The sequence below is a fragment of the Betaproteobacteria bacterium genome (assembly GCA_016194905.1).
Taxonomy (GTDB): Bacteria; Pseudomonadota; Gammaproteobacteria; order Burkholderiales; family JACQAP01; genus JACQAP01.
The window spans coordinates 113,554-223,983 of the sequence record JACQAP010000026.1 but is presented as its reverse complement, the minus strand read 5'-3'; the positions used below and the strand labels follow the sequence as shown (position 1 = coordinate 223,983).

The following is a 110,430-nucleotide window of genomic DNA, read 5'->3' as shown; positions in this document are numbered from 1 at the left end:
TCGGCCATCCCGGGAGCGCCGTCCACCACGGCCGCAGTACAGGCTGCTCCTGCGGACAGCTTTACAGTGTGCATGAGCATTTAATACCTTAACTTTCGTCAGTTTCCGACCAATAGCCCGCCTCGCGCGGGCTATTTTTTGTGCCTCAGCCCTGCAACAGAAACATTTCGGCCTCGATCAGATCTTCCTGACAGCCACGCAAGACAATTACGTCTCCTTCGCAGAGCCGCGTGTCCGCCTTTGGCGAGGAATCGCGAATGTTGCGCTGGCGAACGGCAGTCACGTCCACATGGAAGCGCGCGAGATCGAGTTCCTGCAGCGTCCTGCCGGCGGTACGCGATCCGGGCGGCAACACGATGGAATGCAGTCGCGGTTGCAGCTTGTCGCTCTGCTCGTCGATGTCGTCGGTTACACCCCGGTAGAATCCGCGGAACAGGCTGTAGCGCTGCTCGCGGGTCTCGCGAATCCTTCTGAGCACGCGATTCAGCGGCACGCCGAGCAGCATCAGCGCCTGCGTGCCGAGCATCAGGCTGCCCTCGAGGATTTCCGCGACCACTTCCGCGGCGCCCGCCTGCTTCAGCTGGTCGATATCGCTGTCGTCGACGGTTCGCACGACCACCGGCAGCCCCGGCCGCAGTTCCCGAACCAGCGCGAGAATCTTGAGCGCGGAACCGGTATCCGCGTACGACACCACCATGACCCTGGCACGCAGCAGGCCGGCTGCAATCAGAACTTCACGTCTCGCGGCATCGCCGAAAACCACGCTCTCGCCCGCGGCCGCCGCTTCCCTGACTCGTTGCGGATCAAGGTCAAGAGCGATGAACGATACGTTCTCCCTTTCCAGAAAGCGCGCCAGATTCTGGCCGCTGCGCCCGTACCCGCAGATGATCGCGTGACCGTCCGTCGACATCGTCTGGATGGCGATGTTATGCAATGCCATGGCGCGATTCATCCATTCGGCGCCGCTGAAGCGGCGCGCCAGATGCTCGCTATGCTCGATAACGAAGGGCGAAATCAGCATCGACAGCACGAGCACCGCCAGCGTGACCTGCAGTACCGGGATCGGCAACAATGCCAGCTGTGCCGCTTGCGCCACCAGGACCAGTCCGAATTCGCCTGCGCCCGCCAGCGCCAGGCCGGTGCGCAGCGCGACCCCGGGCTCGGCGCCGAACAACCGGCTCAAGCCCGTGATGATCGCAACCTTGCCGCCCATCACGACAATCAGCAGCAACCCGATCCACTTCCAGTCGAGTGCCAGGGCATGCAAATCCAGCCGCATGCCGACGGTGACGAAAAACAATCCCAGCAACACGTCACGAAACGGCTTGATGTCCTCCTCGACCTGATAGCGATACTGCGTTTCGGAGATCAGCATGCCGGCGAGGAACGCTCCCAAAGCCAGCGACAGGCCCGCCAGTCCGGTCAGCCACGCCAATCCGAGCGTGATCAACAGCACGTTCAACGCGAACAGCTCGGGAGATTTCTGGCGCGCCACCAACGTGAACCAGTGGCGCATCATTGGCTGACCGACGGTCAACAACAGGAACAGCACGAGACCGGCTTTGGCCAGCGCGATCAACAGCGCGCGCGCCACGGCCTCGCCGCCCAGGCCGAGCGCTGGATACAATATGAGCAGGGGCACAACCGCCAAGTCCTGGAACAGCAGGATGCCGATGATGCGGCGGCCGTGCGGCGTGTTCAGTTCCAGGCGCTCCGCGAGCATTTTGGCGAGGATTGCCGTCGACGACATGGCAAACACGCCGCCGAGCACCAGCCCGCTGCGCCAATCCTGGCCCAACAGGACGGCGGCCGCGAGACAGGCCAGCAAAGTCACGCCGACCTGCGCCGACCCCAGGCCGAACACCATGCGCCGCATGGTCATCAGCTTGGGCAGGCTGAATTCCAGGCCGATGCTGAACATCAGAAAGACGACACCGAATTCGGCGAGGTAGCGGGTGTCCTCGTTATCGGCTATGAGGCCGATCGAGTGCGGCCCGATGATGACGCCGACGAGAAGATAGCCCAGTGGCGCGGGCAGCTTCAGAACCCTGAAAATCACCACGACCACGACGGCCGCGGCAAGCAGCAGGAGCACAAGTTCGAGGATTCCGAGACTCATGGGGTCGCACATCGGGAACAGATCGGGGCAAGCAGACTCTAGCACAGCGTTTTTCCCGTCCGGGATCGGTCACCGTCGTCCATGGGTTATACTCGATGGCCATGACAGAACTGGGAAATCTCGACTCCGGGCAGGCACTCGAATCAGGCCGGCGCGTACTCGAGATCGAGGCGCGCGCGGTCCGCGAACTGGCCGATCGGCTCGATGCGAATTTTGTGCGTGCCGCGGAAATCGTGCTCGGCTGCAAGGGCCGGGTGGTGGTCAGCGGCATCGGCAAGTCGGGGCATATCGCGCGCAAGATCGCATCCACGTTGGCCAGCACCGGCACCCCGGCGTTCTTCGTGCATCCGGCGGAGGCCAGTCATGGCGATCTCGGCATGGTGACTCGCGATGACGTCATGATCGCGCTGTCCAATTCCGGGGAGAGCGATGAATTGCTGGTGATCGTGCCGCTGATCAAACGCCTTGGGGGCAAGCTCATCGCCATGACCGGCAATCCGAATTCAACGCTCGCGCGCGAGGCCGATGTGCATCTCGACGCCAAAGTGGCGGAAGAGGCCTGTTCGCTAGGGCTTGCACCCACGGCCAGTACCACGGCGGCGCTGGCGCTGGGCGATGCACTGGCGGTTACGCTGCTGGAGGCGCGCGGATTCGGCAAGGAAGATTTTGCACGCTCGCATCCCGGTGGCAGCCTGGGCCGCCGCCTGCTCACCCACGTGCATGACGTGATGCGCACCGGGCCGGCCATTCCGTCGGTGCCGCAGATCGCATCATTCTCGGAGGCCATTCTCGAAGTTTCACGAAAAGGCATGGGAATGACGGCCGTGACCGACAACGCGAAGCGGATCGTCGGCATCTTTACCGATGGCGATCTGCGACGTGCGCTGGAGAAGGGCGACGACCTGCGGTCCATGAGCGTCGGAAAGTTGATGACTCCCAATCCGCACTTCGTCCGGCCCGATCAACTCGCCGCGGAGGCTGCCGACATCATGGAGCAGCACAAAATCTCGCAACTGCTGGTGGTGGACGCGAATCAGCACCTCGTCGGCGCGTTGAACACGCACGATCTGATGCGCGCGAAAGTCATTTGAGCATGCCGCCATTCGAAGCCGCATTCAAACGCCGGGCGATCGCAAAATGAACAAACGCATGATTGTGCGCGCGCATCGCATCCGGCTTGCCATATTCGATGTCGACGGCGTGCTGACGGACGGAACGATCTATCTCAGCGAGCGCGGTGAAGAGATGAAGGCCTTCAATGTTCTCGATGGGCTCGGTTTGAAAATGCTTTCGGCAAGCGGCATCGTCACGGCATTGCTATCCGGGCGCAAATCCAAAGTGGTGGCGTTGCGCGCGAAGGAAATCGGCATTTCGCATCTTCTGCAGGGCGTCGACGACAAGCTGGAGTCCTACCGGCGCTTGCTGCGCAAACTCGATCTCGCCGAAGAAGAAACGTCCTTCATGGGCGATGACCTACCGGACCTGCCGGTGCTGCGTCGCTGCGGACTCGCCTTCAGCGTGCCGAATGCGCCCGAAGTCGTGCGCAGTAACGTGCACCACGTCACCCGCACCGCGGGGGGGCGGGGCGCGGCGCGCGAAGCCTGCGAATTTCTGCTGCGGGCGCGCGGAACGCTGGAAAACCAGTTACGGACCTACCTGGCGTGAACGATCGACTCATCACCTGGTCGCCGCTAGTCCTGCTGGCACTGCTGGCGACGATGAGCTTCTGGCTGGATCGGAAGGTCCAGCCGGCGGCGCATCGCGCTGACGGCAGTACCCGGCACGATCCGGACTTCATCGTCGAGGGGTTTTCGGCGGTGAAGATGAATCCCGACGGAACGCGTCGCTACGCGCTCGCGGCCAAGCGCATGGTGCATTTTCCGGACGACAACAGCACGCAACTGGAATTGCCGCGGCTCGTCTACTTCGATTATCAGCGTGCGCCGGTGACGATTCGGTCCGAAACGGCCGAAGCCGTCCAGGGCGGCGACGACGTTTTCTTCCGTGGCGACGTGCAGATTATCCGTTCGGCCTATGCGAGCAATGCCGAACTCGGCGTGTTCACCAGTTTCCTGCATGTCATTCCCGACAAGGACCTGGCCAAGACCGACAAACCGGTGCGCATGGTGGAGGGAAATTCCACAGCCAGTTCGGTTGGCTTAGAATTCAACAATGTCACCCGCGAGATCAAACTGCTGTCCGAGGTGAAGGCCAGTTATGCAATCCCCAAACGCTCCGTTCAAAAGCAGCAACGTTCAAGCCGCCAGTAGGCTGCTTCGCCTGGCGGCGGTCACTGCACTGGCCGTCGGTCTGGGCATTCCGCTGCTGGCGGGCGCGGAACGCGCGGATCGCGACAAGCCGGTCAACCTTGAGGCCGACCGCGTCGATCTGGATGATGCCAAAAAAGAAGCGGTATTCGTCGGCAGCGTGACGCTGACCCAGGGCACGCTGACCATCAAGGCCGACAAGATCATCGTCAAGCAGGATGCCGAGGGTTTCCAGTACGGTATTGCCTACGGCAATCCGGCTCATTTTCGCCAGAAGCGCGAAGGCTACGACGAATACATCGAAGGCTTCTCCGAGCGCCTCGAGTACGACGGCAAGGCCGACAAGGTGCAGATGTTCACCAACGCGCGCATCCAGCGCGGCGGAGACGAAGTCCGCGGCGACTACATTTCCTACAACGCGGTCACCGAATTCTTCCAGGTGATCGGCGGGGGCAAGTCTGCCGCCACCACCGGCAATCCGCAGGGGCGGGTGCGTGCCGTCATTCAGCCCAAACCGAAGCCCGGAGCGCCTGCCACCTCACCGGGCCCCGTGGAACTGAAACCCTCCGCGTCGATGCAACCTCCGAAACAATGACGGCAAGACGCCCTTCCTGTCCATTCATCGATGAGCCGACTGCGCGCGGAAAAACTGAAGAAGCGCTATAAGGCGCGCACTGTCGTGAAGGATGTCTCCCTGGATGTTTCCAGCGGTGAAGTGGTGGGTCTGCTCGGACCCAACGGTGCGGGCAAAACCACTTGTTTCTACATGATGGTGGGCCTAGTGGCACTGGACAGCGGCGACCTGTTCCTGGACGAACGGGAACTCACCCATACACCGATCCACCGCCGCGCCCGCCTCGGACTATCCTACCTGCCCCAGGAAGCGTCGATCTTTCGCAAGCTGACCGTCGCGGAGAACATCCGCGCGGTTCTGGAACTGCGCGACCTGGAGGAAGAAGAGATTCATTCTCAGCTCGATACGCTGCTGCACGATCTGCACATCGCCCATTTGCGCAACAGCCCTGCAATAAGCCTGTCCGGCGGCGAACGCCGGCGCGTGGAAATCGCGCGGGCGCTGGCCACCCAGCCGCGCTTCATCCTGCTCGACGAGCCGTTCGCCGGGGTCGATCCGATCGCGGTGCTGGACATCCAGAAAATCATCCGCTTCCTGCGGGAGCGGGACATCGGTGTGCTCATCACGGACCACAACGTGCGCGAGACACTCGGCATTTGCGACCGCGCCTACATCATCAACGACGGGTCCGTGCTGGCCGCCGGCAAACCTGAGGAAATCGTTTATAATGAAAGTGTAAGAAAAGTCTATCTGGGCGAGCATTTCAGGCTGTAGGGCCGCATGCCGTCCTCGAAGTTCCGGGCCGCTCATTTCCGGGCCTGATACCGACAGCCAGCCGATGAAGCATTCCCTGCAGCTCAAACTTTCGCAGCACCTGACGCTCACGCCGCAACTGCAGCAGTCCATCCGGCTTTTGCAGTTGTCTACGCTGGAACTCAATCAGGAAATAGAGACTTTTCTGCAGGAAAACCCCCTGCTGGAGCGCGATGACGAGGAAGAGGCGGCCGCCCCGCCGCCGACGCTGACCCCGGCTACGACGTCGACCACCTCATCCGAGTCCGAATCCGCCCCGGCCTCCGGCGAGAACGAGCCGGCGGACGAACGCGCTCCGAGCGAAACCGACTGGTCGCTCGACGACGGGTATGGATCCTTCAGCGGGCAGGATGGCGACGATGACTCTGAAGCACCGCAGGCGGCCGCGGAACCGGCAAAGCTGCGCGATCACCTGCTCGACCAGATCAATCTCATGCAGATGCCCGACCGGGACAAGCGCATCGTCGCTTTCCTGATCGACAATCTGGACGACGATGGTTACATGACCCAGGATCTCGTCGAATTGGCGGCCCTGCTGCCAGTCGAACTCGAGATCGATTCCGAGCAACTGACCATCGGGTTGAAGTACTTGCAAAGCCTGGATCCTCCTGGCGTAGGCGCACGCAACCTTAGTGAATGTCTCGCCCTGCAATTGGAAGCGCTGCCCGAAGACTCGCAATATCGGGAAGAAGCCTCGCTCGTCGTCACGCAGCATCTGGACGTTTTCGCTGCACGAGACTATTTCCGGCTCAAAAAGCTCCTGCGCTGCGACGACGATATGCTGCGCACGATACAAGCGCTGATTATCGGCCTTAACCCGCGGCCCGCCGCGAATTTTTCGGGCAGTGAAACCCGCTACATCATCCCGGACGTCGTGGTTCGCAAGACCAAGGGGATGTGGGTTACGGCGCTCAATCCGGACGCGATGCCGAAACTTCGCATCAACCGCATGTACGCCGATATCCTGCACCGCAATCGCGACGCCAGCTTCCAGCAGCTCGCCGGCCAATTGCAGGAGGCAAAGTGGCTGATCAAGAATGTGCAGCAACGCTTCGACACCATCCTGCGGGTGTCCCAAGCCATCGTCGATCGCCAGCGCCACTTCTTCGAACACGGAGAGGTCGCGATGCGGCCGTTGGTGTTGCGCGAGATCGCGGAAACTCTTGGCCTGCACGAATCCACCGTCTCCCGTGTCACGACGCAAAAGTTCATGCTGACGCCGCGCGGGATTTTCGAACTCAAGTATTTCTTCGGCAGTCACGTTTCCACTGAAACCGGCGGCGCCTGTTCCGCGACGGCCATCCGCGCGTTGATCAGGCAGATGGTCGGCGAAGAGGATACGCGCAAACCATTGAGCGACAGCCAGATCTCCGAGGTGCTCGGCAAGCAGGGCATCATGGTGGCGCGTCGCACCATTGCGAAGTACCGGGAATCACTGCAGATTCTCCCGGTCAATCTCCGTAAATCGATCTGATCAACCCCCGCTATGGAGGGAACGCCTATGAATCTTCAGCTATCCGGTCATCACCTGGAAGTCACTCCCGCCATCCGTTCTTACGTCATCGACAAGCTCAACCGCATCACCCGTCACTTCGACCACGTCATTGACGTCAATGTCATCCTGTCCGTCAACAAACTGGATCACAAGGTTGAGGCCAACGTGCACGTTCGCGGCAAGGATATCCACGTCGAATGCATTGACGCGAACATGTACGCCGCCATCGACGGCCTGGCCGACAAGCTCGACCGCCAGATCCTCAAACACAAGGAGAAGAGCGTCGATCACCACGAGGAAGAGTCCTTCCGCAACCTGCCCTCGGTGTAACCGGACCACGCCCCCCGAGCCCGCCATGAGTCTGATCTCCAGACTGCTGCCGGTAACCAACGTCACGCTCGACCTCGACGTGACCAGCAAGAAGCGGGTGTTCGAGCACGTCGGCCTGCTGTTCGAGAATGCGCTCGGCATCGGCCGCAGCCAGGTATTCGAAGCGCTGTTCGCGCGCGAACGCCTGGGATCGACCGGGCTGGGTCATGGCATCGCGATTCCGCACGGGCGCATCAAGGGCCTGCGCGATGCCGCCGGCGCGTTCGTCCGCACCAGCGGTCCGATCCCATTCGAAGCGCCCGACGGCAATCCGGTGAACCTGATTTTCGTGCTGCTGGTGCCGGAAAAGGCGACCGACCTGCATCTGCAGATTCTCTCGGAACTGGCGCAGATGTTCAGCGACAAGGACTTGCGCGCGCAACTCGCAGGGTTGCCGGTTGCGGCGGCAGTCCAGCAGGTCATCAGCAAATGGGAACCTCATGCCCCAGGTCAGCGTCGCGCAGCTATTTGAGGACAATGCCGGTGCGCTCAAGTTCGCGTGGATTTCCGGGCCGCGTGAGCCTTCGCCGTATCTCGACAGCAGCGAGATCAACCAGGCTTCCCAGGGACTGATCGGTCACCTGAATCTGGTCCATCCCAACTGGATCCAGATTTTCAGCCGTACCGAAGCCGCCTATTTCGCCTCGCTCGGGGAACGCGACCAGCGCGAGGCCCTTGCTCGCCTGGCCGGCAGCGGCCTGGTGTGCATCATTCTCAGCGAACAGGAAAAGCCTCCGGCCACGCTTGCCGAATTCGCGACGTCGCGCAACATCCCCCTGCTTTCCTCCCCCCTGCACAGTCTGCAGATCATCTGGGTGGTGCGCACCTATCTCGGGCGCGCACTTGCGGAGTTCGTCACCCGCCACGGCGTATTCCTCGACGTGCTGGGAATGGGCATGTTGATCACCGGGGAGAGCGGGGTGGGCAAGAGCGAACTGGCACTGGAGCTGATCTCGCGCGGCAGCGGATTGGTCGCCGACGATGTCGTCGAGCTCTATCACATTGCACCGGAAACCCTGGAAGGCCGCAGCCCGGAGTTGCTGAAGGATTTTCTGGAAGTCCGCGGGCTGGGCATGCTCAATATCCGCACCATCTTCGGCGAGACCGCGGTGCGTACCAAGAAGAACCTGAAGCTGATCGTGCAGATGGAAAAGCCGGTTGGCAGCGTCGTTCCCGGTCTTGAGCGCTTGCCGCTCAATGCGAGTTCCGAAGACATCATGGGCATCAGCGTTCGCAAAGTCGTCCTGCCGGTTGCGGCTGGCCGCAATCTCGCGGTATTGGCGGAAGCGGCGGTGCGCAACTACGTCCTGCAGTTGCGCGGCATCGACAGTACCCAGGAATTCATCCAGCGGCAGGAAAAGCAACTGAGCAGGCGCGGCTGAGGTCCGCATGTCGGGAATCATGCAGCTCGTCGTCATCAGCGGCCTTTCCGGCTCGGGCAAGAGCATCGCGCTCAACGTGCTCGAAGATAGCGCCTATTATTGCGTCGACAACCTGCCCGCCAAGCTCCTCAATGGCCTGGTACAGTTTCTTGCACAGGAAGGTTACGACCGCGTCGCGGTCAGCATCGACGTACGCAGCGGCGCGACGCTGTCCGAACTGCCAGGCTATCTGTCGCAGCTCAAGGAGCGCGGCATCGATGTGCACCTGATCTTCCTCGATTCCAAGACCGAAACCCTCGTCAAACGCTTTTCCGAAACCCGTCGTCGGCATCCGCTCGCGGACCGCGATCGCACCTTGCCGGAATGCATCGCACACGAACGCGAACTGCTCGGCGGCCTCGGCGATCTGGGCCACCGCATCGACACCAGCGACCTGCATCCCAGCGTGTTGCGGGCCTGGATGAAAGACACCCTGCATACAGGCGAACCCGGCTTGCGGTTGCTATTCCAGTCGTTCGGCTTCAAGCACGGCATTCCGCTCGACGCCGACATGGTGTTCGACGTGCGCTGCCTGCCCAACCCGCATTACGATCCCGAATTGCGACCGCTCACCGGAAAGGACGCGGCCGTGATCGCATTCCTCGAAGCCAATGACAACGCGCGCGCAATGTTGAGCGACATCCGTGGTTACATCGAAAAATGGCTGCCCTGTTTCGTGCGCGACAATCGCGCCTATCTCACCGTGGCGATCGGTTGTACCGGCGGCCGCCACCGGTCAGTGTACTTCGCCGAAGCGCTCGCTGCGCACTTTCGCGGTGGCCGCAATGTTCTCGTTCGCCACCGGGAACTGTCGGTGTGAGCTGGTCGTGCCCGCCGTGCGTCCGGCTGCCCGCGCACGAATGTGAATAAGCCGGAAACAATCACGCTGGCCTTTACCGGCGCGTCCGGCATGCCCTACGGCGTCCGGCTACTGGAGTGCCTGCTCAAGGCGGAAGTCAGGGTTTATCTGTTGTATTCGTCGGCGGCCCAGATTGTCGCGCGCCAGGAAATGGATCTGCCGTTGCCGCCGCGCGCCAAGGATGCAGCCGAATTTTTCAGCGGACGTTTCGGCGCGGAACCCGGGCAGCTGCAGGCCTTCGGACGCGAAGAATGGTTCGCGCCGGTCGCGTCCGGCTCGAATCCGGCCGATGCGATGGTGATTTGTCCCTGCACCATGGGTACGCTGGCGGCCATAGCGGCGGGAATGGCCGACAATCTGATCGAGCGCGCGGCCGACGTTGCCTTGAAGGAAGCGCGCAAGCTGGTGCTGGTCCCGCGCGAGACGCCGTTGTCCGCGATCCACCTCGAGAACATGCTCAGGCTGTCTCGTGCGGGCGCGATCATCCTGCCCGCCAATCCCGGCTTCTATCATCATCCGCGGACTGCGCAGGATCTCGTCGATTTCGTGGTGGCGCGCATCCTCGATCACGTCGGCGTCCAGCATTCGCTGATGCCCCGCTGGGGCGAGGTCGACGGTTGACTCGCTGGCAATGTGTCTTCGTGGTGAGATTTTGGTTTGCAGTGTGCTGCGCCCATTCGCACTGAGCAACATGACGACATCGATCCCGATTTTTCCGCTCAATACCGTCCTGTATCCGGGCGGCCTGCTGCCGTTGAAGATTTTCGAGCAACGCTATCTCGACATGACCAAGGTCTGTGTTCGAGATGCCACGCCGTTCGGGGTGTGCCGCATTCGTGAAGGCCGGGAAGTGGGACTGCCCGCCGTGCCCGACCAGGTGGGCTGCACCGCCCTCATCGTGGAATGGGAAATGCCCCACCTCGGTGTCTTTCATCTGCAGACCCGGGGCCAGCACCCGTTCCGCATCCTGCGGCAAACGACGCAATCGGACGGGTTGATCCGCGCCGAAATCGAATTGCTGGAAGAAACCGCTGGCACGATACGGCGGGAATCGTTCGCGCTTTGTCGCCGCGTGTTGGAACAGATCATCGAAAAAATCGGAGCGGATTATTTTTCTCCACCGCTTGCCTATGACGATCCGCGCTGGACCAGCTACCGGCTTGCGGAAGTGCTGCCGCTGGACCTGGAGGAAAAGCAGGATTTTCTGGAATTGCGCAACGACGGCGAGAGATTGCAGCGCCTGCACGCCTACCTCACGCAGGCCGCCTGATCACCTAGCCGCGTTCGAGCTGGCGCAGAATTTCACGAACGGGCGCCGGTACCGCCGCGCCGATCGCATCGGCTGGCGTCAGCCACACAAGCCCCGGTGATTGTGCGCGAAGCGCCAACTGCGTCACCCGCAGCAGCGCGGGTGTAATGGTGAGTGCGTAATGCGTGAAGCCGTGATGCACATCGGGAAGCGTGCCCTCCGAGATCACTTCTGCGCCGAATCGCGTACGCATCGCGGAAGCTGCGTCGCCCAGATCCGCAATTTCTGGAAAACTCCACAGGCCACCCCAGATGCCCGGCGCGGGCCGCTTTTCCAGCAGCACCTCGCGGTTGCGCCGCAGGATCAGCATCACCGTGGATTTTTCCGGCAGCGGCTTCTTCGGCCGCGGAGCCGGCAACACGGCGATGCGCTTCTCGCGCCTGGCCACGCACCCGTCATGCAGCGGACACACCTCGCAGCGCGGTCGACCGCGGGTACACACGGCGGCGCCGAGGTCCATCAAACCCTGCGTGTAGGCGTCGACATTCCGCGACGGCAGCAAGGTCTCGGCGCGCATCCACATGGCCGTTTCGATTTTTTTCTCTCCGGGGAAGCCCGCAATGCCGAACATGCGCGCGAACACCCGCTTCACATTACCATCGAGTATGGGATGCCGTGCACCGAAAGCGAACACCGCGATCGCACTGGCGGTCGACCGCCCGATACCCGGCAAGGCAACGATCTCGTCGAACGCATTCGGAAATACTCCCGCATGTCGTTCGACTATCGCCCGTGCGGCACTATGTAAATTGCGTGCGCGGGCGTAGTAGCCCAGCCCGCTCCACAAGGCGAGTACGTCGTCTTCGGGAGCGGCGGCGAGGCTGGCAAGGTCGGGAAAGCGCGCGAGGAAGCGCCCGTAATAAGGAATGACTGCCGAGACTTGCGTCTGTTGCAGCATGATTTCCGACAGCCAGATCCGGTAAGGGTCGCGCGTGCGCTGCCAGGGAAGATCGTGACGGCCGAACGCCTGCTGCCATTCGATCACGCGCGCGGCAAAGGACTTCATTGCGGATCCGGACATCTTGGTCAGAACAGTTTCTTCAACTTTTCCTTGAGCTTGTCTTCCAGCTTGTCCTTGACCACTTCCTTCTTTTCCTCGAGTTTTTGCTTGGCGGAATCCGCCAAGACCGAACCGAATTCGAGTTTGTATTTGAGCGCCGTGAACGGGCCGGACGCGCGCACGGGAATGGTGAGGCCCTTGAGGTCGGCCATCTCCTTGCCGCCCTGCCCGGCGCTGGACGCGACGACGGCGGCTTTTGCAAGATAGTTCAGCGTGCTCTCCGGCAGATTGATATCGCCTTCTCCGGTCAGCCGCAGGAAAGGCGACTTGGCCAGGAAATCGCCGTTGTGCGCGATGCCATTCCTGATATCGAAGCTGGCGGTCAGCTCGGAAAAATCCGTCTTCTCGCCCGCCACCGCACCCTGTTCCGCTTCGCGCTTGCCTCCGGTGAACAGCGCTTTGGCGTTGCGCAGCGACTGCGCCAGATTGATACCCTTGATCGCACCATCCTTGAGTTCAATTTTGGCCGTGCCATTCAGCGCTTTCTTCATCGCCGAAACCAGATTGCCAGTCGTTGTCACGTCCAGCGCCACATTGCCTCGACCTTCCAAAAGGTCCTGCCCGATCGCGTCGCGCAGCAGCGGACCGATCGAGATTCCCGCCAGGTTCTGCCTGATGGCAATGCGGTTGGTATTCGCATCGACCGACGCCAATCCTTTCACGCTGCCCTGATACAGATTCGCGACCAGCGAATCGACGTCGAGACGGCCATTCCTTGCCTTGACGTCGACGCGCACGTTCTGCGCTTTGATATTCGACGCGGTGAGATCGCCGATGCGCACGCTGCCGGCGACATCGAGTTTCTTGATCGGGGAAAAGTCGATCGGCTGCTCGGGTTGCGAACCCGTCGGCGCTTTCGCCGTCTCGCCAGGCTTCTTCGGCGGCAGGTATTTGTCGACGTTGAGCCTGTCGATCGCGATGTCGAATGTGCTGCGCAACGCGGCGAAGTCCGCGACGGCAAACTTCGCCTTGATGTTGCTTTCATCCAGCTTCATCGCCAGATCGGCATTGGCCGTCTGCTTTTCGAGATCGGCCACCAATGTGCCGCCCATCTGCAGTTTGACGTCGACTTTCGGCTGGGTTGCCCTGATCGTCGCGGCGAGATCGAATTTCGTCGGGACATCCGGCGCCACGCGCCCAGTCTTCAGGTTGAAATCCGAAATCGCACACTCGACCCCGGTGGTCTCGTCTTTCCAAACCAGCGCGGCCTTGCTGATGCGCACGCCTTCGACCTCGAGCTTGATCGGCGTCTGCGCCTTTGCGGGTTCCGCCGGTTTCGCGGACGCCTCCTTCTTTTCCTCGCCGAGCAAGTCGTCGAAGTTGGTCTTGCCGTCATTGTGCTTGACCAGATTGGCGCGCAGCCCGTCGAGCTGGATCTGGTCCACGACGACTTGCCTGGACAGAAGCGGAATCAATGCCAGCGAAATCCGCATGTCGTCCAGGCCGGCGAAATCCTTGTCGCTCTTGAATTCCGACAACCGGATTTTGCCCAAGTGCACGCCGAGCTTCGGGAACAACATGAGACGAATGTCGCCTTCGATAGTCAGCGCACGCCGGGTTTTTTCCTTCACCAGGTCAGCAACCTGTGCTTTGTACTGGTTCGGATCGAAAGTTGCGGCAATGAACGCAAGCGCCCCCGCGAACAAAAGTACGACGGCGCCAGCCGCAATCAGAACCCACTTCAGCAACTTCATGGACATCATCCCGCGTTGACCTTGACGGCACCATTATCACGCCCGAACGCGGGCGACGCCATCGTCAAGCGCCGTTCATCGTCGCCGGATCCAGGCCTTCGCGCAGCAGCTCGACCACCCGTTCCGCCGCCAGCGGCCGGCTGAACAGAAAACCCTGGACCTCATCGCACCCGTGCTCACGCAGGAAGCGCAACTGCTCCGCGGTTTCCACGCCTTCAGCGGTCACGCGCAGGTCCAGGCTGTGGCCGAGTTGAATCACGGCGCGCGCAATCGCCGCATCGTTCGGATCGGTGCCGATGTCGCGTACGAAGGATTGGTCGATCTTCAGCCTGTCGACCGGGAAGCGCTTCAAATAGCTCAGGCTGGAGTAACCGGTTCCGAAATCGTCGACGCTGAGGCTAACGCCGAGTCTCTTCAGCGCGTTAAGCGTGTCGATGAACTCCTCGGCGTTTTCCATTACCAGGCTCTCGGTCAATTCCAGTTCCAGTCTTTGCGCCGCGAGCCCGGTTTCAGCCAACGCCCGCGACACAGTCTCCACCAGATCGCCGCGCCTGAACTGGCGCGCAGAAATATTTACCGACAGCATCATCGGCGGCAAGCCGGCATCGCTCCACGCGCGGACTTGCGCGCATCCGGTGAGCAACGCCCATTCGCCGATCGGGACGATCAGGCCGGTCTCCTCCGCGATACCGATGAAGCGGTCCGGCGACACCAGTCCGTCCTGCGGATGACGCCAGCGGATCAGTGCTTCCAGACCGTAGATGGCCCGGCTGCGCAAATCGATCTTCGGCTGATAGTGCAGAACGAACTCGCCAAGTTCCAGTGCGCGCCGCAACTGCGTTTCCAGCTTCAGTCTGTCTCCCAGATGCGTCCCCAAGTCCACGGTGTAGAACCGGAAGCTGTTCTTGCCTCGCGCCTTGGCCCGGTACATCGCCGCATCCGCGTTTTTCAGCAGTGTCGCGGCATCGGTTCCATGTTCCGGATACAGGCTGATCCCGACACTGCATGTGGTAGCGAGCTCCTGCCCTTCGGCGGCAAGCGGCGCGGCCAGTTTTTCGACAATGCGGGAGACAACTTGCGTCACCGATTCGCGTCCGCTCTGATCGTTGAGCAGCAGCACGAATTCGTCACCCCCGTGCCGCGCCACGGTATCACCCTCGCGCAGGCAGGCCCTCAGCCGGTCGGCGCTGATCCTGAGGACTTGATCGCCGGCACCGTGCCCGAGGCTGTCGTTGATGAATTTGAAATTGTCGAGGTCGACGAATGCCACCGCGATCGTGCGCTGGTAGCGGTGCGCCTGGGCGATGGCCTGGTTGAGACGGTCGAACAACAGACTGCGGTTGGGCAGGCCGGTCAGCGCATCGTGGCTGGCCTGATGTTCCAGTTGTTCGCGTACGTTGCGCGCTTCCGTGATGTCGCTGAGCACGCCGACATAATGCGTAATGCGCCCGTTCGCGTCGCGCAGTGGCGAAATGCTGAGCTCGGCCCAGAACGCATCGCCGTTGCGGCGATAATTGCGCAATACCACCCGCGCTTCGCAGCCTTCGCGAATCGCGGTGCGCAACAATTCGATTTCGGGTTGGTTGCGGTCCGCTCCCTGCAGAAAACGGCAGTTGCGCCCGGCAATCTCAGCGGACGAATAGCCGGTCATGCGCTCGAAAGCGGGGTTGACATACTCGATCGGCTGATCCGGCAGCAGATGATTGGTGATCAGGATTGCATTGACACTGGCCTCGATCGCGAGGTTGCGCAACTGCAACGCCTCCTCGGCCCGCTTGCGTTCCGTGATGTCGCGCGAGACGCTGACGATGATATCGCGCTCGCCGATGCGCAGATAGCGGCGTGCGATCTCGATCGGAAAAAGCGACCCGTCCTTCCTGCGGGCCATACGTCCCTCCGCCTCGGTTACCACCCGGTCCGGACCGAGCGCAACGGTTTCCTGGAATTTCCCACGCAGGTCCTCCTCGCTGACATTGGCGTTGATCTGCAGCAGGCTCATTCCCAGCAGTTCTTCACGCTGGTAGCCCAGCATGCGGCAGGCGGTTTCGTTGGCGTCGATGTAGCGCAGCGTCCGCAGGTCGATCAGAAAGATCAGGTCCGGGGACGTCTCCAGCGCGGTCCGGAAGCGCACGAGATCCTCCTGCGCCTTCAGACGTTCGCTAACGTCGCGCGCCACGGATACGACAATGTCTTTGTCGCCGCTCTTCAGATAGCGGCGATAGACCTCCACGGGCACGATGCTGCCGTCCTTGCGGCGCAGGCGGCGGAGGTCCGAGCCCGCGCCGCCGGAATTCGCTCCCTGCGTCCTGACGTTGTCGAACAGTCCGCGCACCAGCGGCAGATCCTCGTCCGAATTGAGATCCTGCACGCCCATGCGCAGCAGCTCATCGCGCGAATAGCCGAGCATGCGACACGCTGTGTCGTTGACGTCCAGGTAGCGCATCGTGCTGAAGTCGGTGATAAAGATCGCGTCGGCCGAGGTCTCCATGGCCGCACGGAAGCGGATCAGATCCTCCTCCGCGTTGCGACGCGCCGTGACGTCCCGGCCGACGCCGCGATATCCTTTGAAGCGACGCTCCTCGTCGAACATCGGCTCGCCGCTGAAACTGAAGTGACGGATGATGCCGCCCGCGAGCACCCTGCCGTACTCGAGATCGCGAAACGGCTCGTGTCGGGCGAGCATCTGGCGATGCGCGTCCCAGCCTTCGGCGGGCGGCAACGCGCCTTTGATTTCCCAGCGCGCCCTGCCAATGAACTCCTCAGGCCGCACATGCTGATAAAAACCGCGTGACACTTCGGTAAAGCGCGAGTTCTCGTCCTGCTCCCAGTACCAGTCGGAGCTCAGCTCCACCAGGCTGCGGAAACGTGCTTCGCTTTCCCGCAGGCTATGTTCGGCGCGCCGGCGTTCCGTCACTTCGGTGACGAAGCCTTCCAGCGCGATCAGGTTTCCGTTTTCGTCGTTGACGCCCTGTCCGCGTTCCCAGACCCATTTCTCTTCGCCATCCTTGCCGATGATCCGATACTCGATGACGAAGCGCCGGCGCTCCAACAGGCCGGCATCGATTTCGTCGCGGACACGACGCTGATCTTCCGGATGGATGATGCTTTCGAACGAGACGACCTCATTGAACAGGAGTTCTTCCACGCGATATCCGGTCAGCTCGAAACAGCCCTCGCTGATCAGCTCCATGGTCCAATGGGAGTCGTTGCGACAGCGGTAAGCCATGCCCGGCAGGTTGCCCATGAGGGTCTCGATCCTGCGTTCCTGCTGGAGCAATGCTTTTTCCACCAATGCATGCCGGGTGTCGGATTCGATGTTATCCAGCGCAAACGAGATGTCTTCCGCCATGCGCTCCAGCAGGTCGACCAGGTCTTGCCGGAAGAAGCCGGTTTCGCCCGCATAATGGATGATGGCCCCCCACACCTTGCCACCCCGGTGCAGCGGAAAGGCGGCGGCCGAACGCAGGCCGTGGCGCCGGGCCGGCTCGTGCCACGGTGCCATGTTCGGATCCGCCATCACGTCGTCGCAGAGGTAACTGCGATCGTCCCGTATCGCCATGGCGATAGGCCCGCGGCCCTCCGCTTGATCAGGGTCGAGCGAGATGATGATTTCCTCATACGCCGCAGCCGGTGCGCTGGTGGCAACGCGGATCGCCCGCTTTGTTTCCGGGGCCGCCCGCACGACCCATGTCATCCGCAGGCCCCCGTGGCGCACGGCGATCCGGCAACATTCGTTGAGTAACGCGTCGCGGTCGCGCAAGCGCGTGATGGCCTGGCTGGTCAGGGACAGTGCGGCATAGAGGTCGGTCAGACGGCCGATGCGCCGGTCGGCGGCCTTGCGTTCGGAGATATCGCGGACGAAAACCTGGATGGCCGTGCGGCCGCCGTAGACAAATGGCGCGGACGTGACTTCCACGTCGACGACGCTGCCGTCCGCGCGCATGTAGCGCTGTTCGATCCGCGGCACGTTTTCGCCCCGATTCTGGCGTGCAATGCGTTCGCGCACCATCTCGCGATCATCCGGATGAACCAGCGCGAGAGCCTCCACGCCCACAATCTGGCTCGCACTGTCCGCGTGCAACAACCGTACGGCCGCGGCATTGGCGTAGGAAATGCAGCCTTCCGTGTGGATGAGGATGGCGTCCGGCGACAATTCCACCAAGGCAAGGAACTGCTCCGGCGCCGCAAGATGGGTGACGACACCTGACTTCAACTTGGAAACCGCCATTGAATTTGATATGCCGTTCGCAAAGTGGAAGCAAGAAAAGTCTTCGGTCTCAACGTCGGCTTGACGGCGCAAACCTCAAGAAGTTTAGCGCGAAGTGACGGATATTCACGGTGCGCCGCATCAAATGCAACAATGGAAGTTGAGATGGAGCGGGTGATGGGGATCGAACCCACGTCTAGAGCTTGGGAAGCTTTCGTTCTACCATTGAACTACACCCGCGTGCTAGCATTGATCTTACAGAATTCATTGAGTGTTTTGAAGTGATCGCGCTCATCATCAACGGCCAGCCGCGCTCTTTTCCGGCCCCTCTGAACGTCGCCGGCCTGATCGAACAACTCGAGTTGCAGGGCAAGCGCATCGCGCTGGAACGCAACGGCGAAATCGTCCCGCGCGGCCAATTTGGTTTGCTGGAACTGAACGATGGCGATGCGCTCGAAATCGTGGTCGCGGTCGGGGGCGGCTGAAGGACCGTGATCGGTAGCTGGTGACTGGTGATTGGCGGAGACCCCGGCTGTCGAGTCTTCGACCAGTCACCAGTCACCAGTCACTCATCACCGAAGTCATGGATCAACTCATCATCGCAGGAAAGCCTTACTCATCGCGCTTGCTGGTGGGCACCGGCAAGTACAAGGATTTCGCGCAGACCCGCGATGCGGTCGAGGCGAGCGGCGCCCAGATCGTGACCGTGGCGATCCGTCGCACCAACATCGGCCAGAATCCGGGTGAGCCCAACCTGCTCGACGTACTGACGCCGCAACGTTATACCATTCTCCCAAACACTGCGGGCTGTTACAGCGCGCAGGACGCGGTGCGCACCCTGCGCCTCGCCCGCGAACTGCTCGACGGCCACGACTTGGTAAAGCTGGAAGTGCTCGGCGACCCCCACACGCTCTACCCCAACATGGTGGAAACCCTCTCCGCAGCCAAAACGCTGGTCCAGGAAGGCTTCAAGGTCATGGTGTATACCTCCGACGATCCGATCATCGCCCGGCAACTGGAACAGATCGGGTGCGTCGCGGTGATGCCGCTCGCTTCGCTGATCGGATCGGGCATGGGCCTCCTCAATCCCTGGAACCTGCAAATCATCATCGACAACGCGACCGTGCCGGTCCTGGTGGATGCCGGCGTCGGCACCGCGTCCGACGCGGCCATCGCGATGGAACTCGGTTGCGATGGCGTACTGATGAACACGGCCATTGCCGCCGCGCGGGATCCGGTGTTGATGGCATCGGCCATGAAGAAAGCCGTGCAGGCCGGACGCGAAGCCTGCCTCGCCGGCCGCATGCCGAAAAAGCTTTACGCCGCCACCCCCTCGTCGCCGACCGGCGGCGTCATCGCCTCCGCCAGTCAGGGCAAGGCCGCCTGAATCCGGAAATAGGCCGGGAAACACCTTCTATTCGCCGCTAGGCGATTTGCCAGCCTGCGGATAATCCGTCTCGACTCCCACCCGGCTTTTTCGCCGAACCTGGAACGAGGACGGATCCCATGTCGACACGAAATACTCCGGCGAACCCGCCGCCGAGCCTGGCGCCCAACCCAAGTTGGGACGGCGATCTTTCCCATTCTCCGGCGATGCATGCCATTCAGGAGGCCGTCGAGCGCGTCGAGGCCGAAACCAGCGCGGCGCTGGCGGCGCAAAGCCGTGCACAGCGTGAAGTCCGCGCCCGCACCGCGGCCGAAGAACGTGGGCGACTGGAAACCGAGGCGGCGCGACTCACCGAACAGCGTGCACGCGCCGACGAGGAAGCGGCGCAATCCGCCCTCGCCGTCATCGAAGCGGAACGTCTGGCCCTTGCTGCCGCCGAACAGCGCAAGCGCGCCAACCAGGCCGCGATCACGGAAGCGCGGCGACGCGAGGAAAGCGAAGCCAACGCCGCGCGCCTTGCCGAAGCCCAGGCCGGCACCGACCGCACGCTGGGCGAACGCGCCCGTGTTCGCGCGGAAGAACTCAAGCGGCAACTCAACGATCTGAGTGCAGCGTACGAGCACCGCGAGCAGGAAGAGACCCGCGCCGAAGTGCAGGCGCTGGCGCGGGCCGAAGCGCAACGTCAGGCAGTCGAGCAGGCGCGGGCGCGCGCCGAAGCCGAAAGCCGTGCGTCGCAGGAAGCTCGCGAACGCGCCGCGGCCGAAGCACGCGCCCGGGAACTGGCCGACTCGAGATCCACCATCGATGCCCGCTTGAAACTGCTGTCTTTGGCGCGCATCGAAGCCGAAGCGGCCGCGGCCGCGGAATCGGAAGCCCGCATCAAGGCCGAGCAATCCGCCACGGCGGAAGCCCAGGCGCGGGTCGCGCATGAAGCCCGCGCACGCAACGCAGCGGAAAACCAGCTGCGCATCGAGCGGGAACTGGCCGCAGCCGAAAAATCGCGGGCCGATGAAGCGTGCGCGCTCATGCACGAAACCGAGTTGCGCCATGGCGCGGAGCAGGAAGCGCAGGGCGAAATGCAGGCACGCCGGACCGCGGAACGCAAACAGCGCGAATCGGCGGAGGTGCGCGCGCGTGCGGAATCCGAACTGAAGCGCGCGGCGGAAGCGCGGGCACAAGCCGAGTTGGCGTCGCAGGACGCCACGACCGCACGCCTGGATGCCGAAATCCACGCCGAACAGGAAGCCAGGGCCCGTGCGCTGACCGAAACGCTGGCACGTGAAGCCGTGGAAGCGCGCGCGGCAGAGGAACGCGAGGCGCGTGTCATCGCCGAGCAGCAAGTCCTGCTGGATGCTGCGGCCTGGGAAACCCAGCGCGCGCGCAACGAAACCGACCGTCAGGCGCAGCAACTCGCCCAACAACGCATCGACGCCGAACGGTTTGCGGCCGCCGAAGCACAGGCGGCGGTTGAAACTGCGGCCGCGCGACTGGCGGAGCTGAACCAACGATTCGAAGAGACCGTTGCCGCACGTCGTCTGGCGGAAGATCAGGTCGAGGAAGCTGCGGAGGCGCGCCGTTTGGCGGAGGAACGCTGTCTGCGGGCTGCCGAGGAAAAAGTCTGCATGGAAAGGCAGGCGCTGGCGGAAGCCGAGGGCGCCGCCGGTGCCGAGGACCTGGCCGGCCAGGCGGCCGAGGCACGCGCGCGCATGGCCATCCGCGCGCGTGCCGCCGCGCTGGCACGCGAACGGGCCGAGAAGGAACTGGCGGTCGCCGAAGCGAAACGGGTCGAATCCGAACTCGAGGTCTTGCGCGAAACCCGCACACGCGAAGAGGTCGAGAAAAAAGCAGACGAAATGGCACTTGAGCGCCGTTGCGTCGAACGGGAAGCCGCCGAGGTCGCGCAGGCCCGGTTGCAGGCTGAAAGCGCGGCGCATGAGACAGCGCAGGCGCAGGTCGCCGCTGAGCAGGAAGCCCGGGCCGCTGCGGAAGAGTTGCTGCACGCGGAAACCGAACGCACCGAGGCTTTGCGGGCCGCAGCCGAGGCCGCTCGCCGGAAGATCGCCTACAAACGCAGCCGGATCAAGGCCGCGCATGATCGCGCCCGTGCCCATGCCGCCGCCGAACGCGAGATCTTGGAAGACAGTGCGCAGGAGCAAAGCGCGTACGCACCTGTTTCCAGTCGCGTCGCCGTCTCGACGCTCGCAAACGTCGTGCAAACGACCGACAGCATCGAATTCGAAGACACCGAGTCGGAGGAGCAGAACTGGGCGGCCATCGCGGCTGATGAACCGGCGACAGGGGAGCCGGACCCGGAAGTGTCGGCAATGGAAGTCTTGAACGAGCGCATCGCCGGCGAAATTGCTGGAGAGCCGACACCGCCCGCACAAATCGACGCGATCGAAGACGACCTGGACGAAATCACGAAGAACAGGATCGCCGACTTCACGAAGCCCGCCTGCGTCGAAGACAGCCGCTCTTATGCATCCGGCGCCGATTTTGCACCGGCGCGGCGCTCCTATCGCGGCGCGCTGGCCGGCGGCGTCACGGTTGCAGCAGCCGCGGTCGTAAGCTGGGTCTTCGTCGGCTGGACGCCCTACTCGGGATCGGCGGAGGCCCGCCGCGCCGAATCGGTGAAGGCCGTTTCGGTCGTACCGGTAAAATCGAGAGAAATCACTCCGCCGCTGTCCACGCTGGACCTGCCCACACTCAGCCTGAGGATGCGCCTGGCGGAGCCGGCGCAAGCGCAGGACGACGCTGCCGCGGGCGGCGAGCAAAAGCCATAACCGGACTACGTCTGGCGCTGCAGCCGGCAGGGCGTTATATTCGCGCCCGGTGAACTCCCCACAACGACATATCCGCAGTTTCGTGCTGCGTCAGGGCCGTGTCTCGAACGCGCAGCGGCGCGCCGTCGACTCCTTACTGCCGCTGTTCGGCATCGCTTATACCGCCGCGCCGTTCGACTTCGACGCCGCCTTCACCCGGTCCGCACCGAAGTTTCTCGAAATCGGTTTCGGCATGGGGGAAACCACCGCGCAGATCGCGGCCGAACATCCGCAAAACGACTACCTCGGCATCGAAGTGCATACGCCTGGCGTCGGCGGTCTGCTGCGGCTGATCGAGGCGCGGCAACTGACCAACATCCGCATCGTCCGGCACGACGCGGTGGAAGTCGTCACGCACATGATCCCGGCGACCGGCCTGTCCGGCGTCCATGTGTTCTTTCCCGACCCCTGGCCAAAGAAACGCCATCACAAGCGCCGGCTCCTGCAGCCCGCGTTCGTGCATCTGCTGGCAAGCCGGCTGCAGCCCGGCGGATACCTGCACGTGGCGACCGACTGGGAGGAGTATGCGTCGCAGATCCTGGAGGTACTCTCGGGGGAGGCGCTGCTGGTCAACAGCGTGGAGGGCTTTGCGCCACGCCCGGATTACCGGCCGCTGACCAAATTCGAAAGCCGCGGGCTGAAGCTCGGTCATGTCGTGCGCGATTTAGTCTTCCTCGCTCGCGGCTAAACCTAAGCTGGCCGATGGCCAGCCGTAGGAGCGTTGACGCAAAGGACGCAAAGGAAGGGCAAGAAAGGTCGCAGAGAAAAACTGAACAAGAACGATATCCGCGAGTCACTTGTTCCTTCATTGTTTTTGCCTTCCTTTGCGTCCTCTCTGGTTTTCCTCTGCGTCCTTTGCGTCAACGCTCTTATTGCCGTCATCGGGACGGCTGGTTTACGAAGCGGAATCGTGTAGAAAAATCTGCAGCAGGTCGTTGAGAAAACGCTGACCCTTGAGCGTCGGCTGCAGCCGCAGGTGATCGCGATCGATCAATCCCCGTGACTCGGCCTCCTGCAATTCCTTGCGCACCGCATGCAACGACAAACCGGTGCGCGCCGCGAACAACGACAATTCGAAACCATCGGTGAGCCGCAGCGCATTCATCATGAATTCGAAGGGCAGGTCGCCGACCGTCACCGTCTGCTCCTGCTGCACGGCCACACCCGCTTCCGCTTGTTCCATGTACTCGCGCGGCTGCTTGTAGCGCATCTGCCGCAGGATCCGGTCGGCGAACGATAACTTGCCATGCGCGCCGGCGCCGATGCCGAGATAGTCGCCAAAGGTCCAGTAGTTCAGATTGTGTCTGGCTTCCCGTCCGGATTTCGCGAACGCCGACGTTTCGTAGTGCCGGTAACCGGCATCGGCGAGACGCGTTTCGATGGCCTGTTGCATGTCGGCCGACACCTCGTCGTCCGGCACCTTGGGCGGATGTCGGTGAAACAGCGTGTTCGGCTCGATGGTGAGGTGATAGACCGAGACGTGCGCAGGCGAAAAGCCGATCGCGGTATCGATGTCGGCCACGGCCTGTGCCGCCGTCTGCCCCGGCAACGCATACATCAGATCGAGGTTGAAATTGTCGAAGCTTGATTGTGCGATCTCGATAGCGGCCCGCGCCTGTGCCGCGTCGTGGATGCGGCCGAGTGCCTTGAGATGCCCGGCGTTGAAGCTCTGAATGCCGATCGACAGCCGGTTGATGCCGAGCGCGCGGAATTCGGCAAACTTGCGCGCCTCGAATGTGCCCGGGTTCGCCTCCAGCGTGATTTCAGCATCCGGCGCGAGCGGCAGGCGCGCACGGATGGCCGACAGCAGGTCGTCGAGCCCACGCGCAGACAGCAGGGACGGCGTGCCGCCGCCGAAAAACACCGTATACACCGGCCGCCCCCAGACTTGCGGCAACGCAGTTTCCAGATCGGCGATGAGTGCCGAGAGATATTTCCTTTCAAGTTCCGGTTCAATGCCTACCAACTCCCTCTCCGCCGTAAGGGGGAGAGGGCGGGGGTGAGGTGGTTTTAGCTCATGCGAATTGAAGTCGCAATAGGGACACTTGCGCACGCACCACGGGATATGAACGTAGAGGGACAGCGGCGGCAATGCCGGCAGCGCGACCGTTGCGTTCGTTACGGGTGACTCCAGGATCTGCATGGGCGTGTTGAAGGAATTCCGGCTTCTACTATAACCTGTCCGGCAGTTTCTTCCGTCATGCAAGGGCCACGCATTCTGTCATCAGCGCAATGACGCAATCCGGCAGTGAAAATCCGATCGGTGTCTTCGACTCCGGCGTAGGCGGACTGACCATCCTGCGCGCCGTGCGGCAGGCGCTGCCCTGCGAAAATCTCGTCTACGTCGCCGATGCCGCCTACGTTCCTTATGGACAAAAATCCCCGGAGAAAATTCGCGATCGGGCCATGGCAATCGGCGGGTTTCTGGTCCAGCAGGGGGCCAAAGCCGTCGTCGTCGCCTGCAATACGGCAACTGCCGCGGCCATCGATGTATTGCGAGCGCAATGGCCGATCCCCTTCGTCGGCGTCGAGCCGGCGGTCAAGCCCGCCGTTGCCGCCACGCGCAGCGGCGTGGTAGGGGTGCTCGCGACGCCGGCCACATTGGCGAGTGAGCGCTACCGGAGCCTGATCGAGCGCTTTGCAGCCGGCATCCGGATCGTGGCGCAGCCTTGCGCCGGCCTGGCCGAGCACATCGAGCGCGGCGATCTCGATGGCGAACGCACCGAGCAATTGCTGCGCGGCTTTGTCGAGCCGTTGCTGGCCGAACGCGCCGACGTGATCGTGCTCGGCTGCACCCACTATCCGCTGGTCGCGCATATCGTCCAGCGCATCGCCGGCCCCGGCGTGGCGGTCATCGAAAACGGGACAGCCGTGGCAAAAGAAGTGGCAAGGCAATTGACGCTGCGCGGATCGGCGCGGGCGAGCGGGACGGGAAGCGAAATCTTCTGGTCGAGCGGGCCGACGCAGCGGATCAAGCCGCTGCTGATCGAACTATGGGCGCCGCATGCCCGCCTGCAGCGCCTGCCGGAGTTTCAGAGCAATGCCGGACGGGACTTCAACGCAACGTCCTGAAGAGCTTGATCAGCCGCAGCACGGCCATGGCGATCAATCCGCTGCGATAGCCTACGCGCAGCAACTTGCCGGGTCCGATCGCCACCAGCGCGGCCGCGACAATAGCGACGCCGACGGGTCGCGATTTGAGGTGGCGATAGCCGCGCCAGACGAGATCGGCGAAAGCCAGCGACTGCCGGACCGCGGCCGCCTGTACGGCAAGTTCGCCGCGCTGCTCGGTTGCCCGCGCCACCAGCAACCGGCGCTTGCGGTCGATTTCGCGCAGTCGGCTGCTCATTTTCCACCCAGGCGATCACGATCCTTGGCGAGTTCCTCGAGCGTAGCCTGGAACAGATGCGGCCTCCCCCGCGCCACCGCCCTCACCCGCAACCACGAGATCAGCGCGAGCACCGCGAATCCCGCCGCAAGGAGTACGGCAACCAGAATCCGGTTGGTATCCCAGAACGTGACCAGGATGGCCACCGCCATCAGGACCACCGTTGTAAACGCCAGGAACAGCGAGACGATGGTCCACAACAGCATCGAGGTCAGGCGCGCGACCTGTTCCTCGACTTCGGTACCGAGCAGTTCGATGCGGGTCTGCGCGATGCCGGCGAGCGTACCGAGCAACTGCCTCAGCGAATCGAACATGCTGAGCGGATGGCCTTGCGGCGGTTTGGAGCCGTCGTGATCGTCCACGCGTTCCGGCTTACTTCTTTGCTATCAGAATGCCGATGACGACACCCACTGCGGCGGCGACACCCACCGCAGTCCAGGGATTGTCGTGCACGTAGTCGTCTGCCGCTTTGGCGGCTTCGCGAGTCTGCGCTGCGGCGGCATAACCGGCCTGCGCAATGCGGGCCTTCGCGGCATCGATGGATTCTTCCGCCCGCGCCCGGGCCGCAGCGACTTTTTCGCCGGCCTGCCCGGCAGTGGCTCTGAGCAACTCCTCCGCGTCCGTCACCACCAGTCGCAGGTCTTCCATCAGCTTATCCGCCGAAACTGCCTTGCTTTTCATCACGGTCTCCTGGATTGATTCAATGCGTTTTTGTCCAATATGCTTCTATCGAAATATGGCGGCGTCCTGATGCGGCCGTCGAAACACCGCACGGGTCAGCCGCGTTGTTTCAACGCAGCCGCTTCAACGCATCGCCGAGCCGCGTCAGCGCCTTCCCACGGTGACTCATGAGATTCTTTCGGGCAGGCGCAAGTTCCGCTCCAGTCTGGCCAAATTCCGGATCCAGGAACAAAGGATCGTAGCCGAAACCGCCGGAACCGCGCGGTGCCCGCAGAATCTCGCCCCGCCACAGCCCTTCCGCTATCAGCGGCTGCGGGTCCTGCACGTGACGCATCACCACGATTACGCAGTAGTAGTACGCCTGGCGATCCTGCCGCTCACCCAGCACTTCGAGCAGTTTTGCGTTGTTGCGCTCGTCGGATCGGGGATTCCCGGCATACCGCGCGGAGTGCACGCCCGGCGCACCGCCCAGCGCATCGACACAGATGCCGGAATCGTCCGCCAGCGCCGGCAATCCGGTGATGCCGGCCGCATGTCGCGCCTTCGCCAGCGCATTCTCTATGAAGGACCCATGCAGTTCGTCCGCCTCCGGCACACCGAATGCGGACTGCGGCAACGCCTCGATACCCAGCGACGCGAGAATCTGGCTGATCTCGCGCAGCTTACCCGGGTTGTTGGACGCAATGACCAGCTTTTCGAACACCGAGGTTTCCCGCTCGCGATCAGATGCCGTTCCCGAGGGCGGCCTTCTGTGCGGCAACCAGTTGTCCGATGCCCCGTTCGGCGAGATCGAGCATCGCGTCCATCTCACGCCTGGAAAACGGTTCGCCTTCCGCCGTGCCCTGCACCTCCACCAGCTTCCCGCCGCCGGTCATGACCACGTTCATGTCGGTATCGCTGTTCGAATCCTCGGGGTAATCCAGATCCAGCACCGGCGTGCCCTGGAAAATGCCGACGGAAATCGCGGCGACGAAATCGCGGATCGGCCAATTCCCGATGGTCTGCTTGTTCTTCAGAAAGGTAACGGCGTCATGCAATGCGACGAAAGCGCCCGTGATGCTCGCGGTGCGCGTGCCGCCATCGGCCTGGATGACATCGCAGTCGATCTGGATGGTGCGCTCGCCGAGCGCTTCCAGGCTGGTCACCGCGCGCAGGCTGCGGCCGATCAGGCGCTGGATTTCCTGCGTGCGTCCGGACTGCTTGCCGCGCGCCGCTTCACGGTCCGAGCGCGTATTGGTGGACCGCGGCAGCATGCCGTACTCGGCGGTGAGCCAGCCCTGGCCCCTGCCTTTCAGGAACGGCGGCACCTTGTCCTCGATGCTCGCGGTACAGATGACCTTGGTGTCGCCACACTCGATCAGCACCGAGCCTTCCGCATGGCGTGTATAGGCACGAGTGATATTGAGCTTTCTCAATTGATCGGGGGCACGTCCGCTCGGTCGCATGGCTGTTCTTTCATTTCAGAATGACGCCGGAATGGGCAGAACTCGGGGCGCACGACAAAGGCTCAAGCGGTCGCGCGAATCGGAAAAACGCCCTGATTTGTGTGTTATCTTTTCGGCTCGCCAATTTTGGTGAACTCCTTCGCCCTTGTAAAGCTTCCGGGCCGCCAATGATTTACAGCATGACGGGTTATGCCGTTGCCGGCGCCGAACTCCCGTTTGGCGCACTCAATCTCGAACTGCGTTCGGTGAATCATCGCTATCTCGATATCCAGTTCCGCATCCCGGATGAACTGCGCCCGCTCGAGTCGGGGCTGCGCGAGAAGGCAACCGCCCGGATCGGCCGCGGCAAGGTTGAAGTGCGGATCGCCGTAGCCAAGTCGGCGGCTTCCCAGTCGAACCTGCAGATCGACGACGCTCTGCTGGGCCAGCTCGCACAACTGAACGCGCACGTGAAAACCATGCTGCCCGAGGGTCAGTCGCTGTCGGTTGCCGACGTACTGCGCTGGCCGGGCATGCTCGGCAACGACAGCCTGGTGCCTGATGAGTTGCAGGAAGCCTGCGGTCGACTGCTCGATCGCGCCCTCGACGATCTGACGGCCACGCGGGGTCGCGAAGGCGAAAAGCTCAAGAATCTGTTGCTCGAGCGCATCGCGTCCATGGAAGCGCTGGTGGACAGGCTGGCGCCGCGCATGCCGCAATTGGTGAACAATTACAGGGAAAGGCTGACGGCGCGGCTGAAGGACGCGATGGTCAGCCTGGACGACGAACGTCTGAAACAGGAACTGGTGTTGTTCGCCTCCAAGATCGACGTCGACGAGGAATTGTCGCGGCTGACCGCCCATTTCGGCGAAATCCGCCGCATCCTCGACAAAGGCGGCGCCGCCGGCAAGCGCCTCGATTTCCTGATGCAGGAACTGAATCGCGAAGCCAATACCCTGGGGTCGAAGTCGGTCGACATGGAGTTCACCCAGACCTCGATGGATCTCAAGGTGCTGATCGAGCAGATGCGGGAACAGATTCAGAACATCGAATGACAGGCAACGTATTCATCATTTGCGCGCCGTCCGGGGCCGGCAAGACTTCGCTGGTCGCCGAACTGCTCAGGCGCGACCGCAGTACGCTGCTCTCGGTGTCACATACCACGCGCACGCCGCGCCCTGGTGAACAGGATGGCCGCGACTATCACTTCGTGTCGAGGCCGACGTTCGAGGCAATGATCGAACGCGGCGAATTCCTGGAAAGCGCCGACGTGCACGGCAACCTCTATGGCACGTCGCAGGGCTGGATCGACCGCCAGCGCGCCCATGATGTCGATATCGTGCTGGAAATCGACTGGCAGGGCGCACAACAGGTGCGCAAGCTGATTGCGGACGCCATCGGCATCTTCGTCCTGCCGCCTTCGCTGGCGTCATTGCGGCGGCGGTTAAACGACCGTGGACAGGACAGCAACGCGGTGATCGAGCGCCGGCTGCAGGCCGCCCAGGGGGAGATCGCGCATCTGGCCGAATTCGACTATGTTATTATCAACAATAATTTCGATGATGCCGTCGAAGACTTGGTGAGCATCGTGCGGGCGGCCCGATTGCGGATCGCCTCACAAGTATCCCGCCACAGCGATTTGATCAACAGCCTGAAATGAGCTGCATATGGCGCGCATAACCGTAGAAGACTGCCTGAAACATATTCCGAATCGTTTCGAGCTCACACTCGCTGCGACGTACCGCGCACGACAGCTTGCCACCGGCGCGTCTCCGTTGGTGGATACCAACAAGGACAAACCCACCGTTATCGCTCTACGCGAAATCGCGTCCCAGAAAGTCGGGACCGATATCCTCAAGACCAAGGTCTGACGGCCACGCCGTCACGACGACCGCAGGAGGCTCAGCCGATCGACCTTTCCAACCGGTGAACGCGGCATTTCCACCGGTCCCGGCTGAAGCCCCCATGTCCGAAGCCGAGCTTCTGTTCAAGAACGCAGCCGGCTACCTCAAGCCGGAGGATATCGTACAGCTTCAAAGCGCGTATGAGTTCAGCGAAACCGCGCACGAAGGTCAGTTCCGCAAGTCCGGCGATCCCTATATTTCCCATCCGATCGCCGTCGCCCAGATCCTCGCGCAATGGCATCTCGACGCACAGGCGCTGACCGCAGCCCTGCTCCATGACGTGATGGAGGACACCGCAGTGACCAAGAACGAGATCAGCGAGAAATTCGGCAAGCACGTGGCCGACCTCGTCGATGGCGTCTCCAAGTTGGACCGCATCGAGTTCCAGACGCAGGAAGAAGCCCAGGCGGAGAACTTCCGCAAGATGCTGCTGGCGATGGCGCGCGACGTGCGCGTGATTCTGATCAAGCTGGCCGACCGCCTGCACAACATGCGCACGCTGACGGTCATGCATCCGAAGAAGCGGGCACGCATCGCACGCGAGACACTCGAGATCTACGCGCCCATCGCCCACCGGCTGGGATTGAACGAGCTCTACCAGGAATTGCAGGAGCTTGCGTTCCGCCATCTTTATCCGAACCGTTTCAACGTGCTGTCCAAGGCGCTGCTGCGGGCGCGCGGCAACCGGCGCGAGGTGGTGGACAAGATTCTCGACGCACTCAAGCAGAAGCTGGCCGACAACCACCTGGAAGCCACCGTCAGCGGGCGGGAGAAGAACCTCTACAGCATCTACAACAAGATGCACGAAAAGACCCTGTCGTTTGCCGAGGTGTTCGACATCTACGGGTTTCGCGTCATCGTCAAGGACACGGCGGCCTGCTATCTGGCGCTAGGTGCCCTGCATCAGCTGTACAAACCCATCGCCGGCAAATTCAAGGATTACATCGCCATCCCGAAGGCCAACGGCTACCAGTCGCTGCACACCACGCTGTTCGGGCCGTTCGGCACGCCGATCGAGGTACAGATACGCACGCTGGTGATGCACAAGATCGCCGAGGCCGGCGTGGCGTCGCATTGGCTGTACAAGGAGAACGACGCCCAGATCAATGAGTTGCACATGAAAACGCACCAGTGGCTGCAAAGCCTGCTGGAAATGCAGTCCGAATCGGGCGACTCGATCGAGTTCCTGGAGCACCTGAAAGTCGATCTGTTTCCGGACGAAGTCTATGTGTTCACGCCCAAGGGCAAGATCCTGTCGCTGCCGCACGGCTCGACCTGCGTCGATTTCGCCTACGCGGTGCACACCGACATCGGCAACCGTTGCGTGGCAGCCAAGATCAATCACGAACTGGTGCCTCTGCGCTCGGAGCTGAAGAATGGCGATCGCGTGGAGATCATCACTGCCGCGCACGCCAAGCCCAACCCCGCCTGGCTCAGTTACGTGGTCAGCGGCAAGGCGCGCTCGCACATCCGACATTTCCTCAAGACCATGCAGTACGAGGAATCCTCGCAGCTCGGTGAGCGGTTGCTGAACCAGGCGCTGGCCGCGCTGAAGACCGACCCGGACAAGGTCGGAGATGCGCAATGGGAAAAGCTGCTCAAGGAGAACAGCGCGAAGTCGCGCCAGGAGGTGCTCGCCGACATCGGGCTCGGCAAGCAGCTGGCGATCGTAATCGCGCGAGAATTGCTGTCGATCGCCGAACCGAAGGGGAGCAAGGGAGAAAAGCTTCCCGGCAGTCTGGTCATCCGCGGTTCCGAAGGCATGGCCCTGCAATTTGCCAAATGCTGCCATCCGATTCCGGGCGATCCGATCATCGGTTTCCTGAAGAAAGGCCACGGCCTGGTCGTGCATACGCACGACTGTCCGGTGGCGCGCAAGACGCGCGGCGACCCGGAAAAATGGCTGAACGTGGAATGGGCGCCGGATACCAAGAAGCTGTTCTCGGTCAACATCAAGATGGTGGTGTCCAATCATCGCGGCGTGCTGGCAAAAGTCGCGGCGATGATCAGCGAGACCGATTCGAATATCGACAACGTCAGCCTGGAACAGGGCGATTCCAGCGCCTACACCATCATCCATTTCACATTGCAGGTGCATGACCGCCAGCATCTCGCGCGCGTCATGCGCAGCCTGCGGCGGGTGCCCGAGGTCATCCGCATCTGGCGGCTGAAAGGTTGACGAGCGAGCCTGGCTCCTGCAGAATTCACGTGCAATTCCAAAGGGGAGTAGCTTCACAGCGGTGGCCGTCAAGACGGGCAACAATCCCCGGCGCCGTTGGCAGCGCAAGCTGTCGCGAGACCTTTACCAGCCGGTAAAGGTTTTTTTTCGCCCCGACTTTCCCGCCAGGCTTTCCCACCCCCGGGGGGGCGGTGGACGAAATAAATGGACATTTTTTCGGTGGAGTTTCTCTCCGCGCTGCTCGCGATCGTCGTCATCGACCTCGTTCTCGCGGGCGACAATGCCATCGTGATTGCGCTTGCCGCGCGTTCCCTTCCCGCCGCGTTGCGGGAGAAGGCGATCATCTGGGGAACAGCCGGCGCAATCGTCGTACGCGCAGCCATGGCGCTGGTCGTGGTCTGGCTGCTGATGGCGCCCGGTTTGCGCTTCCTCGGCGGCCTGGCACTGGTCTGGATCGCGACCAAACTGCTGGCGCCCAAGCGCGGCGAAGACGGAGCTCACGACAAACCCGCCGACAATTTCTGGAGCGCGATGAAGACCATCGTTGTCGCCGAGACGCCATGATGGGTCTGGACAACGTGCTGGCGGTCGCCGGCGCCGCGAAGGGCAGCTTTCTGCTGGTCGTGCTGGGTATGCTGATCAGCATACCGATCGTGGTATGGGGCAGCACCTTGATACTGAGGTGGGTCGATCGCTTTCCCGTCATGGTTTACATCGGTGCCGGCGTGCTCGCCTAGACGGCGGCACAGATGATGCTGCACGAACCGATGCTGATGCCGCATTTGCAGGATCGCGATCCGCTTAAAGTCGCCGTGACCCTGCTCGTGATCATCGGTGTCTTGGCTGCTGGCTTTTTGGTGGACAGGCACCGCAAGCAGGCCGCGCCCGAATCTTCGCGCGAGACCTTATAATGTTTTCGTAACATTGGGAACGGAGATCCAAATGTCGCGATTTCTCGCCGTGTGCGTTTTGATGTTGCTGGCCGCCGTTGCGGGTCCGGTTGCGGCGGAAGAACTGTCCCGGGTTCCGGCCGCGCGCGGCGAATCGCTCGAACTGCCGGGGTTGACGGCCGGTTGTCATATCTGTGAATGGCGCCCGAAATTCAACCAGATGCCGGCGGCTAACGAATGCGGTACCGACGAGTCCGGCGCCGCCAAGGTGGGCTTGTTCGAATGTGGTTTTTCCGCGGACTGTCAGCGCGAGTGTCACTTCCTGCGCTGCGGAACCCTGTAGGCTAGGGCAGGTTTCCCTGCCCTGGCGTTTTCTCTCCCGAGTGCCAGTTTTTGTTTGTTTTCAGGCGGCCGGTCGCTCGGTGGCGACGGTTTTTCCCTGAACACGCCGGTTTCATCACGCGCTCGCCCGCCAGCACCCGCTAACTGATTGACCGCTGACGGGAAATCGCCGTTGGCATAAGCGTTGCAATGGTCATACGCGAAGATTGAATTCTCGAGGTGCGCCATGATGTTCGACCCGTTCTCAGACCTGACCGATCGCCCGGCAAGAGGCGTCCTGCAACTCCTGCAGGAAGGAATACAGACCCTGTTTCAGCTCCTGTTGTTCTCGCTGTTGCTGCTCGGTTTGGGCGGTCTCATCTACAAAGCCTTGCGCAGCGGCGGATGGGTCGAATCCATACTCGGAACCTTCTGGGCCCAGCACCCCGTCGTGGCAATCGTGGCGCTGTTGGCGGCCATGGCGGTGGCTGCGGGAGCAAAGCGTTATTTCGACAATGTGGCGATGTTCGGAAAGCGCGGCGACATGCTGGTCTACGGCTGTCTGGCGCTCGGATTGTTTTTTGCGTTCAAGCTGGCTGTGACCGGAACCCTTTAGCAGTACCACCCCTCCGCTCGCGGGCCCTCCCCCGCGAGCGGAGAAGGGTGGCACCCCTGTTCGCCGGCACGGTCGTTCGGCGACAACCTCTTTTTTCCGAATTTGCCGATGTTTCGGGTTCGACACTGCAGAGCCTGTCGCTGTCGAACGACTTCCCTCTTCTGAAGCCTATCGCTAAACGGCTGATTTTCGTTCGATCTGCCGATGGCACACGAATTGCGGCTGCGGGCACGGGTAGCGCAGTCACCGAGGGACAACGCCATGCGAACACAGCACATCCTGTTGTTGAGCATCGCCCTTTCGATTCCGGCAATGGCCGCGGAGCCGAAGTCGCCCAGCAACGCAATCGGCAAATCTGGCGATCAAGCCACTTCGAGGGCGGATGCGGCTAAGAGCACCGCAACAAACGATGAAGTGACGCCGATTCGCCCGGCAAGGAAAAACCGCGTTCGCTACACGTTCCCGCCGTCGGCGAAGCGGATGTGACGAAATAAAAGGCCGCGTTTCCGCGGCCTTTTTGTGCCCCTTCGACGCCGTTACGGCCGCTCCATCTTGCAGGTGGTCGGCAATGCGGTGTCTTTTGCCTCGATGCGGCCCTCGGTCTTGAATCCCATCCCGGTGCGTTCGACGTCGTACTTCACGCCCTTGCTGCCCGCCTTCACGAAGCTGGAGATGAACAGCGGCTGGACCAGCTGGTGGTTGTCGGCGCGCATCTCGACTTCGCCGGTGATGCCCTGGTGCTTCATGCCTTCAAGCGCCTTGGCCACTTTCGCGGGATCAGTCGACTTGGCCTGATTCATCGCTTTGGCCAGCATCTCGACGCCGTTCTTCAGCGAAAGGAAGAAGAAGTCGTCTTTCACATCCGGGAAACGCTTGCGGTAGGCCTCGGTCAGCGCATCCGAGTCCTTGCCGCCATAGTTGGTGTGCCACATGCTGACCTGGCGGATATCCTCGCCGGCCTGGCCGATGGCCGTCGGGCCGCCGACGATGCCGGAATAATACGTAAACAAATCCGCCTTCAGGCCAGACTCCTTGGCGGCCTTGACCAGCAGCGACAGGTCGACCCCCCAGTTTCCGGTGATGACGCTGTCCGCGCCGGAGGCCTTGATCTTCGAAACATAGGGCGCGAAGTCCTTCACCTTGCCGATTGGGTGCAGGTCGTCGCCGACGATTTCGACGTCAGGGCGCTTCTGCGCCAGCATCGCCTTGGCGGCCCTGGAAACGCCCTGGCCGAAAGCATAGTCCTGGTTGATCAGGTAGACCTTCTTGATCTGCTTCTGCCCGGAGACGTAGTTGGTCAGGGCCTGCATCTTCATGTCCGTGTCCGCATCGAAACGGAAATGCCAGAAACTGCACTTGTCGTTGGTCAGGCTCGGATCGACCGCGCCGTAGTTCAGGAACAGGATCGACTGGTCGGGGTTGCGAGCATTGTGTTTGCTCACGGCGTCTGACAGGGCGATTGCCACATTGGAGCCGTTGCCCATGAAGAAGTAGCGCAGTCCCTGGTCGGTCATCTGCTTCAGCGAAATCAGCGCTTCCTGGGGGCTGCTTTTGGTGTCGAACGTCACCAGATCGAACTTGGCGCCGCCAAGCACGCCGCCAGCGGCGTTGACACCTTCGATCGCCAGCAATGCTTCACGGGCGCCGTGCTCGCCGACGTTCGCGAACGGCCCGGACAACGGGTCCATGAAGCCGATTTTGATCGTGTCTGCAGCAAAGGCACCAACGCCCAACTGCAACATCGCCAGCAGCCCGAACAGGCCGCGACAAACTTTACCGAATTGCATGGTTGCTCCTCAGTGGAATGGTGTTTTGTACGTTATCGCTTCGGGCGCCATCCTGCCTCGGCCGTGTTCTCGTTGCCGGCCTGCAGCGCACGGCTTCCATCTTATCGCAGTGCCTCAACGCCGGCCTGTCGCTTTCGTTTACGCAGCGAGCGGCGCCTCACCGCTTTCTGACTGGATTGGACAGCCTCCCGAGTCCGTCGATACGACATTCAGCCAGATCGCCGTCGCGGATCACGACCGCGCCGGGGGTACCGGTGCTGATGATGTCGCCGGGATACATGGTCGCGACGTGCGAGTGGAATGAGACCAGGTAGTAGGGCGGGAAGGCCATGTTCGCGACGATGTTCTCGCGATGCAGCTTGCCGTTGTTGTACGTGCCCACCTTCACCTTAAGCACGTCCGGCACTTCGTCAGGCGTGATCAGTTCCGGGCCAAACGAGAAAAAAGTGTCGAAATTCTTGGAGCGCGTGAGAAATCGCGGATTCTTCTGCAGGATGTCTTCCGCAGTCATGTCCAGGATCAGGCAGTAGCCGGCAATGTAGTCAGGCGCCTGCTGCTCGGATACGCTGCGGCAGAGTCGGCCGATGATCACGCCGATTTCGGCCTCGGCGGTCACCCGCTCGGATTGCGGCGGCAGCTCGATGGCCTCTCCGGGACCGATGATGGTGTTGTCGCACTTCATGAACGAGGCCGGCTCGGTCGGATACGGCGCGTTCAGGTCGGCCGCATGGTCGCGATAGTTCAGGCCGATGCCGAGTATCTTGCGCGGGTGCCGGTACAAAGGGCCGTATTGCACGGCAGCCGGATCGAGCTTCGCCAGCGTCTGCTCGGCATCGCTCAGGATGCGCCAGTCGATGCCCTGCAGGATCAGTGCATGCAAATCGTCCGGCCAGGATTTGCGCAACTGGGTGTTGATCGCTGCGACCGGAACGATGCCCGACGAAGTGACCACTGCGGCCTGCTCCCGCCCGTCCCTTTTGATGGTGCATAAACGCACGATGCCTCCCGGTTTTTATTGTTGAATTATACGTGTCAGGGTCGGATGAATGGCTCACGCGTAACGCCGGCATGACTCACTCATTTCTCGGCCGTGAAACGCCCGCCGCCGAGCGTGCCCTCCTGTACCAGCGCGACCAGGCGGGCATAGGAGCGGTAAAACTCCTCGTCGCCGGCCGGCGTGCCAAGCCGCATGGTTTCTTCGCGCAGTTTGCGATACATCGCAAAACGCTCTTCGAGGACTCTTCCCCAGTCCGCGGTCAGGTCCTCGACGGTTACATTGCGAAAGCCGATCTCGCGCAGCATCTGCGGATAGCTGACGAAGCTCTGCACGGACTGCGCGGCGATGCCGCGCCACATCGACTCGGAGTCCGTTTTATCCAACCGCCGGTGCTCCGCCCAGTCGGTGAAAGCAAGGTGTCCGCCGCGCTTGAGCACGCGGTAGGCTTCCGACAGCGCAACGCGTTTGTCCGGTACGTGCAGCAGCGCTTCCTGGCTGATGACGGCATCCATGGTTTGCGCGGCCAGCGGCACGCGCATGACGTCACCGCGCACGATGCGCACGCGCTGCGCGAGACCGACCCGTCGCGTGAGATCCGCCGCGCCCGGCGCACGATGCGGATTGAGTTCGATGCAGGTGACGATGGCGCCGTACTTGTGGGCGAGATAGCGCGCCGGACCGGCCAGGCCCGCGCAGAAATCCGCGACCTGGCTGCCGCTGCCGATGAGCGCGCGTTCAGCCAGCGCATCCACGACCGACAGCCCGCCGTAGTGGTCCTGGTCATAGGCAAACAAATCCTCCGGCGTGAGTCCGTCGAGATGGCCGCGCCGGGCGCCGAGCTGCGCGAGAATCTGGTCTCGGGAAATCGGATGGCGGCTGTAAAACGCCAGGACATGATGGTTGTCGGACATGAGAGTTGGAATCGCAGCGATGGCGGTCGGTGGCGACGGCCAGTCTACACTGCCGGGCATGCAGGCCGCGCCAATCCGCCCGTCAAGGCTTTCAAGGAAGGGCAGCGCAAGAACTCGATTCAGCGACGTCATGGGTCCCACCGTCAAGAACCTGACCGATGAACAAATCGAGGCGCTGGCGCAATACCTGACCAGTTTTTGATGCGGCGACGTAAAAAGGAAGGGGACGGCAGATGCCGTCCCCTTCTTGTTTCTGGTGGGCCGTGCAAGATTCGAACTTGCGACCGTTGGACTAAGGGTCGATTTTTGGTGATTGCGTAATTTTTGAATCAATCATTTGTAACGCTTGCCATTGTGCTGGCCCGTGTCACACAAGAAACAAACGCTGCTATCTGATCGAACGGTGTCACGATCACGGCACAACAACGCGAATACAATTCTCGTGTTTTCTTGGGGCGCCAAACAGGATGAAACCGGGCACTGGTCCGAGGTGATCTCAGTGGGCGACGGAGAGCCTTCAGCACATCAACCCGCAATCACGATGCGATTGCGACCAGCCTGCTTGGCTTGGTAGAGGGCTTGGTCTGCCAGGGCGTTGACCGCGTCGGCGCGCGCTCCTCTGCGGTATTCCGCGATCCCGCAGCTAAAAGTGGTGGTGAACTCGCGGCCATCGTCAGCGTACTGTCGCACACGCGAGAAGGCCTCCCGCAGTTCGTCCAACGGATCCATTGCTTGCACCCCTCGAGTGTCCGGCAGGATCGCGGCGAATTCCTCGCCGCCCATGCGTCCGATGATATCGGTCTTGCGCAGGCGCTGCCTGAAGAGCTTGGCGAAGTTTTTTAACACCCGGTCCCCGGCAAGATGGCCGTAGGCGTCGTTGACCGCTTTGAAGTTGTCCATGTCGATCATGGCGAAAGAAAAGGTATGGTTCTTCCGCGCCGCCCTTGCGGTCTCCACGGCCAGGTGTTCCTTGGTGGCGGCGTGGTTGAACAAGCCCGTGAGGCCGTCGCGCTCGATGTAGCCGTGCAAGGTGCGGTAGCGCTGAATCCGCACCGATACCGCGGAAATCAGATGTTCCGGCGCGATGGGTTTGGTGAGGAAGTCGTCGCCCCCCAGTGCCATTGCCGCCAACTGCTTGCCGGGATCGCCTTCCGCGGACAGGAACACGATGGGTATCACATTATAATAATCCAGTTGGCGGATCACGCCGGCGAGTTCCGCCCCGGTGCAGCCCGGCATGTACATGTCCATGAGCACGAGTTCGGGCTTGAAGTCGGCCAAATGGGTGAGGATCTGCATCGGGTCGGTGGCCACGTCGGTAAGCATTCCCGCCGATCGCAAAGTGTAGGCGTAGTGCTGGGCCAGGGATTCGATGTCGTCCATGATCAGCACCCGATAGGGCTCAGGCGGCTGGTCCGTGGTCAGGCCGTCGAGCGCACTGACCAGGGCGTCGACCTCCAGCGGTTTCACGAAGTAGGCGGCAGCTCCCGTGCGAGCGGCGGCGAGCCGGGCGGGCAGGTCGCCGCGAACGGACATGAAGACAACGGGCGCCACGAGGCGCTTGGCCTTGGAGAGATCCACGACGGCTTCCACTCCGGCCAGTTCACCCTGGGGAAAGATGATGTCCATGACGACGGCGGCCAGCGCCGGGTCGGCCACGGCTTCGGAGAGCTGTTCGAGCGTTGCGAAAGTCCTGACCCGGTAGCCGAAGTGGCCGAGCTGCAACGCCAGGTTAGCGGCCAACTCAGCGTCGTCCTCTACAAGATAGATAAGCTTTCTTGCAACGCCGGGCTGGACGGTCTTCGGCTCTACCAGGGACGGCGTGCTCACGGCGGGCTGCCGCGCAGCGCGGTAAAGGGCTTCGAGCAAATCGGCACTGGATTCGCTTTGCGCCTCGCTCAGGTGTTGCCCCGCCGCGAGCGCGGCGTCGACGACAATCTCTAGTCGCCGCGCCGCTTCGGACAACTCGGGATAGCCGAAGGTGGCCCCCGACCCGGCCAGCCCGTGCGCGAGGTGGCGCAGCTTCCGCAACGCGCCCTCGTCTCGGCGGTTGCGAAACGTTTGCTCCAGCAGCGCCAGCTTGGCCGGGAGCTCGCGCGCGTAGCCCTCCCGCAGGAGGCGTAGCTGCTCAGCGATTTCTTCGCCGGAACTCATGTCGGTGGAATTTTATCCGCGGCGCGTGGCCCAGATGCCGCGCACCGTCGCCGCCAGGGTCATGGGGTCGAAGGGTTTGGGGATCACGTCCAGCGCGCCCATCTGTCGATAGCGGACCAATTCGTGGGCCTGCACCTTCGCGGTCATGAACACGATCGGGGTGTTCTCGAACGCCGGCAGGGCGCGCAGAGCGGCAAGCGTGGACGGGCCGTCCAAGCCGGGCATCATAACGTCCAGCAGGATGAGATCGGGGGCAAATGCCGGGGCGGCGGCGAGCGCCTCCTGCCCGGAGCCGCACACCAGAAGCTGGAAGCCGCCCACGGTCTCAAGGGCGATGCGGGCCACCGCCCGGATATCGGGCTCGTCCTCCACGTACAGAATCCGCTGCAAGGGTTCGTCATCTGCCATCGGTGTCTCCCGTCATTGGGCCTTGCCAGTAAGCGCCCGGATGGCTTCCAGAAGTTCCGGGTTCGACACATGGGATTTCACCAAGGCCGCGGCCACGCGGCCGGAATCTGCGGCGGACAGCTCGCTACCCGAGAACACCAACACTTGTGGCGGGGGTGCCTGCTGGTCGATGAGGGGCAACAGATCCCAGCCGGAACGATCCGGCAGCTCGACATCCAGGATGACGAGGTCATAGCGCCGGGTCGATAGCAGCTCCGCGGCTTCACGGAAACTGGCGGCGCCCTCGAACTCGGCCACCTCCGCGCACAGGGATGCCACCACGTGGCGGAGGTCGGGGTCGTCCTCCACGTGGAGCACGCGGCTCCTGCCGTCCGTGACGGCGTGGGTTCCGCGGCGCATGGCGTTGAGCAGTCGGTCCGGGTCGATCGGCTTGGGAATCCAGTCCACCACGCCCAGCCCATCGCCCTCGTCGGCCCGGGGGGTCGCCCGCAGGTTCGCCGACACGACCACGATGGGCAGTTCCCGAGTAGCGGGATCGGCGCGCAGCTCACGCAGCAAAGCCCTGCCGTCAAGGTCGGGCAGGCGAATATCCAGGGTCATAGCGACAAAGCTGTGTTCGGCGAGCAGCCGCCGGGCGGACGCTGCGTCGTAGGCGGGCACGGCATTGTAGCCGGCATTGCCGAGCATCATGCAAAGCAGGGTGGCAACGTCGCGGTCGTCCTCGCATACCAGCACTCTGGGTCGAAGGGCGGCGGCGGTGGGAAACACAGGGGCGGCGACGGGCTCCGGTTCGACCCACTCGGGCAGATCGAAATAGAAAGTGGTGCCCTGCCCCTCGCCGGTGACGAAGCCAATGCTGCCGCCCATGGCTTCCACGATCGCCTTGGTGATGGATAGTCCAAGGCCGGTACCTCCCTTCTTGCGGGAGTCGGAGGCGTCGGCCTGGGAGAATTTCTCGAACACCTTGTCGCGGAACGATTCCGGTATGCCCGGCCCGCGATCGCTGACGGCGAGGCGGATCATGTCGCCTTCGCGGCCGAGCCGCAGCTCCACGGTGGCGCCGTGGGGGGAGAACTTGGCGGCGTTGGCCATCAGGTTGGTCATGACCTGCATCATGCCATCGGCATCCACCCGAGCCTTGGCGCCGGGCAACTGCGCTGCGATCGCAAAAGACACGCCGAACTGCTCGGCATAGGCACGGTTGGCCGCGACTGCCTGCTCCACCAACGGTTGCAGCTCCCGCGGCAGCAGTTCGAACTGCATGCGGCCGGATTCGATTTTTTCGATGTCGAGGATGTCGTTGATGAGGCGAACCAGCCGTTCGCTGTTCTTGCGGGCGATGTCCACCAGCGTTCTTACCTCGGCGGAAAGCGCGCCGCTCGCGCCGCCTGCCAGCAGGCCCAGGGATCCCATGATGGAGGTCAAGGGGGTGCGCAGCTCGTGGCTCACAGTGGAGACGAATTCGTTCTTCATCCGCTCCACATTTTTGCGCTCGCTGATGTCTTCAAGAGTGCCGACGTAGCCGAGAAGCTGCCCGCCGCTCATCATGGGCGCGGCCTTGCAACTCACCCACGTGGCCGATCCGTCGGCGCGCAGAAAGCGGCATTCGGCGTCGAAGATGCGGTCGTGCCCCAAGGCGTCCCGCCACCGGGCTAGCACGCGATCACGATCATCGGGATGGATGCCCGCGCTCCAGGCCGATCCCAGCACGGCTTGAGCGGAATACCCGGTAATTTTTTCGTACGCCGGGTTCAGGTGCAGGCAGCGCTGTTGCGCATCCGTGACGAACGTGCCCAAGGGCGAGGCTTCGTCCATGGCGGCAGCGCGCGAGACGCTCGCCATCAGGTCTTCCTCGACCCGTTTGCGCTCTGCGACTTCGGCGGCCAATCTCCTGGCATGCTGGCGCTGCTTGCCGAATATCACGCCCACGCATGCCAAGGCCAGTGCCGCGACGAGAGTCATCCAGCCGAACGCCTCCCGCAAGCCCGATCGCGCCACTCCCACGGTGGGGTTAAAGGAACGGGTAAATTCCAGCACGCCTCGCACGTCGCCTACCTTCCAGTCGGTCTTTGGGCTCGTCGCAAGGGTGTTATGACAGGAAATGCATGGGGCGCGCATCAGGTCAGCCACCGCGTAGCGAAGTACTGGCTGCCCCTGCAATAGCTCCATGCGATAAAACGGCTGCTTGGGATTGCTTTTGAGAGCGTTAAGGGCGTCGCGTTCGAAGGCGTCATGGGGGCCGCCATCCTTGCGCCAAGGGAAGGGGTATTCGCTATAGAGCCGTATGCTCAGGCCTGAACCGCGCGCGCTCATGCGCCGGCCCAGCTCCATGGTCAGGCTGGCCGGCAGCGGGATCGTTTTGTCCTTTCCCTCGTAGTCGTGGGTCACAGCGATGCCGTGCCCACGCACTTTCTCCACCACCTCCGCGGTATAGACCGTGCGCAGCTCCTCCAGGGTTTCGGCCTGCAGGCGCGTCCCTTGCACCGCCATTGCGGCGACCAACTGATTCTGCAGTTGATTCAAATGCCAAAACGCCACCGCCGTCGTCGCGACGACGAGCAAGGCCAGCACCAACACGGTGTGGTCGAACAACAGCCGGCGAACGATGTTCTGCCAAGCGGCCGAATCGGGGCGGCGATCGTTCAAATCGAACCCTTTATTTTTTTAGAGCCGGCGAAGCGCCTAGGTGGACAACAGGTTTCTTGAACTATAGAAGGTCTATCGCCGATTTCCAGGCGAAGTCTTCTTCAGGAGGCCAAGAGGACTAACACTTCGCGGTGCAATGCCGTCCGAATAATGTAACACGGGGGCTTAAGAATACATACTTAGCTGCCGTCCATAGAAATCTAAACTAATGAATTTGGTTACGCTCCCGCTTCTTTGCTCCGCATGCGAACCCATTTCGAGAACCGTTGTACCCCCTTTTCGAACGCGATCTCGGTCATGATGTTCAGGCCTATTTCAACAGCCTGTCAGATGCTCTGCTCGCACGGAAGATCGGGCCCAGGCCCACAGTATTTACGCATGAAGCCACTTCGATTGTCCCTGCTTCCGTGTATTGCGGCGCCAGCTAGGCAAGCATCCGTGTAGGGTGTTTGTGTTTAGAGACAAACTTATCGCGGCTGCTAGTACTCGAGCATGGCGTGAGGCTCTCAAGAAGGCCGGCATCGAAGATTTTCGCCGGCACGACTTGAGGCACACCTGGGCATCCTGGCTCGCGCAATCCGGTGTACCGATGGGCGTTATTCAGGAAATGGGGGCTTGGGAAAGTCCCGAAATGGTGAAGCGGTATGCACACCGCTCCCCTGCGGTGTTGGCCGATCACGCCAAGGTGATAGACACAAAAATGGCACAGCCCGACGTATGTGGCGGCGAGACTGTGCCAAAACCTTGAAACTTGGTGGGCCGTGCAAGATTCGAACTTGCGACCGTTGGATTAAGAGTCCACTGCTCTACCAGCTGAGCTAACAGCCCGTTTTTCGAAGGGGCGAATTCTAGCAAAAAATCGTACGGTAAGGCCGGGAATCCTCGTATCGCCACTCTCTCGTCCGGCATCAGGTGCCGGGCCGGCCCAGGTTAAGTCTCACAACGGCGACAGCCGGCGCCCTGTCCGGGAACGGTTCCTGCATAGTAGTCTGATAGCATCTATGCACCGGCCTGCGGGAGAATTTGCAGGTCGTTTGCCGTCACCTGGCGGCAGTCGCATACAATTTGCGTCACACGCGCCGCCCGAGCGGCCCGCTAGACGTAAGGAGCAGGATTTGAAAACCGATTTCAAGGCGGCATCGGTATTGGAGCGTCTGGGCCAATCCTTATCCGACGCGGATCTCGACTACCAGGCTGGCGAGGGCATCCATGAATTCATCGTGCGTCTCGGCGGCATGCGCCATGTCGTCGATTTCTCCGACGACCTCATGGAGAAAAAAAACGAGAAAGACTTGAGCGTCGTCATCCTCGGTATCGTCGAGCGCGCCTCGACCCAGTCCCTGCCGGTCCACTTCATGGTGCGCAACGACAATTTCGAAAAAGTCATGCAGGCGCTGAAGCACTGAGGCGTTTCGTGACGATTCCACAAAACAACAAGGCCGGCGATCGCCGGCCTTGTTGTTCTGCAACGTAGAAGGTTCCGAGAAGTCATCTTCGAGGCAATGGTCATCGCCATCGTGTTGGCGGCGACATCAATCACCTGCTCGAAAGAGAAAAGGGGCTAGCCGACGGCTAACCCCTTGTCCGATTGGTAGGCGGTGCGAGACTTGAACTCGCGACCAACGGATTAAAAGTCCGCTGCTCTACCAACTGAGCTAACCGCCCAAAAAAAGAGGCGCATTCTACCGGCCCGTCCGTTGGCGCGTCAAACCACAACCATGTAACGCGGCGCTGTCGACCGATCTCGCTAGCCTGCTTTCAGCATGCGCCGATACTGTATTTTCATGGTCAGTGCGGCACCCGCGACCATGGAAAAGAACACCAGAATCGAGCCCAGCGCGAGCGTCGAGACACCGGTGATGCCCTGGCCGATGGTGCAGCCCATTGCGGTGACACCGCCGAATCCCATCAAAACACCGCCGATCACGTGATTGCGGGTATCGGCAGCCGAAGCAAAACTTTCCCAGTGGAAGCGCCGCTTGACGATGGCGTAAGCGAACGAGCCGGCCAGCGTCCCGAACACCACCGCCACCCCAAAAGTCAGGCGTGCGGACTTGTCGGTCCAGAATTGCAGCCACTCGAGCGTGTTGGCGGCGGGCCCGATAAAAGTGAACGACTCGGGACGCGCGGTCCGGGTGCCCAGGTAGGCCTCCTGCAGCGTTTCCGGATCTTCGGCGATGAAGCCGAGGTGGCCGGTCACGTACCAGCCGCCGACGATGGTGAGACCGATGACGACGCCGGCAAACAAGCGCTCGTGGTCGGCGCGGAAATCGCGATCCTTCAGGACGAATGCCAGCAAAGCCAGCGCAATGCCCGCGGCGATCCACGGCTGTACGCTGCGCTTGCCGATGCCGAGCGACGCGGCGACGAGCCACGACAGATCCTGTCCCTGATCGAACTGGACGGCGAGCGCGCCCAGCACTTCGGTGCGCACTGGCGAGAGCAGGCCGCGCAGCGTCATTTCCGCCGCCAGAGCGAGGAACAACAGGGCGACCAGCGATTTGAGATTGCCGCCACCGAGCCTGATGAGGCTGCGGCTACCGCAGCCGGACGCCAGGGTCATGCCGACTCCGAACAGCAGGCCGCCGACGATATAGGCGAGCCAGGGCCAGCGCGGGGCCGGATACGCGGATCGCGAAAGGTCGACCAGGCCCGCGAGGTCCAGTGCGTTGGCTCCGGCAATCGCCACCGCAATGGCCAGCAGCCACATGCGCATGCGAGTCCAGTCGCCCATGTTGACGACGTCGGACACCGCGCCCATGGTGCAGAAGTCGGTCTTGTTAGCGATGGCTCCAAACACCAGCGCCAATGCAAATCCCGAAACGACGACGAGGGCGGCGAGCTGTGCGGGAGTTTCCATCAGCACTCAGGCGTGTCGCAGGTAACGCGTCGGGTCGCTGATGCCGGCTGCGGCAAAGCCGGCGCGGCGGATGCGGCAGGCATCGCAGACACCGCAGGCGCTGCCTGTGTCGTCTGCCTGATAGCAGGACACCGTAAGACTGAAATCGACGCCTGCATCGATGCCGGCAAGAACAATCCGCGCCTTCGTCATGCGCACCAGCGGCGCATGGATCGCCAGCGCGTTGCCTTCCACGGCGGCACGGGTCGCGAGATTCGCCATCGCTTGGTAGGCCTGCAGGTATGCGGGCCGGCAATCGGGGTAGCCGGAATAATCGACCGCATTGGCGCCGATGAACAAGGCATGGGCGTCCAGCACTTCCGCCCAGGCCAGCGCCAGCGACAGAAAAATGGTGTTGCGCGCGGGAACATAGGTGATGGGAATGCCTTTCGCGGCGCCGTCGGTCGGCACGTCGAGCGAAAAATCGGTGAGCGCAGAACCGCCAAACGTCTGCAGGTTGAGCGCGATCACGCGGTGCTGCCGCGCACCGAGCGCATCGGCGACGCGCTTCGCTGCCGCCAGTTCGGCCTGATGGCGCTGTCCGTAGTTCACCGACAACGCATGACATTCGAAACCATCGCGGCGCGCGAGTGCCAGCACGGTCGCGGAGTCCAGCCCGCGCGACAGCAGCACAACGGCCTTTTTCATGTTCTGCTTCGCAGCCCTCTCGACTTGTGCGCAGGACGCTATTTGAGTTTCGCCAGCCGGCCTTTGGCCTTCTCGGCGGACTCGCTGGCAGGATACTTGGCAATGAGCTCTTCGAAGGTTTTCCGCGCAGCGGGGTTGTCGCCGAGGCTGTTTTCCGCCGTTCCGATGATCAGCAAGGCATCGGGCGCCTTGGCACTTTCCGGATACATCCCAAGCAGCCGCCGCTCCGCCTCGATCGCTTCGCGATACTGGCGCAGGTGGGAATAGGACTCACCGATCCAGTACTGCGCATTCGGCGCCAGCGGATGCTTCGGATAACTCTTCATGAAACTGTCAAAGCCGCGAATCGCGCTCGGATAGTCGCTCAAGCGGTAGTTGCTGTAAGCGTTGTCGTAAGCGCGCTGGATTGCAGCTTGATCGGTGGCGGAAAGCGATGCCGGCGGCAGCGAACTTGACGGCCCCGGTGCGGCGGCCGCGCTCGAAATGGCGGATGTCGAGGAGGACTGCGCGGCAGCGGGCGTCGGTGCCGGCGGCGGCGCAACGGCGGGCGGCGGCGGATTGACCGGCGGTGTTGCGGTCGTGGACGCTACCGGTTGCGGAATGGTTGCCGGGGTCGCCGATCCCTGTTCCAGCTTGCGGATACGCTCTTCGAGCACGGCGATGGTGTCCTGATCTTTCTTGCTGGCGCTACCCTGCTCGATGCGGCGCAATCTGGTATCGAGATCGACATACATGTCGCGCTGGCGCTTCTGCGCATTGCTGACATCGTTAGCCAGCACTTCCATCTGCCCGCGCAGCCGGTTCAACTCGCCATTGAGCGCTTCCACCTGGTTCAGCAGTTGCACCACGCCGCGGTTGCTGGGACTGGGTTCAGCCTGCGCCAGTTTCTGGCCGTTCACAGATTGTTCTTCCCTGATGGTTTGCACCTGCGCGAGCATCACGGAAAAACCGTCCTGCAATTGCTGGTGGTTCGCACGCAACTGCCGGTAGTTTTCAGCAAGATTGACCTGTTCTTCGCGCAACCCCATGAACCGGGTATTGATCTCCTTCTGCACGTCGTAAAGTCCGTCATAACGGGTCTGCAACCGATCGCCCTGGGACTGCATCGCGATACGCCAGGTGTCGAGCGTGCCCACCTGGCTCTGCAGTTGCGCGAGCTGGGTCTGCTGGCGCGAGACCTGCAGCCGCACTTCCGCATCCCCCGCCGCCGACACATCGAAGCAGGGCAACAACAATGCAACGAGGGGCAGCCATCGCTGCCCCCGCTTGATTTGTGCAAACCGGAAATCAGGGCTGGACGAAGATCGGATCACCATGGCTTTTCCCCAGACAGACCAGAGAAGTAAAAAGCGCGCCGCAATTGCGGCGCGCCGTTGAAACCGGGGCGAACAGACATTACTGCGGTTCGTTCGGATAGACGATGTCGGCGCGTCGGTTCTTGGCCCAGCTTTCCTCATCCTGACCGAAGGCCACCGGCTTCTCCGCACCGAAGCTGACGGTCTCGATCTGCTTCTCGCCGACGCCGAGCAACACCATCGCGCGCCTGACGCTGTCCGCGCGGCGCTGGCCCAGCGCCAGGTTGTATTCGCGGCTGCCGCGATCGTCACAGTTGCCCTGCACGGCGATCTTGAGGTCGGTGTGGTCCATCAGGAATTTCGAATGCGCTTCGATCACCGGCACGTACTCTTCCTTGATGTCGTAACGGTTGTACTCGTAATAAACGCTGCGCTTCGCAAGCGGGCTGCCGGGTTCCTTGAGCTGAGCCCAGGCATCGCCCTTGAGCTGCGACCCACCGACGCCGGTGCCGGGCAGCGGTTTGACGATCGCCTGTTCGCCCTGGGCCTGCTGACGGCGTTGCTGCTCGTCGAGCTGGCGCTTGAGTTCTTCCTGCTCCTTCGCGATCTTGGCCTGCTTGTCGGCGTCCTGCGCCTTCGCGGCCTCCTGGCGCTGCGCCTGCTGCTGGTCGAAAAGATCGCGCTGTTCGATATCGGCGCTCTTCTGTCCCTGGCTCGCGCAGGCCGCGAGCAAGAAAGTCAGGGACGCGGCAAATAATATTTTTCTCATCACTACTCCTTTCGGCGATTGTTCGGAAGCGGTCCCCACGAAGGCTCGCGAATGTCGCCAGACTGCGCGGTAATTCTTTGCTTGATCCGCCCATCGCTCGACACGGCGGCTAATATACCACGCCCCTTTACCTCGGAAGCGTAGAGGATCATCTTGCCGTTCGGCGCGTACGTCGGCGATTGATCGAGGCCACCGGCGGTCAGGATCTGCATCTGGCGCGATGCGATTTCCTGCACCGCGACATTGAAGTGACCTTCGTTGCGATGGATGAAGATGAAAGATTTTCCGTCCGGGCTGTAACGCGGCGTGACGTTGTAACTGCCTTCATAAGTCAGGCGTTCCGCCTCGCCCTGTCCGTCGGCGCGCATGCGGTAGATCTGCGGACTGCCGGCGCGGTCGGATGTAAACAGAATGGTCTTGCCGTCGGGTGAAAAACTCGGTTCGGTGTCGATCGACTGGTTGCTGGTCAGGCGATTCAGTCCTGAACCGTCGGCACCGATTACGTAAAGATTGGAAGTACCGTCCTTGGTCAGCACGATTGCCAGCCGCTTGCCGTCCGGCGTCCATGACGGCGCGGAGTTGGAACCTTCGAAGTTGGCCAGTACCGTGCGCGTTCCGTCCAGCAGGTTGTGCACGAACACGATCGGCTTGCGCCGCTCGAAGGACACATAGGCGATGCGCGCGCCGTCCGGCGACCACTGCGGCGAGATGATCGGCTCCCGGTGCGCCAGGATGAAATCGGAGTTGAAGCCGTCCGCGTCGGCCACCTGCAGCTCGAAGCGGTTCTCGCTCTTGGTCACGTAGCATATTTTGGTGGCGAACACGCCGGCGTCGCCGGTCAGCTTCTCGTAGATCAGGTCAGCGATCTTGTGTGCGGTCATGCGCAGCTGCGGCACGGTGATGGTGTAGGAGAAGCCGAGCACCTGCGACTGCTTGCCAATGTCCATCAGACGGAAGCGCACCTCGGCGTGCCCGTCGCTTTTTTCCGAGATGCTGCCGATCACCATCGTCTCGGTGCCTTCGTTTTTCCAGTAGCGATAGTTGATCTCGGAAGGTTCAGCCGGCAGGGGCCGCACGCTGCCGATCGAGCCGAGTTTGAACAGGCCGCTTCTCTGCAGGTCGGCCGAAATGATCTGGCCCATGCGCTGTGCGAAGCGATCCTCGCCCGCGAACGGCAGGACGGTGATCGGGATCTGATTGGCGCCGCCACCAATGATTTCGATGGCGAGAGGCGCCGCTGCGGCGTGGGAACACAACAGGCACAACAGCAGAGCGGCGGCCGCGCCCCGGGCGAAAAAACGGCGCATTTGCATGGGAGATGGGTGCATGGGCAGGTTGAAGTATGGCATCGCTCAGTCTTTGGGTCGGAAAACCAGAGTGAGTTCCCGGAAGTTTTCCTGGAACAGATCAGTTTCAGTCGGTACTGGCAGCGGTTGCGCCGCCATGATGGCGCGTTCCACGGCCGCGTCATAGGCCGGATTGCCACTCGTTTTCCGCAGGGAGGCGCTCAACACTTCGCCTCCAGGCAGCAGCACGACCTCGAATCGGGCCTCGGGGTTTCCCTCCATGTTCGGGGGCACCACGACGCGGTTCTTGATCCTCGCCTGAATGCGCGCCTTCCAGTCGTCGATGAGCTTCTGCTGCGCGGCGCGCGCCGCCGCTTCCGCACGGCGCTTGGTCTCCTCGACTTCGCGCTGCTTGCGCGCGGCATCCTGCTGCTGGCGCTCGCGTTCCACGGCGGCAGCGCGCTGCTTGCGCTCTTCTTCACGTTTCGCTTCGTCGACGCGGCGCTGCTCCTCCACGCGCTTTTGTTCCTCGGCGCGGCGCGCCTCCTCTTCCCGGCTCAACTTTTCCTGCTCCGCGCGCTTCAGTTCCGCTTCCTCGCGACGCTGTTCCTCCGCGGCCTTGCGCTGCTCTTCCTCCAGTTTGTGCTTTTCGAGTTCCGCTTTCTTTTGCTCCTCGCGCCGCTCGGCCTCTTCTTCCTTCTGCTTGCGCAGTTTCTCCTTGAGCTCGATATCCGCGGCCGACGGCTTGGGCGTTTCCACCTTGGGTGCCGGCGGTGGCGGCGGGACCGGTTCTTTCCTGACCTCGGGCACCGGCTTCGGCGCAGGCTTGGGCGGCTCCGGGGGCAGCGAAACCTTTTTCACCGGCTCGGGCAGGTCCTGCCACAGATCGACCACTATGGGGCTCGCGACTTTTTTCTGCCAGCTGATGCCGAACACGAGCAGGCCGAAAAACATCAGGTGCACCAGGACTGCAAGGGCACCCGAGGCGACGCGGCCGGGTTCGTCAACCGTGCGCAATCTCACCCCGGACGCGGCTTCGCCAGCAGCCCGATCCGCTTGACCTGATTCTGCTGCAACAGGTCCATGACCTGGATGACGGCTTCGTATTTAACATCCTTGTCCGCGGAAATGACAACGGGCTGATCGGGCTTCTTCGCCTGCTTGCTCCTGATCAGCTTGACCAGTTCGTCGCGATTGACCGGGCGCTCGGCGCCGGATACGTCGCGATCGATCAGCGAGAGGGCGCCGCCGGCGCGAATGGAGATTTCCATCGGCAGCGCCGGGGGTGCCGAACTCTTGCCGATGCTCGGAAGATCGATCACGCCGGGATTCATCAGCGGCGCCGTGACCATGAAGATCACCAGAAGAACCAGCATCACGTCGATATAAGGCACGACGTTGATCTGGTTCATCAGGCGCGGATGACGCCGGCGGTTCATGGCCACGTGGGGATCAGCCCGCGTTCACGGCAACATGCCCGGCCGTTTGTCCGGCCGCCGCCTGAGGCGGCGTGTTGGCCTGCCGCTGCAGGATGTTGGAGAATTCTTCCATGAAACTGTCGAAACGCGTCGACAGGCGTTCTATATGGCGCACGAAATGGTTGAAGGCGATCACCGCCGGAATCGCCGCGAACAACCCCATGGCCGTGGCGACCAGTGCTTCGGCGATGCCCGGCGCCACATGGGCAAGTGTGGCCTGGCCGACATTGGCCAGCCCGCGAAATGCATTCATGATGCCCCACACCGTACCGAACAAGCCGACGTAGGGACTGACCGAACCGACCGTCGCCAGAAACGAGAGGTGCGCCTCCAGGTGGTCGAGTTCGCGTTGATAAGTGGCGCGCATGGCCCGGCGCGTACCGTCCATGAGCACGCCGAGGCTGGTTCCGCTTTGTTTGCGCAGCTTCACGAACTCGCGGAATCCGGATTCGAAGATGCGTTCCATGCTGCCGGCGTTATGGCGTGCACTCGCCGCAGCCTGGTAGAGCGTGCCGAGGTCCGCGCCGCTCCAGAAGCTGCGCTCGAACTGGTCGGTTCGGCGCGTCGCATGGCGGACAACGAACATCTTGCGGAAGATGAACCACCACGAAATCATCGAAACCAGCAGCAGCAGCGCCAATACCAGCTGCACCAGCACGCTGGCGTTGCCGATCAGGCTGATCAGGGACAGGTCTTGGGATACGTTCATGGTCGTATGCAGTCGTTTAAACGCGGTTAAGATGCCGGTGGGGTTGGCCGGCCTGAGCTTTTTCCTTCGTTGTCGGTTTCGCATCCTCCGCCAATGACATGCGGATTTTTTCCGGAAACGGCACCGGTTTCAGATCATGGGCCCCGACGCAGGCAACATTGACGGCGGCACGCACCAGGGTCTCGCCGTCGCGCCTGACCTCCTGCGCAAACGTAAGCTGGGCGCGGCCCATTTTCTCCACCGCCGCGCTGACGCTCACCAGATCGTCGAGCAACGCCGGTTTCATGTAGGCGATCTCCAGCTGCCTGACGATGAATACGAGCCGAAATCGGCTGGCGAGTTCCCTCGTATCGAAACCTCTGCTGCGCATCCACTCCATGCGTGCGCGTTCGAGAAAATCCAGATAAGTCGCGTGGAACACCACACCGCCCGCATCGGTGTCCTGGTAATACACGCGCACCGGAATTGCGAATTCGATGTCAATTCTCCCGCCACAGCTCGGCGTTGCCCGAAAGCGAGGGCACGGCCAGACCGAAATGCCGGTAAGTCGATGCGGTTGCCATGCGGCCGCGCGGGGTGCGCTGCAGGTAGCCCTGCTGGATCAGGAAAGGCTCGAGCACATCCTCGATGGTGTCCCGCTCCTCGCCGATCGCCGCAGCCAGGTTGTCGATGCCGACCGGACCGCCGCCGAATTTTTCGACGACGGCGAGCAGCAGCTTGCGGTCCATCACGTCCAGTCCGATCCGGTCCACATCCAGCATTTTCAGGGCCGCATCCGCAATTTCCCGGTCGACCCGGCCCTGCGCCCTCACCTCCGCGTAGTCGCGCACGCGGCGCAGCAACCGGTTCGAAATGCGCGGTGTGCCGCGCGAACGCGAAGCGATCTCGATCGCGCCTTCCAGCGAGGTCTCCACATTCATCAGGCGCGCCGAGCGCTGGACGATGCGCGTGAGCTCGGCGGATGAATAGAATTCGAGGCGTGAAACGATGCCGAAGCGGTCGCGCAGCGGGTTGGTCAGCATGCCGGCGCGGGTTGTGGCGCCGATCAGCGTGAAGGGCGGCAGATCGAGTTTGACCGAACGCGCGGCCGGGCCCTCCCCGATCATGATGTCGAGCTGGAAATCTTCCAGGGCGGGGTAGAGGATTTCCTCGACGACCGGCGACAGCCGGTGGATCTCGTCGATGAACAGCACGTCTTTGGGTTCGAGGTTGGTCAGCAGCGCCGCGAGATCGCCCGGCCTCTCCAGCACCGGCCCCGAGGTCTGCCGCAGATTCACGCCCATTTCCCGGGCGATGATGTGCGCCAGCGTGGTCTTGCCCAATCCGGGCGGACCGAACAGCAGCACGTGGTCGAGCGCTTCGCTGCGATTCCTGGCGGCCTCGATGAAGATCTGGAGCTGGCCGCGGATCTTTTCCTGGCCGATGTATTCGTCGAGCTGTTTGGGACGCAGAGCCCTCTCGAGCGCTTCCTCCTGCGTCGACTGCGGGGCGGGCGTGATCAGGCGGTCGGTTTCGATCATCCTTCGTAGCCGCTGCGAAGATGCGCTTCGGGCATCAACCGTGGCCGCTCTTGAACTCCTGCAACAGGGGCCGGACCTGATCGGCACGGGCATCCACCTCTTTCGGCAGCGCAACGGCGATCTCGTCGATGCGGCGGCTGATGATGCCGGTCAGTTTCAGGATTGCGGTCACGAAATATTTCTTGCCCAACGCCGAATAAGCAAAGCGCTGCCCCTCGGCATTGGTTGCATCTTGGATGGAGAAACGCATGTCGTCGTCCTCCTGGTTCCAGATGTGCTGCATGCGGCTGCGCTCTTCCTGGACGCCGGGGATGTCCTTGAGCTTGCCGGAGAAAGAAAGCGTCGTGATCACGTGCGTCGACACCGTGTGGTCAACGATCTTCGCCTGTTTGCGGCCGACGCCGGAATGGAAATGTGAGAGCAGGACGTCCAGCTCCTCGGCGGAGAATTCGCGCGAGTCAAGGTCCTGCCATTGCGGTCTCAGCCAGTCGAGGTTGGTGAAATCGTCCGCGACCTTCGCCATGATCGGCTGCAGGAGGATTTCCTCGGCGCGCTGCCACTGGGGATTGCGCAGATTCCAGTCGGGCCCGAGTTTCTCTTCCCTGCCCAGGCGGGTGAGCAGGCTGCGAATGGCGACCAGGCTTTCCTGCTTGAGGTAGTAGTTGCCTATCGATACCGACGTGGTCAGGTCGTGCAGATCGATGAGTTCCGCAATCTGCTGCTTCTTGTCGGCGTTTTCGTCGGCGGCGGCGCCCGCCGCGCACATCAGCACAGCCAAAGCCACCGCGACAACACGTGCTGCAACGATCATCTGTGCACATCCCCCCGGGGTTCGATCATTCAGACGAAGTGCGCCTGAAATTTTGCCTCGGATTATAGCCCAGCGCCCCGGGAAATCATCGTCCCGCGAATGGGTATATTTGTCGTTGTCGGGCGACATGGCAACTGCTTCGCCACGCGGTCGCGTCGATCATGCCTTCGAGAGCAGTTTGAGCGCATGCCGGATCGCGTCCTGTACCGGCGTTTCCGGCGCGATTTTCTCGAGCGCATGCATCGCTTCCTTGTCGCTGTAGCCGAGCGCAAGCAATGCGTTCATCGCGTCGCTCCTGACCCCGGCATCCCCGCCGGCAACCGCCGTGCCGATGCCCGCGTTTAGCTTGTCGCGCAGTTCCAGCAACAGCCGTTCCGCGGTCTTCTTGCCGATGCCGGGAATTTTGATGAGCCGCGCGCCATCGTGCGCCGAGACCGCCTGATAAAGCTCGGACACCGACATTCCGGACAGTACCGAGAGCGCGGTGCGCGCCCCGACGCCGCTGATCTTCAGCAACTGACGGAACACCCGGCGTTCCTGGTCGGTGGCAAAGCCGAACAGCAGATGCGCGTCCTCCCGGACGATGAGGTGCGTTTGCAAGGTGATGGGCAAGCCGGTGGCGGGCAACTGGAAAAAGGTGCTCATCGGCACGTTGACCTCGTAACCCACGCCATGAACCTCTACCACGATCGTGGGAGGGCGCTTCTCGATCAGTTGCCCAGTCAGCCTCCCGATCACACCAGCCTCCCACGTTTCATCCTGAATCCCCGCGTTTCGAGCTTCCCCAGACCGAGTCCGCCATGCGCATGACAGATGGCACAAGCCAGCGCATCAGCCGCGTCGGCGCTCGGATCGCCCGGGAGCCTGAGCAGCCGGCGCACCATCTCCTGCACCTGTTCCTTGCGCGCGTGACCATTGCCCACCACCGACTGTTTGACCTGCAGCGCGGTATATTCCGACACCGGCAAGGCGCTGATCACCGCCGCGCAGATGGCCGCGCCGCGCGCCTGGCCGAGCATGAGCGTGGATTGGGGATTGACGTTGACGAACACTTTCTCGACGGCGACCTGCTGCGGCTTGATCTCCGCAATGACCTGCGAAAGACCTTCCAGAATGGTGCGGATACGCTCCGGCAGCTCGCCCTTTTCGGAAGTACGGATGCGGCCGCTGGTGATGTAGGTCAGCTTCTGGCCGCATATTTCCAGCACGCCAAAACCCGTCACTCTCAATCCCGGATCGATTCCCAGAATTCTGATGACGGGTAAGAGCTGGGGGGCGGGGCGTGAGGCGGGGACGGCCATGCTTTCTCTCAGCACGGGCCAACACCGGAGAGAACAGCCGATTCCCGAATCGCGGTGATCCGCCCGCCGCTTACCGTCGCCCGTCGCCGCCCGTCCGTCATCCCTCGCCGTCCATTACCGCACTGGTATGGACCTCCTGAACGTCGTCGAGGGCTTCCAGCGCATCCATCAGTTTTTGCATTTTTGCGGCATCCTCGCCGGTGAGCGCGATTTCCGTCGTCGGCTTCATGGTTACTTCCGCGAGTTCGGCTTTGAGGCCCGACTTCTCGAGTTTATCCTTGACCGCGAGAAAGTCGTTCGGCGTGGTGATGACTTCGATGCTGCCGTCGTCGTTGGCGATTACATCCTCGGCGCCGGCTTCCAGCGCCGCTTCCATGACTTTCTCTTCGCTCGTGCCCGGCGCGAACAGGAGTTGGCCGCAATGCCGGAACAGGAAAGCGACCGAACCTTCGGCGCCGAGATTGCCGCCGTGCTTGGCGAAGGCATGGCGCACGTCGGCAACCGTGCGCACGCGATTGTCCGTCATGCAGTGTACGATAACCGCAGCCCCGCCGATGCCGTAACCCTCGTATCGGATTTCCTCATAGCTCACACCCTCCAGCTCGCCGCTGCCACGCTTGGTGGCGCGCTCGACGGTGTCCTTGGGCATGTTGTTCGCGTAAGCCTTGTCCACCGCGAGGCGCAAACGCGGGTTGGCCGTGATGTCGGAACCGCCGAGCCGTGAAGCAACCGTGATTTCCTTGATCAGTCGGGTAAAGATCTTGCCCCGCTTGGTGTCTTGGCGTCCCTTGCGGTGCTGGATGTTTGCCCATTTGCTGTGACCTGCCATACCTTCCTCTGCGATTTGCAGCACACCCCGCACGATCTCCTTCGACCGATGTAGGCGGCTGATATAATTATTAAAAAATCTTACCACACGGTCCGCTTCCGGCGCTGCCCAAACATCCCATGACACAACCTCTGCCGATCGCCAAGTCATCGCACGAGCATCGATTGGCAAAAACATGGGGAATGCAGTTAACCGACAAATCGGCAATCAACATAGTCCGCGACGTGCTCGGCTCTATCCTCGGCGGCAGACGCTGATTCCGTTCCGCGATTCCTGATGTCCAAACCCGCCGCGGGCGCGGCCGCCCGCGCTTCCTTCCTCGGTACCGCGTGCGTGTTTCTCGCAGCGATGGGGTTCTCGGCCAAGGCGATCGTGATCAAGCTCGCCTACGTGTACCCGGTGGACGCCACCACTCTGCTGACCTTGCGCATGCTGTTTTCGGCGCCGTTTTTCGTGCTGATGGCGCTGTGGTCCGGGCGCGAATCGGTGGCGCTACCGCTCACGCGCCGACAATGGATCTCGATCCTGGTGCTCGGCTTCATCGGCTACTACCTGGCGAGCTATCTCGACTTCCTCGGACTGCAGTACGTCACCGCCGGGCTGGAACGGCTGATCCTGTTTTTGTACCCAACCATCGTGGTACTGCTGTCGGCGTGGTGGCTGAAGAAGCCGATCCGGCTCCACCATATCATCGCGCTGGCACTGTCCTACGGCGGTATCGCGCTGGTATTCACCGAAAACCTGGGTTTCGGCACGCATGCGCATGAAATCGCAATCGGCGGCGCACTGGTTTTCGCGAGTGGCGTGGTGTATTCGTTCTACCTGATCGGTGCCGGAGAAACCGTTGGAAAGATCGGTGCGATGCGCTTTACCGCCTATGCGATGCTGGTCGCTTGCGTGGTGTGCGTGTTCCAGTTCCTGCTCACGCACCAGATGCAGGCGCTGAAACTACCGGCGCAGGTCTATCTGTTGACGTTGACGATGGCGATCGTTTCCACGGTGATCCCTGCCTGGCTGATGTCGGAGGGGATCCGCCTGACCGATGCCAATCACGCTGCGATGGTCGGATCGATCGGACCGGTGGCGACAATCTTCCTCGGTTACTGGTTCCTGGACGAGCCCATCACGCTGGTGCAGATGCTCGGCGCAGCGCTGGTGCTGGCCGGGGTGACCCTGGTCAGCGTCAAACGCTAACCCACTGGCACGCTGGCGGATGCGCGCATCCCCGTTTTCCCCGTATGACGTTCGCGCAACGCATGCGGTTTGAACAAAACCTTCGCAAGGGCAATCTAAGCTAGAGACGACAGGCCCTTTATCTCCCTTACCTGGAGGTGCCCCCATGAACGACCCCAGGATGTCTCCACAGCATCTCGCCAAGACCGTCCAGATTGTCGGCGTCGCCTGCGGTCACGGCGCCAGGAACCGCGGCTGCGAAGCGGGCGCGGACGTGCTGTATGCCGCGAATCTCGTCGAACGTCTGCAGTCGCGCGGTCATGCGGTCTTCTGGTGCGACACCATCCGGCCGGATCCGACCGCCGATGCCAATCTCGACGTGGTGGCACAGGTATGCGAGCAACTGGCGCAGCGCGTCGAGGCGATCGTCGCACGCGGCGATTTTCCGCTGATCCTCGGCGGCGACCACTCGTGCGCCGTCGGCACCTGGAAAGGCGTGGCCGCGGCGCGCCGGACCAAAGGCCCGATCGGCCTGATCTGGATCGATGCCCACATGGATGCACACACACCGCAAACTTCGCCGACCGGCGCGCTGCACGGCATGCCGCTTGCCTGCCTGCTCGGTCGCGGCGAGGAGGCGCTGGTCGCCATCGGCAAAGGCGTCCGAGTCGAACCAAGGCATGTGTGCCTGATCGGCGTGCGCAGTTATGAACGCGGCGAAGCCGACTTGCTTGCGCACCTTGGCGTGCAAACCTTTTTCATGGAGGAAGTCCAGCGTCGCGGGCTGGAAGCGGTGATACGCGATGCGCTGGACGTCGTTCAAGACGGCACTGCGGGTTTCGGCGTGACCATTGACCTCGACGTGCTCGATCCGGGCGAAGTACCCGGCGTGGGCAGCCCGGCGCCGGGGGGGATTGCCGTCGCGGCGTTGCGATCCGGGCTGATCCAACTCGCGCGTCATCCGGCTCTGCTGGCGGCGGAGATCGCGGAGTACAACCCGCGACGGGACCGGCACGCTGCCACCGGGGGTATCGTCGCCGATCTGGTCGAGGCACTGCTGGCCGGACGGCTGCCAGCGGCGCCTTCTATGCCGGACATCGAGCACCGCTACGGCGCCCACCACTACGACCCGTTGCCGGTAGTGCTGGTCAGGGGCGAAGGCGTGCACCTGTGGGACGAGCACGGCCGCCGCTACATCGACATGATGAGCGCGTACTCGGCGGTGAGTCACGGCCATTGCCACCCGCGACTTGTGCGTGCGCTTACGGAACAAGCGCGCATGCTTGCCGTCACCTCGCGCGCCTTCCACAATCAACACCTGCCGTTATTCCTGAAGCGGCTGTGCGAAGTGACCGGGCAGGACCTGGCGCTGCCCGCCAATACCGGGCTTGAGGCGGTGGAAGCAGCACTCAAGGCGGCGCGCAAATGGGGCCACAAAGTCAAATGCATCCCCGAGGACAAAGCGGAAATCATCGCCTGCGAGGACAATTTCCACGGCCGCTCGATCGCCATTCTGGCGATGTCTTCCGAGCACCAGTATCGGGACGGCTTCGGCCCTTTCCCGCCGGGCTTCAAGCGTATTCCCTACGGCGACGCAGCGGCGCTCGCGCGCGCCATCACGCCGCACACCGCAGCGTTTCTGGTGGAACCCATCCAAGGCGAAGGCGGAATCATCGTGCCGCCGCCAAGCTACCTGTCTCGCTGCGCCGAGATCTGCCGCCAGCACAACGTCCTGCTGATCTGCGACGAAGTGCAAACCGGCCTCGGCCGTACCGGCCGGATGTTCGCCTGCGAACACGAAGGCGTGAAGCCCGACGGGATCATTCTCGGCAAGGCGCTGGGCGGCGGCTTGCTTGCGGTGTCGGCGTTCGTGGCGCGACGCGAGGTAATGGAAGTATTCGGCCCCGGCGACCACGGCAGCACTTTCGGCGGCAACCCGCTGGCAGCCGCGGTCGGCCTCGAGGCGTTAAATGTGCTGGTCGAAGAGCGACTACCGCAGCGTGCGGCCGAGTTCGGTGCGTATCTACTGGCGCAGTTGCGTATGATCGAAAGCCCCTTGATCCGGGATGTGCGCGGCAAAGGTCTGCTGATCGGGGTGGAAATCGACACATCGTGGGTCTCGGCCCGCGTGGTATGCGAACAGCTGCTCGAGAACGGCGTGCTCACCAAGGACACCCACGACACGGTGTTGCGCTTCGCGCCGCCGCTGGTAATCACCCGCGAACAGATCGACCAGGCAGTTACCGGCATCCGCGCCGCCTTCGTTCAGCTCGACGCGATAGCGCGGCATGCCGCGTGAAGCCTCGCCGCGCGGACACGACGAGGAGGCAACGATGGATTTCGTCAACGAACTGCAAATTGGCGCCCTGAATCCGTCTGCCTGCTGCCGCGGCGAGTGGCTCAAGGGCGAACGGTCGTTCTCTTCGATCAATCCGGCCAGCGGCGCACCCATCGCCTCGGTCGGCGCCTGCTCTGCCGCAGATTACGACCGCGTGCTGGCAACGGCCGTGGATAGTTCCAAGACGTGGCGGACAGTGCCCGCACCCAAGCGCGGCGAACTGGTGCGGCGCATCGGCGACGAGCTGCGCCGTTACCAGGACGCGCTCGGCAGTTTGATCGCGCTCGAAACCGGAAAGATCAAGCAGGAAGGCGACGGCGAGGTGCAGGAGATGATCGACATCGCCGACTTCGCGGTGGGGCTGTCGCGCATGCTCTACGGCAACACCATGAATTCCGAGCGGCCGCACCACCGCCTGTACGAGCAATGGCATCCGCTCGGTGTGGTGGGTGTCATTACCGCCTTCAATTTTCCGGCTGCAGTGTGGGCGTGGAACGCGTTTATCGCCGCTGTGGCCGGCGACACCGTGGCGTGGAAGCCCTCGCCCAAGGCGCCGCTTACCGCGGTCGCGGTCCAGCACATCGTCAACCGGGTAATGCGGGAGGACGGGCACGAAGGCGTATTTTCGCTGTTCGTCAGCGAGGATCAGGCAACGGCAGAACGCTTCATTGCCGATCCGCGCGTGGCGCTGCTGTCGTTTACCGGCTCGAGCGCCGCCGGTCGTCACGTCGCCCGCGTGGTGGCACAGAGAATGGGCCGTTGCCTGCTCGAATGCTCGGGCAACAACGCGGTGATCGTGGACGAAACCGCCAATCTCGATCTGGCGCTGCGCGCCGTCGTGTTCGGCGCAGTCGGCACCGCCGGCCAGCGTTGCACCAGCACCCGTCGCCTGATCGTCCACGAATCGCGGTTCGAAGAGCTGGCCACGCGGCTTGTCCACGCCTACCGTCAGATAGTGGTCGGCGACCCGCTCGATCCGGGAACATTGATGGGCCCCCTGATCGACGCGGCGGCGCGCAGCCGCTTTCTCGCCGCGGTCGCTGAGCTCAGGGCGCTGGGCGCACAGATACTGTTCGGCGGCGAAGCGCTGCCCGGACCCGGCTACTTCGTGCAACCCACCGTGGCGACTGCGGAAAACCACTGGGATATCGTGCAACGCGAGACCTTCGCGCCGATTCTTTACCTGATCCGCTACCGCGACTTCGACCATGCGATCGCGCTCAACAACGCCGTGCCCCAAGGGCTGTCATCGGCACTATTCACCGAGAACCTGCGTCACGCCGAGCGATTTCTGTCGGCACTGGGCAGCGATTGTGGAATCGCCAACATCAACGTCGGCACTTCGGGGGCGGAGATCGGCGGCGCTTTCGGCGGAGAGAAGGAAACCGGAGGCGGGCGCGAAGCCGGTTCGGACGCCTGGAAAGCTTACATGCGACGCCAAACCAATACCATCAACTGGGGCCCCGACCTGCCGCTGGCCCAGGGGATCAGGTTCGATCCTGGTAGAAACTGAAACGGCGCGAATTCACACGTTGAAGCGGAAGCGCATCGCGTCGCCGTCCTTGACGACGTACTCTTTGCCTTCGGGGCGCAGCCGTTCAGAAGCGAAAAAGCAAAGACAGCGTCGCTGCGTCGACATTGAACAATTCGTCGCTGAACGGGTCCGGAAATTTGTAGTGTTCCCATTCTGCTCGTACCGTGAACGCAGGATTCAGGTTGTAATCGACGCCGGCGCCGAATTTCTCGCGAAATTTGCTTTCCGATTTGTTGTCGTTCGAGGTGATCAGTGTGATGGGCGAACCATTGAAGTTCGCACTCGTCCTGTCGTAGGCCACACCAAGGCGGCCAATAAGCGACCACTTCTCGGCAAAAGGAAGGATGCCCACGGCATCGATGAACGCAGCGGACATCTTGTAGTCCATGTTGAAGCCGCCGACCGAATTTAGGCCGCTGCGAAAATCCATGTCTACCTTGGATTTGCCCAGCGCCGCGTAACCGCCTTCGACCGCAAAATTGCGGTTGAAGCTGTAGCCGACGAGGAGTTTCGCTCCAGTGGAACTTTTGTCCTTGTCGATTACGCTGAAGGTGGCGCCGTTCGCCGCGGAAAGGGTGGCATTGATGCTGTCGATCGTCTGTCCCGGGATGCTTGCATTGGTACGGCCGATACCGACTCCGACGTACCAGGGAGAGGCCGGACCGCCTGCCTTGGCGGCGGGATCCTGCGCCGCCGCCCCTTGAACAGTCCCGGTGAGCGCCAGCGAAAGCATACCTGCTACAGCATATTTATTCACACGAGCCTCCTCTCGGTTTGAGTACACAAATGGCGCATTTGTACCCGAATGTCCACGACATGTAAATCGCAGAACGTCGAGGCGACGTTGCGATGGCGCTTCGACGGAAGATGGATGCGGGTCAAACGTTGAAGCGGAAGTGCGTCACGTCGCCATCCTTGACGACGTAATCCTTGCCTTCCAGCCGCATTTTCCCGGCTTCCTTGGCACCCTGTTCGCCCTTGTGCGCGATGTAGTCGTCGAAAGCAATGACCTCGGCGCGAATGAAGCCCTTCTCGAAATCGGTGTGGATCACACCGGCGGCCTGCGGAGCCGTATCGCCTTTATGGATGGTCCAGGCCCGAACTTCCTTCTCGCCGGCGGTGAAATAAGTCTGCAATGCCAGCAATTCGTAGCCAGCACGAATCAGGCGATTCAGCCCCGGTTCCTGCAGGCCCATGTCGCCGAGGAACACCCGCTTGTCCTCATCGGACAGGTCGGCGATCTCGGCTTCCATGCGTGCACAGAACGCCACCACCGGCGCGCCTTCTCTCGCGGCTTTTTGCCTTACCTGATTCAGCAGCGCGTTGTCGTCGCCGAATCCATGCTCGTCGACGTTGGCGGCGTACAGCGTCGGCTTAGCGGTAATCAGACAAAGCGGCTTGATGCTCGCCAGCTCTTCCCTGGAGAGGTCAAGCGCGCGGACCGGTTTGGCCTGATCGAGTTGCACCTGCACTTTGTCCAGCACCGCGACCAGCAGCTTCGCATCCTTGTCGCCGGACTGCGCCAGCTTGCGGTTACGCGCCAGCGTCTTGTCGACTGTGGCGAGGTCGGCCAGCGCCAGTTCGGTTTCGATGGTCTCGATGTCGGACAGCGGATCGACCTTGCCCGTTACATGCACGATGTTGTCGTCGGCGAAACAGCGCACGACATGAACGGTGGCGTCGGTCTCGCGGATGTTGGCCAGGAACTGATTGCCGAGACCCTCGCCCTTCGACGCACCGGCGACGAGTCCCGCGATATCCACGAACTCGACGATCGCCGCGATCACCTTCTGCGGTTTTGCGATAACCGCGAGTTGCGCCAGACGCGCATCCGGCACCTCGACGACGCCGACGTTGGGCTCGATGGTGCAGAAGGGGTAATTTTCCGCCGCGATGCCGGCCTTGGTCAGCGCGTTGAACAGAGTCGACTTGCCGACATTCGGCAGTCCGACGATTCCACATTTCAGTGACATGTGATTGGTGATTAGTGACTGGTGATTAGTGATTGCGTTTTTTGCCAATCACTAATCACTAGTTACCAGTTACGGTTTCGTATGCAGCTTGAGCATCGCCGCTTCGCTCTTGCCATCCAGCAACAGTGGCCAGGTATCGAGGCTGCGCTCGATGGCATCGTCGATCAGCGGCATCTCTTCCTTGCGCGGCGCGTTGAGCACGAAATTCACCGTTTGATCGCGGTCGACCGGCCGGCCGATGCCGATGCGCAGCCGCCAGAAATCCGGTCCCAGGTGCGCGGTGATGTCCTTGAGGCCGTTGTGGCCCGCCGAACCGCCGCCCCTCTTGAGCTTGACCTCTCCGGGCGGCAAATCGAGTTCATCGTGTACGACCAGCATGTCACCCGGGGCGATCTTGTAGAACTGCGTCAGCGCCTGCACCGCGCGGCCGCTGACATTCATGAACGTGCTGGGCTTGAGCAGCCAGCATTCCCGGCCACCGTCGACCAGCTTGCCCGCATAGCCGTGAAATCGCGATTCCGGACGCAGATGGGCGCCGGCCCGCGCAGCCAACCTGTCCACCCACCAGAAACCGGCGTTGTGGCGGGTGGCCTCATGCTCCCGGCCCGGGTTACCCAGTCCTACGACAAGCTTCATGTCGATCGTGCGGCGTTGAAAACAAACCGGCCTGCCGGACAGGCAACGCTGACGGCAGGCCGTGGTTCGAACTGCGAAAAAATTACTTCTTGCCGCCTTCCTTCTTCTCGGGCTCCTTCTTGGCATCCGCGCCGGGTGCGGCGCCGGCCGCAGGTGCGGCACCTGCGGCAGGAGCGGCGCCGTCGGCGGCGGCGCCTTCTGCCGCCACAACGGCAGCGATGGGTTCCGGTTCGGCGATCACACGCGGGATCTGCACCGTCGCCACCACGGCATTGTCCCCGCGAGTCAGTTGCACCGATTCCACGCCTTTGGGAATTTTCAGGTCGGCCAAATGCACCGCTGCGCCGATTTCGAGGGTCTGCAGATCGACCTCGATGAATTCCGGCAGATCATCCGGCAAGCAAGTGACGTCCATTTCGTTCATCACGTGGCTGACGATGCCGCCACCGGTTTTCACGCCGGGGGCGATTTCGGCATTGATGAAATGCAGCGGCACTTTCATGTGGATCTTCCGGTTGGCCGATACGCGCTGGAAGTCGACATGCAGGATCAATTGCTTCCAGGGGTGCATCTGTACATCGCGCAACAGCACGCGTTCATTCTTGCCGTCGACGGTCATGCTCAGGATCGAGGCGTGGAAGGCCTCTTGCTTGAGCTGGTGGAACAACCCGTTGTGGTCGAACTCCACGTTTTGCGCGGGATACTCTCCGCCATAGATGATACCCGGCACTTTGCCCGTTCCGCGCAGGCGGCGGCTCGCACCCGTTCCCTGCAGCGAGCGGGACATCGCATTGACTTCTATCGTTGCCATGTGGCTCTCCTTAGTTAAGGCGGCGACCGCGACCAGTCGCTGCCTGTTTCAAAAGGGACGGCATCGCTGCCACCCCATCGTAAAATCTTTCGAACAGCAAAAAACTATTCCATGAACAACGAGGAAACCGAATCTTCGTTGCTGATGCGCAGCATCGTTTCGGCCAGCAATGCCGCGATGCTGAGCTGGCGGATGCGCTCGCACCGTTTCGCTTCCTCGCGCAGCGGGATCGTATCCGTCACCACCAGCTCGTCCAGCACCGAGTTCTCGATGCGCTCGATGGCTCTCCCCGACAGCACCGGGTGGGTACAGTAGGCGAGTACTTTATCCGCGCCTTTCTCCTTCAGCGCCAGCGCCGCCTCGCATAGCGTATTCGCGGTATCGACCATATCGTCCATGATCACGCAAGTGCGCCCGGCGACATCGCCGATGATGTTCATCACCGTGGCCACATTCGGCCGCGGACGGCGCTTGTCGATGATCGCTAGATCGGACTCGAGGCGCTTGGCCAGGGCCCGCGCCCGCACTACACCGCCGACGTCGGGCGACACCACCACCAGATTCTGGTGGCCCAGTTTCCAGATATCCCCCAGCAGGATCGGCGCCGAGTAAACGTTATCCACGGGAATGTCGAAAAAACCCTGAATCTGGTCGGCATGCAGATCCATCGTCAACAGGCGGTCTACGCCCGCCACCACCATCATGTTCGCGACCACCTTGGCGCTGATCGCCACCCGTGCCGAGCTCGGCCGCCGGTCCTGGCGCGCATACCCCAGGTAAGGAACCGCTGCGGTAATGCGGCCGGCAGACGAGCGCTTCAGCGCGTCGGCCATCAACAGGACTTCCATCAGATTGTCATTGGTCGGCATACAAGTCGACTGCAGCACAAAGGCATCCTTGCCGCGCACATTCTCAAGCAATTCGACCATCACCTCGCCGTCGCTGAAGCGACCGACCGTGGCACGTCCGAGCGGAATGTTGAGGTGTTTGACGACGTCTTCGGCAAGCTTCGGATGCGCGTTGCCGGTAAACACCATCAAGCTGTCATAAGCCATTTCTAGACACTCGATACTGGAGACTGGGGGTTGGAAAAACCCGATTTAACCGGTCCAATAAAATCCGGGTCCAAAAATAAAATGAGCCGCAAGCACGCTCGCGGCTGTCGTTACCTGTCTCCAGTCCGCACCGACCACTCTCTAGACTGGCTGGGGAGGTAGGGATCGAACCTACGAATGCCGGAATCAAAATCCGGTGCCTTACCACTTGGCGACTCCCCAAAAAACTCTAGTCGTCCTCCGACCACAGAGGATGCCGGTCCAGACCGCGCGCCACGAAGCCCCGCATGTCCGCCGGCAATTCCGACAATACCCGACGCGCACGCCCTTCGCTGTCAAACGCGCAGAAAACGCAAGCCCCGGATCCGGTCATGCGGGCATCGCCGTATCGGCGCAACCACTCGAGATGACGGGCCACCTGCGGATAACGCCGGCACACCACCGGCTCAAGATCGTTGCGGCCCTGGCCGACTGAAAAGGCCGCTATTGTGATTGCATTCGTATTACGTGTCAATTCAGCAGAGGAGAAGATTTCCGCAGTGGAAACAGCCAGTTCGGGCACCAGAATCAGATACCAAGCGGGAGGCAACCGGAGCACCTGCAAGCGCTCGCCGATCCCTTCGGCAAAAGCATTTTTGCCGAACACGAATGCCGGCACATCGGCGCCCAGTTTCAGCGCGAGTTGCTGCAACCGGTCGCGCGACAGCCCGGTGTGCCACAGCCGATTCAACACGATCAGCGTTGTCGCCGCATCGGAACTGCCGCCCCCGAGCCCCCCGCCCATCGGCAAGCGCTTGACGATGCCAATGTCCGCACCTTCGCGGCACCCGGTCTCCTGCTGCAATGCTTGAGCGGCGCGCACACTCAAATCCCGCTCCTCGGGAACGCCTTCCATCGGGGTGGTGCGGCGGATTGCGCCATCGGCGCGCACGACAAAGGACAGTTCGTCGCCGTAGTCGATGAAGCGGAACGCGGTCTGCAGCAGATGGTAGCCATCTTGCCTTCGGCCGACCACGTGAAGGAACAGATTGAGTTTTGCCGGCGCCGGAAACACGCCAGCCGCGGTTGTCACTCCGGCAACTCCCAGTGTTCGACGATCAGGCGCAGATTGAGCCGGTCATAGGCGAGCGACAGACGCGCGGGCAGGGCGCTGTCGCCGAAATATTCGATATAGGCGATGCGCCAATCGTTCTGCGTCAGGCTCTTGAGCCGCTCATTGTCGTCACGACTCTGCGCCTGAACCGGCGATCCAGGATCGGCGCGGCCGGTCACCCAATAGCGCAGCCCGGCAAGCGGCAGGTCCCAACCGAGAACTTCGCGCGTCAACGACTGCACATCGTTCGATCGATGTACCTTCTTGTCCCCGGTGGTCAGCGTGGCGCCATCGCTATCAGCCTCGATCTCGCCGACAACGGAACCGAGCGGGGAAAGCAGCCTGAGGGAATCGCGCATCGCCGAATGGCGCCAGCGCAGACTGGCCGTGTAACCGCGATCGTCGAGTTTGACGGCGACTCTTCCGTTCAGGGAGAACGCGCTGATCGACACATTGGAAGCGGGCAAAACTTGCGCAGGACGAGTGGAGGCGCAACCGGCCAACACCGAAAGGACACCGCATAGCGCGAGCACGCCGAGCCGATATTGCATATGCCGACTCAGCGCAGATATTTCTTGATGACCTTCTGCAGCTCGTCGTTTTCCGGATTGTCACGCAACGCATCGCGCCAGACTTTTTCCGCGCCGGGCTTGTCGCCCTTGGCCCACAGCACTTCACCGAGGTGAGCTGCAATCTCCGGATCCGGACGTTGCCGGAAAGCGCGTTCCAGATATTGAAGCCCCTGCGCAACGTGGCCCAGGCGATACTCGACCCAGCCCATGCTGTCGAGTATGAAGGGATCTTCCGGCGACAGCTTGAGCGCCGTCTCGATGTAATCGCGCGCCTCGGCCAGCCGGTCGGTGCGATCGGCCAAGGTGTAACCCAGCGCGTTATACGCCTGCGCATGGTCGGGTTTGAGGACAATCAACCGCCGCAAGTTGATCTCGACGATATCGATGCGGTCGATTTTCTCGGCGGCCAGCGCAACGTCGTAGAGCAACTCGGGCTGGTCCGGCTGGACATCGAGTGCTTTTCTGAGAATGTCGAACGATTCCTTGAAGTCCTTCGCTTCCCGCATCAATTGCGCCTCGGACTGCAGTATCTGCACGCGCTGGGCGTCATTCTGCGGGGCGAGGTTCTGTAGGTGCGCACGCGCCTCGGCGAGCTTGTCCTGCTTTGCCAGCATGAACGCGTAACGCGCATGGGCTAGAACGTATTGTTCGCCCTCTTCCACCGATAAATACCATTTGGCGGCCTCGTCGTAGCGCTTGCGTTCCTCATTGACCTGCCCGAGGTGGAAACGCACCGCGTCCGGATCCTTGTAGTCCATCTCCAGTACGCGCTTCAGCTGAGTCTCGGCAAGATCGAGATCGTTCATCTGCACCGACAGCAGCGCCACCGTGACGGCGATATCGCCGTTTTGCGGGTTGTCTTCCAGCAACCGCTGGAATTCGACGCGAGCTTCCGGAAATTTCTTGTCGCTGATCAGTTGACGGGCGTAGCCGAGCCTGACTTCCTGCGCTTTCGGGTTGGCGTCAAGAAAGGTCTTCAGATAGTCCAGGGCCTTGGCGCGCGACTCTCGATTGAGGAGCTGTGCCTGAAACAGCGCGCCGGTTTCCCAATCCGAACGGGACCGCATGGCTTCGCGGATCTCCGTGAGCGCCGCATCGAATTTATTCGCGGCGAGCGCGGCTTCCGCCACGGCGAGATGCGCCTCCGGGCGCTCACGGTAAGGTCTGGTCAACTCCTTGACGAGCGCCAATACCGCATTCTTGTCAGCGTGCTTGGCCAGCAGCGGAACCAGTTGCGTCAGCGACTGGCCGATGTTGTCGCCATCGGCGGCCAACATTTGCTGCAACAACGGTTTTGCCGATTGCAGGTCGTTGCTGTTGACGAAGAGGGCCGCCAGCGTCTGCCGCGCGGCCGCCGAGTCCTTTTCGGTTGCCAGCCAGAGCTTGGCCGCTTCCACTGCGATGTCGCTGTAACGACCGTAGAGCGCGACTTCCGTGGCGCGCTGGGCAATGCGCGGATCGCGTGTCGTCTTGGCCATTTCGAGATAGGCTTGCGCCGCGATCTGGTAGTTTCCGCGCTGGCCGGCGATTTCGGCAAGCAGAAACTTATACAGCAGGTCCGAATCCAAGGATCGGTCGGGCAAGTCGGTGCGCGACAGCGCTTTCGTACCGAAAACCTGGCGCGCTTGCGCTTCGAAGTTTTCCGGATCGGATTGCGCCGCGTCAGCGGCTGCGAGGCTGGCGCCGCCGTCATGGCCGGCACGGGCATCAGGGTGTGCGCAGGCGCCCAGCACGAGGCAGAAAACGACAACCGGCGTGGCGAGGATTGGCGGGAGACCTAGCATGGATGTGAGGAGGTTATGAGATTGCAGAATTGATCGAGTGACCGTTAGAGAATCCGATCCTGCGCGAAGTTCTTCAATCCAGCGGACAGTTTAGGTATATTTGGCGCCCATCACAAGTGATCCCGTATCCATGCGCCGGACTCTGCACCGGTGTGATCCGGAGGTCGAGGCGTCCGGATGAGGGGTCGCAATAACGACGACAGATTTCCGACATTCAACCGACAAGGCGAGGGCATGACCATTACGGCAAGCTCAGAATCGACCGTTTCCGCGCGGGCATTATCGCGGTCATACGGCAGCAATCGCGCGGTGCGCGAAGTTTCCCTGCAACTCAAACGCGGTGAAGTCCTGGGTCTGCTCGGCCCGAACGGCGCGGGCAAGACCACGACCATGCAGATGCTTACCGGCAACCTCGCGCCCACCGGCGGCGAGGTGAGCATCTGCGGCATCGACCTGATCGATCAGCCGACCCAGGCGAAGTCGCGCATCGGTTACCTGCCCGAGGTGCCACCTTTATATCGGGAACTCAAGGTCGACGAATACCTGCGCCTGGCCGGACGCCTGCATAAAGTCAAGAAGGGTGCGCTCGACCAGGCTGTGCAGCGCGCCAGGAGCCGTTGCGGCCTGAACGACATGGGCGGCCGACTGATCGGCTCGCTCTCCAAGGGGTATCAGCAGCGCGTCGGGATTGCCCAGGCGATCATCCACGAACCCGACGTGATCATCCTCGACGAACCCACCATCGGCCTCGATCCCAATCAGATCCGCGAGATCCGCTCCCTGATCAAGGACCTGGGCCGCGATCACAGCGTGATTCTGTCCACGCACATCCTGCCGGAGGTCGAAGCGGTATGCGATCGCGTGCAGATCCTGCATCGCGGCGAAGTCGTATTCAACGACACGATCGCGGGTCTCAAGCAGTTTCGCGGCGGCCATACGCTGCAGCTCGGCCTGCGCAATCCGCCAACGCCGGAAGACATCGGCCGCGTCGCAGGGGATGCCTCGGTCGATGCCGTCAACGCCAATCTGTTTCGCGTGCATCCGCGCGCAGGAACCGATCCTACTGACGAACTGGTGCGCGCATCGGTCGAGCGCGGCTGGAGGTTGTTTCAACTGCAGCCGGCCCAGGCCAGCCTGGAAGAGGTGTTCGTGCAGCTTACCCAACGCGAAGAGGAGGCACCGGCATGATTCGCACCATCATCATGAAGGAATTGCGCACGTTGTTCGCCTCGCCGCTGGCGTGGGTGGTGCTGGCCTTCCTGCAGATCATCCTCGCCTGGATTTTCCTCACCCGTGTGGACTATTTCCTCACCATCCAGGGACAACTGGCGCGCGTGCCGAACGCCCCGGGGCTGACCGAGATCGTCGTGGTGCCGATGTTCGGTATCGCATCGATCGTGCTGTTGATGTCGGTGCCGCTGCTCACCATGCGGCTGATCGCCGAGGAACGCCGCAACAGGACCATGACCATGCTGATGTCGGCACCGGTGTCGATGACGCAGATCGTACTCGGTAAATTTCTCGCCACCGTTCTGTTCCTCGCGATCATGGGCGGCCTCATCGCGCTGATGGCCTTGTCGCTGCTGATGGGCGGCAAGCTCGACTACGGCCTGCTCGTGGCAAATCTGCTCGGACTATTGCTGCTGACCGGCAGCTTTGCCGCCATTGGCCTGTTCGTGTCGTGCCTGACCACTCACCCGGTGGTGGCGGCGATCGGTGCACTTGCCGCCTTCCTAGTGCTGTGGCTGATCAACATCGCCGCGTCCGATCCGGGCAGCCCGGTGCACCTGTTCTCGCTGCTCAAGCATTTCGAAGGCTTCATGAACGGCGCCGTTGCGGTGACCGATCTGATTTATTTCGCACTGCTGACTGCGGTGTTCCTCATTCTTTCCATCCGGCGCCTCGACGCCGACCGGCTACGCGCATGAAACTGAACCAAAAACTTAGAATGCAGTTGCTGATCCAGAACGGCCTGTTCGTCGTACTGCTGATCGGCTTCGCGATGGCGATCGTGTGGGTCACCAAAGACATCAAGACACAATGGGATCTGACCCAGGGTCAACGCAACACCTTGTCGCAGGCTTCCATCGACGTGCTCAAGCAGGTTATCGGACCGGTCAAGGTGACGGCCTACGCGACTGCGCAAGATGCCGAGGGCGACGCGCGCAAAACGGTGGAGACTTTCCTGGGCAGTTACCTGCGCGCGAAGAAGGATTTCGTACTGACATTCGTCGATCCGCGCGAGCAGCCGCAGAAGGCGCAGGCGGCGGGCGTGCGCGCAAACGGTGAACTGGTGGTCGAGTACAACGGGCGCAGCGAGCACCTCACCAACTTGACCGAACAGGATCTGACCAATCTTCTGCTCCGGCTGGCGCGTTCGGCGGAACGCCAGGTGATTTACCTGGACGGGCATGGCGAGCGCAAACTCGACGGCCGGGCCAATCACGATCTCGGCGATTTCGGCGCACAGCTGCGCGTGAAGGGTTTCAAGACCGCGTCCCTGAACCTGGCAATTGCTCAGGAAGTGCCGGACAACGTCGCCGTGCTGATCATCGCCAGTCCGCGGGTCGATCTGCTCCCCGGCGAAGTCATCAAGATCAAGCACTGGATCGAGAAAGGCGGCAACCTGCTGTGGCTGATCGACAACGATTCGTTGCACGGCTTGCAGGGGCTCGCCGACGACCTTGGACTGAGTCTTATGTCGGGCACGGTAGTCGATCCGCGTGCCGGTGGGCTCAAGCTGCCCGCGACTTTCGCCCTTGCGACCGGCTACGGCCAGCACCGCATCACTGAGAATTCGACGGTCACCAGCGTCTTTCCGTACGCACGCAGGATTGCGGCCAGCGAAGGAAGCAAATGGCGCTTTACGCCGCTGGTGGAGGTTGCGCAGGACGGCTGGCTGGAAACCAGTCCCATCGACAACAATGTCGCCTTCGACCGCAACAAGGATGTGCGCGGGCCGATCGTTGTTGCGGCGGCACTGGAACGCTCCGTGGGTGAGCGCAAGCAACGCGTCGTCGTGACGGGAAGCGGGCATTTCCTCGCCAATCAGTTCATCGGCACACTGGGCAATCTCGATCTGGGCGTGAATATGCTCAACTGGCTGGCCGGTGACGACGCGCTGATCACCGTGCAGCCGCGCACCCGCTCCGACCTGACGCTGGAACTGACGCGCTCCGGGCTGGCGCTCGTGGGCTTCGGTTTTCTGCTGGTGCTGCCGCTCGCCTTGCTGGTCTCCGGCGGCGTCATCTGGTGGCGGCGACGCAAGGCATGAAGTCCAGGATTCTGCTCAACCTGACGCTGATCGCGGCGCTGGTCGCGCTGTCGTTGTACACCTATTTCAAGCCCTGGCAGGACGCCGCTCCGTCGGTCAGGCTTACTCAGCTCAAGCGCGACGACATTACCCGCATCGCCATCGAACCGCGTAGTGCCGCGGCCATCAAACTGGAAAAGCTCGACGGCGCATGGCGGATCGTCGCGCCGCTCACGGCGCAGGCCGAAGCCACGCAGGTGGACCGCCTGGTCGACATCGTCAATGCCAACGCCAAGCAAAAGCTTTCGAATGCCGACCTCAGCCAGTTCGATCTGAATCCGCCGCAGGTGCGCGTGACGCTCAACGATCAGGCCATCGCCTTCGGCCGCATCAACGACATCACCTACGAACAATATGTAGCAACCGCGGACGGGGTCTATCTGGTGCCCCCGCTCTACGGTTACGGCATTTCCACCGAGGTCGGCAAGCTGCTGAGCCGGCGACTGCTGGACCAGGGCGAAGTGCCGGTGTCGTTCAATTTCGGCCGCTACCGGATCGAACGCGACGACAAAGGCACCTGGACCGCCAGCGGTGAATTTGCCGCAGCGAAGGATCAGCCGCTGCCCCAGGACGATTTCAACCGCTGGGCGGACGAATGGCGATACACGTCGGCACTCAGCGTCGAACCGGACAAAAGCAGCCGTTCGCGCGAACAGGTAAACGTTCGCTTCAAAAGCGGCAGAGCGGTGACTATGCGCATCGTGCAAAAAGAACCGGACTTCCAGTTGGTACGCAGCGACAACGGGATGCGTTATCACTTCGGTGTGGAGGTCGGGCGTCGCCTGCTCGATCCACGCGTCGTCGCAAGAAAATAGCAGGCGGACGTGCCGGAACTGCCAGAGGTCGAAACCACGCGCCGCGGCCTGGCGCCGCACATGCAGGGCCAACGCGTGGAGACCGTGATCGTGCGCAATCGTGCACTGCGCTGGCCGATACCACGCAATCTTGCCAAACAGGTCTGCGGCCGCACCGTGCGCGCCGTCGAGCGGCGCGGCAAATATCTCTTGATCGACTGCGGCACGGGCTGGATGATCCTGCACTTGGGCATGTCCGGCAGCTTGCGGGTCGTCCCCAACGGCACGCCGGCCGGCAAACATGATCATGTAGATCTGGTGCTGAGCTCCGGGATGATCGCCAGGCTCACCGACCCGCGTCGCTTCGGTGCATTGCTGTGGGAGGCGGACGATCCGCTTCGCCATCCGCTGCTGGCGCGGCTGGCCCCCGAACCGTTGGGAACCGAATTCCATGCGGCCTGGCTGCATGCCCGTACCCGCGGACGCAGCGCCGCAATCAAGACCATCGTGATGGACAGTCACATTGTGGTCGGCGTAGGCAACATTTACGCAAGCGAATCGCTGTTTCGCGCCGGCATCCATCCCGGCCTCGCCGCGGGCCGGGTTTCCTTGCTGCGTTGCGAAAAACTGGTCGCTGCCATCCAGGAAACGCTCGCCGCCGCCATCGACGCCGGCGGCAGTACCCTGCGCGATTACGTGGGCGCGGAAGGCGATCCAGGCTACTTTCAGCAAACCTATTTCGTCTATGGTCGGCAGGGTGAGCCTTGCCGGGTCTGCGGCACAACCATCAAGGCCTTGCGTCAGGGACAGCGCTCGACTTTCTTCTGCCCGGTCTGCCAGCGCCGGTGAGGAAATAATTCCCGGACTGGCTCTTCTTTCTTTCCGAACATAGGCTTTCGTTTTTTCCTTGACTCGTCGGGAAAACATCCTGAGAATCCCTGCATACCGAAATGCGGAACCGGGCTGGCCTCAGCATGTCGAGAAGGCGTCCAAACATCGCGGTTTGCGGTTTCTGTATCAGGGAAAAGAATGGCGGACGCGTCGTCTGGCCGCCGTTTCTTGTCGAAAAACTATCCCACGGCGACATGGCTATATCTTGGGGAATAATTCTGGAGAGGAATCCAATATGACTAGCAAAAAACGTTACCTGCGCATCGCGCTGGCGGCGGCGCTTGCCGTGGCCTTCGCCGCGGGAAGCTCCATCGCTGCGGATGTCGATGGCAACCGTGTGCTCAATGCAGACAAAGAACTCGAAAAAGGCAACTGGATCACTTATCACGGTTCGTACAAGTCCTGGCACTACAGCCCGCTGACGCAGATCAGCACGGGCAACGTCGGCAAGCTGAGCGAAGCTTGGTCGCATACGGCTTCCCGCGCCAATCGGGGTCTGCAGAGCTTCCCCCTGGCCATCGACGGCGTGCTGTACTACTCGAGCCCGTATAACCAGGTCTACGCGCTGGACGGCGCCACGGGTCAGATGATCTGGACGTACAAGCAGAAGCTGAACGAGGATCTGGTCGCCCGGCAAACCCACTCCCCCTACAACCGTGGTATCGCCGCCGGCTACGGCAACATCTTCATCGGCACCCTGGACGGCAAGCTGGCTGCAATCGACATGAAGACGGGCAAACTCAGCTGGGAAACCAAGCTGATCGACTCCGAGAAGCTGACGGTCGGTTTCACCGGCGCGCCGCTGCTGGTCAAGGACAAGATCATCATCGGTTCGCAAGGCGGCGAGTGGCCTTACCGCGGTCCGATCTTCGGCGTCAACGCCAAGACCGGTGACAAGGTATGGGAGTTCTTCACCGTCGGCGGCAATGAAGGCACGCCGAGCGACCGGCGCGACACTTGGGGCAACGACTCCTGGAAGGTGGGTGGCGGCGGCGGCTGGATGGCTGGCGCTTATGATTCCGAGACCAACTCGGTGTGGTGGGGTACCGCCAACCCGGCGCCGCTGTACGACTGGTCGGGTGACAAGTGGATGACCGAAGGTGCGCGTCCCGGCCTCAACCTCTACATCACGTCGGTCCTCCTGCTGGATCCGGACACCGGCAACCTGAAGGCATATCATCAGGAACTGCCGCACGACGCCTGGGACTTCGACTCTTCCATGGGCGAGTTCGTGTTCCTGGAGCGCGACGGCAAGAAGTATGTCGTGCACCCCAACAAGGGCGGCTTCATCTTCGTCTATGACCGTTCCGGCAAGCCCGTCAACGTGTACAAGGGCGTCGATGCCATCACCTTCGTCAAGGACATCAAACCCGACGGCACGCTGGTCGGGCGCGTCGACTACACGGAAGGCAAGCACGAGAACCTCTGCCCGGCGATTGCGGGCGGGTATAGCTGGAACGCGGGGACTTACAATCCGAAGACCGGCCTGTTCTACCGGGTCGGCTACGAGTGGTGCATCGACTTTACGGTTGTAAAGACCGAGCCGATCACCGAACCGGTGGTGCAGTTGAACATCGGCGCGGACTTCACGTTCGTGCCGCCCAAGGGCCAAAAATCGATGGGCGGCCACATCCGTGCGCGCGATCCGCTCACCGGCAAGGTTAAGTTCGAAATCCCCTACGTCGGCGCCACCCCGCACGCCAGCCTGCTGAGCACTGGCGGCGGCGTATTGTTCGTTCCCGAGGCCGATGGCACGCTGGCCGCGTACGACGCAGCCAACGGCAAGAAGCTGTGGACGCACAACGACGGCCAGGGCCATAACGGCGGCATCATCACCTACCTGGCCAAGGGCAAGCAGTATGTCGCGGTCATGACCGGCTGGGGCTCGCTGGTCGGCGACGGCTACGGCGACTGGTATGGCGAGCCGTGGAAGAGCATGCCGAAGGACTCCGGCGTTCTGAAGGTGTTCGCGTTGCAGTAAAGGGCAAGCAGTTATACTTTGGTTAAAGGGCGGGAACGGTGTTCCCGCCCTTTTTTGTCCACGCAGGCGGCATTCAAACCGTTAAAGCGAACAAGTGGCGCGAACCGCGCGGCGAGTTCATGTCAATTCAAAGAAGGATCACTGCATTGAGAACCACAGGAAGTTTCCCGCAAATGCGACGCCTCCTACTGATCGGTGCCGTGTTGGCCCTGGGCCTGTCTTGCGCGGCGCTTGCCGACGAGCAAAAACCGCCCGCCAAGCCGCTGGACGTGAAGAACACGTTTCGAAACATCTGCGGTTTCTGTCACGAAAACTACGGCCGCAAGGCCGCCAAGGGACCGCAACTGATGAACACGGAGCGGTCCGACGAATTCCTGTTCAACCGGATCAAAAACGGGATGCCAGGCCGGATGGCGGCCTTCGGCAGCGCATTCACGGAAGATCAAATCCGGCAGATCGTGAAATTCATCCGCAACCTCAAGCCGGACGAGGAGCCCCAGAATCCATGAACCGTTCCATGAACCTGTCCCGGATGCGCGCCGGGTATGCAATGGCTTGCGTGTGCACCGCGTTACTGCTTCCGGTTGCCGAGAACGCCAGCGCCCGCACTCTTGCCGAAGTGAAATCGCTGGGCGCCATTTCCATGTGCGCAAATCGCGACGCTCTGCCTTATGCCAGCAACAAGCCGGAAACGCCGGGATTCCAGATCGAGATCGGGCGCGCTATCGCCGAGGGCTTGGGTGTGCCCCTGAACATTGAATGGATCTTCCCGCGCCGGCGCGCCAATGTCGTCAACTGCGACATGTTGCTCGATAACATCAACGACCCGGAAGTCAACGAGGGCCGGATGCGGTTGTCGCGTCCTTACCAGAAATCGGGGCTTGCCCTCGGGCTGCGCCAGGACGCCGAAGCTATCAGCGACTTCATGGAACTGAAAAAGGGCCAGAAGATCGGCGTGATGGTCAGCTCGTATGCCGGCATGGTGCTCGGCAAGGCGGGAAAAAGCATTTCGCCCTATGCCTTCCAGTCCGACATGGTGGAAGATCTGCAGAAGGGCGAGTTGTACGGAGCTGCGGTGTCGGCGGCGACCATGAGCTACTACATTCTTCAACACCCGGACTCGGGGCTGCGTCTGGTGAACGCGTTCGACGGCGTGCCCCAACTCTCATGGGAGGTGGCCGTGGGGCTGCGCAAGTCCGACGCCGCGCTGGTGGACGCCGTCAACGAGATACTGGGAAAACTGATCGCAGACGGCACGCTTGCCCGCATCTACGCCAAATACGGCGTCGAGCACCGCCTTCCCTAGACAACCCCGGGCGCGTGGTCAGGCCGCAGGTGCCTTGACCTTTTGCTCGGTGAGCCGCAGATATTTCTGAACTAGCTGTTCCCCGCTCTCGACATACTCCGGATTCAGGGGAATGCAATCCACCGGACAGACTTCCTGGCATTGCGGCCGGTCGTAGTGTCCAACGCATTCGGTGCACTTGCCCGGATCAATCTGATAGATCTCCGCGCCTTGTGAGATGGCGTTGTTGGGGCACTCCGGCTCGCATACGTCGCAGTTGATGCACTCGTCGGTGATCATCAATGCCATCGGCTTATCCCCGCTCCAGTCTTGCCTTCATGTGGGGAATCACCGCCGAGTTCACGAACGGAGAAACGTCCCCGCCGAGCGAAGCGATTTCGCGCACCATGGTGGCGGAGATGAACATGTACTGCTCCGCCGGCGTCAGAAAGAGCGTCTCGACGTCGGGATACAGATTGCGGTTCATGCCTGCCATCTGAAATTCGTATTCGAAATCCGATACGGCCCGCAGACCGCGCAGGATTATCTTGGCATCGTGCTTGCGGAGGAAATCCATCAGCAGTCCGGAAAACCCCTCCACCCGCACGTTCGGAAATGCGCCCAGCGTCTCCTTCGCCATTGCCACGCGTTCATCGACATCAAAGAACGGACGCTTGCCGCGGCTATCCGCTACGGCAACGATCATCTCATCGAATAAAGTGGACGCACGGCGCACCAAGTCCTCGTGCCCGCGCGTGATCGGATCGAAGGTTCCGGGATAGACCACCCGGTTGATTCGCGTTTTCATGATTGGACGTATTTTATCAGCAGACCGTGCACCTGCCCGGCGCGGGTCTGTTTCAGGACCTCGAACCCCTCCGGCATGACGACCGGCGCTTCGGTTTCCAGATAAACGCGCGCCTCGGGTTCCAGTCGGACCGGTAGCAATGGCAGCAGCCGCGGCAGCCATCCGAGTCGGAACGGAGGATCGAGGAACACCACGTCGTAGCGGCGCGCATCCGTCTTGAGGAAGCCGAAGGCGTCCGCGCGATGCAATTCGACCCGCCCGGCGGCAAGTGCCGTTTGCGTTGCCAGCAGGGCACGGTGAACCGCCACGTCGTGCTCGACCATTACCACTTGGCGCGCGCCGCGCGACGCGGCTTCAAATCCAAGGGCGCCGCTGCCGGCAAACAGGTCAAGGCAAACTTTCCCGGTGAGGTTCTGTCCCAGCCAGTTGAACAGTGTTTCCCGCATCCGGTCGGGCGTCGGTCGCAGGGATGGCGAGTCCGGAAAGCGCACGATCCGGCTGCGCCATTGGCCACCGACAATGCGCACCTGGTTTGTCTTCAAGCGCGGGACCCGATCAAAGTGATTGTTGCGGCGCAGGCTAGCATGCGCACGACCAGCGCGCAGTCAGCGCGATTCCGCTCCGGCGACGATCACCGTGGCCATGCGTTCCGGATGCATGCGCCGATGCCAGGCCTCCTTCACCTGCTCCAGCGTGACTCGTTCGATCTGAGCGGAAAAGTCATCCAGGTAGGTCAGCGGCAGCCGATAGAACCCGATGATTGAAAGGTAATCCTGAATTTTCTTGTTGCTGTCTATGCGCAGGGGAAAACCGCCGATGATGTTCAGCTTGGCGGCGTCCAGTTCCTGCTGCGTCGGTCCTTCGGCGACGAATCTTGCCAGCGTGTCTTGCGCCACCCTCAATGCCTCTTCCGCCTGTTCCTTCTTGGTCTGCACCGCGATCTGGAACGGCCCTTCCTGCGCCAGCGGATTGAAGTAGCTATAGGTGCTGTAGGCGTAACCGCGCTTCTGCCGGATTTCTTCGTTGAGCCGAGAAGAGAAGCCGCCGCCGCCGAGTACGTAGTTGCCCAGCCATAACGGGAAGTAGTCGGGATCCAGGCGCTTGATGCCGGGCTGGCCGATGAGGATGTGCGCCTGGGTGGCCGGATGCACTATCCGGCTCGTCTGTCCGGTTTTGAGTTGAGCTATCGGCGGCAATGCCGGCAATGGTAGGGATCTGCGACCCAGGCCGGCGGTCAATTGTTCGGCAATCGCGCCGGCCTCGCTGCGCGTAAGGTCGCCGATGATCGACACCACTGCATCGCCCGCAGTGAAATGCTGTCGATAAAAAACCACAACGTCCTCACGACGTAACTTCGCAACCGTCTCGATCTGGCCGGAACCGCGCAGGGAATAGGGATGCCCGCCGTAGAGCAGATGCCTGAATTCGCGATCGGCGAGTACCTCCGGCTTGGTCTCGGCTTCCCTCAATCCGGCCAGCGTGCGCTGCTGCTCGCGTTCGAAAATCTGCTGCGGAAATGTCGGTTTCTGCAACACGGCCGCCAATAGACCCAACGCCTCGTCGCGCTCTCGCGCGCTCGACAAGGTGCGTAAACCGTAGCCTGCGCGGTCCATGTCGAAACGGCCTGACATGTCAGCGCCGACACTTGCGAGCCGCTCCGAGATTTCGTCTTCGCCGAGCGCTTCCGCACCGGCGCGCATCAGGCCCAGCGTCAGTGACGCCGCTCCGGATTTATCGGCTGCGTCGCGACTGGCACCCGCCGGAAAATCCACCGCGAGATCCAGCATCGGCAGATCGTGGGTTTCGACGAATAATACCCGCGCACCGCTCGTCGTCTGCCATTGCTGGATGGGCAAGGTGGCGTTCGTTGCCGATGCCGCAACCGTGCAGGCAAGCGTCAGCAAACCTTTCAGAAGCCGTACACTAGCGCTGGTCACGTCCGCCTCCTTCCGGGTTCGGACGCGGGCGCTTGCCGCCGGGCAATGGTTGCGGATCAAGCACCGCGACGCTGAGGTTGTCGTCGATGAAATATTTCCGCGCTACTTCACGCACCTGGTCGGCGGTCACTTCTTGCAATTTCCTTACCTGCAAATCCGAAGAATCGTACGGCAATCCGATGGTCTGCAACATGCCGATGCGCATCGCCTGGTAGTAGACCGAGTCGCGCGCGTAGACCTGGGCAGCGGTGACCTGCGCTTTCACCCGCTGCAATTCGTCGTTGCTGACGCCCTGCTCCACCAACACCCGAATCTGATCCCGGAGCGCCGCTTCGAGGTCGGCCACCGTCTTGCCCTCGGCGGGCACCCCGTCCAGAAAGAACAGTGCCGGGCCGCGATTGATCAGGTCATAACTGGAATTGGCTGAATTCGCCACGCGCGTGCTTCTGACCAGTTCACGATTGAGTCGCGACGCGTCATTGCCGTCGAGAATGCCGTTCAGAACAAAAAGCGCATAGGGCTCCCAGTCGCTTTCGACGTACTGCAACACCGGCACGCGATAGGCCATCACCAGATAGGGCAATTCGGCGGGAGCCTTGACAGTGATGCGCTTGATGCCAAACTGGTGCGGTTCGATCTGCATCTTGCGTTCGGGCAAAACACGCGCCGGAATCGATCCAAAAAACTTCTCTGCCAGCTGGAAAACCTCTTCGGGGTCGACGTCACCGGCAACAACCAGCGTCGCGTTGTTCGGCGCGTACCATTTGTCATACCAGCCACGCGCGTCTGCAAGTTGCATGTTCTGCAGGTCGTTCATCCAGCCGACTACCGGTGAGCGATACGGGTGCGACAGGTAGACTGTCGCCATCAGCTGTTCGTGCAACTGCGAGTGCGAATCGTCGTCCGTGCGGGAACGCCGCTCCTCCATGACCACCTTCAGCTCCTTGGCGAATTCATCCCCGGCAAAGGACAGGTTGAGCATGCGATCGGCTTCCAGCTCCAGCGCGAGCGGCAGCCTGGATTTGTGCAATTGCTGGTAGTACGCGGTGTAGTCGCGCGACGTAAATGCATTCTCACGACCGCCGGCACGGGCGATGGTACGGGAGAACTCTCCTGCGGGAACCTTCTGCGTGCCTTTGAACATCATGTGCTCGAGCATGTGAGCGACGCCGGTAGTGCCGCTCACTTCGTCCATGCTGCCGGCGCGATACCACACCATCGACACCGCAACTGGCGAGCGGTGGTCTTCCTTGACGATGACCTTCATTCCGTTGGCCAGCGTGCGTTGTGGGATCGCAGCCGCAAAAGCGCTCGCCCCGGTGCATACCAGAGCCAGGGCAACCATACAGGATCGAAGCAGCGAATTCGTTGTCAACATGCTTATGGGTGAACCGGGAACAAACAGAATAGAATTGCCGACGTTGATGGCGATTTTTGGAATCGGTGTGACAGCGTGAGAGTATGTTAAGTTTCCTGAAGCGTGACAAGAGCGCAATCGCGCAAGCCGGCAGTACGGGCTGGGCGACGAAATTACGGCAGGGGCTGGCGGCCACCCGGGCGCGACTGGGTGCGCAGCTCGCGGCTGTGTTCGGCGCCGGCCGCAGGATAGACGAAGCGCTGTTCGAGGAGATGGAGTCAGTCCTGCTTGCCTGCGACGTGGGCGTCGAAGCAACCGCGCACCTGCTCGGCGCGGCGCGCGCCCAAGTCCGGGCGCAAGGTTTGACGGACGCTTCGCAAATTCACGAAGTTCTTAAACAGACGTTGCTCGAGTTGCTGAAGCCGCTGGAGCAACCGCTCGACATTTCCCGGGCCTCGCCATTCGTTATCCTGATCGCAGGGGTAAACGGCGCCGGAAAAACGACTTCGATCGGCAAGCTCACGCGACTATTCCAGGCGGAGGGCAAATCCGTTCTTCTGGCAGCTGGAGATACATTCCGCGCCGCCGCGCGCGAACAGTTGAAAGTATGGGGCGAGCGCAACAACGTCACCGTCATTGCACAGGAAGGCGGCGATACCGCCGCGGTCGTGTTCGATGCAATCCAGTCGGCAAAAGCGAAGGAAATCGATGTGGTCATCGCGGATACGGCCGGGCGCCTGCCGACGCAGTTGCATCTGATGGAGGAGATTCGCAAGGTCAAGCGAGTGATCGCCAAGGCCATCCCCGATGCGCCGCATGAAGTGCTGCTGGTGCTCGACGCCAACAATGGGCAGAACGCCGTCAACCAAGTGAGGGCGTTTGATGCAGCGCTTGGCGTTACCGGCATCGTACTCACGAAGCTGGACGGCACCGCCAAGGGCGGCGCAATAGCCGCCATTGCGCGTCACAAGCCGATTCCTTTGCGTTTCATCGGCGTCGGCGAGGACGTCGAGGATCTGCGTCCATTCTCTGCCGGAGAATTCGTGGAGGCTTTGTTCGAGTGAGTTCAGCGGCAACCCGCGGCTCGATGATCCAGGTCAGCCATGTCTCCAAGCGCTATGCCGGCGGCTTTGAAGCGTTGCGCGACGTGACCTTCTCGGTTGAATCCGGAGAGATGGTCTTCATCACCGGCCACTCCGGCGCGGGGAAAAGCACACTGCTGAAACTGATCACCGCCATCGAAATGCCGACGGCGGGCGGCGTCATCATCAATGGCCAGAACGTGTCGGCAATGAAGCCGGGCATCATTCCCTTTTTCCGCCGCAACTTCGGGCTGATTTTCCAGGATCACAAGCTGTTGTTCGACCGCAGCGTGTTCGAGAATGTAGCATTGCCGCTGGCGATTACCGGCTTTCCGCGCGGAGAGATCGCCAGACGCACCCGGGCTGCCCTCGACAAAGTCGGTCTGCTTGGACGCGAAAAGGCCAAACCGATCACTTTGTCCGGCGGGGAGCAACAACGCCTGTGCATAGCTCGTGCCGTCGTCAATCGGCCCGCCATCCTGCTGGCCGACGAACCTACCGGCAATCTCGACACGGCTTATGCCGAGGAAATCATCGGCATGTTCAAGTTATTCAACCAAGTCGGCGTGACCGTGGTCATTGCTACGCATGATGAGGACATGATCGAGCGCCTCGGTCCCCGCGTTCTGCATCTCGACCACGGCAGGGTTGCCACATGAACTGGCTTCTGGTTCATCTCGACACCCTGCGCGAAAGCCTGGCGAGACTGGCGCGCCAGCCGGTTGCCTCGGCGCTGAACGTAGCGGTGATCGGCATTGCCCTGTCGTTGCCCGCCGGCTTCTATCTCGGGCTGAACAATTTGCAAACGTTCTCGCGGCAGCTATCCAGTGATCCTCAGGTAAGCATCTTCATGACTATCGATGCCGGCACGGCCGAAGTTGCGGCTGTGGAACAGCGATTGAAGTCCAATGCCGAAATCGGCCGGGTCGAGTTCATCACTCGAGACCAGGCTTTCGCCCGCCTCAAGCGCAGTGCCGGTCTCGCCGATGTCCTTGCGAATCTCGGCCGCAATCCCCTCCCGGACGCGTTCGTCGTGACTGCGCGCAATAATGATCCCGCCACCCTGGAAGCGCTGCGCGATCAAGCGCGGAAATGGCCAAAGGTCGAGCATGTGCAGCTGGATGCAGAATGGGCACGCCGGCTCGATGCGGCATTGAACGTCGGCAGAATGCTGGTCACCCTGCTGGCCGTACTGCTGGCGGTCGCGCTGGTAGCCGTGACCTTCAACACCATACGGCTGCAGATTCTCACCCGCCGTGACGAAATCGAGGTATCCAAGCTGATAGGCGCTACGAACCCTTTCATCCGCCGGCCGTTTCTGTATTTCGGCGCATTGCAGGGCCTGGCGGGCGGATTCGCTGCGTGGGCGATCGTCGCATTGGCGGTCCTGGTCCTGAATATTCAGCTTGCGGACTTGACCGGACTGTATGGCACCGCCTTCAAACTGGAATGGCCGGGCATCAGTGACACGATGACATTGTTGGCTTTTTCAGCCGCGCTGGGATGGCTGGGAGCGTGGCTATCAGTGAGTCGTCACTTATGGCTGATCGAGCCACGGTAGTGGATCTTTGAGCACGATCGCAGAGAACTTTCGGGACGGTTGGCACTCCTAGGTCACGAGTGCTAATATTCCGGCAAAGGAGATTTATTCCATGACGAATGCTTTGGCTCTTTCGATTCCCTTCCCGTCGTCGGCGGGCAGCCTGGATACCTATATCCAGGCAGTAAATCGTTTCCCGCTTCTGACTCAGGAAGAGGAAACCTCCTTGGCGCGCCGTCTGCGCGACGAGGAAGATGTGGAGGCTGCACGCCAGTTGGTGGTATCTCACCTGCGCGTGGTTGTGTCGATCGCTCGCGGCTACCTTGGCTACGGTTTGCCGCACGCCGACCTTGTCCAGGAAGGTAACGTCGGGCTGATGAAGGCGGTGAAGCGCTTTGATCCGGATCGCGGCGTGCGATTGGTGTCGTTCGCGGTGCACTGGATTCGCGCTGAAATCCATGAATTCATTCTGAAGAACTGGCGCGTCGTCAAAGTGGCGACCACCAAGGCGCAGCGCAAGCTGTTCTTCAACCTGCGCAGCCTGAAGCACAGCCATTCAACGATGACGCCGGACGAAGTCGATGCGGTCGCAAAACAGCTCAACGTCAAGCCCGGGGACGTGGTCGAGATGGAGACGCGCATGGGCGGCCATGACATAGCGCTGGAACCGCTAAGCGACGACGACGAAGACAGTTTTTCGCCGATCGCCTACTTGACCAATGCAGAAGACGAGCCTGGTCTGGTGTTGGAACACGAGCAATCGGAACGTGCCCGCAGCAAGGGTTTGGAAAGCGCGCTGACGGCGCTCGATCCGCGCAGCCGGCGAATCATCGAAGCGCGCTGGTTGCGTGAACAGGACAGCGCAACGCTGCACGATCTGGCCGGCGAGTTTGGTGTCTCCGCGGAACGCATCCGCCAGATCGAAAGTCAGGCGATGAAGAAAATTCGCAGCCTGATGGTTACTGCGCAGTAAGCGTCGGCAGCGGTTGTTTCAGGAAAAGCCCCGCAATGCGGGGCTTTTTTTGGCGAGACTCAAGGCGGCTTCAACAGCAAGTCGATGTCGTGCGCGAAGACGTCCGCACCCCGTCCATAACCCACATACAGACGCAGCCGGCCTTGTCGATCGAAGATGTAACTTCCGGCCGAATGATCCATCGCATAGTTTTCCGCACGCGGGCCGGCCACTTTCTGATAAATCACCTTGAATTCCTTCGCCACGCGCGCCGTCTCGTCGACATTGCCACGCAATGCCAGGAATTTCGGATTGAAAGCGGTGACATAGTTCGCGAGCACTTCAGGCGTGTCGCGTTCGGGATCGATGGTCACCAGCAGCACCTGAACTTTTTCTCCTCCCGGCCCGAGTTTCTTTACCGCGCCGGCAAGTTCCGCCAGCGTCGTCGGACATACGTCGGGGCAATGAGTGAAGCCGAAGAACATTACCACCACCTGGCCGCGAAAATTCTCCAGCGAACGCTGCTTGCCGTTATGGTCGGTCAGGGTAAATGCTTTGCCGAAATCCGCGCCGGTGATATCCGTGGACTGGAAGCTCGGTTGTCCCGTGTGGCAACCAGCCAGGATGGATACGACAGCGAGGACAAAAATGCGGAGAAACGAGACCACGGGAACGGTGAATTGAAAGAGGACCGGATTTCCGGTTCGCTCAAAACCGCAGGTAATGATCGACCAGAAGCGCGGCGAATAACAGCGAAAGATAAACGATCGAATAGCGGAACGTCTTCTTCGCCAATTCATCGCTGTATGCCAGGCAAATGCGCACTGCATAGATCAGGAACAATCCCCCCAACCCCGCCGCCGCGGCGAGGTAAATCAGTCCGCTCATGCGCGTGGAAAAGGGCAGCAACGTCACCGCGACCAGAATCACGGTGTACAACAGGACGTGCAGGCGCGTAAATCGATCGCCGTGAGTAACCGGCAGCATCGGGATTCCGGCGCGCGCATATTCGTTTTTGCGATACAGCGCCAGCGCCCAGAAATGTGGTGGGGTCCATGCGAAGATGATCAGGAAAAGTAGTAGCGCATCATGCGAAATTCCGCCAGTGACTGCCGCCCAGCCCAGTACCGGTGGCATTGCGCCGGAGGCTCCGCCGATTACGATGTTCTGCGGGGTGAGCGGCTTCAGCAACACCGTGTAGATCACCGCATAGCCAACAAACGTTGCCAGTGTCAACCACATGGTTAGCGGATTCACCAGCACATAGAGTAGCGTCAATCCCATACCGCCGACCGCTCCCGAAAACAGCACTGTTTCCTGGGAGGTGATTGTACCCATGGGCAGCGGCCTGGCACGAGTACGCGCCATCACGGCGTCGATCTTCTGCTCCACCAGGCAATTCACGGCAGCGGCGGAGCCGGCAACCAGCGCGATGCCCAACGTTGCAAACAGAACCGCCGTCCAGAAATGGCGGGACGACAATTCCTCGCCTGGCACCGCGAGAAACATGCCGATTACCGCGGTAAAGACAATCAGCGAAACCACGCGCGGCTTGGTGAGCTGCAGGAATTGTTGCAGTCGCGAGACGTAAGTTCTGGATGGAAGCGAAACCGACATTTACCGGCCGAACGGGGATGGCGAACGAGTGGCGAAGTTTAGCATTACCAGCGCAGCGAGTAACAGCGCGGCGACGCCGTTATGCGCGACAGCAACCGGCAGCGGCAGACCGCCCAGAACATTGGCTATTCCCAGCGTTACTTGTACGAATAGAAGCGCTAGCACCACGCCGCTCAATTTGCGCAACGCCGGCAGTCGCATCGCACGATGAGCGACATACGCCAAGATGAGGAAGCTCACCAGCGCACCGATGCGATGGGCCCAGTGAATTGCATTCAACGCATCGTTGGACAACGGCTCGCCGTCGGCCGTCATGCCCAGCTCACGCAAAAAATGGAACCCATGAGCGAAATCAGTGGTCGGCTTCCAGGTTCCATGGCAGGTCGGAAAATCCACGCAGGCCAGGGCAGCATAGTTCGTGCTGACCCAACCACCCAGTGCGATCTGTATTCCGAGAACGATCAGTCCGATCGCTGCCCACTGACGGATGCTGCGCAGAGCGGAAGGTTGGCCGCCCGTCAGTTGCAGATGGCGCGCGGACAGCCAGGCCAGCAAAGCAACCAACGTCATGCCGCCAAGCAGGTGCAGCGTAACGATTACCGGCTTCAGCAGCAGCGTCACCGTCCATTTTCCGAACAGACCCTGCACCACGACGACGACCACGAGCGCTAGTGGCAAACCGAATTTGCACGCGGGATCGTCCGGAGCCGCTGTCCGTTTGCGACGAGCGTTCAGCGCCCGTATAGCAATTGCCAGAATCATTACACCGACAAAAGACGCGAAATACCGATGGACCATCTCGCGCCACGCTTTCGGCAACGACACGGGGCCGTCAGGTGTCGCCACTTCCATAGCCTGGATCTGCTCCGCGGCGTGGTTGGGTGAAAGCTTTCCGTAGCACCCTGGCCAGTCCGGACAGCCGAGACCGGCATTGGTCAGGCGCACATAGGCCCCTAGCATCACCAGCGCCAGAGTCGCGAGCAGAGTGGCGACAGCCAGCGTACGCAGCGTCACCAAGCGTGAGAACACAATCAGTGCGACGAGCAGCGAACCGCCCCACGCCGCCGCGTGCAAGGCGTCCAACGAGAATTGCCAGATCGCAGGATTGCTCATCGTTTACCCTGCGCTACTTTCCGGTCTGAATCCAGCCGCCGGAAATCTTCATCAGTTTGTTGACGTCTTTTTTCATCCGTTGCGGATCGACGTTGCGGGGAAAACGCATCATAAGATTGCCGAACGGGTCGATGACGTAAATGTGGTCGCGCGGCGAACCGGAGGCCGGCAAGCGCGCGCGAAAATCGTCAGTGGCAGGCAGGATGGTGCGCGTACCCTGATACTCGGCTTCGATGGCCGGTGGCGGCCGCTCGCCGTCCGGAATCAGCCAGACGCGTTCGATGCGTTCCTGGTCCTTGCCCTGCGTGAGCCGGATCTGGCGCATGACGTATAACTTCGATTGGCAATAGTCGTCGCAGTTGCCGGAGTCTGCCATCAGGAATATCCAATTGCCGCGCAAGTCATCGAAGCGAAATGGCTTGTTATCCCTTGCGGGGATGGTTACTCCGGTCAATGGTGCGACCGCAATAAGTTCACCGTAGTTGGTGAAAGTCTGCGGTTTCCAGAAATAGTAAAACAGCAGCGAGCCGACGAATGGCGCCAGGCTAACCGCTCCCAGGAGGAGGAGCATCCTCCTGGTTTTTTTCCGATCGGGAAGATTTGACATGAAAAAATACGTAAAGAAAAATAATCAGGCCGCAAAAAGAAAACCATTGCACCGCGTAACCATAGTGCGTAGCGACGCCGAAATCCGGGCGCTCCCACGCGCGCAACAGCCCGTCGTTCAGATCATTCTGCTGCTGCACCACAATCGGCTGAACCTGAAGGCCGGTGCGGGCGACGTAACGCTCGACCGTCAGGTTCTGCCATACCGGGCCGCTGTCTTCGACCTTCGCAAGCTCGAGAAATCGCCCGGGTACGGACGCCATGCCAGTCACCTTGACGACGTATCCAGGCGTACTGAAGACAGGCAGCCGGGAGCGCTCGGGACCCGCAGCTATCCAGCCGCGATTGATGAGCACATGCATCGAAGATCCGCCGATTTTCAGCGGCATGACGACTTCGTAGCCGGCCGCGCCGTTGCGCGTCTTGTTGTCGAGCAGCGCCATGCCGTTCGGCACAAATTCGCCTTCAACCTCGACCCGCCTCATGCGTAGATCTTCTACGCTGGCGAGCGCAGCCGTCAAGCGAATGGGCGCATCGGACACGCCACGGTCGTAGGCCTGCTGGAGGCGTTCTTTTTCGTGCGCCCGATCGAACTGCCAGTTTCCTGCCACCGCAGTCAATACAATACCGAAAACCGTCGCCAACGGAGGCAACCAACGCGGCCGTCGCCGCGGGAAACTCGCACGCATAGTATCCGGTCGCATATGGAAGCGGCCCGCCTTATCCTTTACACTGCAATGCAGTTTTCCATTCTTCATCCGCCATGAGATTCGTCGTCATCGCCTTTCTCGTCATCATTGTCATGAGTCTCGGCTCGGCGATGTTCTATCTGATCCGCGACAAGGGAAAATCCGACCGCACCGTCAAGGCGCTGACGGTGCGCGTTGCCCTTTCCGTCACCCTGTTTCTGCTTCTGATGCTCGGTCATTACTTCGGCATTATCCCCAAGTCCGGCCTCTAGAAAAAAACAGCCGCACTTCCGTGCGGCCCTAGTTCCCCGCCAATTGCGCGGGAGCCCTCCTCTGTTGTTCTTCTTATGCTCTTATCTTCTTGCCGTCAGAGCCAGTATACGAGCACGAACAGCAGCAACCAGACCACGTCCACGAAGTGCCAGTACCAGGATACCCCTTCGAACGCGAAATGATGTTCGGCGGTGAAATGGCCGGCGAGGGATCGAACGAGGATAACGATCAGCATGATCGTTCCGACCGTCACGTGAAAACCGTGGAATCCGGTCAGCATGAAGAAAGTGGCGCCGTACGCCCCCATTCCCAGCGTCAGGTTCAGTTCGTGATAGGCATGCACATATTCATAGGCCTGCAGGGTCAGGAACAGGGTACCGAGCGCCACCGTGGCGACCAGCCCTGCGATCAACTGCGTGCGATTGTTCTTTTTGAGTGCCCAGTGCGCCCAGGTCACCGTTACGCCGGAAGAGAGCAGGATCAGCGTATTGAGCGCAGGAATGCCCCATGCACCCATCGGCGTGAAGGTTTCTTCGATGCCAGGGCCCGATATGGGCCAGTGAGCGGCGAAACCGGGCCAGATCTGCTCCATGGTGTCGCTGCTGGCGAGTCCCGGAACGGCCAGCACGCGCATGTAGAACAGGGCGCCGAAGAATGCGGCAAAGAACATGACCTCGGAAAAGATGAACCAACTCATGCCCCAGCGGAAGGAGAGGTCCACCTGCTTGTTGAACTTGCCCCCCTCGCTTTCGCGGATCACGGTGCCGAACCAGCCGAACATCATGTAGATCATGACCACCATGCCGGCGATAACGACCCACGGACCCGCTCCGACCTCGTTCATCCACAGCACGCCGCCGAATGTCAGCAGGAACAACGCGCAGGAGCCAACGACCGGCCAGTGCGACGGTTCCGGCAGGTAATAGCGTGTAGATTGGCTAAGCATTTATCGATTCTCCCCAAGTATCGCCATTGTTCCGTGGTTCATTTCTATCGTAAAGTCACCTTACAATGAACCTGACCAGCATGATCAGCGTGGTGACGAATATTACCGCGCCGATCACTCCCGCGACGATTATCTGTACCGGCGTAATGCCGGCAAAATCGTCTTGATTGTCGGTGCGCCTGCGCACCCCAAAAAACGACCAGAACACGGTTCTCAACACGCGCAGCGGCGACGATTTCGGCACTGGCTGCATTTCAACCGGATCAGCCGGCTTTGCCATTTTTCGTTGTAGCCGCGCTTGGCGCCGCCCCTTCGACATTGAAGAAGGTGTAGGAGAGCGTAACCGTCGTCACATCCTTCGGCAGCCCGGGCTCGATCACGAACACCACCGGCATGCGCCGCACTTCTCCCGGCGCAAAATTCTGCTTCGCGAAGCAGAAGCAATCCAGTTTGCGGAAATACTGCCCTGCAATCTGCGGTCCATAGCTCGGGATCGCCTGTCCGGTAATCGGATGATTCGACGCATTGCGCACTTCGTACATGACCTGCACCAACTGCCCGGGATGCACTTTCAGGCTCACCTGCATCGGCCGGAACTTCCAAGGCAGATCGCCGCGCACATTGGCATCGAACTCCAGTGTCACCAGACGGCCGGTGTCGATCTGTGTATTCGCCAGCGGTGCGTTCGCTTTTTCGACCTCATAAATGCCGGTGACTTCGCAGATCTTCTTGTACAGCGGCACCAGCGCATACCCGAAGCCGAACATTCCCATGGTCACGACCAGCAACTTGACCAGGATCACGCGATTCGCGTCTATCCTGCTCATGACCCGCGATGCAAAATAATCCCCACAAAAAAAGCCAGCGCCACGGATAACAGGATCAGCCCCGTCCTGAGGTTCCGGGCCTTCAGCCGCCTCGCCTGCAGTTCATCCATGGCTCAAAAACATGGCCGGCATGCCGTCCATAGATCACTTTACCGTCGGCGGCGTCTCAAAACTGTGGTATGGAGCCGGCGTCGGCAGATGGGTCCACTCCAGCGAATCCGCACCTTCCCACGGTTTCTGCGGTGCCTTTTCGCCGCTGCGTATGCATTTCACCACCACGTACAGGAACAGCAATTGCGCCAGACCGAAGCCGAATGCGCCGATCGACGAGATCATGTTGAAATCGGTGAACTGCGGCGCATAATCCGGGATCCGGCGCGGCATGCCCGCCAGGCCGAGGAAGTGCTGCACGAAGAAGATCATGTTGAAGAAGATCATCGACAGCCAGAAGTGCCACTTGCCGAGCGTCTCGTCATACATGTGCCCGGTCCATTTCGGCAACCAGAAATACACACCGGCGAAAGCCGAAAACAGTGCGCCCGCCACCATCACGTAATGGAAGTGGGCGACAACGTAATAAGTATCGTGCAACTGAATGTCGACCGGGACGATGGACAGGACCAGTCCGCTGAAACCGCCCAGCGTGAACAGGAACAGAAAGCCCATCGAGAACAGCATCGGCGTTTCGAAGCTCAACGAACCCTTCCACATGGTCGCCACCCAGTTGAACACCTTCACCCCGGTCGGTACTGCGATCAGCATGGTCGCGTACATGTAGTAGAGCTGGCCGGTCATCGGCAGTCCGGTGGTGTACATATGATGCGCCCACACCAGGAAGGACAGGATCGCAATCGAAGCAAGGGCGTATACCATCGAGGTATAGCCGAACAGCGGCTTGCGCGAGAACGCCGGGATGACCTGCGAAACCACGCCGAAAGCCGGAATCGCGATGATGTAGACCTCAGGATGACCGAAGAACCAGAAGATGTGCTGGAACAGAACCGGGTCGCCGCCACCGGACGCGTTGAAGAAGTGAGTGCCGAAATGGCGATCGGTCAGGGTCATGGTTACCGCGCCGGCCAGCACCGGCATCACTGCGATCAACAGGTAAGCCGTGATCAGCCAGGTCCACACGAATAACGGCATCTTCATCAACGTCATTCCCGGCGCCCTCAGGTTGAGGACGGTGGTGATAATGTTGATCGAGCCCATGATCGAGGACATGCCGAGAATGTGGATGGCGAAAATCGTCAGGTCCATCCCCATGCCCTGCTGGACGGAGAGCGGGGCATAAAGGGTCCAACCCACTCCGGGCGCACCGCCGGGAACGAACAGCGAAAGGATCAGCAGCAGCGCAGCCGGCGGCAGCAACCAGAAGCTCCAGTTGTTCATGCGCGGGAAAGCCATGTCGGGTGCACCGATCTGCATCGGGATCAGCCAGTTCGCGAAGCCGACGAAGGCCGGCATGATCGCGCCGAAAACCATGATCAGACCGTGCAACGTGGTCATCTGGTTGAACACTTCGGGGTTCACTACCTGCATGCCCGGCATGAACAATTCTGCCCGAATGACCATCGCCATGAAGCCGCCGGTCAGGAACATGATGAAGCTGAACCACAGGTACATCGTGCCGATGTCCTTGTGATTCGTGGTCTTGACCCAGCGCATGATGCCGCCGGGATAATGATCATGCCCGTGTGCGTGGTCGTGATCGTGGCCGATGACTGCGCTCATGGTTGTTTCTCCTCGATAGCCTGCGAATTTCTTTGCGTAAAAACGGATCGGATAGGCGACTACCTGGCTGCTTTCACCATGTAATCCACCGCGGCCACCACGTCGCCGTCAGGCAGGGTGACCATGCCGCCCTTCGGGGGCATTGCGTTCTTGCCTTTCAGCGCGCTGTTATGCAGCGCGTCCGCACCGGTGGCGATACGCGGCGCCCATGCTGCCTTGTCGCCGAATTTCGGCGCACCGGCCACGCCAGCAGCGTGGCAAACCGAACAGGTTTTGTCGTATGTACCTTTGCCGTCACCGCCGCCTGCGGCAGCGGCGGCGGCTGACGCAGCATTCGGTGCCGCTGCCGTCTTGTGCTTGCCTGCCCAGTCGGCGAAGTCTTTCGCGCTCACCGCCTCCACGACGATGGGCATGAAACCATGCTCTTTGCCGCAGAGCTCGGCGCACTGACCGCGATAGGTGCCGGGTTTGTCCACCTTGAACCACGTATCGCGAATGAAGCCGGGCACGGCATCCTGCTTTACGCCAAAGGCCGGTACATACCACGCGTGCAGCACGTCGTTGGCGGTGATCAGCACGCGCACCTTCTTGCCTACCGGCACTACAAGCGGGTTGTCCACTTCCAGCAGATAGTGTTCGCCTTTCGGCGCATTGCCGTAGATCTGGTCATGCGGCGTAGCTAGAACGCTGTAGAGTTGAACGCCGTCTGCAACACCGGAAAGTTCGCCCTCTCCCTTCAAATACTCATATCCCCATTTCCACTGATAACCGGTGATCTTGATCGTCATGTCGGGCGAGGATGTGTCGCGCATCGCCAGAACGCTTTTGGTAGCGGGCCACGCCATGCCGATCAGGATGAAGAACGGGATGACGGTCCAGAGAATCTCGACAGTGGTGTTTTCGTGGAAGTGCGCTGCTTTATGGCCTGCCGACTTGCGGTGCTTGATCACAGAGTAGAACATCACCCCGAACACGCCGACGAAGATGATCAGACAGATGATCAGGACGACGGTGTGGAGATCGTACATCTCGCGGGCTACCGATGTGTGCGGCTCCTGCAGATTCCATTTGGCTTTGTCCTGCGCCCAGACCAGGCCCGGGACCAGCACCGTCAACGCACCTGCGCCAATTTTCTGAAACAACGTCTTGATCATACTTCCCCCAAACGAGTGCCTTGTATTAACGGATTTTTAAGTGTTCTTTCAGGCGGCGCGCTGCCCGTCGGCTAGATGGATGCCGAGCTCCACTTCGTTTCAGGGGACCGCAATACCAACCTGCCGCTTTCCACGCCCCGGGGCTCCCTGAAAACCACCTGCGCCAAGTGCGATTGAGTTCGAATCTGCTGAAGCTTCCCCTGTCCCAACGCTCAATCACGACCTGATCGCCACGGACGATCATGCACTCGTAGTCGCCGGCATGGCGTTCCACATTTCGGATTGCGAAAACCACCACTAGAAGATCCAGTCCGCCGAAAGGCAGAACCAGCCATGCACCGTTGAACGCAAATCCCACGGAAATCGCAACAACGACCAGCGCAAGGGAAGCCAAAACGAGGAACCTGCTCCCCGAGGAGAGAGAGTTATTGCGCCGGGCGACGAGCATCAGTTTCGCCGCCGTTTCCCTACTGTTGCAATGCACGCCAAAGACCCGTTTCCTAATCCCCTGCGAAAGGCCGACAAGACGAAAACCATCGTTTTTCGCGGGCCGAAATGTAGCACATGGCCACCAGCCAGAGCAAGGAAGCAGGCCGGCTGGGCCCTGTGGACAATAGGTTCACAATGCCTTATAAGGTTCCGACCAATTGGGTTCGGAGATCTGCCGATGGCACACTCAATGATTTTGTCCAACGCGTTCGAATGCTTCCCAGCTGCGAGCGCAAAGCGATGATCGATCGGGACACGAAGATGCCAATCGTGGGCCGGATGCCAATCGTGGGCCGTTGGGATGTCTCGATTCTCGCGCGCGCTTCGGCGCACTATCCGTCGCGGTCCCTGCACGGGGGCGCACCCGGTGCTGTAGACAACCTCTCCTCCAGTTCATCGCTTATCGTCGACGAAATTCTGCCCAATCAACCGGGGCCACCACTATTATGATCTTGGCAATCGTATTCATTTTGTTGGTCGTTGGCTCCGTCCTGTTCCACTTCCTGAGTCCGTGGTACTTCACGCCGATCGCCTCCAACTGGGTTGCGATGGACGACACGATCAGCCTCACGTTCTGGGTCACGGGGTTTGTCTTCATCGCCGTCAATTTATTTGTGGCTTATTGTGTGATCCGCTACCGTCAGCGGAAGGGGAGCCGGGCGGTGTACGAACCCGAGAACAATAAGCTGGAGACGTGGCTTGTCGGATTGACCGCGGTGGGAATCGCTGCGCTGTTGGCCCCCGGCTTGTTGGTATGGGCGAAATTCGTCGACGTCCCGCAAGACGCGGCGGTGTTTGAGGTCGTGGGCAAGCAGTGGCACTGGAGCTTTCGCTTCCCCGGGGCGGACGGCAAGCTGGGTACCGTCGATGCCCGGTACGTCAGCGATAAAAACCCGTTCGGCTTGAACCCCGACGATCCAAACGGACAGGATGATGTCCTGGTAGCAAGCCCAGAGCTACATCTCCCCATCAACAAACCGGTCAAGGCGCTGCTCCGCTCCATAGACGTCCTGCACGATTTCGCTGTACCACAGTTCCGGGCCAAGATGGATATGGTGCCGGGCTCGGTCACCTATATCTGGTTTACCCCCACCCGGACCGGGAAATTCGACCTCCTCTGCAACGAATTATGTGGCGTCGGGCACTTCGCCATGCGTGGCAAGGTCGTAGTGGAAGAAGAGAGCGCGTTTCAGGCGTGGTTAAGCAGCTATCCGACGTTCGCGCAAACCTCGGCTCAAGTCGCCGGCAATCCTTCCGCGGGTGAGCCGCTCTATGCAGTGTGTTCCGCCTGTCATGGCTTGCAGGCGGAGGGTAATCCTGCGCTGCATGCGCCGAAATTGAGTGGGCAAGGAGACTGGTACCTGAAACGGCAATTGAAATACTTCCAGCAAGGCGCCCGGGGGACACACGACAAGGATGTCTTTGGAAAAATGATGGCGCCAATGGCGGCGACGCTTGGTGATAACGCCGCCATCGATAACGTCGTCGCCTATATAAGACGCTGCCGGATAATTCTGCTCCGGGCATGGTGAAGGGGAATGCGAAGAACGGTCAAAAGACTTATGTGACCTGCGCAGCCTGTCACGGTCCTGGCGGGCGGGGCACACAGTCGATGAATGCCCCCGTGCTGAAGGGTATGAGCGATTGGTATTTGGTCACTCAATTGAATAATTTCAAACAGGGGATTCGCGGCGCCCATCCAAAAGACATGTACGGTCCGCAGATGGCATCCATCGCCGCAATGCTGACCAGCGACCAGGCAACCAATGACCTCGTCGCCTACATCAATACCCTGCGATGATCAGCCCGCTCGAGCGCCATATATTATTGCCATATATTATTAATGTGCTGATGGGACTCGGGCGAGATAGAGCATAAATGAAGATTTAGCGAAGAGGAGATTTTGATGGAATACGTTGCGCATGACGCATCGGATTTTGCCCCACCTGCCGAAGTCGAGGAGATGGAACTCTACCATCCGAAAACTTTCGTGGGGAAGTACATCTGGAGCCAGGACGCCAAAGTCATCGCCATTCAGTACGCAATCACCGCGATCGGGATAGGGTTGGTGGCGTTGGTGTTGTCGTGGTTGATGCGGCTGCAACTGGGTTTCCCGAACAGTTTCTCTTTTATCGACCCAAGCAACTACCTTCAGTTTGTCACCCTGCACGGCATGATCATGGTTGTCTACCTGCTCACTGCGTTGTTCCTGGGGGGGTTTGGCAACTACCTCATCCCGCTCATGGTCGGCGCCCGCGATATGGTTTTCCCCTATGTCAACATGGTGAGTTACTGGGTCTATCTATTTGCCGTGTTGCTGCTGGTCGCGAGTTTCTTTGTGACAGGCGGGCCCACGGGCGCCGGCTGGACCCTGTACCCGCCACAGGCTATCCTCCGGGGCACGCCAGGGGCGACTTGGGGAATCATCCTGATGCTCGTTTCCCTGGCGTTCTTCATCATTGGATTCACCATGGGTGGATTGAACTATGTGGTGACGGTGTTGCAGGCGCGCACGCGGGGGATGACGCTGATGCGGATGCCCTTGACGGTATGGGGCATTTTCACCGCCACTATCCTGGCACTGCTGGCCTTCCCCGCCTTGTTTGTCAGCGCCATCATGATGTTGTTCGACCTGCTTCTCGGTACGAGTTTCTTCATGCCCGCCGTCGTCTCGATGGGACAACAGGGTGAGCACGCGGGAGGCAATCCGTTGTTGTTTCAGCACCTGTTCTGGTTTTTCGGTCATCCCGAGGTCTACATCGTCGCCCTACCGGCCTTCGGCATCGTCTCCGACCTGATCAGTGTACATGCGCGGAAAAACATTTTTGGCTACCGGATGATGGTCTGGGCGATTGTGGCCATCGGCGGCCTCAGTTTCCTTGTGTGGTCCCACCACATGTACGTCAGTGGAATGAACCCGTACTTCGGCTTCTTTTTCGCCACCACCACGCTGATCATTGCAATCCCCACGGCCCTAAAGGTCTACAACTGGGTGCTGACTTTGTGGCACGGTAATATCCGACTCAACGTCCCCATGCTGTTTGCCATCGGGTTCATCTTCGCGTTCATACACGGCGGGTTAACGGGCCTGTTCCTCGGTAACCCGACGGTGAGCGTACCGCTTTCGGACACCATGTTCGTGGTCGCGCACTTCCATATGGTGATGGCCGTGGCGCCCATCATGGTTGTGTTCGGGGCGATCTATCACTGGTACCCCAAGATCACCGGGCGCATGCTGGACGACACCCTGGGCAAATTCCACTTCTGGGTCACCTTCCTCGGGACCTATGCCATCTACCTTCCCATGCATTACCTGGGCTTTTTGGGCGTGCCGCGCCGGTATTATGCAGTGGGAGGCACGAACTTTATTCCTGAATCGGCACAGTCCTTGAACGCTGGTATCACCATCGCGGCCTTGATCGTGGGCGCTGTCCAACTGGTGTTCTTGTACAACCTGGTCTGGAGTTATTTCAAAGGCAAGCCATCGGGGGGCAACCCCTGGGGCGCCACCACGCTGGAGTGGCAAACCGCCGATACTCCGCCGAAGCACGGCAACTTTGGCCCCACGCTACCGGTGGTCTATCGCTGGGCGTACGATTACAGCGTGCCGGGCGCCGATGCGGACTTCATACCGCAAAACGTCCCGGCACGAGAGATCGCCCGTACTGGCAACAAGAAGTAGGCGATCCGGAGGCTAAGGAAGTGAGTATTTTTCAAGAATTGACGGCCAAGTCCTGGGCCACGGACCAGGGCAAGGTCGACGACCTTTACGCTGGACGCGCATCTTCCGGGCTTGCGAAGAAACTCGCTCTGAGGGTATTCCTTGCAGTAGTCACGGTCCTGTTCATGCTTTTGGTTATCGCATATGGCGGCCGGATGGCATATGAGGACTGGCGTCCCGCGCCTCAAGTAAGCTTGTTGTGGGCGAATACGTTAGTGCTGATATTGAGCAGTGTCGCCTTGCAATGGGCGCAGTACTCGGTACGTCGTGGGCGAATGGACGCCATGCGAGCCGGCCTGCTTGCTGGCGGGGCTTTCACCGTGGTTTTTCTGTTCGGGCAGGTGTTGGCCTGGCGGCAACTGGGCGCGATGGTTTATTTTGAAGTATCGAACCCTGCAATCGCGTTTTTTTATCTGATCACAGGATTGCATGGGCTGCACCTATTGGGCGGGTTGGTGGCCTGGGGCAGGACCGTCGTAAAAGTGTGGGGTAATTTTGACGTGGCGAAGGTCAGGCAGAGTGTGGAGTTGTGTACCGTTTACTGGCACTTCCTGCTTCTGGTTTGGTTGGTCCTTTTTGGTCTGCTGTTTACGGGGAATAATTTGGACATTTTATTGAAACTCTGTGGGATTAGGTAAACAGGGCCAAGGACATGATGCAAGCGACTCCGGCAAATACCATAGAACCCCTCGCGCTGCCTGAGGGCGTGCAAGGCATCGTCGCCGACTGGTCCTCGGACCAGCGGGCGTTCAAGAAGGTCCCGTGGGGCAAGGCCATGATGTGGATCTTCCTCCTCAGCGATACCTTCATCTTCAGTGCTTTTTTGATTTCGTACATGACCGTGCGAATGTCCACCACGGACCCTTGGCCCAACCCCAGTGAGGTTTTCGCTTTAACGCTCTTCGGCAACAAAATCCCGCTCATCCTGATCGCCATCATGACGTTCATCTTGATCAGCAGTAGCGGGACGATGGCCATGGCGGTCAAGTTCGGATATGAAAAAAATAGAAAGATCACCTTTATCTTGTTGCTGATCACCGCGGCATTGGGCGCCTCATTCGTCGGCATGCAGGCCTTCGAGTGGAGCAAGCTGATAATGGATGAGGGAATACGCCCCTGGGGCAATCCCTTGGGCGCCGCCCAGTTTGGCTCGGCCTTTTTCATGATCACGGGCTTCCATGGCACGCACGTGTCGATCGGCGTGATCTTCCTGATCATCGTGGCGACAAAGGTTATACGGGGGGATCTGGATCACCAAAGGCCAGGCTTTTTGACCGGCAGGAAGGGAAACTACGAGATCGTCGAAATCTTGGGTCTGTATTGGCACTTCGTCGATCTGGTGTGGGTATTCATCTTCGCATTCTTCTATCTCTGGTAAGGCAAATCATGGCACACGCGCAGGGGCAACAACATGCACACGCGCAAGGGCAACAGCATCCGATCGGCATTTATCTCAAGATCTGGGGGTTGCTCTTCATTCTCAGTGCCTTGTCTTATTCTGTCGACTACTTCCACTTTCACGGTTACCTCAGGTGGTTTCTGATCATCGTGTTCATGTTGTTGAAGGCAGGTCTGATCGTCTCCGTCTTCATGCACATGATGTGGGAGCGGCTGGCCCTGATGTATGCCATTTTGGTCCCAACGCTGTTGTTGATGGTACTTCTGGGCATCGGAGCGCTCGAAGCGGACTACACCTTTTTTATGCGGAGCGTCTATTTCGTGAAGGGATTGTTCTAGCGTAGCTAGATCGAATTGAGGCGTGCCCATCTTTTTTCGGATTCCGTTCCTTACTACGAAGACTGCCAATGACTAAAAAACGCTACACGACGAACGTTGTGATCATTCTTGGGATCGGTGTAGTGCTGATGCTGTTTATTTTCCTTCTTGTGGTCCATCACCACGACGTCCCCGACCGAGTCAAACAGGATCGCAGCGCGCTGTTGTCCATCGTTTCAAGTGTGGCCTAGCGGATCAGGCCTGTCCGCCAGGTCGACGTTGCTTCGGTGGAAACTTAGCGTCAGGCTGTGAAAATCGCGGCGGCCGCGCTGTCGCCCAGCCGCAACGGACAGCAGGTCTACCAAGCACTCATTTGCGGACCTCGAAGGCGACGGGTAACACGAGACCGCCGCGGAATTCCAGGTTGATGACGACCGAGTCGCCGGCGCGCAGTGTCCGCTTCGGATTCATCAGCATCAGATGATAACCACCCGGCGCAAAGATCAAAGTCGCGTTGGGTGCCAGTCCGACCTGCGACAGGTGCACCATTCCCGCCATGCCGTCCTTAACGATAGTGCGGTGAATCATCGCGCTCTCGAACCCGGAGCTGCTTGCGGCCACGAGTATTTGTGCCCGTGACGTGTTGTTTCGCAACGCCATGTATCCCGCCATCACGCTCATGCCGGGTGGCGTTTCCCTGATCCAGGCATCGCGTACGGAAACGCCCGCCTCTTCACTCGCGGCGCAGACGAGGGCCAGCGCCGATATCAGGCAGACGAAAACCGGATGCCGCCATCTCATGTCGCATTGCCTGCTTCAAGCTCCCGCGCCACTTTGAAACGCTTGCTGATCGCCTCCGCATCATGGGGCGGCGTGAACACGGCATAATATCGGGCTCGTGGATCCACCAGAAATACCGCCGTAGTGTGAGTGACGGGATAGTTTTCCATACCCGGTGCGATCGCAACCTGATATGCGGCGCCTAGTTGACCGGCCAGGTTACCGATCTGAGCGTTGTCGCCCGTCACGCCGATAAAGCTCGAATCAAAATAGTCCACATACTGCCTGAGCTTGCGGGCGGTATCGCGATTTGGATCGACCGAGATAAAGACGAATTGGATATTTTCGGCGCCAACCATACTCTTGGCGATGTTGTCACGCGCGCGGGCCAGTACCGCCAGGGTCGTCGGACAGATGTCCGGGCAATGGGTGAAGCCGAAAAAGAGAAATGACCATTTACCCTTCAAGCTTGCAAGGTCAAACACGCGATTCTTGTCGTCGGTGAGCGCAAAGGCCGTCAGTGGCTTCGGATCGGGGAACAATGTCATCACCTTGTCCGGCAGTAACATGGCTCGAGAATCGTGTTCGCGATCTATATCAGCGAGCCACACTCCGGCAAGCATCGCGGCCAGCGTGACGCTCGTTATCATGATGCTGAATTTGAGAGCTGTTTTGTTCATGACCGCGCAATGAGGAAATCCTGAGTGCGCCGCCGACTACGTCGTGGCGCGGTCGAAGTAACCGGTGGAACCCGAACAACACCAAAAGTTTCCTTCAGTGCAGGATCCAAGGCGGCGGCGCAAGACCGGTAGGCGCTAACCGAGAGATTCAGGTGTAGAGCAAGCCTAAGGTGTCCGGATAATTGGAAAAGATTCTCCAGGGTCACGAATGGCGAATCATCGCCCCCTTTTGCTGCAAAGCGATAATCCAGTGCGGGGCGGATGTTCCCGTTCCTGCCAGCTCCACTCGCGGGTGAGATTTCAGCACATTCTCCAATACCCCTTCTTGCTGGGGCTCGAGATCCATAAAGAAGATATGCTTTCCGTCGCGCAGCGCTTGTTCGAAACGGGCGAAGTTGTGGTTGGGTTTCTGGATTCCAACCAATCCACCTTCCCACGTGCAAAAGCCAAGCAGCACGACAGCGAGGAAAATGACAGGAGTCCAACCGGCAGCGGATTTCGTCCAGCCAGCGAAATAGGCGATGGCAAGAACCAGTACGCAAGCGCAAAGCCCGATGACGACGCCTCGTATCGTTGAGTGGACAATATCGTTCTTCATGAATGACTGGACCTCGTGGAGATGATGATGATGCTCCACCTCCGCGTCGTTGCGGCTGAGCACGTGGATCTGCGCTGTGGAAACGCCGGCGGCTTCCAGCTGCTCTTCAAAGACTTCCAGGTCGTCCAGGTTGTTGCTGATAAAATAATGCCTTAGCATGTTCATAGTCGTCTCCACCTAGTTAATTAACTGGCATAGCTGACTCTGATTCAGGCCCGCTTTTGTAGCCCGCTGGCTTCATTCTTCCTTGCCGGTCCTCGGCCGTCACCCGTACCCGCTTGTGCACCGAAAACCGGCTCTGGCGCATTCAAGCATCCGGGATTGTAGCTCTTTGGAGACAGTCATCTCAATGGAAGGTGGATTGCAGCGCCTCGTTGATCACGATGCGGTAAAGCTTCCGAGCATATGCGATGAACTCCGCATTCAACGCCAAAGCACCGGTCAGGTAAAGCAACCCGCTCATCGCTGTGACGAACGGCAGCACCGCAACCGCCGCAAGGAGAATCGTATGGAACAAAATACATTGGCGCGTGAATTTGCTGCCATGCGTGACCGGCAGCATGGGGATGCCGAGTTTCGCGTATTCCTGCTCGCGGTATAGGGCCAGCGACCAGAAATGCGGCGGCGTCCAGCGGCGGACGACATGGTTCAGCTTCACTACGCTCGTCTATGCCGGATGTAATTCAGACGGCAATACACCCGGCGCGAACGACTCTCAGCGAAAGCTGTTTTCCAGCACCTGCAAGTCGAGACAAGACGCCTCCGCCTCAGTAGTCCCGACTGCGAACGGGACGATGCCCAGCAACGGCGCGTCGAGCCGTTTACACAGTGTCTGCACATTCCGCTCGACACCGGGTGTGGTGGCATCGAGCCGATTCGCCACCCATCCGGCGAATTGTAACCCCCGGCGCTGCACCGCCTCGGCGGTAAGCAGCGCGTGATTCAGGCAACCCAGGCGCATGCCCACCACCAGCAGCACCGGTAGTTCCAGCAATCGCGCCAGGTCCCCGAAGTCCTCGCGTTCATTGAGCGGAACCAGGAAGCCGCCGGCGCCCTCCACAACCACCCGGTCGGCGCGAGCCGCGAGCGCAACGTAAGCATCGCGGATCCGTTGCAAGGAGATCGTCTCGCCAGCCAGTTCGGCGGCGAGATGCGGCGCGATCGCGGGTTGAAAGCGGTAGGGATTGATCAGATCGACCGGCAGATTCACGTTCGATACCGCAGCCAGCGCCGCCACATCTTCGCTCACGAGACCGCTGTCAATTCGCTTGCACCCGGCCGCCACCGGTTTCATACCGACCGTGCGCAGCCCGCGGCGCGCGAACGCCCGCAGCAGCGCGGACGCGACGCGCGTCTTGCCCACACCGGTGTCGGTGCCGGTGACGAAAATGCCGTGAGGGGTGAGGGGTGAGGGGTGAGGGATCAAATCAAACCCCTCAACGCGGCTTGATGTCGATGACCGGACGGCCACCCGGACCGAGACGCGGCTGCGGTTTCCAGGCGTGTCCGTAAATTACTTCGAAAGTCGCCGGCAGGCGCGCGTCCCGCCGAAAAGATTCGTAGCGCAGCTCGATTTCCTTCAGCGCGCGTTTACCGGTCAACCCGCGATTGCGGCCCGCGGCGACATTGTGCGCACCGATTGCCTTGAGCTCCCGCATCAGGGTTCGTACGTCGGCGTAAGTCAGGGTCAGGTATTCCATATCCATGACCGGATCGGCAAAACCGGCACCGATCATCATGTCGCCGATATCATGCATGTCGATGAAGCGGTTGACGTGGATCCTGCCGTCGCCGGCGCAAGCCGTGCGCAGTTCCTTCAGCGTATCCGGGCCAAACGTCGTGAACATCAGCAAGCCGCCAGGCCGCAATATGCGCTGGCACTCGGCGAATACCGCTGGCAGGTCCTCGGTCCACTGGAAGGCAAGATTGGACCAAACCATGTCCACGCAGCCGGATCGTATCGGCAACTGCTCATGGTCGCCGCAGACGAATACCTCCCGGGTCCCTCCAATCCATTTTTTCCAGCGCGGGCACCGAAGTCGAGCGGCATGCAGCATTGCCGGGGCGATATCGAGTTCGATCAACATTGCCCGCGGGAAACGTTGACGCAGTGATTGAGCCGCAAACCCGGTGCCGCAACCTGCATCAACGATGGCTCCTGGATCGAGTTTGACGAGATCCAGACGCTCGAGCGCACGCGCACCGATTTCCCGCTGCAGAACAGCGGCCTGATCGTAAGTCGATGCAGCCCGTTCGAATGATCGCCGCATCTGGCGTTTGTCCAGTGCTGCCGGTTCGCTCATGAATAGGGTCCGCTCATGAAAGCGACGGCTCCAGTTGCCGCAGCAACGTCACCAATAGATCCACGTCCGCCTCCGTGTGCGCAGCGGACAGGGAAATGCGCAATCGAGAACTCCCCTTTGACACTGTCGGCGGACGGATGGCCGGAACGAGGATGCCTTCGTTGGCCATCGCGGCGCTCAATGCCACGGCTTCGGAATTTTCCCCGACGATCAAAGGCTGGATCGCGGTCTGCGAAGAAAGCAACCGCCACTTGCGCAATTCGAGCGTACCGGAAATCCGCGCGGACAATTCGATAAGGCGCTGGCGCCGCCAGGCTTCGGCGCGCATGAGTTCGACGCTTTTCATCAGCGCCGCCGCCAACGGCGGCGGACTCGCGGTGGTATAGATGTAGGTGCGCGCGCGTTGAATGAGCAGCTCGATGAGTTGCTCGCTGCCGGCGACAAACGCACCGGACACGCCCGCTGCCTTGCCCAGCGTGCCAACATAGGCAATGTGCGGAGAATCGAGTCCAAAATGGGCCAGTGCCCCGCCGCCGCTTTTACCCAGCACTCCGAACCCGTGTGCATCATCCACCACCAGCCAGGCTCCGAAGCGTTCGCACAGGCGCGCGATATCGGATAGCGGCGCGATGTCGCCGTCCATGCTGAAGACCGCGTCGGTTATGACGAGTTTGTCTGCCGCGCGGGAACGCATCAGAAAGGCTTCGAGTGCAGTCGGGTCGCAATGCGGATAACGTTTGCATCGTGCCCGGGACAAAATCATCGCATCGTTGAGGGACGCGTGATTCAAGCGATCGGCGAAGATGTCGCTGGAGCGTCCGGCCAGAACAGTGACGACAGCAAGGTTGGCCAGATAACCGGATGAGAACAACAGCGCCCGGGGCAACCCTGCGAATCCTGCGAGCGCCCGTTCCAGGTCGTCGTGGGTACGATGATGCCCGCTCAACAGATGGGAAGCGCCGGCGCCGAGACCAAATTGGCGTATCGATTCGGCCGCCACTTCGGCGATGCGTGGATCCGCCGCCAGTCCCAAATAGTCGTTACTGCAAAAGGACAGATACTCCCGCCCATCGACCCTGACGCGCGCACCCTGCCGGGATTCCAGAACGCGGCGATGCCGGCGCAGCCCCTGCTGTTCCAGATCGGCAAGTTCGGCAACAAGGTCGCGCATTGCAGGATCGGATCGCGGTTCGATGACCGAACGGAACACCGAAATCCCTCAGTTGGTGCCCGCGCCTTCTTCGCGGCTTTCCATTGGCTTGATGCCAAGTTTGTCGAACAGCATGCGATCGCGATCGGCCACGGGATTGGGCGTGGTCAGCAGCTTTTCGCCGTAGAAGACCGAATTGGCGCCGGCTAAAAAACACAGCGCCTGCGTTTCTTCCGACATGTCTTCGCGGCCTGCGGACAGGCGCACCATGGCTTGCGGCATGGTGATACGCGCCGCGGCGATTGTACGTATGAACTCGAAAGGATCGAGTTCAGGGGTGCCGTACAATGGCGTGCCCTTCACTTGCACCAGATTGTTGATCGGAACACTTTCGGGATAAGGATCGAGGTTGGACAGTTGGGCGATGAGCGCGGCGCGATTTGCACGCGTCTCGCCCATGCCGACGATGCCGCCACAACAGACGCGGATACCGGCCTCCCGCACTTTCTGCAGAGTGTCGAGCCGGTCGTCCTGATCGCGGGTGGTGATGATTTCACCGTACAACGCGGGATCGGTATCGAGATTGTGATTGTAGTAGTCGAGTCCCGCATCCTTGAGCTGTTCAGCCTGCCCTGCCTTGAGCATGCCCAGCGTAGCGCAGGTCTCCAGGCCAAGCGCTTTGATCTCTCGCACCATCTTCGCCACCTGTTCCAGATCGCGTTGCTTCGGCCCACGCCAGGCTGCGCCCATGCAGAATCGCGAAGCGCCATTGTGCTTTGCTGCCCTCGCGGCCCGAACGACCGCATCGACCGACATCAGCGCCTCGTTTTCCACGCCGGTGTGATAGCGCGCGGCCTGCGGACAATAGCCGCAATCTTCGGGACAACCCCCGGTCTTGATGGACAGCAGGGTGGAAAGCTGCACTTCATTGGGTGCAAAGTGCTGCCTGTGAATCTGCTGAGCTTGATAGATCAGATCACTGAACGGAGCGGACAACAGCGCTTCAACTCGGATAACGGTCCAGACCGCGGGTTTGGCGGCGGGTTTATTTCGGATGATGGTTTGCGCGACGTCGGGCATGATGCTATCCGTTGCAGGTTGGAATTTGGACATAGGGATGGTCGGGGAAGCGCTGATCCGTGTCAAATTCAATTTATCGCATTTTTGACGACTGTCTGCCGATTGCCCAATGGCTGATGTCTCCTGTTTGCCTGCTGTGCGGCGGGCGCGGCGATGGGGATGGCCTGTGCGGAGGCTGCCGCAACAGCTTGCCCAGGCTGGCAGGCACGCGCTGTCCGGTCTGCGCGATACCTGATCCGACCGGAGAACTATGCGGACGCTGCCTCAATAAGCCACCGCATTTCGATCGTGTCGTTGCGCCATTCATGTATGAATTTCCCGTCACAGTCCTGATCCAGGGGTTGAAGTATCGCGGCAATCTTGCCTGCGCACGACCGCTGGCCGCGGGTTTGGCCGAGGCGCTGGACGAAGAGCCCGGTCCGGATCTGATCATTCCAATGCCGCTGGCGCGCGCGCGACTGGCGGGCCGTGGATTCAATCAGGCGATGGAAATTTCGCGACGGCTGGCAACGGACTTTGGCCTGGATATTTCCGTCGACATCTGCCATCGGCTGCGCGAAAGCGCTCCGCAGGCAGTCCTGCCATGGAAGCAACGCGCGACAAATGTGCGCAACGCCTTTGCGTGTGATGTTGATGTGAGCAGAAAATCAGTGGCCGTCGTAGATGACGTGCTGACCACCGGAGCGACGCTCAACGAACTGGCGCTAACGCTCAAACGCCGCGGCGCGCGCGAAGTCATCGGCTGGATTGCGGCGCGAACACCCGCGCCGGGCGAAGTCTGACGACTATTTTTTCTTCTGGGCGGAAAGCTCGCGCAACTGTCGCTCGACGAATTCCTGCAGCTCCGGCGTCAGTTGCCTCGACTCGATGGCGTGCTGAAACGCGTCGCGCGCTTCCGCGGATTGATTCGCGGCGCGCAAGGATATTCCGAGACCCATCATCCAAACGCCGTTGCCGGGTACACCACGCAGGGCGGCGCGATAATAGTCCACCGCCTCCCGGTGCCGTCCTTCCCGCTGCAACAATGCCGCGAGGAAGGCATGGAAGTCGGGATCGGATTGAACATAGGGTAGCGCGCCCACCATCGTATTGATCGCACCGGCTACCTCGCCGCGCTCCACTTCCAGACGCGCCAGTACCATGGCATGGCGCGGCTGCCGCGGATTGATCTCGAGCGCCTTGCGCAAGAGCTGTTCCGCCTCGTTGTTGCGCCCGTTGTCCAGCAGCAGCCCGAGCAACGCCTGGCGCGCACCACTATGCGACGGATCCTGCTTCAGCGCGTCGCGGAAATCCAACTCGGCCGAATTCGCCCGGCCCTCCTGAAGTTGCGTTACACCCCTGCGGAATGCAATCTCGGCGCGTTCTGGTGGCGTCACCTCACGCATCTGCTTGTCGATCGCGCCCGGTGCGTTCTCCGCGACGGCCAACGGACCCGCAGCCGGGGGCGCTACTCGCTCGGGGGTGGTCGCAGTTGGCTTGGTTACCGCTTCGATCTTGGCTACGGTATCCGGTGCTTGCGGTTTTTCAGCTCGAGATAAGGGCGCAGCTACGACATCCACGACCGGTCTTGCAACGCCGGGCTTCACATTGCGCCCGGTACCCGCCGGTTTCTCCGGCCGCGCCGACAGCGGACCAATGAGGCTCAATTCATCCGAGCGCCTGGAGACGGGGTTGAACGTTGCCGTTTGCGCAGGCGGCCCCGCCACCGGCACCTTCGCTGCTGGCACAGGCGCCGGCAAAAGCACCGCAGTCGGCTTGGAAGCGATCTGCTGGGCGTTGTCCTCCGGTGCTCGACGGCCGCTAGAGATGAAAAAAGCCACTGCGATAAGAACGACCACGAGTACTGCGGTGACCACGTACATCCGGAGGGGCGATTGCGGTCGATCTGGGACGGCACGCACGTAAGGAGGCAGGGTTTTCAGCTCGGACTCGGATGCATGACGCTTTTCGAGGTCCTGCAGAACGTCGTTGATCAGACTCATTGATTCAGATACCAGTAAATCAACGCTGCGACGCCGCCCATCGCGACGGCGCCGGCCCAGACCATCGGAGAATAAACTGGTCGGGCGGAGGGTGTGTCCTTCGCTGCGCTGCGAACATGCGCTGAGGATACATAGTGATTGCCCTCTCCGTATGCCGCCAGCATCGCCTTGTGCGCGAGCACATTGATCAATCGCGGCACGCCTCGACTCGCCTTGTAAAGCGCATCCAGTGCCGCGGCGTTGAACAGGCGATCGCCCATGTACCCGGCAATCCGGAGGCGATGCGAAACGTAGTACTCGAGTTCGCGACGTGAGAGCGGCGAGAGATGATATTGGAACGTGATGCGTTGCTGCAGTTGTCGGACCGACTCGTGAGCCAGCTTCGCGTCGAGTTCGGGTTGTCCGAACAACACCACCTGGAAAAGCTTGCGCTTCTCGGTTTCCAGATTGGACAACAGACGCAACGATTCCAGCGTTTCCAGCGGCATTGCCTGTGCTTCATCCAGGCAGACCACCACGCGCTTGCCCGCCCGCGCGTGCCCGAGCAGCACATGATTCAAGGCTTTCAGAAGGCCATGCTGGTCGTCATCGCGATCGAAATCCACGCGCAGCTCTTCGGCCAGAGCCAACAGCAACCCGTGCGGGTCGAGCAGCGGATTGGGAATATAAGCCGTAACGTTGTCGTCGTCGAGCTGGGACAGGAATCGGCGGCATAACAAGGTTTTGCCGGTCCCGACTTCGCCCGTAACCTTCATGAACCCTTCGCCGTTGACCGCAGCGACCAGTAGCGTATTGAGTGCCTCCTGATGCGGAGTGCAGGCAAAAGCGAAACTCGTATCAGGCGTCAGTCCGAACGGTGGCTCACGCAGGGCGAAATGGGTGCGGTACATCGTCAGCGCTGACGCCGGATCGGCGTGACAGCCGGATTTTTCGCGGCGCCGGGATGATTACTGCGCCGGCACAGCAGAATTTGCGGGCTTGGGTCTGAACGTGGGGCGGTCACTGCGTTCGTAAGCATCGATGCGCTCTTTGGCATCCAGTATATCCTGACGCCAAGTTGCGTCGTTTTCGATGACGGTTGGTTTGAGCAGGATCACCAGCTCGCTTTTTGTAACAGAGCGGCTCTTGCTACTGAAAAGATTGCCGACCACGGGCAGGGTTCCCAATACTGGCACGCCGCTGCTGTCGCGCGTAGTCGTTTCCTTCATCAGACCACCGATGGCGACGATGTTTGAGTTGGACACCCGCACGATGGTGTCGCTCTCGCTGATCGTGCTGGATGCCAGCGGCAGCCGGAAACTGCCAGCCGTGCCAAGATCGATATTCTTTGTCTTTTCAATGACACTGGAAACCGACGGGTGAATATGCAGGATGATCTGATTGTTTTCGTCGATTTGCGGTGTCACATCGAGCGCCACGCCGGAGAAGAACGGCGACACGGTAATGGTCGGCGACTGCGTGCTGGAGGTACCAACATTTGTGGTAGTCGTGGTGATATTGGTTACGAAGAACTCGTCGGTGCCGACTTTCAGCACCGCTTTCTGGTTGTTCAGAGTGGCGATGCGCGGGCTGGATAACACCTGCAGATTGCCTTGGGTTTCAAGAAAAGATATCAATGCGGCAAAGTTACTGGTCTGGAACGCGAGGCCGAACAAGGATCCAGGCGTGCCCAGACCCGCGCTGATCACGCCTGGCGCCGCCGGATCCGAAGAGAGCAGCGAACTCGAGGATACCGTACCGTCCGGATTGCGCGACGTAAAGGCACTGATGGTCCCGCTAGGCGTAAGCGTCCCGCCGGGACCGAGCACGCCGCCGG

General features: G+C 61.1%; 116 protein-coding genes, 4 tRNA genes and 2 pseudogenes (1 of these 122 only partly in view). 52 read left to right on the top strand and 70 right to left on the bottom strand.

Features of this window, described 5'->3' with window-relative positions:
- Positions 1-145: 145 nt before the first annotated feature.
- Complete coding sequence (locus tag HY067_18330; protein MBI3529909.1) at positions 146-2,131, bottom strand: cation:proton antiporter; 1,986 nt, start codon at positions 2,129-2,131, stop codon at positions 146-148.
- Positions 2,132-2,220: 89 nt separating this feature from the next.
- Here HY067_18330 and HY067_18325 point away from each other — a divergent pair, with 89 nt between their 5' ends.
- The 12 genes from HY067_18325 (at position 2,221) to HY067_18270 (ending at position 11,187) form a co-directional block, all read left to right on the top strand.
- Positions 2,221-3,210: a KpsF/GutQ family sugar-phosphate isomerase gene (locus HY067_18325; GenBank protein MBI3529908.1), complete on the top strand. Its 990-nt coding sequence runs from the start codon at positions 2,221-2,223 to the stop codon at positions 3,208-3,210.
- A 46-nt stretch (positions 3,211-3,256) separates the two neighbouring features.
- A complete protein-coding gene (locus tag HY067_18320) occupies positions 3,257-3,784 on the top strand; it encodes an HAD family hydrolase (GenBank protein ID MBI3529907.1) in 528 nt (175 codons plus the stop codon).
- A complete protein-coding gene (gene lptC / locus HY067_18315) occupies positions 3,781-4,389 on the top strand; it encodes an LPS export ABC transporter periplasmic protein LptC (GenBank protein MBI3529906.1) in 609 nt (202 codons plus the stop codon). Before HY067_18320 ends, lptC begins: the two co-directional genes overlap by 4 nt.
- Positions 4,337-4,981, top strand: a complete 645-nt coding sequence (gene lptA / locus HY067_18310) for a lipopolysaccharide transport periplasmic protein LptA (GenBank protein MBI3529905.1) — start codon at positions 4,337-4,339, stop codon at positions 4,979-4,981. Before lptC ends, lptA begins: the two co-directional genes overlap by 53 nt.
- Positions 4,982-5,011: 30 nt before the next feature.
- Positions 5,012-5,734 (top strand): LPS export ABC transporter ATP-binding protein, encoded by a 723-nt coding sequence (gene lptB, locus HY067_18305; GenBank protein ID MBI3529904.1) that lies wholly within the window; start codon positions 5,012-5,014, stop codon positions 5,732-5,734.
- A gap of 64 nt (positions 5,735-5,798) precedes the next feature.
- Entirely contained in the window at positions 5,799-7,247 is a 1,449-nt protein-coding gene (locus tag HY067_18300) for an RNA polymerase factor sigma-54 (protein ID MBI3529903.1), read from the top strand.
- 27 nt (positions 7,248-7,274) lie between these two features.
- A complete protein-coding gene (gene raiA / locus HY067_18295) occupies positions 7,275-7,598 on the top strand; it encodes a ribosome-associated translation inhibitor RaiA (protein ID MBI3529902.1) in 324 nt (107 codons plus the stop codon).
- 25 nt (positions 7,599-7,623) lie between these two features.
- Positions 7,624-8,109 carry a PTS sugar transporter subunit IIA gene (locus HY067_18290; protein MBI3529901.1) on the top strand — a complete coding sequence of 162 codons (486 nt, stop codon included), beginning with the start codon at positions 7,624-7,626 and terminating at the stop codon, positions 8,107-8,109.
- Positions 8,078-9,019, top strand: a complete 942-nt coding sequence (locus HY067_18285; protein MBI3529900.1) for an HPr kinase/phosphorylase — start codon at positions 8,078-8,080, stop codon at positions 9,017-9,019. Before HY067_18290 ends, HY067_18285 begins: the two co-directional genes overlap by 32 nt.
- Before the next feature lie 19 nt (positions 9,020-9,038).
- The gene (gene rapZ / locus HY067_18280; protein MBI3529899.1) at positions 9,039-9,878 is read left to right on the top strand and encodes an RNase adapter RapZ; all 840 of its coding nucleotides are present in this window, start codon (positions 9,039-9,041) and stop codon (positions 9,876-9,878) included.
- 42 nt (positions 9,879-9,920) lie between these two features.
- Complete coding sequence (locus HY067_18275; protein ID MBI3529898.1) at positions 9,921-10,538, top strand: UbiX family flavin prenyltransferase; 618 nt, start codon at positions 9,921-9,923, stop codon at positions 10,536-10,538.
- Between the two features lie 70 nt (positions 10,539-10,608).
- Positions 10,609-11,187 (top strand): LON peptidase substrate-binding domain-containing protein, encoded by a 579-nt coding sequence (locus HY067_18270; GenBank protein MBI3529897.1) that lies wholly within the window; start codon positions 10,609-10,611, stop codon positions 11,185-11,187.
- A 4-nt stretch (positions 11,188-11,191) separates the two neighbouring features.
- Here HY067_18270 and mutY read toward each other — a convergent pair whose 3' ends face one another.
- The 4 genes from mutY to HY067_18250 form a co-directional block, all read right to left on the bottom strand.
- Positions 11,192-12,232, bottom strand: a complete 1,041-nt coding sequence (gene mutY, locus HY067_18265) for an A/G-specific adenine glycosylase (GenBank protein ID MBI3529896.1) — start codon at positions 12,230-12,232, stop codon at positions 11,192-11,194.
- Between the two features lie 20 nt (positions 12,233-12,252).
- Entirely contained in the window at positions 12,253-13,980 is a 1,728-nt protein-coding gene (locus HY067_18260; GenBank protein MBI3529895.1) for an AsmA family protein, read from the bottom strand.
- Between the two features lie 64 nt (positions 13,981-14,044).
- Positions 14,045-18,208, bottom strand: a complete 4,164-nt coding sequence (locus HY067_18255) for a PAS domain S-box protein (GenBank protein MBI3529894.1) — start codon at positions 18,206-18,208, stop codon at positions 14,045-14,047.
- A 145-nt stretch (positions 18,209-18,353) separates the two neighbouring features.
- Positions 18,354-18,427: transfer RNA gene (locus HY067_18250), tRNA-Gly, on the bottom strand.
- A 41-nt stretch (positions 18,428-18,468) separates the two neighbouring features.
- Between HY067_18250 and thiS the strand changes: the two genes are divergently transcribed.
- The 4 genes from thiS (at position 18,469) to trmB (ending at position 23,084) form a co-directional block, all read left to right on the top strand.
- A complete protein-coding gene (gene thiS / locus HY067_18245; GenBank protein ID MBI3529893.1) occupies positions 18,469-18,672 on the top strand; it encodes a sulfur carrier protein ThiS in 204 nt (67 codons plus the stop codon).
- Positions 18,673-18,770: 98 nt separating this feature from the next.
- Entirely contained in the window at positions 18,771-19,574 is an 804-nt protein-coding gene (locus HY067_18240) for a thiazole synthase (protein MBI3529892.1), read from the top strand.
- Between the two features lie 119 nt (positions 19,575-19,693).
- Positions 19,694-22,357, top strand: a complete 2,664-nt coding sequence (locus HY067_18235) for a hypothetical protein (protein ID MBI3529891.1) — start codon at positions 19,694-19,696, stop codon at positions 22,355-22,357.
- A gap of 49 nt (positions 22,358-22,406) precedes the next feature.
- Positions 22,407-23,084 carry a tRNA (guanosine(46)-N7)-methyltransferase TrmB gene (trmB, locus tag HY067_18230; protein ID MBI3529890.1) on the top strand — a complete coding sequence of 226 codons (678 nt, stop codon included), beginning with the start codon at positions 22,407-22,409 and terminating at the stop codon, positions 23,082-23,084.
- Positions 23,085-23,291: 207 nt separating this feature from the next.
- Here the strand turns inward: trmB and HY067_18225 are convergent, their stop codons facing one another.
- Positions 23,292-24,539 (bottom strand): oxygen-independent coproporphyrinogen III oxidase-like protein, encoded by a 1,248-nt coding sequence (locus HY067_18225; GenBank protein MBI3529889.1) that lies wholly within the window; start codon positions 24,537-24,539, stop codon positions 23,292-23,294.
- Between the two features lie 89 nt (positions 24,540-24,628).
- On the opposite strand from HY067_18225, the gene HY067_18220 reads away from it, so the two are divergent.
- Entirely contained in the window at positions 24,629-25,468 is an 840-nt protein-coding gene (locus HY067_18220; protein MBI3529888.1) for a glutamate racemase, read from the top strand.
- On the opposite strand, the gene HY067_18215 is transcribed toward HY067_18220, so the two are convergent.
- From HY067_18215 to rph, 5 genes are all read right to left on the bottom strand, one after another.
- A complete protein-coding gene (locus tag HY067_18215) occupies positions 25,452-25,745 on the bottom strand; it encodes a hypothetical protein (protein MBI3529887.1) in 294 nt (97 codons plus the stop codon). The two genes, HY067_18220 and HY067_18215, sit on opposite strands and share 17 nt — an antisense overlap.
- Positions 25,742-26,146: a phage holin family protein gene (locus tag HY067_18210; GenBank protein ID MBI3529886.1), complete on the bottom strand. Its 405-nt coding sequence runs from the start codon at positions 26,144-26,146 to the stop codon at positions 25,742-25,744. Before HY067_18210 ends, HY067_18215 begins: the two co-directional genes overlap by 4 nt.
- 10 nt (positions 26,147-26,156) lie before the next feature.
- Positions 26,157-26,465 (bottom strand): DUF883 family protein, encoded by a 309-nt coding sequence (locus HY067_18205; protein ID MBI3529885.1) that lies wholly within the window; start codon positions 26,463-26,465, stop codon positions 26,157-26,159.
- 109 nt (positions 26,466-26,574) lie between these two features.
- Complete coding sequence (rdgB, locus tag HY067_18200; GenBank protein ID MBI3529884.1) at positions 26,575-27,168, bottom strand: RdgB/HAM1 family non-canonical purine NTP pyrophosphatase; 594 nt, start codon at positions 27,166-27,168, stop codon at positions 26,575-26,577.
- Positions 27,169-27,187: 19 nt separating this feature from the next.
- Complete coding sequence (gene rph / locus HY067_18195) at positions 27,188-27,910, bottom strand: ribonuclease PH (GenBank protein MBI3529883.1); 723 nt, start codon at positions 27,908-27,910, stop codon at positions 27,188-27,190.
- 167 nt (positions 27,911-28,077) lie between these two features.
- Here rph and HY067_18190 point away from each other — a divergent pair, with 167 nt between their 5' ends.
- The 9 genes and pseudogenes from HY067_18190 (at position 28,078) to HY067_18150 (ending at position 34,191) form a co-directional block, all read left to right on the top strand.
- Positions 28,078-28,944 carry a YicC family protein gene (locus HY067_18190; GenBank protein MBI3529882.1) on the top strand — a complete coding sequence of 289 codons (867 nt, stop codon included), beginning with the start codon at positions 28,078-28,080 and terminating at the stop codon, positions 28,942-28,944.
- Positions 28,941-29,549, top strand: a complete 609-nt coding sequence (gmk, locus tag HY067_18185) for a guanylate kinase (protein MBI3529881.1) — start codon at positions 28,941-28,943, stop codon at positions 29,547-29,549. The genes HY067_18190 and gmk overlap by 4 nt, the downstream gene beginning before the upstream one ends.
- Before the next feature lie 7 nt (positions 29,550-29,556).
- The gene (locus HY067_18180; protein MBI3529880.1) at positions 29,557-29,760 is read left to right on the top strand and encodes a DNA-directed RNA polymerase subunit omega; all 204 of its coding nucleotides are present in this window, start codon (positions 29,557-29,559) and stop codon (positions 29,758-29,760) included.
- A gap of 94 nt (positions 29,761-29,854) precedes the next feature.
- Positions 29,855-31,972 carry a bifunctional (p)ppGpp synthetase/guanosine-3',5'-bis(diphosphate) 3'-pyrophosphohydrolase gene (locus tag HY067_18175; GenBank protein ID MBI3529879.1) on the top strand — a complete coding sequence of 706 codons (2,118 nt, stop codon included), beginning with the start codon at positions 29,855-29,857 and terminating at the stop codon, positions 31,970-31,972.
- Between the two features lie 204 nt (positions 31,973-32,176).
- Positions 32,177-32,709, top strand: a pseudogene (locus tag HY067_18170) (TerC family protein).
- A 12-nt stretch (positions 32,710-32,721) separates the two neighbouring features.
- Positions 32,722-32,883 (top strand): hypothetical protein, encoded by a 162-nt coding sequence (locus tag HY067_18165; GenBank protein MBI3529878.1) that lies wholly within the window; start codon positions 32,722-32,724, stop codon positions 32,881-32,883.
- Positions 32,884-32,914: 31 nt separating this feature from the next.
- Positions 32,915-33,205, top strand: coding sequence for a hypothetical protein (locus HY067_18160; GenBank protein MBI3529877.1), 291 nt, complete (start codon positions 32,915-32,917; stop codon positions 33,203-33,205).
- 225 nt (positions 33,206-33,430) lie between these two features.
- On the top strand, positions 33,431-33,799 hold the full coding sequence (locus HY067_18155) for a hypothetical protein (protein MBI3529876.1): 369 nt from the start codon (positions 33,431-33,433) through the stop codon (positions 33,797-33,799).
- Between the two features lie 47 nt (positions 33,800-33,846).
- Positions 33,847-34,191 (top strand): hypothetical protein, encoded by a 345-nt coding sequence (locus tag HY067_18150; protein MBI3529875.1) that lies wholly within the window; start codon positions 33,847-33,849, stop codon positions 34,189-34,191.
- A gap of 144 nt (positions 34,192-34,335) precedes the next feature.
- Here HY067_18150 and HY067_18145 read toward each other — a convergent pair whose 3' ends face one another.
- From HY067_18145 to HY067_18135, 3 genes are all read right to left on the bottom strand, one after another.
- Positions 34,336-35,541 carry a branched-chain amino acid ABC transporter substrate-binding protein gene (locus HY067_18145; GenBank protein ID MBI3529874.1) on the bottom strand — a complete coding sequence of 402 codons (1,206 nt, stop codon included), beginning with the start codon at positions 35,539-35,541 and terminating at the stop codon, positions 34,336-34,338.
- Positions 35,542-35,743: 202 nt separating this feature from the next.
- Positions 35,744-36,583 carry a fumarylacetoacetate hydrolase family protein gene (locus HY067_18140; GenBank protein MBI3529873.1) on the bottom strand — a complete coding sequence of 280 codons (840 nt, stop codon included), beginning with the start codon at positions 36,581-36,583 and terminating at the stop codon, positions 35,744-35,746.
- An 80-nt stretch (positions 36,584-36,663) separates the two neighbouring features.
- Entirely contained in the window at positions 36,664-37,494 is an 831-nt protein-coding gene (locus HY067_18135) for a methyltransferase domain-containing protein (GenBank protein MBI3529872.1), read from the bottom strand.
- Positions 37,495-37,513: 19 nt separating this feature from the next.
- On the opposite strand from HY067_18135, the gene HY067_18130 reads away from it, so the two are divergent.
- Positions 37,514-37,696: a hypothetical protein gene (locus HY067_18130; GenBank protein MBI3529871.1), complete on the top strand. Its 183-nt coding sequence runs from the start codon at positions 37,514-37,516 to the stop codon at positions 37,694-37,696.
- A 323-nt stretch (positions 37,697-38,019) separates the two neighbouring features.
- Here HY067_18130 and HY067_18125 read toward each other — a convergent pair whose 3' ends face one another.
- Genes HY067_18125 through HY067_18115 form a run of 3 tightly spaced genes read right to left on the bottom strand, consistent with a single transcriptional unit; the run spans position 38,020 to position 42,702 of the window.
- Positions 38,020-39,648, bottom strand: coding sequence for a diguanylate cyclase (locus tag HY067_18125; GenBank protein ID MBI3529870.1), 1,629 nt, complete (start codon positions 39,646-39,648; stop codon positions 38,020-38,022).
- Between the two features lie 12 nt (positions 39,649-39,660).
- Positions 39,661-40,056: a response regulator gene (locus tag HY067_18120; protein ID MBI3529869.1), complete on the bottom strand. Its 396-nt coding sequence runs from the start codon at positions 40,054-40,056 to the stop codon at positions 39,661-39,663.
- Positions 40,057-40,068: 12 nt separating this feature from the next.
- Positions 40,069-42,702: a response regulator gene (locus HY067_18115; GenBank protein ID MBI3529868.1), complete on the bottom strand. Its 2,634-nt coding sequence runs from the start codon at positions 42,700-42,702 to the stop codon at positions 40,069-40,071.
- 412 nt (positions 42,703-43,114) lie between these two features.
- Here HY067_18115 and HY067_18110 point away from each other — a divergent pair, with 412 nt between their 5' ends.
- Positions 43,115-43,450: a tyrosine-type recombinase/integrase gene (locus HY067_18110; protein ID MBI3529867.1), complete on the top strand. Its 336-nt coding sequence runs from the start codon at positions 43,115-43,117 to the stop codon at positions 43,448-43,450.
- 4 nt (positions 43,451-43,454) lie between these two features.
- Here HY067_18110 and HY067_18105 read toward each other — a convergent pair.
- A tRNA-Lys gene (locus HY067_18105) sits at positions 43,455-43,530 on the bottom strand.
- 287 nt (positions 43,531-43,817) lie between these two features.
- On the opposite strand from HY067_18105, the gene HY067_18100 reads away from it, so the two are divergent.
- A complete protein-coding gene (locus tag HY067_18100; protein MBI3529866.1) occupies positions 43,818-44,108 on the top strand; it encodes a hypothetical protein in 291 nt (96 codons plus the stop codon).
- Positions 44,109-44,291: 183 nt separating this feature from the next.
- Here HY067_18100 and HY067_18095 read toward each other — a convergent pair.
- The 15 genes from HY067_18095 to HY067_18025 all read right to left on the bottom strand — a co-directional run bounded on the left by HY067_18095 (position 44,292) and on the right by HY067_18025 (position 56,247).
- Positions 44,292-44,367: transfer RNA gene (locus tag HY067_18095), tRNA-Lys, on the bottom strand.
- A gap of 82 nt (positions 44,368-44,449) precedes the next feature.
- Entirely contained in the window at positions 44,450-45,562 is a 1,113-nt protein-coding gene (locus HY067_18090) for a YeeE/YedE family protein (GenBank protein ID MBI3529865.1), read from the bottom strand.
- Positions 45,563-45,568: 6 nt separating this feature from the next.
- Entirely contained in the window at positions 45,569-46,249 is a 681-nt protein-coding gene (gene queC, locus HY067_18085; protein ID MBI3529864.1) for a 7-cyano-7-deazaguanine synthase QueC, read from the bottom strand.
- A gap of 38 nt (positions 46,250-46,287) precedes the next feature.
- The gene (gene ybgF / locus HY067_18080) at positions 46,288-47,565 is read right to left on the bottom strand and encodes a tol-pal system protein YbgF (protein ID MBI3529863.1); all 1,278 of its coding nucleotides are present in this window, start codon (positions 47,563-47,565) and stop codon (positions 46,288-46,290) included.
- 79 nt (positions 47,566-47,644) lie between these two features.
- Positions 47,645-48,313: a peptidoglycan-associated lipoprotein Pal gene (gene pal / locus HY067_18075; protein ID MBI3529862.1), complete on the bottom strand. Its 669-nt coding sequence runs from the start codon at positions 48,311-48,313 to the stop codon at positions 47,645-47,647.
- Between the two features lie 2 nt (positions 48,314-48,315).
- Positions 48,316-49,620: a Tol-Pal system protein TolB gene (gene tolB, locus HY067_18070; GenBank protein ID MBI3529861.1), complete on the bottom strand. Its 1,305-nt coding sequence runs from the start codon at positions 49,618-49,620 to the stop codon at positions 48,316-48,318.
- 45 nt (positions 49,621-49,665) lie between these two features.
- Complete coding sequence (locus HY067_18065) at positions 49,666-50,622, bottom strand: cell envelope integrity protein TolA (protein MBI3529860.1); 957 nt, start codon at positions 50,620-50,622, stop codon at positions 49,666-49,668.
- Entirely contained in the window at positions 50,619-51,038 is a 420-nt protein-coding gene (gene tolR / locus HY067_18060) for a protein TolR (protein ID MBI3529859.1), read from the bottom strand. The genes HY067_18065 and tolR overlap by 4 nt, the downstream gene beginning before the upstream one ends.
- 13 nt (positions 51,039-51,051) lie before the next feature.
- On the bottom strand, positions 51,052-51,786 hold the full coding sequence (tolQ, locus tag HY067_18055) for a protein TolQ (GenBank protein ID MBI3529858.1): 735 nt from the start codon (positions 51,784-51,786) through the stop codon (positions 51,052-51,054).
- Between the two features lie 16 nt (positions 51,787-51,802).
- Positions 51,803-52,270 carry a tol-pal system-associated acyl-CoA thioesterase gene (gene ybgC, locus HY067_18050; GenBank protein ID MBI3529857.1) on the bottom strand — a complete coding sequence of 156 codons (468 nt, stop codon included), beginning with the start codon at positions 52,268-52,270 and terminating at the stop codon, positions 51,803-51,805.
- Positions 52,266-53,306, bottom strand: a complete 1,041-nt coding sequence (ruvB, locus tag HY067_18045; GenBank protein MBI3529856.1) for a Holliday junction branch migration DNA helicase RuvB — start codon at positions 53,304-53,306, stop codon at positions 52,266-52,268. The genes ybgC and ruvB overlap by 5 nt, the downstream gene beginning before the upstream one ends.
- Positions 53,307-53,340: 34 nt before the next feature.
- Positions 53,341-54,117: a hypothetical protein gene (locus HY067_18040; protein MBI3529855.1), complete on the bottom strand. Its 777-nt coding sequence runs from the start codon at positions 54,115-54,117 to the stop codon at positions 53,341-53,343.
- A gap of 159 nt (positions 54,118-54,276) precedes the next feature.
- Positions 54,277-54,855 carry a Holliday junction branch migration protein RuvA gene (gene ruvA / locus HY067_18035; GenBank protein ID MBI3529854.1) on the bottom strand — a complete coding sequence of 193 codons (579 nt, stop codon included), beginning with the start codon at positions 54,853-54,855 and terminating at the stop codon, positions 54,277-54,279.
- Positions 54,852-55,418, bottom strand: a complete 567-nt coding sequence (ruvC, locus tag HY067_18030; protein ID MBI3529853.1) for a crossover junction endodeoxyribonuclease RuvC — start codon at positions 55,416-55,418, stop codon at positions 54,852-54,854. The genes ruvA and ruvC overlap by 4 nt, the downstream gene beginning before the upstream one ends.
- A gap of 97 nt (positions 55,419-55,515) precedes the next feature.
- Entirely contained in the window at positions 55,516-56,247 is a 732-nt protein-coding gene (locus HY067_18025) for a YebC/PmpR family DNA-binding transcriptional regulator (protein ID MBI3529852.1), read from the bottom strand.
- A gap of 276 nt (positions 56,248-56,523) precedes the next feature.
- On the opposite strand from HY067_18025, the gene HY067_18020 reads away from it, so the two are divergent.
- The 3 genes from HY067_18020 (at position 56,524) to HY067_18010 (ending at position 61,271) form a co-directional block, all read left to right on the top strand.
- Positions 56,524-57,441 (top strand): DMT family transporter, encoded by a 918-nt coding sequence (locus tag HY067_18020; protein ID MBI3529851.1) that lies wholly within the window; start codon positions 56,524-56,526, stop codon positions 57,439-57,441.
- Positions 57,442-57,586: 145 nt separating this feature from the next.
- Positions 57,587-59,719 carry an ornithine--oxo-acid transaminase gene (rocD, locus tag HY067_18015; protein ID MBI3529850.1) on the top strand — a complete coding sequence of 711 codons (2,133 nt, stop codon included), beginning with the start codon at positions 57,587-57,589 and terminating at the stop codon, positions 59,717-59,719.
- Between the two features lie 34 nt (positions 59,720-59,753).
- Complete coding sequence (locus HY067_18010; protein MBI3529849.1) at positions 59,754-61,271, top strand: aldehyde dehydrogenase family protein; 1,518 nt, start codon at positions 59,754-59,756, stop codon at positions 61,269-61,271.
- A gap of 12 nt (positions 61,272-61,283) precedes the next feature.
- Here HY067_18010 and HY067_18005 read toward each other — a convergent pair whose 3' ends face one another.
- The 10 genes from HY067_18005 to HY067_17960 all read right to left on the bottom strand — a co-directional run bounded on the left by HY067_18005 (position 61,284) and on the right by HY067_17960 (position 69,216).
- The gene (locus HY067_18005; protein MBI3529848.1) at positions 61,284-61,397 is read right to left on the bottom strand and encodes a DUF933 domain-containing protein; all 114 of its coding nucleotides are present in this window, start codon (positions 61,395-61,397) and stop codon (positions 61,284-61,286) included.
- Positions 61,357-62,049 (bottom strand): outer membrane beta-barrel protein, encoded by a 693-nt coding sequence (locus tag HY067_18000; protein MBI3529847.1) that lies wholly within the window; start codon positions 62,047-62,049, stop codon positions 61,357-61,359. The genes HY067_18005 and HY067_18000 overlap by 41 nt, the downstream gene beginning before the upstream one ends.
- A gap of 121 nt (positions 62,050-62,170) precedes the next feature.
- On the bottom strand, positions 62,171-63,265 hold the full coding sequence (ychF, locus tag HY067_17995) for a redox-regulated ATPase YchF (protein ID MBI3529846.1): 1,095 nt from the start codon (positions 63,263-63,265) through the stop codon (positions 62,171-62,173).
- Between the two features lie 69 nt (positions 63,266-63,334).
- Positions 63,335-63,901, bottom strand: coding sequence for an aminoacyl-tRNA hydrolase (gene pth / locus HY067_17990; protein ID MBI3529845.1), 567 nt, complete (start codon positions 63,899-63,901; stop codon positions 63,335-63,337).
- An 82-nt stretch (positions 63,902-63,983) separates the two neighbouring features.
- The gene (locus HY067_17985; protein ID MBI3529844.1) at positions 63,984-64,712 is read right to left on the bottom strand and encodes a 50S ribosomal protein L25/general stress protein Ctc; all 729 of its coding nucleotides are present in this window, start codon (positions 64,710-64,712) and stop codon (positions 63,984-63,986) included.
- Positions 64,713-64,816: 104 nt separating this feature from the next.
- Entirely contained in the window at positions 64,817-65,767 is a 951-nt protein-coding gene (locus tag HY067_17980; GenBank protein MBI3529843.1) for a ribose-phosphate pyrophosphokinase, read from the bottom strand.
- A gap of 147 nt (positions 65,768-65,914) precedes the next feature.
- Positions 65,915-65,989, bottom strand: a tRNA-Gln gene (locus HY067_17975).
- Positions 65,990-65,996: 7 nt separating this feature from the next.
- Complete coding sequence (ispE, locus tag HY067_17970) at positions 65,997-66,839, bottom strand: 4-(cytidine 5'-diphospho)-2-C-methyl-D-erythritol kinase (GenBank protein ID MBI3529842.1); 843 nt, start codon at positions 66,837-66,839, stop codon at positions 65,997-65,999.
- Positions 66,836-67,411 carry an outer membrane lipoprotein LolB gene (gene lolB, locus HY067_17965; GenBank protein ID MBI3529841.1) on the bottom strand — a complete coding sequence of 192 codons (576 nt, stop codon included), beginning with the start codon at positions 67,409-67,411 and terminating at the stop codon, positions 66,836-66,838. The genes ispE and lolB overlap by 4 nt, the downstream gene beginning before the upstream one ends.
- 8 nt (positions 67,412-67,419) lie before the next feature.
- The gene (locus HY067_17960) at positions 67,420-69,216 is read right to left on the bottom strand and encodes a tetratricopeptide repeat protein (protein ID MBI3529840.1); all 1,797 of its coding nucleotides are present in this window, start codon (positions 69,214-69,216) and stop codon (positions 67,420-67,422) included.
- A 234-nt stretch (positions 69,217-69,450) separates the two neighbouring features.
- Between HY067_17960 and HY067_17955 the strand changes: the two genes are divergently transcribed.
- The 8 genes from HY067_17955 to HY067_17920 all read left to right on the top strand — a co-directional run bounded on the left by HY067_17955 (position 69,451) and on the right by HY067_17920 (position 77,501).
- The gene (locus HY067_17955; GenBank protein ID MBI3529839.1) at positions 69,451-70,404 is read left to right on the top strand and encodes an ABC transporter ATP-binding protein; all 954 of its coding nucleotides are present in this window, start codon (positions 69,451-69,453) and stop codon (positions 70,402-70,404) included.
- On the top strand, positions 70,401-71,144 hold the full coding sequence (locus tag HY067_17950; protein MBI3529838.1) for an ABC transporter permease subunit: 744 nt from the start codon (positions 70,401-70,403) through the stop codon (positions 71,142-71,144). Before HY067_17955 ends, HY067_17950 begins: the two co-directional genes overlap by 4 nt.
- Positions 71,141-72,490: a GldG family protein gene (locus tag HY067_17945; GenBank protein MBI3529837.1), complete on the top strand. Its 1,350-nt coding sequence runs from the start codon at positions 71,141-71,143 to the stop codon at positions 72,488-72,490. Before HY067_17950 ends, HY067_17945 begins: the two co-directional genes overlap by 4 nt.
- Positions 72,487-73,344 carry a DUF4340 domain-containing protein gene (locus HY067_17940; GenBank protein MBI3529836.1) on the top strand — a complete coding sequence of 286 codons (858 nt, stop codon included), beginning with the start codon at positions 72,487-72,489 and terminating at the stop codon, positions 73,342-73,344. Before HY067_17945 ends, HY067_17940 begins: the two co-directional genes overlap by 4 nt.
- Before the next feature lie 9 nt (positions 73,345-73,353).
- A complete protein-coding gene (gene mutM, locus HY067_17935; GenBank protein MBI3529835.1) occupies positions 73,354-74,172 on the top strand; it encodes a bifunctional DNA-formamidopyrimidine glycosylase/DNA-(apurinic or apyrimidinic site) lyase in 819 nt (272 codons plus the stop codon).
- Positions 74,173-74,449: 277 nt separating this feature from the next.
- Positions 74,450-76,195: a PQQ-binding-like beta-propeller repeat protein gene (locus HY067_17930; protein MBI3529834.1), complete on the top strand. Its 1,746-nt coding sequence runs from the start codon at positions 74,450-74,452 to the stop codon at positions 76,193-76,195.
- 173 nt (positions 76,196-76,368) lie between these two features.
- Positions 76,369-76,704 (top strand): cytochrome c, encoded by a 336-nt coding sequence (locus HY067_17925; GenBank protein ID MBI3529833.1) that lies wholly within the window; start codon positions 76,369-76,371, stop codon positions 76,702-76,704.
- The gene (locus HY067_17920) at positions 76,701-77,501 is read left to right on the top strand and encodes an amino acid ABC transporter substrate-binding protein (GenBank protein MBI3529832.1); all 801 of its coding nucleotides are present in this window, start codon (positions 76,701-76,703) and stop codon (positions 77,499-77,501) included. The genes HY067_17925 and HY067_17920 overlap by 4 nt, the downstream gene beginning before the upstream one ends.
- An 18-nt stretch (positions 77,502-77,519) precedes the next feature.
- Here the strand turns inward: HY067_17920 and HY067_17915 are convergent, their stop codons facing one another.
- The 5 genes from HY067_17915 to HY067_17895 all read right to left on the bottom strand — a co-directional run bounded on the left by HY067_17915 (position 77,520) and on the right by HY067_17895 (position 81,570).
- Positions 77,520-77,789, bottom strand: a complete 270-nt coding sequence (locus tag HY067_17915) for a YfhL family 4Fe-4S dicluster ferredoxin (GenBank protein ID MBI3529831.1) — start codon at positions 77,787-77,789, stop codon at positions 77,520-77,522.
- A 4-nt stretch (positions 77,790-77,793) separates the two neighbouring features.
- The gene (gene coaD / locus HY067_17910) at positions 77,794-78,288 is read right to left on the bottom strand and encodes a pantetheine-phosphate adenylyltransferase (GenBank protein MBI3529830.1); all 495 of its coding nucleotides are present in this window, start codon (positions 78,286-78,288) and stop codon (positions 77,794-77,796) included.
- A complete protein-coding gene (rsmD, locus tag HY067_17905) occupies positions 78,285-78,830 on the bottom strand; it encodes a 16S rRNA (guanine(966)-N(2))-methyltransferase RsmD (protein MBI3529829.1) in 546 nt (181 codons plus the stop codon). Before rsmD ends, coaD begins: the two co-directional genes overlap by 4 nt.
- A gap of 63 nt (positions 78,831-78,893) precedes the next feature.
- Positions 78,894-80,201 carry an insulinase family protein gene (locus HY067_17900; protein ID MBI3529828.1) on the bottom strand — a complete coding sequence of 436 codons (1,308 nt, stop codon included), beginning with the start codon at positions 80,199-80,201 and terminating at the stop codon, positions 78,894-78,896.
- Between the two features lie 10 nt (positions 80,202-80,211).
- Positions 80,212-81,570: an insulinase family protein gene (locus HY067_17895; GenBank protein ID MBI3529827.1), complete on the bottom strand. Its 1,359-nt coding sequence runs from the start codon at positions 81,568-81,570 to the stop codon at positions 80,212-80,214.
- Between the two features lie 116 nt (positions 81,571-81,686).
- Here HY067_17895 and ftsY point away from each other — a divergent pair, with 116 nt between their 5' ends.
- The 4 genes from ftsY (at position 81,687) to rpoH (ending at position 85,177) form a co-directional block, all read left to right on the top strand.
- On the top strand, positions 81,687-82,646 hold the full coding sequence (ftsY, locus tag HY067_17890; protein ID MBI3529826.1) for a signal recognition particle-docking protein FtsY: 960 nt from the start codon (positions 81,687-81,689) through the stop codon (positions 82,644-82,646).
- Positions 82,647-82,669: 23 nt separating this feature from the next.
- Positions 82,670-83,323 (top strand): cell division ATP-binding protein FtsE, encoded by a 654-nt coding sequence (ftsE, locus tag HY067_17885; GenBank protein MBI3529825.1) that lies wholly within the window; start codon positions 82,670-82,672, stop codon positions 83,321-83,323.
- Positions 83,320-84,225, top strand: a complete 906-nt coding sequence (locus HY067_17880; protein ID MBI3529824.1) for an ABC transporter permease — start codon at positions 83,320-83,322, stop codon at positions 84,223-84,225. Before ftsE ends, HY067_17880 begins: the two co-directional genes overlap by 4 nt.
- Positions 84,226-84,316: 91 nt before the next feature.
- Positions 84,317-85,177, top strand: a complete 861-nt coding sequence (gene rpoH, locus HY067_17875; protein MBI3529823.1) for an RNA polymerase sigma factor RpoH — start codon at positions 84,317-84,319, stop codon at positions 85,175-85,177.
- A gap of 59 nt (positions 85,178-85,236) precedes the next feature.
- On the opposite strand, the gene HY067_17870 is transcribed toward rpoH, so the two are convergent.
- The 5 genes from HY067_17870 to HY067_17850 form a co-directional block, all read right to left on the bottom strand.
- Positions 85,237-85,956 (bottom strand): SCO family protein, encoded by a 720-nt coding sequence (locus tag HY067_17870; GenBank protein MBI3529822.1) that lies wholly within the window; start codon positions 85,954-85,956, stop codon positions 85,237-85,239.
- Positions 85,865-86,773 carry a protoheme IX farnesyltransferase gene (locus tag HY067_17865; protein MBI3529821.1) on the bottom strand — a complete coding sequence of 303 codons (909 nt, stop codon included), beginning with the start codon at positions 86,771-86,773 and terminating at the stop codon, positions 85,865-85,867. Before HY067_17865 ends, HY067_17870 begins: the two co-directional genes overlap by 92 nt.
- A complete protein-coding gene (locus tag HY067_17860) occupies positions 86,774-87,790 on the bottom strand; it encodes a COX15/CtaA family protein (protein ID MBI3529820.1) in 1,017 nt (338 codons plus the stop codon).
- Positions 87,791-87,899: 109 nt separating this feature from the next.
- Complete coding sequence (locus HY067_17855; GenBank protein ID MBI3529819.1) at positions 87,900-88,457, bottom strand: hypothetical protein; 558 nt, start codon at positions 88,455-88,457, stop codon at positions 87,900-87,902.
- Entirely contained in the window at positions 88,432-89,112 is a 681-nt protein-coding gene (locus HY067_17850; GenBank protein MBI3529818.1) for an SURF1 family protein, read from the bottom strand. Before HY067_17850 ends, HY067_17855 begins: the two co-directional genes overlap by 26 nt.
- A gap of 143 nt (positions 89,113-89,255) precedes the next feature.
- Here HY067_17850 and HY067_17845 point away from each other — a divergent pair, with 143 nt between their 5' ends.
- Entirely contained in the window at positions 89,256-89,453 is a 198-nt protein-coding gene (locus tag HY067_17845) for a twin transmembrane helix small protein (protein MBI3529817.1), read from the top strand.
- A gap of 95 nt (positions 89,454-89,548) precedes the next feature.
- Here HY067_17845 and HY067_17840 read toward each other — a convergent pair whose 3' ends face one another.
- The 6 genes from HY067_17840 to HY067_17815 form a co-directional block, all read right to left on the bottom strand.
- Positions 89,549-90,400: a cytochrome c oxidase subunit 3 gene (locus HY067_17840; GenBank protein MBI3529816.1), complete on the bottom strand. Its 852-nt coding sequence runs from the start codon at positions 90,398-90,400 to the stop codon at positions 89,549-89,551.
- 55 nt (positions 90,401-90,455) lie between these two features.
- On the bottom strand, positions 90,456-90,653 hold the full coding sequence (locus HY067_17835) for a DUF2970 domain-containing protein (protein ID MBI3529815.1): 198 nt from the start codon (positions 90,651-90,653) through the stop codon (positions 90,456-90,458).
- A 10-nt stretch (positions 90,654-90,663) separates the two neighbouring features.
- Positions 90,664-91,227: a cytochrome c oxidase assembly protein gene (locus HY067_17830; protein MBI3529814.1), complete on the bottom strand. Its 564-nt coding sequence runs from the start codon at positions 91,225-91,227 to the stop codon at positions 90,664-90,666.
- 144 nt (positions 91,228-91,371) lie between these two features.
- Positions 91,372-92,961 (bottom strand): cytochrome c oxidase subunit I, encoded by a 1,590-nt coding sequence (ctaD, locus tag HY067_17825; protein MBI3529813.1) that lies wholly within the window; start codon positions 92,959-92,961, stop codon positions 91,372-91,374.
- 59 nt (positions 92,962-93,020) lie between these two features.
- Positions 93,021-94,115, bottom strand: coding sequence for a cytochrome c oxidase subunit II (gene coxB / locus HY067_17820; GenBank protein MBI3529812.1), 1,095 nt, complete (start codon positions 94,113-94,115; stop codon positions 93,021-93,023).
- Positions 94,116-94,140: 25 nt separating this feature from the next.
- Positions 94,141-94,563 carry a DUF2244 domain-containing protein gene (locus HY067_17815; GenBank protein MBI3529811.1) on the bottom strand — a complete coding sequence of 141 codons (423 nt, stop codon included), beginning with the start codon at positions 94,561-94,563 and terminating at the stop codon, positions 94,141-94,143.
- Between the two features lie 487 nt (positions 94,564-95,050).
- Between HY067_17815 and HY067_17810 the strand changes: the two are divergent.
- The 6 genes and pseudogenes from HY067_17810 to HY067_17785 all read left to right on the top strand — a co-directional run bounded on the left by HY067_17810 (position 95,051) and on the right by HY067_17785 (position 100,292).
- Positions 95,051-96,405, top strand: a pseudogene (locus HY067_17810) (c-type cytochrome).
- 105 nt (positions 96,406-96,510) lie between these two features.
- Positions 96,511-98,286: a cbb3-type cytochrome c oxidase subunit I gene (locus HY067_17805; GenBank protein ID MBI3529810.1), complete on the top strand. Its 1,776-nt coding sequence runs from the start codon at positions 96,511-96,513 to the stop codon at positions 98,284-98,286.
- 20 nt (positions 98,287-98,306) lie between these two features.
- Positions 98,307-98,963 carry a cytochrome c oxidase subunit 3 gene (locus HY067_17800; protein MBI3529809.1) on the top strand — a complete coding sequence of 219 codons (657 nt, stop codon included), beginning with the start codon at positions 98,307-98,309 and terminating at the stop codon, positions 98,961-98,963.
- A gap of 17 nt (positions 98,964-98,980) precedes the next feature.
- Positions 98,981-99,703: a cytochrome c oxidase subunit 3 gene (locus tag HY067_17795; GenBank protein ID MBI3529808.1), complete on the top strand. Its 723-nt coding sequence runs from the start codon at positions 98,981-98,983 to the stop codon at positions 99,701-99,703.
- 8 nt (positions 99,704-99,711) lie between these two features.
- Entirely contained in the window at positions 99,712-100,062 is a 351-nt protein-coding gene (locus tag HY067_17790) for a cytochrome C oxidase subunit IV family protein (GenBank protein ID MBI3529807.1), read from the top strand.
- A gap of 68 nt (positions 100,063-100,130) precedes the next feature.
- Positions 100,131-100,292: a hypothetical protein gene (locus HY067_17785; GenBank protein MBI3529806.1), complete on the top strand. Its 162-nt coding sequence runs from the start codon at positions 100,131-100,133 to the stop codon at positions 100,290-100,292.
- Between the two features lie 118 nt (positions 100,293-100,410).
- Here HY067_17785 and HY067_17780 read toward each other — a convergent pair whose 3' ends face one another.
- The 8 genes from HY067_17780 to bioB all read right to left on the bottom strand — a co-directional run bounded on the left by HY067_17780 (position 100,411) and on the right by bioB (position 106,632).
- The gene (locus tag HY067_17780; GenBank protein MBI3529805.1) at positions 100,411-100,842 is read right to left on the bottom strand and encodes a copper chaperone PCu(A)C; all 432 of its coding nucleotides are present in this window, start codon (positions 100,840-100,842) and stop codon (positions 100,411-100,413) included.
- Positions 100,839-101,501 (bottom strand): SCO family protein, encoded by a 663-nt coding sequence (locus HY067_17775; protein ID MBI3529804.1) that lies wholly within the window; start codon positions 101,499-101,501, stop codon positions 100,839-100,841. Before HY067_17775 ends, HY067_17780 begins: the two co-directional genes overlap by 4 nt.
- A 202-nt stretch (positions 101,502-101,703) precedes the next feature.
- The gene (locus HY067_17770) at positions 101,704-102,258 is read right to left on the bottom strand and encodes a magnesium transporter (GenBank protein ID MBI3529803.1); all 555 of its coding nucleotides are present in this window, start codon (positions 102,256-102,258) and stop codon (positions 101,704-101,706) included.
- A 187-nt stretch (positions 102,259-102,445) separates the two neighbouring features.
- Positions 102,446-102,757, bottom strand: coding sequence for a UbiA family prenyltransferase (locus HY067_17765; protein ID MBI3529802.1), 312 nt, complete (start codon positions 102,755-102,757; stop codon positions 102,446-102,448).
- 57 nt (positions 102,758-102,814) lie between these two features.
- Positions 102,815-103,489 (bottom strand): dethiobiotin synthase, encoded by a 675-nt coding sequence (gene bioD, locus HY067_17760; GenBank protein ID MBI3529801.1) that lies wholly within the window; start codon positions 103,487-103,489, stop codon positions 102,815-102,817.
- Positions 103,490-103,535: 46 nt separating this feature from the next.
- Positions 103,536-104,402, bottom strand: coding sequence for a malonyl-ACP O-methyltransferase BioC (gene bioC, locus HY067_17755; GenBank protein MBI3529800.1), 867 nt, complete (start codon positions 104,400-104,402; stop codon positions 103,536-103,538).
- A 13-nt stretch (positions 104,403-104,415) separates the two neighbouring features.
- Entirely contained in the window at positions 104,416-105,573 is a 1,158-nt protein-coding gene (gene bioF / locus HY067_17750; protein MBI3529799.1) for an 8-amino-7-oxononanoate synthase, read from the bottom strand.
- A 48-nt stretch (positions 105,574-105,621) separates the two neighbouring features.
- On the bottom strand, positions 105,622-106,632 hold the full coding sequence (gene bioB, locus HY067_17745) for a biotin synthase BioB (GenBank protein MBI3529798.1): 1,011 nt from the start codon (positions 106,630-106,632) through the stop codon (positions 105,622-105,624).
- Positions 106,633-106,748: 116 nt separating this feature from the next.
- Here bioB and HY067_17740 point away from each other — a divergent pair, with 116 nt between their 5' ends.
- Entirely contained in the window at positions 106,749-107,414 is a 666-nt protein-coding gene (locus tag HY067_17740; GenBank protein ID MBI3529797.1) for a ComF family protein, read from the top strand.
- A gap of 3 nt (positions 107,415-107,417) precedes the next feature.
- On the opposite strand, the gene HY067_17735 is transcribed toward HY067_17740, so the two are convergent.
- The 3 genes in view from HY067_17735 to mshL are tightly spaced (at most 57 nt apart) and all read right to left on the bottom strand, a layout consistent with a single transcriptional unit that may run on beyond the window.
- Positions 107,418-108,614 (bottom strand): tetratricopeptide repeat protein, encoded by a 1,197-nt coding sequence (locus tag HY067_17735; protein MBI3529796.1) that lies wholly within the window; start codon positions 108,612-108,614, stop codon positions 107,418-107,420.
- Positions 108,611-109,504 carry an AAA family ATPase gene (locus HY067_17730; GenBank protein ID MBI3529795.1) on the bottom strand — a complete coding sequence of 298 codons (894 nt, stop codon included), beginning with the start codon at positions 109,502-109,504 and terminating at the stop codon, positions 108,611-108,613. The genes HY067_17735 and HY067_17730 overlap by 4 nt, the downstream gene beginning before the upstream one ends.
- 57 nt (positions 109,505-109,561) lie before the next feature.
- Positions 109,562-110,430, bottom strand: the 3' portion of a protein-coding gene (gene mshL / locus HY067_17725; GenBank protein MBI3529794.1) for a pilus (MSHA type) biogenesis protein MshL. Its footprint extends 898 nt past the window's final position; the window shows 869 of its 1,767 coding nt (coding positions 899-1,767); the start codon falls outside the window, past its right edge — the gene reads right to left on this strand; its stop codon occupies positions 109,562-109,564.

Excerpts from the sequence above, each read along its gene's own strand:
- HY067_18330 (MBI3529909.1), bottom strand. The coding sequence starts at position 2,131 with ATGTGCGACCCCATGAGTCTCGGAATCCTCGAACTTGTGCTCCTGCTG.
- HY067_18325 (MBI3529908.1), top strand. The coding sequence starts at position 2,221 with ATGACAGAACTGGGAAATCTCGACTCCGGGCAGGCACTCGAATCAGGC.
- HY067_18320 (MBI3529907.1), top strand. The coding sequence starts at position 3,257 with ATGAACAAACGCATGATTGTGCGCGCGCATCGCATCCGGCTTGCCATA.
- lptA (MBI3529905.1), top strand. The coding sequence starts at position 4,337 with ATGCAATCCCCAAACGCTCCGTTCAAAAGCAGCAACGTTCAAGCCGCC.
- lptB (MBI3529904.1), top strand. The coding sequence starts at position 5,012 with ATGAGCCGACTGCGCGCGGAAAAACTGAAGAAGCGCTATAAGGCGCGC.
- HY067_18300 (MBI3529903.1), top strand. The coding sequence starts at position 5,799 with ATGAAGCATTCCCTGCAGCTCAAACTTTCGCAGCACCTGACGCTCACG.
- raiA (MBI3529902.1), top strand. The coding sequence starts at position 7,275 with ATGAATCTTCAGCTATCCGGTCATCACCTGGAAGTCACTCCCGCCATC.
- HY067_18290 (MBI3529901.1), top strand. The coding sequence starts at position 7,624 with ATGAGTCTGATCTCCAGACTGCTGCCGGTAACCAACGTCACGCTCGAC.
- HY067_18285 (MBI3529900.1), top strand. The coding sequence starts at position 8,078 with ATGCCCCAGGTCAGCGTCGCGCAGCTATTTGAGGACAATGCCGGTGCG.
- rapZ (MBI3529899.1), top strand. The coding sequence starts at position 9,039 with ATGCAGCTCGTCGTCATCAGCGGCCTTTCCGGCTCGGGCAAGAGCATC.
- HY067_18270 (MBI3529897.1), top strand. The coding sequence starts at position 10,609 with ATGACGACATCGATCCCGATTTTTCCGCTCAATACCGTCCTGTATCCG.
- mutY (MBI3529896.1), bottom strand. The coding sequence starts at position 12,232 with ATGAAGTCCTTTGCCGCGCGCGTGATCGAATGGCAGCAGGCGTTCGGC.
- HY067_18260 (MBI3529895.1), bottom strand. The coding sequence starts at position 13,980 with ATGAAGTTGCTGAAGTGGGTTCTGATTGCGGCTGGCGCCGTCGTACTT.
- HY067_18255 (MBI3529894.1), bottom strand. The coding sequence starts at position 18,208 with ATGGCGGTTTCCAAGTTGAAGTCAGGTGTCGTCACCCATCTTGCGGCG.
- HY067_18240 (MBI3529892.1), top strand. The coding sequence starts at position 18,771 with ATGGATCAACTCATCATCGCAGGAAAGCCTTACTCATCGCGCTTGCTG.
- HY067_18235 (MBI3529891.1), top strand. The coding sequence starts at position 19,694 with ATGTCGACACGAAATACTCCGGCGAACCCGCCGCCGAGCCTGGCGCCC.
- HY067_18225 (MBI3529889.1), bottom strand. The coding sequence starts at position 24,539 with ATGCAGATCCTGGAGTCACCCGTAACGAACGCAACGGTCGCGCTGCCG.
- HY067_18220 (MBI3529888.1), top strand. The coding sequence starts at position 24,629 with ATGACGCAATCCGGCAGTGAAAATCCGATCGGTGTCTTCGACTCCGGC.
- HY067_18215 (MBI3529887.1), bottom strand. The coding sequence starts at position 25,745 with ATGAGCAGCCGACTGCGCGAAATCGACCGCAAGCGCCGGTTGCTGGTG.
- HY067_18205 (MBI3529885.1), bottom strand. The coding sequence starts at position 26,465 with ATGAAAAGCAAGGCAGTTTCGGCGGATAAGCTGATGGAAGACCTGCGA.
- rph (MBI3529883.1), bottom strand. The coding sequence starts at position 27,910 with ATGCGACCGAGCGGACGTGCCCCCGATCAATTGAGAAAGCTCAATATC.
- HY067_18190 (MBI3529882.1), top strand. The coding sequence starts at position 28,078 with ATGATTTACAGCATGACGGGTTATGCCGTTGCCGGCGCCGAACTCCCG.
- gmk (MBI3529881.1), top strand. The coding sequence starts at position 28,941 with ATGACAGGCAACGTATTCATCATTTGCGCGCCGTCCGGGGCCGGCAAG.
- HY067_18180 (MBI3529880.1), top strand. The coding sequence starts at position 29,557 with ATGGCGCGCATAACCGTAGAAGACTGCCTGAAACATATTCCGAATCGT.
- HY067_18175 (MBI3529879.1), top strand. The coding sequence starts at position 29,855 with ATGTCCGAAGCCGAGCTTCTGTTCAAGAACGCAGCCGGCTACCTCAAG.
- HY067_18165 (MBI3529878.1), top strand. The coding sequence starts at position 32,722 with ATGATGCTGCACGAACCGATGCTGATGCCGCATTTGCAGGATCGCGAT.
- HY067_18160 (MBI3529877.1), top strand. The coding sequence starts at position 32,915 with ATGTCGCGATTTCTCGCCGTGTGCGTTTTGATGTTGCTGGCCGCCGTT.
- HY067_18155 (MBI3529876.1), top strand. The coding sequence starts at position 33,431 with ATGATGTTCGACCCGTTCTCAGACCTGACCGATCGCCCGGCAAGAGGC.
- HY067_18145 (MBI3529874.1), bottom strand. The coding sequence starts at position 35,541 with ATGTTGCAGTTGGGCGTTGGTGCCTTTGCTGCAGACACGATCAAAATC.
- HY067_18135 (MBI3529872.1), bottom strand. The coding sequence starts at position 37,494 with ATGTCCGACAACCATCATGTCCTGGCGTTTTACAGCCGCCATCCGATT.
- HY067_18130 (MBI3529871.1), top strand. The coding sequence starts at position 37,514 with ATGGCGGTCGGTGGCGACGGCCAGTCTACACTGCCGGGCATGCAGGCC.
- HY067_18125 (MBI3529870.1), bottom strand. The coding sequence starts at position 39,648 with ATGAGTTCCGGCGAAGAAATCGCTGAGCAGCTACGCCTCCTGCGGGAG.
- HY067_18120 (MBI3529869.1), bottom strand. The coding sequence starts at position 40,056 with ATGGCAGATGACGAACCCTTGCAGCGGATTCTGTACGTGGAGGACGAG.
- HY067_18090 (MBI3529865.1), bottom strand. The coding sequence starts at position 45,562 with ATGGAAACTCCCGCACAGCTCGCCGCCCTCGTCGTCGTTTCGGGATTT.
- queC (MBI3529864.1), bottom strand. The coding sequence starts at position 46,249 with ATGAAAAAGGCCGTTGTGCTGCTGTCGCGCGGGCTGGACTCCGCGACC.
- ybgF (MBI3529863.1), bottom strand. The coding sequence starts at position 47,565 with ATGGTGATCCGATCTTCGTCCAGCCCTGATTTCCGGTTTGCACAAATC.
- pal (MBI3529862.1), bottom strand. The coding sequence starts at position 48,313 with ATGAGAAAAATATTATTTGCCGCGTCCCTGACTTTCTTGCTCGCGGCC.
- tolB (MBI3529861.1), bottom strand. The coding sequence starts at position 49,620 with ATGCGCCGTTTTTTCGCCCGGGGCGCGGCCGCCGCTCTGCTGTTGTGC.
- tolR (MBI3529859.1), bottom strand. The coding sequence starts at position 51,038 with ATGAACCGCCGGCGTCATCCGCGCCTGATGAACCAGATCAACGTCGTG.
- tolQ (MBI3529858.1), bottom strand. The coding sequence starts at position 51,786 with ATGAACGTATCCCAAGACCTGTCCCTGATCAGCCTGATCGGCAACGCC.
- ruvB (MBI3529856.1), bottom strand. The coding sequence starts at position 53,306 with ATGATCGAAACCGACCGCCTGATCACGCCCGCCCCGCAGTCGACGCAG.
- HY067_18040 (MBI3529855.1), bottom strand. The coding sequence starts at position 54,117 with ATGATCGTTGCAGCACGTGTTGTCGCGGTGGCTTTGGCTGTGCTGATG.
- ruvC (MBI3529853.1), bottom strand. The coding sequence starts at position 55,418 with ATGGCCGTCCCCGCCTCACGCCCCGCCCCCCAGCTCTTACCCGTCATC.
- HY067_18025 (MBI3529852.1), bottom strand. The coding sequence starts at position 56,247 with ATGGCAGGTCACAGCAAATGGGCAAACATCCAGCACCGCAAGGGACGC.
- HY067_18020 (MBI3529851.1), top strand. The coding sequence starts at position 56,524 with ATGTCCAAACCCGCCGCGGGCGCGGCCGCCCGCGCTTCCTTCCTCGGT.
- rocD (MBI3529850.1), top strand. The coding sequence starts at position 57,587 with ATGAACGACCCCAGGATGTCTCCACAGCATCTCGCCAAGACCGTCCAG.
- HY067_18010 (MBI3529849.1), top strand. The coding sequence starts at position 59,754 with ATGGATTTCGTCAACGAACTGCAAATTGGCGCCCTGAATCCGTCTGCC.
- HY067_18005 (MBI3529848.1), bottom strand. The coding sequence starts at position 61,397 with ATGTCGACGCAGCGACGCTGTCTTTGCTTTTTCGCTTCTGAACGGCTG.
- ychF (MBI3529846.1), bottom strand. The coding sequence starts at position 63,265 with ATGTCACTGAAATGTGGAATCGTCGGACTGCCGAATGTCGGCAAGTCG.
- pth (MBI3529845.1), bottom strand. The coding sequence starts at position 63,901 with ATGAAGCTTGTCGTAGGACTGGGTAACCCGGGCCGGGAGCATGAGGCC.
- HY067_17985 (MBI3529844.1), bottom strand. The coding sequence starts at position 64,712 with ATGGCAACGATAGAAGTCAATGCGATGTCCCGCTCGCTGCAGGGAACG.
- HY067_17980 (MBI3529843.1), bottom strand. The coding sequence starts at position 65,767 with ATGGCTTATGACAGCTTGATGGTGTTTACCGGCAACGCGCATCCGAAG.
- lolB (MBI3529841.1), bottom strand. The coding sequence starts at position 67,411 with ATGCAATATCGGCTCGGCGTGCTCGCGCTATGCGGTGTCCTTTCGGTG.
- HY067_17960 (MBI3529840.1), bottom strand. The coding sequence starts at position 69,216 with ATGCTAGGTCTCCCGCCAATCCTCGCCACGCCGGTTGTCGTTTTCTGC.
- HY067_17955 (MBI3529839.1), top strand. The coding sequence starts at position 69,451 with ATGACCATTACGGCAAGCTCAGAATCGACCGTTTCCGCGCGGGCATTA.
- HY067_17950 (MBI3529838.1), top strand. The coding sequence starts at position 70,401 with ATGATTCGCACCATCATCATGAAGGAATTGCGCACGTTGTTCGCCTCG.
- HY067_17945 (MBI3529837.1), top strand. The coding sequence starts at position 71,141 with ATGAAACTGAACCAAAAACTTAGAATGCAGTTGCTGATCCAGAACGGC.
- HY067_17940 (MBI3529836.1), top strand. The coding sequence starts at position 72,487 with ATGAAGTCCAGGATTCTGCTCAACCTGACGCTGATCGCGGCGCTGGTC.
- HY067_17930 (MBI3529834.1), top strand. The coding sequence starts at position 74,450 with ATGACTAGCAAAAAACGTTACCTGCGCATCGCGCTGGCGGCGGCGCTT.
- HY067_17925 (MBI3529833.1), top strand. The coding sequence starts at position 76,369 with ATGCGACGCCTCCTACTGATCGGTGCCGTGTTGGCCCTGGGCCTGTCT.
- HY067_17920 (MBI3529832.1), top strand. The coding sequence starts at position 76,701 with ATGAACCGTTCCATGAACCTGTCCCGGATGCGCGCCGGGTATGCAATG.
- HY067_17915 (MBI3529831.1), bottom strand. The coding sequence starts at position 77,789 with ATGGCATTGATGATCACCGACGAGTGCATCAACTGCGACGTATGCGAG.
- coaD (MBI3529830.1), bottom strand. The coding sequence starts at position 78,288 with ATGAAAACGCGAATCAACCGGGTGGTCTATCCCGGAACCTTCGATCCG.
- HY067_17895 (MBI3529827.1), bottom strand. The coding sequence starts at position 81,570 with ATGGTTGCCCTGGCTCTGGTATGCACCGGGGCGAGCGCTTTTGCGGCT.
- ftsY (MBI3529826.1), top strand. The coding sequence starts at position 81,687 with ATGTTAAGTTTCCTGAAGCGTGACAAGAGCGCAATCGCGCAAGCCGGC.
- ftsE (MBI3529825.1), top strand. The coding sequence starts at position 82,670 with ATGATCCAGGTCAGCCATGTCTCCAAGCGCTATGCCGGCGGCTTTGAA.
- HY067_17880 (MBI3529824.1), top strand. The coding sequence starts at position 83,320 with ATGAACTGGCTTCTGGTTCATCTCGACACCCTGCGCGAAAGCCTGGCG.
- rpoH (MBI3529823.1), top strand. The coding sequence starts at position 84,317 with ATGACGAATGCTTTGGCTCTTTCGATTCCCTTCCCGTCGTCGGCGGGC.
- HY067_17870 (MBI3529822.1), bottom strand. The coding sequence starts at position 85,956 with ATGAATTGGCGAAGAAGACGTTCCGCTATTCGATCGTTTATCTTTCGC.
- HY067_17865 (MBI3529821.1), bottom strand. The coding sequence starts at position 86,773 with ATGTCGGTTTCGCTTCCATCCAGAACTTACGTCTCGCGACTGCAACAA.
- HY067_17855 (MBI3529819.1), bottom strand. The coding sequence starts at position 88,457 with ATGCTCCTCCTCCTGGGAGCGGTTAGCCTGGCGCCATTCGTCGGCTCG.
- HY067_17845 (MBI3529817.1), top strand. The coding sequence starts at position 89,256 with ATGAGATTCGTCGTCATCGCCTTTCTCGTCATCATTGTCATGAGTCTC.
- HY067_17840 (MBI3529816.1), bottom strand. The coding sequence starts at position 90,400 with ATGCTTAGCCAATCTACACGCTATTACCTGCCGGAACCGTCGCACTGG.
- HY067_17835 (MBI3529815.1), bottom strand. The coding sequence starts at position 90,653 with ATGCAGCCAGTGCCGAAATCGTCGCCGCTGCGCGTGTTGAGAACCGTG.
- HY067_17830 (MBI3529814.1), bottom strand. The coding sequence starts at position 91,227 with ATGAGCAGGATAGACGCGAATCGCGTGATCCTGGTCAAGTTGCTGGTC.
- ctaD (MBI3529813.1), bottom strand. The coding sequence starts at position 92,961 with ATGAGCGCAGTCATCGGCCACGATCACGACCACGCACACGGGCATGAT.
- coxB (MBI3529812.1), bottom strand. The coding sequence starts at position 94,115 with ATGATCAAGACGTTGTTTCAGAAAATTGGCGCAGGTGCGTTGACGGTG.
- HY067_17815 (MBI3529811.1), bottom strand. The coding sequence starts at position 94,563 with ATGCTCGTCGCCCGGCGCAATAACTCTCTCTCCTCGGGGAGCAGGTTC.
- HY067_17805 (MBI3529810.1), top strand. The coding sequence starts at position 96,511 with ATGGAATACGTTGCGCATGACGCATCGGATTTTGCCCCACCTGCCGAA.
- HY067_17795 (MBI3529808.1), top strand. The coding sequence starts at position 98,981 with ATGCAAGCGACTCCGGCAAATACCATAGAACCCCTCGCGCTGCCTGAG.
- HY067_17790 (MBI3529807.1), top strand. The coding sequence starts at position 99,712 with ATGGCACACGCGCAGGGGCAACAACATGCACACGCGCAAGGGCAACAG.
- HY067_17785 (MBI3529806.1), top strand. The coding sequence starts at position 100,131 with ATGACTAAAAAACGCTACACGACGAACGTTGTGATCATTCTTGGGATC.
- HY067_17780 (MBI3529805.1), bottom strand. The coding sequence starts at position 100,842 with ATGAGATGGCGGCATCCGGTTTTCGTCTGCCTGATATCGGCGCTGGCC.
- HY067_17775 (MBI3529804.1), bottom strand. The coding sequence starts at position 101,501 with ATGAACAAAACAGCTCTCAAATTCAGCATCATGATAACGAGCGTCACG.
- HY067_17770 (MBI3529803.1), bottom strand. The coding sequence starts at position 102,258 with ATGCTAAGGCATTATTTTATCAGCAACAACCTGGACGACCTGGAAGTC.
- bioC (MBI3529800.1), bottom strand. The coding sequence starts at position 104,402 with ATGAGCGAACCGGCAGCACTGGACAAACGCCAGATGCGGCGATCATTC.
- bioF (MBI3529799.1), bottom strand. The coding sequence starts at position 105,573 with ATGCGCGACCTTGTTGCCGAACTTGCCGATCTGGAACAGCAGGGGCTG.
- bioB (MBI3529798.1), bottom strand. The coding sequence starts at position 106,632 with ATGCCCGACGTCGCGCAAACCATCATCCGAAATAAACCCGCCGCCAAA.
- HY067_17740 (MBI3529797.1), top strand. The coding sequence starts at position 106,749 with ATGTCTCCTGTTTGCCTGCTGTGCGGCGGGCGCGGCGATGGGGATGGC.
- HY067_17735 (MBI3529796.1), bottom strand. The coding sequence starts at position 108,614 with ATGAGTCTGATCAACGACGTTCTGCAGGACCTCGAAAAGCGTCATGCA.
- HY067_17730 (MBI3529795.1), bottom strand. The coding sequence starts at position 109,504 with ATGTACCGCACCCATTTCGCCCTGCGTGAGCCACCGTTCGGACTGACG.